Source organism: Sporosarcina sp. Y1004 (assembly GCF_057669665.1).
Window position 1 is genome coordinate 1 of sequence record NZ_JBYHFQ010000011.1, and the last position, 104,789, is coordinate 104,789.

The following is a 104,789-nucleotide window of genomic DNA, read 5'->3' on the forward strand; positions in this document are numbered from 1 at the left end:
CAAGACCCCGAACATCCTTCAAACAGGAATGCTGCCCCGTTAGTTGAATAACATTATTTCGCAATCTTCAATATACTTTAGCATAGATTTCTCAACTTCCTTCTATATTTTTCTTTCCAATATCCAATTAGTAAGTGTTTTAACAACGAAATTAACAAAGGCACATATATTTATGCGCTGCTGTTAATTCCTGTGCCAATTGTGGTACCAATTCATCAATATAAAGCATCTAAATGTTGATGCAACAACAAAAACAGGGACACCAATTCATATGTGAATTGTGTCCCTGAACTCTGTGTTTTTTAATGTTTTCTCCCCATCAACCGAACCCGTTAGTAATTTCACGTTTGCTTTTTTATTTTTCGAATTTAATTAAAACATACCATTGGTTCCTTCGCCTAAGTTAATGATAATATTTTTAGTTTGCGTGTAAGAATTCAGAATCATTTTATGAGTCTCTCGACCTATACCTGATTTTTTAACTCCGCCGAACGGGGTATGAGCAAAAAACAAGTGTTGTGCATTAACCATCATTCGTCCTGTCTCTACGCCTTTTGCGACACGAATACCCGTATTTAAGTTACTCGTGAACACTGCTCCACCAAGACCATATTCGGAATCATTCGCTAGTTCAATGACCTCTTCTTCCGTTTTAAACTTAATCACCGTTGCGACAGGTCCAAAGATTTCTTCTTGAGAGACTCTCATGTCATTTGTAGCCTCTAACAATGTAGGTTTTGTGAAATTCCCTTTGGAAAGTTCTCCGTCAGTTATTCTTTTTCCGCCAGTCAGAACTTTTGCCCCTTCTTTTTCCCCGATTTCAATGTATTCCAATACTTTGTTTAACTGGTTTTCGTTAATTTGTGCACCCATCTGTGTGCCTTCTTCCCACGGAAGACCAACTTTCACATTTTCAAATTTATCTACTAACGCTGCAATGAATTTGTCATAAATACCTTCTTGAACAAAAATTCGGCTTCCTGCTGAACATACTTGACCTTGGTTAAATAAAATCCCCATCGCAGCACCAGAGAGTGCTTGTTCAAAATTTGCGTCATCGAAGATGATATTTGCCGATTTACCACCGAGTTCGAGGGTAGCTGGAATCAATCGTTCAGCTGCTGCTTTCGCCACTGTTTGTCCTACTTCAGTTGAGCCAGTAAAAGCAAGTTTTGCAAAGCCTTCGTGGTTTAACATATAATCGCCAGAGTAAGAACCTCTACCTGTGATAAGGTTGAAGACGCCAGGAGGCAAGACTTGATCCAAAATTTTAGCGAATTCTAATACACTAAGAGATGTAGTAGATGATGGGTGGAACACAATCGTATTTCCAGCAGCAAGTGCAGGTGCGATTTTCCATGCCGCCATAAGCAGCGGGAAGTTCCATGGTACAATTTGTCCCACAACACCGATAGGTTCTTGAAGTGTAATTGTAATAAGCTCATCTGTTAACTCTTTTGCTGTACCGTCTTCAGAACGAATGACGCCTGCAAAGTAGCGGAAGTGATCAATTGATAATGGAACATCAGCATTCATCGTTTCACGAAGAGGCTTTCCGTTATCTAGCGTTTCTACAAGTGCAAGTTTCTCTTTGTTTTCTTCCATTAAATCAGCGATTTTAAGTAATAAATTACTTCTTTCTTCTACACCGATTTTCTTCCATGTTTTAAAAGCTTCTGTTGCAGCAACTACTGCTGCGTCAACATCTTCATGAGTAGCGTCAATGAATGTCGCTAATTTCTCTCCATTACTTGGGTTAATCGCATCTAATTTTTTACCTTCTGAACCGTTCGTCCATTCACCGTTGATGTATAACTTGTATTCCGAATCAATCACATTTTTAATATTTGTCATGATGGTATCCCCACTTTAGATGTATTTTTGGTAACGAATTCATTATATTGCTTTTTTTCACATAATTCAATGGACTAAAGCACCCGTTAGCACAACAACAACAACAACAACAAAGTTTACATAGATTATTGTTAGAAAACTACCTAACGGTTCAAATAAAAGGCTTAAAACTGTATATTAAAAACATTAAATTTATGAATTCCTGTACCAAACTTAGTAAGTTTATTTTCTCTTAAAAACTTAACTGCAATTTTTACCTATTCTAAAATTTTTGGTTCAAGCCCTAAAGTGTTATGTGATCCGTAAATCATTGAAACATTTGGTATCTCTGAAATCCTTTCCAATGAATTGACTAAATCCACAGGGCTTGTTGATGGGTAAAAAGCGTATATTGGGGTTTCATCATATAGTAAATCCCCTGTAAATAGATAACCATTTGTTTCATCAAAAACAGATATATGTCCAGGAGTATGATAAATAATTAATGTCCTATTCCCTAAATTAAATACATCTCCGTATTTTAACAAACCTGTTGGTTCCCCTTAAAATGGTCGAGATGTGTCGAGATTAAAAATTTTCGGTATAGGTAATGTTATATCTCTACTTACTTCTTTTCGTATCTGTTCGATCGATAAGTCTTTTATCCCGTTGATTAACCAATCTCTATCTCCTTCGTGGACATAGATTTCTTCAAATTCGCCATGACTTCCTATATGGTCTGTGTGAACATGTGTTGTAATAACTTCAATCGGTAAAGCAGTTAATTGGTCTGTAATTCTTTCCCCATAAAACTTCATTAATATCGTGTGTTTATCATATACTATTTTTCCATTATAAGGGGGCTGATCACTGTCACTTCCAGGTTTTTGTCGAAAGGAAAATAAAAAGGCTAGAACCGTCATCGGTTCTAGCCTTTTTATTTGTGTACGCTAACAGAATAAATCTGATTTCTTCGGGTTGGTCATACCAAACAAAGGGCGGATAAACAATGCTAATCCCGTTCCTAACATTGCCATAATAGCCCAAACCCAGCCGTGTAAGCTAAATGATGCAATCCCGCCGAAGTATGCGCCGATATTACAACCGAATGCGAGGCGAGAGCCGTATCCCATCAAGAGTCCACCGACAATCGCTGCAGATGCAACGCCAGGCTTAACCTTTTTTGGCTTAAAATTCCCTTGGGCTGTTGCTGAGATAAATGCACCTAAGATAATACCAAAGTTCATTACGCTTGTTGAATCGGCTAAAACAGATTGATTCAATGCTTCACCGGCGGCTCCTGTAAAGTAACCCCAGCTAGCCACGTCAACACCGACGAAATCTAAAGCTTTACCACCCCATAGAGCAAATGCAGACGTAATTCCCCATGGTTGACCACGTACGGAAAGAACAGCAGCATTTAAAACTGCTAGTACAATACCTGCACCAACTAATGGCCAAGCCCCACGGAAGAACCGTTTTACCCCTGTTGTAGTAGCAAGTGGTTTCATCATTGGTGGCTTTCTTTTTTTCGCGAACCGCGCCAACGCGAAATAAATCAGTGCGAAGAGTGCCAATTGTACGATCCAAGCACCAGAGAATCCGAGACCAGTCGATTCAGCAAGAGAAAATGGCTCGAGCGATGGCGTTCCCATCCAAAATGGAAGATGATACGCACCTAATGTTGATCCAGCGATAAAAGCAATTAGTGTGAGGATCATCGACGATCCACCACCACCAAGATTATATAATGTTCCTGAAGCACAGCCATTTCCTAGCTGCATCCCAATTCCGAACATAAATGCACCAAAGATAACGCTCAATCCAACTGGAGAAACATAGCCCGTAGGAGTAACCCCAGTAAAACTGAATCCAGTAGCTAAAATGATTGCAAATAATGTGGAGGCAACGGCAAGCATAACCATATGTGATTGAATACCTTGCACATTACCGACAGACATCAGTCTTCGAAAGGCTGATGTAAACCCAAATCGGGCATGAAGTAATGTTGCACCAAGCGCCAAACCTAGAATATATAAGACTCCTTGAATCCAGTCGGCCGTACCGACAATCGCAATAAGTAACACAATTGCTGCAAGAATTCCTCCACTCAACAGAGGTTTTTGTACTGGATTTAGCTCCGTTATAACGGTTGTTGGACTGAAATTAAATCGCTTTACTGTTGTTTGTTCCATCTATATACCCCATCTCAGATTAACTTACTTGGCATTAATACTATCGTATTTTGATAGAAATGTAAATGGATGGGTCGGAGGGCTGGGGCGGTGCCTGTAGTCAAGCTCCCTAAAAATGAACAAGTAGAAAATTCGATCTAAATATTTTAGTCATTTCAACTAAATATTTTTGTTAAACTCTTCTGCCATATTTTGAATTCAGCAAAAAAGGTGCTTCTCCTTCTTTAAGGATGGCACTCGTTAGTTGAATAAGAACAACGACTCTAATTCAAGAATCTCGCCCGATTCTTGAATTACCCTCTTCTAATAAAAGTTATACAATCGATTCATCGACATAAATAACTTGAAAGACTAGGGTAGATAACCTTCCGAGAAATAGATAACTAAAAACTAAGCAAGAAACATCGAAGCACCAAAAAGTTGATAATAATACGACTTTTCTTCCCGATTAAACGTCCAGAGCTCCAATCCTCTGATTACTTGAACAGTGAAAAAATGTACAGCAATAAGTTTTGGAATGAAGGTCCGAGAAAAATTCGCTGGATCAGCAAGATTTATATAAACAATTGCAATGACTGTGAATGCAACGATTGAGGTAATTTCTGTTTTTCGAAAATGTGCCTAACCCTTAGTCTTAAAAAACAATTTGCGGTTTCCCCCTTCCGTAAAAAGACAATAAAAATAACACGTTTCATTCAATGGCTGAATGAAACGTGTTTTGTGTAGTTTAATACAGCATTAATTGATTCAGTACATATCTTAGGTAAACAATGGATCAAACGTTTACTTGAACCGTCTGAAATTGGTAAAACTGCAGTATTCTAAGCCTCTGAAGGCGCTGGTGCTATTACAGGTGAATCCATTCCTGTAACTGGTGGTATGTAATCAGCTTCAAAAAAATTGTTACAAACAAAGGCATCCGAATCTGGATGCCTTTTTGATTTTAAAATATAAATTCACTCTAGTATTCGCGACTATTAAGGAAATGAAAAGAAACTTCTCTATTCCTAATTCACACTACAACTCCAACCACGCAACACACTCTACGTGGCTTGATTGGTAATCGCAGATATATGGATGTAGTAGTGTGTACCTAAATTAGTGAATTACCATGTCTTTATGCAATAAATCCTATAATGAAAATTGTTGTACCAATTTGGTTGCATTATCTCTATTATCATTCTAAAAGTAAAATGTCCAAAAACAATTCTTTAATACCGGAATTATCACTTCTGAGTAATACGGAAATTCAACACCAATGGTTGAATGGCCATAATAATAACTTCATTAGTATTTTTTCACTAATGAATTTAGACTTTTCCATGCAATTGTTTCGAGAATACAAAGAATTCAAAACACCTATGGTTCATTAAAAGAAGTTGACAAGATTAAGGATTGAATTACAGACAGAGAAGGTTGATCTCCTCCATGTATATTAATAATCTCCATGTTATGATAGTGAGGTAAACCAAAACTTGTCAGCGGAAGGAGGAAAAACTAGTCTCCAAGCCGCAAATCAGATATATGAAAAGAGGAGGAATCGTAAGGTGATTATTCATCCAATCAAAGCCTTTGCTGATAATTACATATGGTGCATTCAAGAAGAAACAGAGGCAGTTGTGGTTGATCCGGGAAAAGCGAATGGTGTCCTTGATTACCTCGAAGAAAAGCAGCTTCGCTTGGCGGCCATTCTTTTAACGCATAAGCATGAAGACCATATCGGCGGGGTACTGGAGATTATGGCGAGACATCCAGAAAGTCAGATTTATGGACCGAAAGAAACGGAGGCCTTGGCGAATCGTGTTGTAGAGGAAGGGGACACCTTTAACTTGTTGGGCCAAACTTTTCAAGTCTCCGAAACGGGGGGGCATACACATGGCCATATCAGTTTTTTAATGGGAAATAATCTCTTTTGCGGGGATGCCTTGTTTTCAGCAGGATGCGGTCGAGTTTTTACCGGTGATTACGAAGCTCAATATGAAACCTTGCAGAAATTTAAACGCTTGGATGATGATATAAATATTTATCCTGGTCACGAGTATACCGAAATTAATTTACGTTTTGCATACGACATGCAGCCGGATAATGAAAAAGTTTCCAAAGTATTGGAAGAAGTCCGTGAATTGCGTGCAAAAGGAGAGCCAACACTCCCGACAACGATCGGCAGGTAGAAGGAAATTAACCTCTTTCTGCAAGTGGAAACATTGGAGGACTTTATCGAATTGCGCAACGCCCGTGATGACTTCTAAGGGGATTCGAGTCGGAGTGTAGAAAAGGAGTTCAAAACAATTACTGGATTGCTTTTTGCCGAATGATAAATAGCGAATAATCAGTGCCTGGCACAACCCAAAATTTGTTAAGCTCTTTCGACAGGATTCGAGTTGTGACAGGCACTTTAAAAATATTCTTCAATAATCGGGCCAGATTGTTGAAGAAGTTTACCCAATTACCTTTTTCAGAGAAAAGTTTAGTTTAGGATTAATAACGATGAACGGTATCATAAATAGGAAGAGTGGTTTATTCAACAAAAGGGCGCAGTTGTAGAAGACCAAGCTTTAGTAAATAACTATTTTTTGAATAAACTGTATTTTCTGACGGAAGGATGCAGTAACTAAACATTAAAAGTAATCAACCTTATTTACATTGATCGACGACACCCCCATGATACCACCTTATCTATTCTGCATCATCTTGGCAGTATTATTAAAGAGCCTTTCCATTTAGAAAGGCTCTTACTCACTGTACATCCCTTATTTATCTTTTCTTACGAGTAGTGAACAGCACACCACGTGAATGATCTGCTCCTAACGTCGTATCATTTTCTAATAACGCGATAGATACTTATAATTTATGTCGGAATTAAGATACTGTTTTAAATCAGTAACAACCATTTTAAATAACAATTAACTTTATTCAATCGAATCAAATGTACTTATATAGTATCTATGATAAGATAAAATCAATAAAATTACGGAGGATGATAAAATGGACCAAGTGCTCGTTGAAATTTGTTTACGTGTTAGAGACATTGATGCTACTTTAGATTTTTATACTGAGCTTTTTGATTTTGAAGTAGCCAGTCGCAGAGAATTCCCTGAAGATAAATTTGATTTAATCTATCTAAATTCACCAGGTTCTTCAGTACAAATAGAACTTACTTACAATTATGATGCAGATCCATATGTTATAGGAAATGGTTTCAGTCATTTAGGTGTAACAGTAAATGATTTAGAAGAAATGCATAAAATTTGTAATGCTTCTTCTTATGAGACAGGTGAATTGAGAGGACTTTCAGGTGAAACACCTTCTTACTTCTTTGTTACTGACCCTGACGGCTATAGAATCGAAGTAAAGCGTAAGAAATAAAACGTTCTAAATACAAAAATGATTGTAAAAAGATTTAACCCTCGACCCTTTAATTACAAAATAGAGAAACGAGGGTTAGGCTTTTATTTTAATGTCGTGTCATTTCTCGTTAGGCGAGTGACTGTTTCAATATGACTCGAATGCGGGAACATATTCACCGGCTGAACTTCCTGCATGCGATATCCGCCATCTTCGAGTATGCGTAAATCCCGTGCCAATGTTCCTGAATTACAGGAGACATAGACAACGCGTTTCGGTTTATATTCCAAGATCGTCTTCAATAATTCCTCATCACATCCTTTGCGTGGTGGATTGACAACTAACACAACGTAACGTTAACCATCTGCATACCATTTCGGGATTATAGATTATCGGCTTCACGGAATAGGAACTTGCCAGGTTGTTCTTGGTTTCACTCAGGGACCATTCTACTAACTAAGTTTTTCAACATTAGAAACGTTACTTAGAATCGAATTATAGTAATAGCAAATTGTTAAAAAACCTCTCCAAAAAGATTTTCTAAATATATTCGCTAAACTTTCTGATGACGTTACGGTGATTTCTTAAGTACCCATTCCAAGAAATGCGATGTTATTCTATAAAATTCCGGCACTTCGTCATCACTATTATTTAATAAGAGGCGTAAACCCTCAGTATCTTCGAAATGGAGTGCATCACGTCCTGTATACTTAGTCAACTCCCCGTGTTTCCATCGAGCAATTCATTTCTATCCAATAGAGCGAGCTGTCATAAGATGGAACGTGTATCCCAATTCTTGAAATGGCATTCGTTACTTGTTTCGTACTTCCTACCACCGGAATATGAAAGTTAATTCTGTTCCGTTACTGCCAGTTAAATCTCCATAGAAAAAATAGTACATACTCGGATCATCTTGATTGACCGTTCTTTCAATCTACGAAGTTGAGTGCTTTTACATAAAACTGATTATTTTTTGGCCTTTCTGCTTAATCATCGAAATATCATGACGGCCCGCTATATTGTTCATCTAAGTTCCCTTCCTATCCGGAATAAACTCTGGACGAAACCCTCTATCCACTGTCATTTCTCATTCACAAGCTCTTCAGTCATTGCTAAGCACTCACTCATCAACTCTTCAGTTCGATTACGTAGACGGACATTTAAGTATTTCCGATGGTCCTGATATCCTTTATAGATAAATACGTAATCGGTGAATGTTACATCAGTCTTTCCCTTGATGACTTTCATGTTATTTCTGTTCAGATAGATGGATGTCTTTTCCAGTTCAACCTGGATGCTTTTTAGAGTTTCGTTAATTAATTTCAAATACGGGCCCTTTTCGAAAATTGCCCAATCACGTTCTAAAGATTCCACAGTTACCTGAAGTCGATAGGCCGTGATATTTTATTTTGTTTAGATTATCCGTTTACAGACGGGTCGCTTTCTGAATATCATACGCAAATGAATCATGTATTAACTGTTTTCCCATACAGTAGCTGTCCGCGTAACATCCCTAATGGGAATTGATCTAGTAGATTCCCCAGATACCTGAAGTCGATAGGTCGTGATAGTTAATTTTGTTTAGATTATCTGTTTAGAAGAAATCAATATAAAGCATTAATTTTACTTATTACTTATCGAATTCATTATCTTTTACCCACTCATTCAGCCACTCAATTTCACCCTGCGATAAATAACGTTCTTTCTCTTCTTCTCTTTCTTCTACAAGCTGCCAATTTACCTCTTCCCACTCCCGAATAACCTTTACTGCTTTTTCTTTTTCCAATTGCTGTCTGTTTTTGAATGGTATTATTTTAGCGATAGTCACCACTCCTTCGACCTAATATGTTTCTTCTATATTAAATGTTACAGGATTAATAATCAAAAAAGAAAAGAGCAAAGACCAGATTGGCCTATAGCTCAACTTCTTCATGTGATCTTATTTGTACATTATCCTTATTGATGTATCCTACCAAATATATTTTGGAATTTTACGCCTTGAATGTCTAGTCTTCTTTAAATACCCTTACTTAATCAATTTATGCAGGTCGTTCGTAGGTTTGCTTTTAATGATGTTCGATATATCTTCTTTCTCAAATACTCGACCATCATACAAATAACCCATCTCATTTACTTTAATCGCAACCTTTTCAATACTACCTATGTATGCGTATTCCTTGATAATTTGTTCTTCCAGTGTTTCCGGTTGGAAGGACTCGACCAAATCAACAAATCCCTGTAGGATTTCAATTTCTTTTTTTGCTGGATCTACAGTTTTCAAGTGTAATACGTTTACCTGACTTCTCCTTAAAATAAGGAATACAAAGGAAATTTGTGCCGTATCTCTTTCTGCATACGCAAAAAGTGTAATGACTTTCACGAGTGGTAACGGTGACTATGAAACAATTAGATATGTATTAATATTAACAAAAATAGAATCACATAGCAAAAATATCAGAAATATATAATGTAGTTACATCCTTTCACTAGTGTTGCATAAAGGTTGACTAGATTTACATTTATCGGATAATTGTTATTTTTGCGGAAAAGGTAAATACCCTAATATAGGTAGCGCTGTCCATTTGCTAAACATCTAGGCAGAGGCGTTTCCATTGTGTTGCTTTTAACCATCTGCTCAGCGGGAACAATAGAACTAGTGATTATTTGAATAGGAAAAAAATATATTATACAAAGTAAACAGAGGTTATATCCTTTAGTAATAGGCTTTCTGACTGTTTACTTTGCATAAGCCAGATTGCGGTGTCCCTCTTGTCGGAATATCATTCCAAACTGGACATGTGGAGGATGTATTCGCAATACTCTTTTCCTAGAAATCCGAATACAAAGAACCGTTAAAGAGAATTTCCTTAACGGCTCAAATCTGTATGTAACTATTATTTCCTCATCATATTCAAAAAGACCTTTGCCCTGTAAGTATTTCGTAGATTTTCAACTGCCATGACTTCGATGCGAAGCGGTTTCATGGCAATCATTTTATCAACCATCCATAGTTCTCTTGGACGAAAACCTTTTTTTAATAATCTATATTAATTATCTAGAATTCTATCCAACGTAGTAACTTGTTTTATAGTTTGAATTTCGTTCCGAGCCCTAGTTGTTTGGCTTTTTTGTATACATAGTTTCCTATGCACGCATCGAATAAAGCCATGCTAACTGATTTAAAAACTATGGGGCTCTTTATCGTTCTACTTGGTAGCATATTTTCATGGCTTAGCGCTTCGGACATCAAAATAACATTTTCCTCGTCAATCCAGCCATTAGTTATTGGGTCTATAATATCTCCGCACTCGTGTTTCCCATGTTCCGAATCAATAAAATAATAATCCGCCCTTCTAAATAGTGCTTCTGGGAGTTCCCTCATATTACTTTTATAAGATCCTACTCCTACAATTAACTTTCCATTATATAGTGTTTCTTCGTTTGGAAGAACGGGAGTCAACGACGTAGTTGCCGTTATGATGACATCAGATTTATCAAGTAGATGATAGACATCATTTACGGCAATAACTTCAACATCACTTCCCGATAGTTCTCGGAATTCCCGAATGAAAATTTTAATTTTTTCGGGAGATCGATTAAATAAATAGATTGTCTTTACCGAAGTCACAGTTATAGCAGCTATAAGCTGATATAAGCCTTGCAAACCGGTCCCAATTAATCCGACCGATTTTGCATCTTTCATAAAAAAACGCATAGCCACACCTGAAACTGCCGCAGTTTTTACCGCCGTCAATATTGTGCCATTAATAAGAGAAAGTGGATCCCCGGTTTCAAGATCATTGATAAGCACAACTCCTTGTGTCACAGGGCTTTTCCTTGCATTATTGGATGGGTAGGATGTCACAACTTTTAAACCGATGCAATCATCTACGAAGCAAGGCATGATGAGTAAATTATCCTCGCCATTAACTTCCGAAAATGTTCTCTTTGGCATGATATATTCGTTGTTTGAATAAGTGTTAAAAGCACCTTCCATAACATCGATAGCTTCCCGCATTGAAAGGGATTTTTTAACGTCATCCCCTGATAGTAATAGCAAAATCTTGCCTCCTTCAAAATAAACGTTCTACTACTTGTTTTTAGATTGCCAGCCAATCCGGTTTTTCTATAACTGGTTCACCAATAATTGATGAGTTGACACAATCTCTCATATTTCCAAAATAAACACCTTTGTTTACAAGCCCAGGCCCATAATGTGCAAATTTCCCTGAATTCGTCATGATCGTTTGTATTTTTTCCGAAAACATTCTTTTATTTAGCATACACAAACAAAAATCTGTACTAAATCGAGCCCCAAAATTTTCAATCCTCTCGATTAATCCCAATTCCTCCGCTTGATTGTAGACGAACGTACTTGTTGTAATAAGAAAATCTACTGTTGGATTCAATCGTTTCCCTTCAATCAAGTTTGCCAGTTCTCTACATTCATCTAAAGTAAAATGTGGACTTCCCATGACGACTAAATCCAACTTCTTTTCGTCACTAGTTGATAGCTGTTTCCAAACTGTCATTAAATCCTCTTTAGTTACGAGGTATACACTTTTAGGTTCTTTTCCTCCTAGTGCCATTTCTTTCGTTGCTGCTTCTGGAGTTACGCCAACCATGTGGTATAGCCCTACAGGTCCGGCTGTGGCAACAGTAGAACTGAACGATTTAAGTTCTTCCAAGGTCGGCTTAGTTTTAATTCCCTCAATGACGGGTATATTTTCACCCGTCTTCTTTCCTACCAAATAACCTAAAACTGCGTAAAATGAGGAATCTACTTTTTTTAGCTCTGGCACTTGCACTAAGAAGTTTCCAATTCGATTTTCATCTAAATGAAGCCCTGCTCGCGGAACTCTTCCTGTTATTGCTGCGCAAATGTCTAAAAAGTCCCCATGCCTATTTGTTCGTGCCCCTAAAACACTATTTGAATAGGCGATTGCATTTGATTCTGCCCAGACTATATCGTCGCCAAGCTTAGGTACATCCGGAAACACATAAGGCGTACAAGTAAAGATTGGTTTTGCTCCCATCTCCTCAAATGCTTTTGCCAAACGATCGGCGTTTTTCGCAAAGGTAGCATCAATCCCCTGTGACTTCCATCTTTTCCTGTCAACAGATATGGCGTTCAAAGTTGTTGGAACAGATACTTTTGCACTATGTTCCGCTAATGACTCAATCACCTTTAAACTTCCTTGACCAGTATAAATACATCCTCCGATATGGACATGTGAAATATCAATCAACTCTGTAGCACCTTGAATTTCAGCTATTCTTAAAAGAATTTTCATGGCAATTTGCTTTGCCTTTCCTTCTTTCCCGTCCAACATCTGCTGGTCTAAATCTGAAAGTTTTACTGTAGCCAACATGGAACCCTTCCTTTCTACATTATTGATACAGTTCTACTTTTCCGTCTTTAAGAAGGACCGCTTTTTTTGCCAAAACCGCTTCAGCAAAATCATCATCGTTTAACAAAATAATTGGAATACTCAAGTCAAAAAACTCCTTACATACGATAACTCCAAGTGAAATGATTTCATCGGCTTTATTCAACAATATCCCTGCTGGCGCAGTTCCTGAAACAATTGCGTCTAGTAATACTGGACTTCCAGTACTAGAACCCTTTCCCCGAGGCATCACCAATATTTTTGAAACCAAACTTCTCCCTAAGAGGGAATGGTGCTGATCCACAATTACTCCTGTATCTGGATCGTAACCACCCCAGAAGCTTAACATTTCATGTGTCCCTTCCACTAATCCTTGTGCTTCTCCTTCCACTAACACTTTCCCCTTGACTACAACTCGAACCAACTTCTCCAATTCCATACTCAACCTCCCAATGTAAACTTTACTTATTGTGTTTTATATTCACTAGTTGTATTTACTTGTACTTTTTTCACAATTTCTTTATTGTTCAATGAACTGGCTTCAGCCAAAGTCATACGTTTCCGGTGCGATAACGAGAGAAACCAGCAATCCTATAAAATATAAACCTGCTCAAATATAAAGTGTTACATCTAATCCGTATTTGCCTTCAGTGGATTTTTATGATAAAACTGTACCAGAAGAAACCTTCTGTACAAAACCAACCTTAACCACCACTATCTTGATAGGATTATCATATATTTAAAAAACGTAAAATAGATGCGCGCTATTTTACGCTTACCTTGTAAACTGTGTTTCTGCTGGTCAATTTCAATTTACAAATACTCATCCGTAAAGAGGTAAGCGTAAAATAATTCCCACCTCTCACTTTTTACTATCCTACCAATATAGCTATATAACGAAAGTTAAATCTCGCGGTAAAAGGGCGGTAATACATTTAGTATTACCGCCCAATCACCAATAATTCTGATTGGCTATACCCAGAAGCTTTTGTGCATAAAGAAGTAAAAACAATAATTCATCCTGAATTATTAGCCGATGTAGTAAGGACATTCATAACTTTATGTTAAACGAGAATTGCATCCCTTTACTACTACGTTTAGCTCTAAGCAGTGTACTTTCTCGGCCTCCCCTCTTTAAATTCAGGATCCAGCCTCGCTATTGCTTTGCCTTCCTACCTCCGTTCGACTATCATATCTCTTTCAAACTCCGCAAAGTCTAACATGACTCTATAGATTAATCGTCCTGTTGCCGTGTCTTCAACCAGCCCCATATTTAAAACATGAATCTTAATTCCTCTTTCAAATAACTCCTTGATTGTATTAATTCCATCAAGTGTTGATCTGGCAAAACGATCTAAATGTGTCGTCCTTTTTTAACGACTCGAGTATTTTGTTAAATTCCGGTCTATCTCCAGTAAATTTATCTTTGAATACATTCCCACCTCCTTTTTGCTACAATTGGGATTGGGGTAACATTAATTTGGATGTGCAAAATAGCACTTAAAATAAGCGTAAATTACCTCCTAAAGTTACACCGATGACGCTCATATTGCCACTTAAGACGTTGAAAAATTGGAGGAGTTCGTCCGGGCTAATTTTTCGGGTGAATCTTCCCACTTTTGTTTGAACCAAATTGCAATTCTGTCTTTTTCTATAATTGCAATGGGTACTGCATAGAAATTTCATTAAATAAACATAATCATATTAAATTTCCCATCACAAGCTTTCAGCGACATGTGCTCCTTCGCTAATTGCATCATGCAATCGTCTGGGGGCAACACTGTCTCCTATTTGGTACAGTTTAATTTCAGGAGCTGCTGATTTAATATTTTCATACAGGAGATTATCCCCTACTTCAAAACCAACTAACACGACGAATTCATCATTGTCTTTTATTATTCTCTCATCATTCGTCCACATATCTCTCATAACAAGCTGTCCATTCGGTTTCACAGTTAATTCCTTACTAGGGAGGTGTATAATATTATTTTTTCCTAGAAGGCTATACATCTCAGCTTTTCTCATATCATCCAATTTATCGCTAACGGACCAATGCGGTGTTGCGATTTCTACTTTTTCAGCCCCCGCTTCCGCCGCGAAAATAGCTACACTTGAACCACGATAAACCCCTTCACGGTCATAGACAATTACTTTCGTATTGGAAGTGATAGTAATCTTTCCACCTAATACGTCTACTTCTGAAACAACATTGCGGATTGTTTGAGCCTCTTTCAGGAATGGATTCAAATAATTGGAACCAGTTGCTAGTACTACCACATCTGGATTAAATTCCAGAATATTTTCCACCGTTACGTTAATGTTCCTGTGCGTTTTAATTCCAAGTCGTGTTAACTCTTCTTCCAGCCATTTTACATGCAATCCATAATGCGGCCTCTCTTTGGTAGCCGAAGTAAATAATATTTTTCCACCCAACTGTCCGGATTTTTCCAAAAGGATGACTTCATTTCCTCTTGTAGCTGAAACGCGTGCAGCCTCCATACCGGCAGGGCCTCCGCCTACAATCACGATTTTTTGTTTTTGTCTGACCGGTGTTATATTATAGAGGGAATCGTTTGCAATAGCAGGATTCACCGTGCAAATCATAGGAATTCCTGAATATAATCGCCCAATGCATCCCTCACTGCAGGCAATACATGGGCGAATTCTCGAAAACTCTCCCAGTTCAGCCAGTTTTGGCATGTCTGGATCTGCAATTAGTGCCCTAGTTAATCCAACTAAATCACATTTTTCTTGCATTAGTGCTTCTTCCGCTTGAAATGGGTCAAGAATTCGACCAGCAACCAATACGGGAACGGAAAGATGTTCCTTCATCCTTTTAGCAAGACTATTAAACATCCCGCGTTCAAAAGTATCTCCAGGTACTACAGCCGCCTGTGCTTTATAAGTTGCACCTGTGCCTCCATTAATATTAAACAAATCGATACAACCTAGTTGATCCAACCTTTTTGCAATTTTCAACATATCTTCTTGATCGAGTCCCAGTGCATCTGTCATAGGGTCTCCAGTCATACGGAAACTAATGATAAAATCATCAGATACCGCAGCCCTAACAGCTTCAATCACTTCAATGCTGAATCGTATTCTTCCTTCAAAATCCCCGCCATAACGGTCGGTACGGTTATTTAATTTCGGACTCCAAAACTGTTCAATGAGATGTCCCCCAAAGGAAGTAACCTCAATCCCATCCCATCCACAGTATTCCAGTCGTTTCGCAACGTCCGAAAAAGCCTGGACAATAGGGGGGATTTCATCCGTACGCATGACATGTGGAATCTCATTGTGAACACCTTCCGGGATTGATGATGGAGCGAAAATTGGTTTTCCATCAATAACAGATGTAGCACGTCTTCCCATATGGGTTGCTTGAGAAATAAGTAACGCACCATGGGCATGTACACGGTCAGCAAGGTCCTTCAAAGCTGGTTCGTTTCGTTCATCCCAAAGACTGATGGAACCATAAGAAGCAGAAGACTCTTTTTGAACGGAAGCAGAACCAAATGTCATGATGAGTCCTGCTCCACCTACCGCCTTCTGTTCATGATAACGGATATGTTCTTCATTCAATAAACCATTCGTTTCCCATCCTGTTGCATGCGCTGTGGAAACGATTCGGTTCTTCACCTCTTTTTTACCGATTTTTAAAGGACTAAATAATTTCTCTAATTTGGTTTCCTTCATAATATTTATCATTGTGTATTCCCCCTTATAAAAATAAATTAATTGGTGATGAAGCAGTCCCGTTTTGGTCCACCGCAAACACTTAATTACAGAAATCCACAGTCAATCTTGAAGAAATGGGCTGATATCTATAAGGAACGAAGTTCGGTCGAACGTGTGAACGCCTATCTCAAGAGGTATTTTCTATTGGTTAAGATTTATCATTGTACAGGGAAGAAAGCTAAAGTTCATTTCGACTTGGTTATATTGTTTACAATACCTGCAAACTAGCAGTTGGTAGACTTACTAAACTTCACCTAACCGTAGCATAATCAGCCATTTCATTCGTCTTTTTAAGGAATTATTAAAATTCTGTTTCACTATGATTTTTTTAAAGTACGGATTATGAAATTGATTCATACGAGAATGTTTTAAGTTATAGCTAAATCCGCATCCTAGATTTCTCGCCTTTTTTAGATACAGTTCGCTGCACATGGGTCGATGATGTCCCCGCACTCCATTGTCCCATGCTCCGAATCAACAAAGTAATAATCAATTCCTTCAAAAGCACTATCGAAAACTCTCTTATATTGCGGTCAATGGCTAGAATTTCGTCTGTTCCACAAAGGTTCTCCCTTTCTAATTAATATTTTTCCTCGGTGCGAAGCTATCCTTCTGCTGATTACTAATTTTGTTCATGGAACTAGCTTGCGTTAAACTCATATTCTTTGTTTCTGGGGCCATGAATGTAGAGACTAAAAATCCAATGAAAAACAATGCCCCACAAATATACAACGTAGATGACAAACCATAATTCGCCAAAAAGGACGGGAAGAAAAACGTACCAATGGCCGAGGCGATACGACTTACTCCTGTAGTAAAGCCCACTGCCGTACCCCGAATATGGGTTGGGAAAAGCTCATTCGGATAGATCCATTGATGAATTCCCATCCCAGTATTAAACGTTCCGTAGATGATAAAGAGAATGAGGATAAAAACAAATGACACATTCAATCCGGAAGTTGCTCCTAGTACAAATAAAGTGATAGACGATACTAAAAATGGCCAAATGAGCGTAGGTCTTCTTCCATATTTTTCAACAAAATAAAGGGCAGGAAGCAAGCCCGCAAGATAGACGATATTAATGACCGCCGATCCTAGATATTCCCTCGTTCCATTGGCAAAGCCAAATTGTGAAAGGATCTCAGGGATATAAGTTCCTATCGCAAAGGTGGGAACGACTTGAAGCGACCAGAAAACTGCCACGAAAATCGTCCATTTCCCATAACCATTTCGAAAGATATCGAGAAATTTGGTTTTCTTCTCACTCTCTGGTTCTTCCGACATGACAACATGATCCCCGTAAATTTTCCGAACAATAGCGTTTGCTTCTTTTTCCCTTCCTTTGTTAGCCAGCCAACGAGGGGATTCTGGCATATTTAAACGTGCGATAAGCAAGATAAGTGCTGGGATAGCACTGCTTAAAAGCATCCATCTCCAGCTTGTATCACCGATGGATAGCATAAAGTAACCAACCAAAAAGGAAATGGCGTAACCTGTATACCAGAGTCCAACGAGCCCCCCAAGTAAGGTGCCACGATTTTTTTTTGGTGAAAATTCCGCCATTAAGGTTCCTGCAATGGGATAATCTGCCCCTACTGCAACACCTAAAATAAATCGTAAAATGACCAACTGCATGGGATCATTGACATAAAACTGAAGAATCGACGCAAGAGCAACGATAATCAAATCGATGATAAACATCCTCTTCCGGCCAATAAGGTCTGTAAGATAGCCTCCCAACACCCCACCAAAAAACATCCCCACAAGAGTTGCCGTTCCAATTAGACCCATGACGGTTAAAGACATATCGAATTGAGGCCGCATGACAGCAAGTGCTACCGCAATAATTCCGAGAATATACCCATCGAGGAATGCACTCCCACCGGTATAAGTAAACATTTTAAAATGGAACCTACTTAAAGGCATTTCTTCCATTGTGCGGACTTTATTCATAAATTCCCTCCTCATGTTGTAACGATTATAGCCGTTCTTGGTTTTTTGACCTTACTTACGATTTTAGTTAATATCATATCGGCAAAAGGCGAGCTTGCTAACACATTACCCATTGCTAATATAACCGCTATCTGTGTTGTGAAAGACAACAAATCCCAAAAGCCATTCCCTCAGTCCAACGTCGGATTAAGGAAGTTTTCTCCTTCTACAAGCATTGCTAGTAGTAAAGTTAGTGTTAAACCAATCGCAAATACAAATGGGTCGGGTGTGTACTTTCTCATTAATTCGGTGAAAAATGCGATTTTCCTATTAATATTCCATTCATCTACTTTACTAATTAAATAACCTGAGACACTTTTAATTTTGAATGATAAAGGTAAGTACCCTTTTTTGAAATGCTTCTTTAGTAGCCTAATTTCTATTTCAGAATTCGTTTTCTAGCCAATATTTGAGAAACACCAAACGATTGACTCCATAATCATCCCCTTCTACTTTCGATACAATTGTTAGCTTCTCTTCTCCGATTTTATTTACGAGAACAAAATTTAAGCAAGTTTCTTTCGTTTATTCTGTTAGATATAGTTTGTCCATAGATCTATAAATAAGGTATTCTTAAACCGTCTTCCTTAGAACAACGGATAGGCTATACTAAGTTACAAAACCCCATTGAACTACAGATTATAAACCTTAGAAATTTGTTCAAACAGGCTTGTTCAATGAATGGAGATGAATTATTATGTTTTTTGGGTATGCTCGTGTCAGTTACACGATCGCATCTTCCAACACTAGATCATTTTCTGCAAATCGTTCCACACGTAGTGACGTCAAATCTAGCGTTTCATATGTCCCTCTACAAATTAACTCAGCCAATCCAAGCCCTACCCCAGGCGCTTGCTGCATTCCATGCCCGCTAAATCCAAGTGCAACAAAGTAACCTTTCATTAATGGATGTTCACCGATAATGGCATTTTGATCCACCGTATTATAGTCATACATTCCAGCCCAACCCGATTCCAATTTGAGACTTTCGAAATTCGGAACACGGTGCGCCAAGATTGGCCATAAATGATCGAATGATGATCGCTTCCAATTAAAATCCATACCCGGTTTTACATCTTCCGAAAATCCGGCTACTACTTTATCCCCTTCGTGACGGAAATAGACACCTGTCGGATCAATTGTAAGCGGTAACATTTTTTCTAATTTTTTAGTGAAATCAAAGATGTACATTTGACGTTTCAGTGGTACAACCGGTAATGGCAATCCAATCGCTTCGCTTAACTCAGCTCCCCAAGCACCTGCACAGTTAATAACAATCGGTGCGGAATAATTTGTCCCATCAACTAATTGAACACCGTTCATTCGTCCACCTTCCGCCGTTAATGAAGCGACCTCTGCAGAAATATACTCTACTCCCATTGCTTGCGCGTTTTTACGATAAGCTTGCATGACAGAGTACGGATCAAGATAACCATCCTCTCTACAGAACAATCCTCCTGCAAGGTCACCCGTTTCCAGTTCAGGAATAATACTCAATAGGTCCTTGGACGAAAGTATTTCAGAAGGAACACCAAGCGCATTTTGCAACGCTAGTTGTTTTGCAAATGAAGGTAACATCCGCTCAGTTGCTAAAAATAAATAACCCCGTTGTTTGAAACCAATTTCAGCTTTTTCCCCGTCAACTGCCATGTCATCTGCAAAGTTTTTATATACTTCCAAACTGAAGCGACTTAATTGAATATTGATGGACGTCGAATATAATTGTCTAAAACCGCCTGCACTTCGGGCTGTTGATGAATATTCGTACGTTGGATCTTTTTCAATAACGAGAATGCTCCCTTCGAAACCATTCTTACGTAAAGAATAAGCCGTACTCGACCCCATTACTCCCCCACCAACAATGATAATATCTGCTTTTTTCATGTTATATTCCTCCCTCGAAAATAGTAGTTGACCTAAAAAAATGTATACTTAAAACTTCTTTAGCTATTTTATGATAAATCAACAGGAACTCTAGCTTTATTTATGCTCGCTTTATCGTAAAAATATTTTGCAACGACAATATCAACGACGGCAAGTCAGACCGTTTTACATTTGCTTTCTCTTCACTTCGATTGTACAGATAGATTGTTTCAATTTTCCTCACTGCTAGAGTGGCTTCGCAAAGTCCCCTCGCTCGTTCCCCGACTTAACATCCGAAAGCGAACAAACCCATTACTCACCTTTTTCCCAAGGTCTTTATTGGTAGGTACAACTGTCACATACTTTAGACCCGTTGCATGTAAACCTTCCGAAACTGATGACATAACGACTTCGGAATTTTCTTGCTAAACAGAAGAATTGTCCGAATTGGCGTATCCATATTTGACGCGGAGAACTGTTTCAAAGCCACTTCGACACATTGTGAAATTTCTTTCATATCCACTAAATTCATTTGATTTGTCCCACTCAACACCACATATGATTTTCCTCTCATCAACTGAATTAGCCTTTCTTCTATTATACTTTCATAGTTTCTAAAGAAAACGTTCAATGTGCACAATGTTCTGATATAATAATGAGTAGTAAGTGTTCTGAAAATAGGGATAATTATAAATACTTAATTAAAGTAAGGTGGGATTGAATTGCAAGTCATTGGGCACTATGCACAATCAATCGTTGAACAGTTTTCTTCAATATTAGAAATCCCGATTAGTATTACGGATAATACTGGAATGATTATTGGAAGTACGGACAATAAACGACTTGGTTCACATCACATCGTTTCTGCGGAAGTTACTAAGTCTGGAAAAATCATGTTTTTCTCGAAAGAACTAACAGCTGGACTAGTCAACGTCTTACCAGGAATTGCTGCCCCCATAAGCTTCCAACAGGAAACAGTTGGTGTACTCGGCTTGATAGGAGACCCAGCAACAGTTGAACGGTACGTACAATTTGTCCAATCCCATATCGAAATGCTTCTTATGGAAAAGTTCCGTTCTAAAACAGTTGCCTCCCAAATGGAAATGATGCGAGATTTCATTCACCGTCTTCTCAGTTATCAAGATGAAGGGGATTATAGAAGAATTCAAAACTACTGTGAAATGCATGGTTTTGCACTAGGGGTATCGAGGCGCTGTTTTTTATTGGATATACCATTCGTAATTGCTCAATCTCCTTCTATCGAAATTACGCAAGCGTTTAACCAAACAGAACAGGATCTTTTCTTATGCTTAACAAAGTTATTTATTGATAATGAACAAGATATCGTTGCCCCCTTAACTACAGGTCAATGGCCTATTTTAAAACATGTCAATTCAGACGATATGACTTCAACAAAAAAAAGATTAGATTATACATCCGATACGTTGAGAATGTTCTTAGAAAACAGAGATTTAGACAGCAAGTTTATGTTGTCATATAGCGACTCTTTCTCAACAATCGGGGGACTCCTACAGTCCTATGAACAATCAAGAAAAGCTTTGGCGATTGCCAGAATGAACAACTTTCAACAATTAATTGTTTCCATCGACGATTGGAATCTACTATCCCTTGCCCTAGTAGAGGAAATCAAACTACCTGCTAAACAGACACTTAATAATTACATTGAAAAGCTAAGCCTTCATTCAAATGGGGCTGCACTCATCGAGAGTTTCCTTGTTTATTGCGAAGAACAATTGAACATGAGCCAAGCCGCAAGGAAACTGTACATTCACCGCAACACTCTGTTATACAGATTGCAGCAACTGCAACTATTATTGAATATCGATTTGCATTCATTCAAACAATGCACGCTCCTTTACTTGGCCTTAAAACAACATGAACATGTCAAGAAGTTCCGGAAACTCACTCTACAGTAAGTTTGTATTGATGATAATATAGGTTGAACTAAAGAATCCCTTATAACTAAACCTTTTTCTTTTTTAACGGGTACCTATTTGACAAGGTTTTTTCGAATGGAATAAATGAATTCTCGCATATTTTTCCTGTGCAACTTTGTGAATGTAACACCTTTTGATTCATCGGACCATTTTAAATATCCATTAACGGCAATCAAAACCCATCTACCCATCTCCAATATACGTTTAACAAAATTCAACAGGATCTAATTTTATTTATCAGAAGTCTTTTTATGGACGATGAAAATGATATTATCGCACCGTTAAATGCCGACCAATGGATTGTCCTAAAACATGTAAATATGAGGAATGCAAGGGGTTTGATGAAAAAGCTAGACTATGCCTTCCATTCTTTAAAACGTTTCGTAGAGTCAAGGAATTTGGACAGCCCTATTAAAATATCCTACGGGAATTGCTATTCGACAATTGAAGGGGTCATCCATTCTTATGAACAGTCACGCAAAGCATTAGCAATCGCTAAACGGAATCAGTTTACAGAATCAATCATTTCCATTGAGGACTGGAAACTATTATCCCTTGCTCTTATTGAAGAAACAGAACCTCCCGCAGGCAAACACTCGATCAGTATGTTGAGAAGCTAAGCAATCATGCAAATGGTGCGGCGCTTATCGGCAGCTTCATCGTTTATTGTGAGGAAAAATTGAACATGAGCCAAGTAGCGAAGAAATTATTCATTCATCGCAATACACTTATATAAAGGCTCTAGCAAGTACAAGAATTATTAAATATCGATTTTCAATCATTCCATCAGTGCATACTCCTCTACTTAGCTTTAAAACAACATGAAAACATGAGTTATAAGATTCTCCATGCGATTAAACTACGGTGAAATAGGACAGAAAGCCGCCCTCCTCAGACTTCAAGGATAGGCGGCTTTTTCACAAACAATCAGTTGTTATCAATTTGAGCTCTTTGGAGTTTCCCACTGTAATCAACATAGACGGATTTCCACTCTGTATATACGTCCAGGGCAGCTTCACCGGAGTCCCTATGTCCATTCCCTGTTCCTTTCGTTCCTCCGAATGGCAGATGGATTTCAGCTCCCGTCGTACCCGCATTAATGTACACAATACCAGTATCTAAATCACGCATTGCTTGGAAGGCGCGATTGACATCCGCGGTGAAAATTGCACTGGACAAACCGAACTCTACGTTGTTATTCACTTCGATTGCTTCTTCCAAACTATTCACGGAAATAATGGATAACACGGGTCCAAATATTTCTTCCTTCGCAATCCGCATCTCCGGCGTCACATCTGTAAAGATAGTAGGCGCATAGAAGTTTCCGCTTGCTAGCTCATTTTCAGTCACAATATGACCACCTGCAAGAAGTGTTGCCCCTTCTTCCTGTCCGATTTTCACATACTCATCAATTTTCTCAAGGGACGAACGATTGATGACTGGACCAACTTTTACCGATTCATCCAATCCATTCCCAAGCTTCAATTCTCCAATTCGGTCTACAAGCTTTTTCTCAAGTTCAGCTTTCACAGCCTGATGAACTATAATTCGGCTCGTTGCTGTACATCTTTGTCCACTTGTTCCGAATGCACCCCATAAAATACCATCAACAGCGAGATCCAAATCGGCATCTTCCAAAACAGTGACAGCATTCTTACCGCCCATTTCAAGAGATGTCCGTTTCAGAAGTTCACCCGCACGACCATTGATCGCTTTCCCTACCTCATTGGAACCCGTAAAGGAAATTAAATCGATATCGGGATGTTCGACCATTGCATTTCCGACTAAACTTCCTGATCCGTTTACCAAGTTTAGTAGCCCCATCGGTAGACCCGCCTCTTCATAGATTTTGGCAAACTCATGGGCGATGATTGGCGTTTCTGTCGCAGGTTTCCAGACAACTGCATTACCTGACACGAGTGCTGGTAGTGACTTCCATGATGCAATGGCAATCGGGAAATTCCAAGGTGTAATGAGCCCCGCAACCCCGATTGGGACACGGACGCTCATGGCAAATTTATTGCGCAGTTCAGACGGAATCGTATCCCCGTAAAGCCGACGTCCTTCCCCTGCCATATAAAATGCCATATCGATGGCTTCTTGTACTTCCCCTCTTGCTTCGTCAATCACTTTACCCATTTCAATCGTCAGAAGTTGGGCCAACTGCTCTTTTCGCTCTTTCAATAGAAAAGCGACTTTGTATAAATATTCCGCACGTTCAGGAGCTGGAACGAGTCGCCAAGACTTTTGTGCTTGTTTCGCTGCATGGACTGCACGATCCACATCTTCTTTTGTAGATTGTGTCACTTCTCCAATTACTTCGCCGTTTGCGGGATTCAAAATCGGTACAAACTTGCCTGAAGATGATTGGCTCCACTCGCCGTTAATGTAGTTAAGATATTTTTGCATGTCAATTTCCCCATTCTTTAATGTAATCACTTCGGATAATTTTTGCATGTCAATTCCCCCCATTTTTTAATTTAATAATCTTCCAGTTTAGTAGTTGACTACTTGTAAATTTTGCTTAATCCTAGTAATAGCCTCAAATAATCTATCAGAAGGAACAAATAAAGACATTCGGAAATACCCTTCCCCCGAGGGACCAAAGGCATTGCCCGGCGAAAGGATCACGCCTGCCTGCTCCAATACTTTCGTTACAAATTCAGTAGAGGTATGACCTTTTGGAACCGGTGCCCAGATGAAAAAACTGCCCTTTGGAGGATCGACATCTATCCCGATGGACGCTAGCCCCTCCAATGCAACGACCATCCGTTCCGCATAGACATTGTTATGCTTTGTGATACAGCTTTGATCACTGTTCAATGCAAAGGCGGCAGCTTTTTGAATCGGTGTGAATTGTCCGGTATCCGTGTTGCCTTTCAAAACGGAAAGTGCCTTGATGATTGCTTTGTTTCCAACGACATATCCAATCCGAAATCCGGTCATATTATACGTTTTTGACAATGAACCGAATTCAACAACACTGTCTTTTGCCCCATCTACTTGAAGGATACTAGGCGCTTTATATTCTCCAAAAGTAACCATATGATAAGCGGAATCATGTGCAACCGGGATCTGATGTTGATGGGAAAACTCAACTGCACGCTCAAAAAATTCAAGTTCCACTGTAGCTGAAGTAGGGTTTCCGGGATAATTTAAAAACATCAGTTTCGAACGTTCAATAATGTCAGCTGGTATTTTGCTGAAGTCTGGTTCGAAATTATTTTCTTTGACTAATGGCATCTCATAATAACGCCCGTTTGCCAGTAAAGTGGCCATTCGATATACTGGATAGCTCGGATCCGGAATTAACACATAATCGCCTGGATCGATTAGTGTAGGTACAATATGGGCAATCCCCTCTTTCGACCCAATCAATGCCAAAACTTCCGTTTCAGGATCAAGCTCTACATCGTATTGACGTTTATAGAAATCCGCAACAGCTTGCCTAAACAATTCAGTGTTGAACTTGAAAAATTGACAAAGAATGATTTTAAAGGTACTTTAAAAGAGTCTGATTTTTCTCTTATCCGTCACGAAAAATTGCTCAATACAGAAAATGTTGTTTTGAATTTTACAGATAAAGCAATCAGCCGACTTGCTGAACTTGCATTTGAAGTGAATGATGATACAAAGAATATCGGTGCAAGACGTTTACATACAATTTTGGAAAAATCACTCGAAGAACTATCGTATGAAGCGGCTGATATCGGACCGAAAACAATCAAAATAACACCAGAGTATGTCGATGTATAACTAAAAGATATCGCGAAAAATAAAGATTTATCACAGTATATAATTTAATTGAAAATTTTAAATTCATCTGATGATCATAAACATTTAGAGTGTTATTTAGTGAGAAGCAACTATTATTAGGAGGAAAAAGCAAATGAATTTATTATCAAAAACACGTGAAATTAATGCAATGCTACAAGAATCAGCAGGGAAAACAGTGAATTTTAAGGAAATGGCCGAGAAGCTTAGTTCTGTTATCGACTGTAATGCTTTCATCATAAGCAGAAAAGGGAAATTACTCGGTCTAGAAATACATCACCAAATTGAAAATGAACGCATGAAGCAAATGCTCATAAATCGCAAATTCTCTGAAGCATATACAAACCGCTTGTTTGAAGTGAGAGAGACTTCTTCTAACTTGGATGTGGACAGCAAGCATACTGTCTTCCCGATTGAAAATCGTGAATTATTAAATGAGGGCTTGACGACGATTGTTCCAATCATTGGCGGCGGTGAGCGTCTTGGTACGCTAATCTTGGCAAGACTTAAAGATGATTTCCAAGACGATGATTTAATCCTTGCTGAATATGGTGCGACTGTTGTTGGAATGGAAATTCTACGTGAGAAAACAGAGAAAATTGAAATCGAAGCACGTAGTAAAGCAGTTGTTCAAATGGCTATCAATTCACTTTCATTTAGTGAACACGAAGCGATTGAGCACATTTTCCATGAGCTTGATGGCAATGAAGGTCTACTAGTAGCATCTAAAATTGCTGACCGTGTAGGTATTACACGTTCTGTAATCGTAAATGCGCTTCGTAAACTAGAAAGTGCTGGCGTCATTGAATCTCGTTCCCTAGGAATGAAAGGGACATATATCAAGGTCCTTAATAATAAATTCCTTGAAGAACTTGAAAAACAAAAATCATAAATATGTAATAGATATGTTGAACAAATGAATTCCTATATAAACTAAGCGAAGGCGACTTATAAGGGGAGCCGAAGCCCTAATAATGTGGCGGCGAAGCGCGTATGCGGCAGCTTCAAAACTTGTACTTTCTTATCTTTTAAAAAAGAGCAGTTGAAAGCGTCCTGAGTCCCTAACGTTTCATGAGGGGACTGCATGGATGATTCTTTCATACTCCCTTTGATAATCTGAAAGTGATTTCTTAGGCATTATTATCTGCCCCTTTAGCTACTTCTCTATTGGCACGGATTAGTGTGCTTTTAGAAATCCCTGTAATTTCTTCTACTTGCGTATAGGAATTCACTTCCAATAGCTGTAAAGCGTGTGCTACTTGCTTTTTAGTGAATTTCTTCGGTCTACCTTCACGGAAATCAGGATTCTGCTTCGCAATGGTTTTCCCCTCTGCTAATCTTTCAACTATCATATCCCTGTCAAATTCCGCAATGGCTGATAACATTCTTAAAATTAATCTGCCCTATGATGTATCCTCTACAAGTCCCAAATTTAATATGTGAACCTTGATTCCTTTTGAAAGCAATTCTTTGATTAGATTTACCCCATCTTCTGCCGATCTGCCAAACGGTCTAGTTTTGTAACTACCAATATATCCCCTTTTTTCAGCAATGAAAGTAACTCTACAAATTGGGGACGATCAGATTTAGTTCCAGTGAATTTCTCGGAATAGATTTTGTCGCAACCTTCACTTTTCAACGTCTGCAGCTGTAACTCTAAATCTTGTGATGCTGTACTTACGCGACCATAACCATATTTCATATGTATTTGCCCTTTTTTTTACGATCTAATTATGACTCTTAGTTATGACACCGCTTGATGCCTTGATTGTCACTTTAAGAGGTAATTTGCGCTTATTTTAAGCGTTATTTTGCACAACCAAATTTAAAATCCAGCTTACAGCTTGGATAAGTGATTTTATTGTTTAGAAAAGGCGTCCCTTGAAATGCAAAATAGCACTTCAAACAGGTGCAATTTACTGATTAAAGTGACAATCGTGAGATGAGAGCAAAAATCCGTTTTAGCGATGTATTAGTAGTTCATGACCTTATTAGGTTTGGTCGAAACAAGGAAGTGATACGCGATGAATGGAAATCTCTGATTGACGAAGAAATCGATGTAGTCGTTTTGAATATGCCTATTCTTGATACTCGAAAGTACAAGGAACTCGAAGGAATAGGCCAGTTAGTTTCAGATATCGTTTTTACGCTACTCTTATGGATGGTGGATGATGATCGCCAACGGATTCGCACTGCACAACAAAAAGGAATTGCGATTGCTAAGCAACAAGGGAAATATCGTGGGGGCAAGAAAAGATATCATGAAGGTGCTACTGTAAAAGATAAAGTTATTTATGAAAGCGTTGTGCAACTACTTTCGGAAAACAAGAGCATCGTAGATATACATCGTGAAGTTGGAATTTAGAGGAATACAATTTATACGATAAAAGCAGATTTATAATCGTTGAATAATTTTAAATATCAATCCGGTTCATTCAAAAGAGCACCCTTTCTAGAATACTCGTATTAAACAATATGCACTCTTGCTAATTCAGGTTTAATATGTATTGACATAATATTAATATCTGTAATTCTATCATCAAAAACCTCCCATCTATTCATGATGGATTCATGAAACGGATCACCTTTTACTTTAGAGATAACATCAATCCGAAAAAATTCCATATCTCCATCAACTTTCCAATATTGCTCATAGCCATCATATTTAGCCTCCAAGATTTCTTTTACTGTTTGACCATCTACAATATACTCTTGGACTTTTTTCAACTGGATTATAGCCAACACTCCCCCTTTAAAAATTTGAAACAATAAACTTTGGTCCTGAAAAAGTACCACTAAGCAAAAAAAGGAATAACACCTCAATATCCGAGGTAATTAAACCTTTTGCTTTTTTTGTATAATATCTAAGGACCGCATAGCCTTTCCAAACCTATTACGGAGAATTGTTATTTTTTCTTTTTTATTTGATTTTTATTATTTTTATTTTCCTCATCGATTGAAGAGTTTTCGTTGTTATGGATTGCTTCTTCCTTTTTTACAGTAGCTGCTGAAATTGGTGTAGAACTTTTACTATCCTTACTAACAGGAGAATCTGTTAGTTTCCCGCTTACCTCGTCCTTTTTACTGACAGCTGATTCTGGTTTGTTTTTCTCTCCTTGTACAGTGAGGGAACCTGTGCGTTTTTCGCGAATTTCTTCCTTTTTGTCCTCCGCCGCCATTATGCTTTCAATATCAGGATTGCCTTCCACGATCAAAATAGAGCTTTCTGTAATATCTTCTACGTGCCCTACTGTGTCTTGGTTAACTAGTTTCCCTGCTGAGATTGCTGAAGGGACAGAACGCTCAATCCGAGCTTCTTCTTTTCTAATGGTATCCTGTACCTGTTTTGTTTCTTGAATTTTTCTCTTGCCTATAATTATCTCTTCAACAATTATAGGTCTTTTCGTTACTTCTATTCTTTCTTCCATAATGGGGATGCGAATAATCTCATCCTCTCTAAAAGGACTGCCATCTAGCTTTCCATCTATGACAGGACGTCGCTCTACATATACTTCTTCTCGAAATAGTGGAACATGAACGGTTCTCTGTTCTTCCACTACTTCTTTACGGAGCTGCAATTCTCCAACTTGGATATTCTCTTTTGTAATTTCAAGTTGTTCTTCATGGAGTCGGACTGCTCTTGAGTTTTCAGTTTCATATTGTGTTTTATAGACAGGACTGTCGTAAGTTGTATTCGTATCAACAAGCAACATTATTTTCCCCTTATTTATTTCCTCTTCACACTGGTTTGCTGTATATTTTGGCAAGCCCCTTTCAATTAGCCTGCCGGACAGGGTATTAGCCTGTGTACGGCCCATTCCTCCTGACAACATGGAAAAATAGCTGTTTATCATAACACCTGCTATAGTACTCACTTGTTGATCTGCCTCTACCATGACTCCGGTGCGAGAAGTGACTAATGGAATGGCACTTTTATTTTCTGCTACCACCATGATATCTGTATCACGATGCCCCTGACGTTTCAATCCTTCAATTGCATACAAGACTTCATCATCTGAATTAAAGCTCCCAACAATTCGTTTTTCCACATTTATCATCCTTCCAAAATATACTACATATGAAAAGTAATAACATTCACATGTATTAGGTATCTACCCGAGAAATCTTCACTTGAAACAACTAAAAATTGAGTAATTTAATATTTTATAATATTCAACCAAAAATATCCCCCTTTCTAAAGCTAAACTTGAAATGAAAAAATACGCAGCATTAGATCTTTCACAAATATATTAAAACACTTTCCAAACGTTCACTCGTGTATTTGCGGCTACTCGATCAGAATTATAGACTCCCAGATTTGACTACAGTATAAGTGATTTCATATCGACTCAATGTCATCTTATTATTCCCCTTTGTATATTAGTCTATCTCGTTTTTCGCAACATTCATTTTACCTATAATAAGTTTTAGGTATACTTAAAATAATCTGACTTTTCGCGCATAATTCTTTGTGATGACATGCAAATCGTGTAAAATAAAGTACAAACACAGATTATTAGTGAATATATTGTCTGAATTTGGTTAATTGACAGATGTCCACTATTATAAGACTATTCATAAAAATGAGGGGACGATGCTCACATGGATCTTTTGACAAAAGATTTGCTCATCAGCTTTCTATTTATCCTACTAGCTCTCTTTTTATTACAAATCTTACATATGGCATCCTATGCTTACCGTTCAATAGAATTAAAAAGTTGGCAAATCTCTTTATTCCCTATTGTCTCTCTTGTATTGTTTATGGTATTTCCGATATATGTAAACGAGAGTAGTTTTTGGAATTTAAGCTCTGTTCCATTTATTTTAGGTGGTCTATATGGTGGTTATAAACTAGGATTGATACAAATAGGTATTGCTCTTCTTATTCGTTTCTCCTTGGGAGGAATAGGTTTTTATTCAGCATCTGTATTAATAATTATTATCGGAATTGCAGCCTGCATCCTTTCCAAATATTATTTGAAAATGAATTTGAAGCAAAAACTTTTACTTTCAGTGACATTATTGTTCATTGGCATGACCATTGGTCTATCATTGGAATTCATTTTTCCCCAAGATAATATAACAGGTTTGTTTCTCACGGAGTTTTATATTATTAATATGTTGGGTATTATTATTTCAACGATCATTTGGGAAGGAATTCGTACTTATTCTAGTTTATTACAAAACTTGATTAAGGCAGAAAAACTCCAAATGGTTCACCATTTGGCAGCTAGTATTTCACATGAAGTTCGGAACCCGCTTACAATAAGCAGAGGTTTTATTCAATTATTATCAGATGATATTTCCCCTGAAAAAAGAAAGGAATTCATTCGTATCACTTTAAATGAATTAGATCGAGCTACCGATATCATCAATGATTATTTAACCTTTGCTGAACCAACTTTAGAAAAAAATGAAAAGATTAACATTAATGAAGAAATACAACAGGCCGTCAATGTGATTCGTCATTTAGCAACAATAAACGGAGTTGAAATAGAACATAAAATATGCAATCCAGAACAAAATCAATTTGTGGCGATTGGCGATAGAAAAAAACTCCAACAATGTTTGATCAATTTTATGAAAAATGGAATTGAATCGATGAAGTCAAAAGAAGGCAAGCTTCAAATTCACTTGTCTAGTTTCCAAGATACTGTCAAAATTGATATTAGTGACCAAGGTATTGGAATGTCACAAGAACAAATTAGTCGTCTTGGTCAACCATATTTTTCAACTAAAGAAACAGGTACTGGGCTTGGAATGATGGTTTCTTATAGTATCATCAAAGGAATGAATGGTACCATTCATGTAAGTAGTGAACTCGGTAAAGGTACATGTTTTAGCATAAACTTTCCAGCCTTTCAACAAACAAGTGACCTATAAATAAAGTGAGGAGTATGTATATTGTGTTTGATTCGGTTTAAGTTGTTCAATGAGGAACATTTCCCTGATCGTAATAGTACACTTTTATGAACACCCTGTTAAAAATGAAATACAAAACATAAAATCGTTCACAAATGTATTAAGACACTTTTCGAACGTTCACTCGTTTATTTGCGGCTTCGCGAACAGAATTATACTTCTGTCTCCCCATGTTCTCAGTAAGTGGTGCACGACTAACCAATTCTGATATTTCATCCATTGTCACTTCTGGATGAAACTCAGCTTCAATAATCCCGTTTAAAATGGCTTCTGAATGAGACACTTCATTAATTTTATCCTCGACTGCTTTATGGACCCTTTACCCAAAGCTAGAGGGTATGTAGCTGGTTCTTCGTATCCTTCTAGATATTTCTTGATGAAGCGGTAAGGACAGGTTGTGTAGAGACTTAATCTTGAAAAAGAAAAAATCATAGTGTATCTTCAATTCCATTTGTGATATCAAAAAAGCCGACTACCCCAATATGGGTATATCGACTTTTAAAAGATACTTCGCCTATTTTATTTTGACTAACCTAACTCTCATTTGGCTACTCATTTTCTGTTTTACATGCTCTTTAATATCATTAGAAAGTGTCGCATTCAGATGAAGACGATTTACAATCACTCGGAGTATTTTAGCCACATCAAGAGACCTTCAACCTCTTGTTGAATACCTGTTAAACGGGATTACTTTGTTTTGCCTCATTAATAAATTCTTTAACCACATTCTCTACTTTACTTGATTGATTATTGTGTCTGTTTTACATTTGGATTCACAGGTACTGAAAGCCCTAAATTCCCGCGAAGTGTATCACTCTCATATTCAGTACGGAATAAACCACGACGCTGTAATTCTGGAATAACTAAATCCACAATATCGTTAAAGCCTTCTGGGAAAGTTGGCGGCATAATATTGAAGCCATCTGCGCCTTCATTTAAGAACCACTCTTCTAATTGATCTGCAATTTGTGAAGGTGTACCAACGATTTCACGGTGGCCACGTGCACCTGCAATATGCTCATAAACTTCTTGTAATGTTGTTAAATTTTCACGCTCTGCAATAGCTTTAATAATATTTGAACGGATTTGTGGATTAGTACTATCTTCAGTCGCTCCAAAATTTTCTGGCAATGGTGCATTAATATCATAGCTACTTAAATCAATACCCGCGTAGAAAGATAAATATCCTAAACCAACTTCTGGAGAGATGTAACTATTCAATTCTTTCTGTTTACGCTTCGCTTCTTCTTCTGTTTTAGCCACTGTAATAAAGACTCCTGGCATTACTTTTAAGTCGTCTGACTTACGTCCATATTTTGCAAGACGTCCCTTCACATCACTATAAAACGCTTGCGCTTCTGCTAATGTTTGCCATGCTGTGAAAATAACTTCTGCTGTTTTCGCAGCCAATTCTTTTCCCGCTTCTGAAGAACCTGCCTGTATAATAACAGGGTGCCCTTGTGGTGTTGAAGGTGAATCCAATGTACCTTGAACTTTGAAATATTTTCCTTCATGATCTACTGGATGCACTTTCTCTAAGTCTAAAAAACGTCCTTTTTCTTTATCAATAACTAACGCGTCTTCTTCAATCGAAAACCATAATTTTTTCACTACATCTACAAATTCTTCCGCGCGTTCATAACGATTCGCATGTTGTAAATGCTTTTCTTGTCCAAATAATAATGACTCACTATCATTCATGGAAGTGACAACATTCCATGCAGCACGACCTTTAGATAAATGATCGATTGAGCCGTACTTTCTTGCTACATGAAATGGCTCATTATATGTTGTTGTTAACGTTGCAGTTAAACCAATATTTTTTGTTAGTGCTGTTAGTGCTGATATTATGACAACAGGATCTAACTTCAAGCCAGAATGACCATTCTCTGAAACGTCTTGCCCAAATACGTCCGCGAAGAAAATCATATCAAACTTTCCACGTTCCGCTGTTTGTGCGATTTCCATAAAATAATCCAAATTAAAAATACGTTCAGCACCTGAGTTCGGATAGCGCCAGCTTGCTAAATGATGTCCAGGCGATAAAATAAAAGCCCCTAATCTCATCTGTTTTTTTACCATTTAAATACACTCCCTATTAAACTATTTATATAAACTTATACTGAAAGAAAAATTATTTTGCATATGAGTTGAATTCATTTGTATATAAATCTGTTACTTTAACTTCACCTTCTTTGAGATCTCCAATACTTATAAACCAGTCAGCCCATACTTGGTAATCAGAATCTTGGATTACGCCACCTTCTGTAGCAAGCCCAGAGCTCTTCCAATATTTTATATTGTCAGTTGTTTCTTTACGTCCACGATTTTCAATAATATCCTCTTGACGTGCAATAACTTCTTCAACTGGTGTCGTTTGTGCCCATTCAATAGCTTTCGACACGCCGTCAACAAATATTTTCACTGTTGTCGGATTCTGTTCAATAAATTCTTCACTAAAAAAGTAGTTACCTGCTGTGAATGTTCCATATAACTCGAAATCTGTAAATAATGTTGCAAGACCGCCTTTTTCAATTGCACGATCTTTAACAAAACCAAGCATTCCTGCTGCATCAATTTGTTTATTTCTCAATGCTTGTTCAGTATTAGCTGCTGGAATTGTTACTAATGTTATCTGTTCAATTTCTTTTTTTGTCAAACCACTTTGCTCTAAATATCCTTTTAATACGATTTCTACATGAGCACCTAGTGTATTCACACCTATTGTTTTACCGATTAAATCTTTTGCTTCTTTAATACCACTATCTTCTAATGTTAAATAAGCAACATTTGTATTTTCATCACTGCCATACGCTCCAACAACTGATTTAATTTTCACATTTTTAGATGCTGATTTTACCAATGCACCATTAAATGCAAAACCAAACTCAAGTTGGTCCGTTGCTACTAATTGTATATTTTCAGGTCCACCTGTATAAACACCTTGATAATCCAATTTTAGACCTTCAAGATAACCTAAATCCTTTGCTAATTCTGGAAGTGATACTGAACCAGGATTGTCTGTATACCGTAATGTTGTTACTTCCGTTTTATTTCCTTCACTATCTGTTTTCGCATCTTCATTATTCCCGCACGCAATTAATATATTTACTAAACCTACAAGTAACACTAAAAGAAACCACTGCTTTTTAATATTCATTTTACTTGCTCCTATCCTTTTTTGAATCCAATGCCTCATTTATTATTGATTCATTGGTTGCTTCCATTTTGAAAACCTACGTTCTAATGCAGTCAGTCCTAGGTTGATTAGTAAACCTAGTAATGAAATTGTTAATATACCCGCATACATTTCAGGGATTTGGAAGTTATATTGCGAATACGTAATTAAATAACCTAAGCCTTCTTTCGCTCCTACCATTTCTGCTGCAATTAACACTAAAATCGCCCCTGTTCCTGCCATACGAATACCAGTAAAAATGGTTGGTACAGATGCAGGTAAGATTACTTTTAGAAATAGCTTAAATGAAGAAATATTCATCGAACGGGCCGATTTAATTAGTAATGGATCCACGTTACCTACAGCTGCAATTGTATTTAGAAGAATGGGCCATATGCAGGCAAATAAGACAATCGCAATTTTAGATGTTTCCCCAATTCCTAGTAGTAACATAAATACTGGTAGCAAGGCTAATGCGGCTGTATTCCGAAACAATTCCATTATTGGATTTAATAATTCTCTTGCTAGTGGGTACCAGCCTATTAATAATCCCAATGGAATCGCAATAAGTAACGCTAACCCAAAGCCACTCACGGAACGAGTGATGCTCGCTAAAAAATGTGAGAAAAGTTCGCCGGAAATAATCATTTCCCACCAAGCAATTACAACACTAGAAAACGAAGGGAAGAATGCAGCGTCTACTAAACCAATTCGTGGTGCTATTTCCCATAGTAAAAAAAATGCGACTAATACAATGGACTGTTTGGCAAACTTTTTTATACTAGATAACCCAAAGACTTTTTGTTTAATCGTTTTCAAAGATGAACTACTAGATTCTACCGTTACCATATAAATGAACTCCTCTCTCTATTTATATATTTGCTCCTTGGTATTCCGCTTCATGTAGTAAACTCCAAACCTCATGGCGTGCTTTCACAAAATCTGGATGGGAACGAATGTCAGCATCCTCTAAACGATTTTTAAGTGGGATATTCACAATTGCTTTCACCCTTCCTGGATTCGGTGATAAAATCACTACACGCTCTCCTAAATAGACTGCCTCATCAATACCATGTGTGATAAAAATAATCGTTTTCTTCGTTTTCTGCCAAATACGCAAAAGCTCACTTTGCAATGATTCACGTGTTTGCGCATCCAATGCTGCAAAAGGTTCATCCATTAGCAACACATCTGGGTTAAACGCTAAACTTCTAGCAATCGCCACGCGTTGTTTCATTCCTCCAGATAGTTCATGCGGATAGCGCTCTCCAAAATCGCTCAGACCAACTAAAGAAAGAAAATGATCTGCTTGCTCTTTGCGTTCATGCTTCGGTACTCCCTTTGCCTCTAAGCCGAATTCAATATTGCCACGCGCTGTCTTCCATGGAAATAAAGCATACTGCTGAAAAACAGTACCACGATCTAGTCCGGGACCTGTAATTTCTTTCCCATCAATTAAAATACGTCCGCTTGTTGGTTTCGTTAACCCCCCTAATAAATCCAGCAACGTCGATTTCCCACACCCACTCGGCCCTACTAATGTGACAAACTCTCCTTCTTTAACGCTAAAATCTACATCCTTTATCGCTGTAAATTCTTTTGTGGCCCCTTTATTTTTCGCATCACGAACAGTAAATTTTTTTATAACACGCTCAAATCTAATTTTTTCAACAGCCGTCATTTCTATCACTCCATCCCTTAATAATTAATAAACAGATCAAGATAGTATGTAGATTACTAGTTGTCTCTAGGTTACTTTACAAAAAAAGCTCAGATGAAAACGATTAACGTTTATCCTCTGAGCCTCCGGTTGATCCAGTGAGCAGTAGTACTATATACTTGCTATTGAATTAACTTTTCACCAATAATTATCAGACCCCTATTTTCACCCATATGATTGAAACAGAGGCCTTTAGCATGACTAATCAGACGATATTATAAGTGTATGTGTGCGTATGTTCAATTCCCACTAGACTTATAGGTTTACTTGAATAAAAGAAAATGAATTGTCAACGATATTTCAATAAGTTCATCAAAATTAGTATGCTTTTCCGTTGTCAATAGTTGTGGTATGTAAATAATTCTTCATCCCTTTCCTACTTCGTTACCGATGTTTTTATATGTTTTATATTCTACTAAAATTGTTGGTTAACATTTTTACATAAGTAAGCATTTTATTATTTTTGCTTTCTTATTCCCGTAAACTCATTCAGTTTTGTCGACAGTCCACCATGTCCAAATTTAATGAATTTTGATTCACCTTGCCTTAATCCATCCTCTACAGAAAACTTCAGGAATTCCAACAAGAGAATTCGGCGGTAATACACATTAACAATCCCATTCTCATAAAACCAGTTATCAATTGTATTAAAAACACCTCTATTCACACCGAATTGTCGATCGCACCATTTAAAAAATTGTAAATCGGGAAGGTTTAGTGATTCACTCCTTTCCCAGGCAATTTTGCGAATCGGTTTCAAATAAGCCTCATTAGGAATTATGTCTTGCGTTTGCATAATAAATTACCTCCTTTCAAAATAACTATTACCAAGATAGTTCGGCATAAACAGAGAAGGCCCCACCTAAGTTGTTAAATTAAGATGAGGGCCTTTAGTTTTCTAATCAGCCGATTTCTATTTTTTGGTTAACTAACACGGTTTTTTATTACTTCTTTCTGGTTTTGAAAGAACTTCAACACATCAACGAGCCGATTCTCAGCTTCCTCTGCAATGAGAAACTCATTTCCGTTTAATCGTTTAATTTGATCGTCCACTACAAAGACACCATTTAATATCTCTGTCGCGCCAAGTGCAGATAGTACTGGCTTTAAGGCGTATTCAATCGCAAGTAAATGACCCAAAGAACCGCCTATCGCAACAGGTAATACCGATTTTCCTTTTAATATTTTTTGTGGCAGTAAGTCAAGGTATGTCTTCAAAATCCCTGAGAACGATGCTTTATACACAGGTGTTAGTACAACCACAATATCCGAGTCTTCAACAATTTTATTCGCTTGAATGATCGCTCTACTGGAAAAGTTAGCTTTTATAAGATCTTCAGCAGGCAAATCATGTACGTAAATCGTGTCGTAAGGCAAACTCTCTGTTTCAAAAAAACTTTCTATTCTTTTTTGAATCCCTGTCAATCGAGACTCCTTGCTGTTCCCGCCGTTAATAATAACCGCTTTTGACACCTACCCTCATCCTCCTTCAATAAAGTTTTAGATTGTAAAACACACAATCATTTTCGGGATTTCTCATCCCTATTAAAATTATAAGTATAATCATATATATGAAGTAATTGGCCTTTACTTTTTGTTAACTAGTCGATTCCGAATATTCATTCAATTTTAGATAAATTAATACTCACTTTATATTCGATATCCCCCAATCAATAAGCAGAAAAGGCCCCCATCTTAAATAAATTAAGGTGGAGGCCTTTAGTTGCCTAATCAGCCGTTTGCTATTTATTTTTGTTGAATCAGGGTTACCATCATTGATTTCCAGAAATCCGCTACACATTTCGAAGCTAGTTCTTTAGCATCTTTCCTAATGAGAACTGTCTTATTCCTTACAACTCGATTTTATACAGATTACCTTGAACACCCTGTCAATTGGACTCCTTGCTGTTCCCGCCTTTAATAATAACCGCTTTTGACATCTAACCTCATCCTCCTTCAATAAAGTTTTAGATTGTAAACCACAAAATCATTTTTGGGATTTCTAATCCCTATTAAAGCTATTGGAATTATCATATATCTTTTACTAATAAAAAGTCAACCATAAAATTACAGAATTTAAAGAAAATTAGTTGATATCGACGCTTTGCAATAAAACACTTCCTATATATTGTTATGTAAATCTAGTAATAAAAAATATTGTGATTTTATCTCATTTCCAGAATTATATGCAACGTTATCCGAAATTGATTCATTTTTTTTAGTAAAATTCATCTCGCTCCAATTGTGATTGAGGTAGCTGTATTCTATAATTCATGTTCATCCCGGGTATACCCTGTCCAAACACATTCGAATGTAGTAGAATCAATATATAGATTTGTTCAATCAGGGTTGTTCATTGAATGGAGGGTAATTATTATGATTTTTGGCTATGCACGAGTTAGTACGAAGGAACAAAACTTAGATAGACAACTGAAAGACTTAGAAGTATTCGGCTGTAATCGAATCTATACCGAAAAGCAATCAGGAAAAGATTTCAATCGACCAGTCTATCGTGAAATGAGAGCAAAAATGCGTTTTGGCGATGTATTAGTAGTTCATGACCTAAGTAGGTTTGGTCGAAATAAGGAAGAGATACGCGATGAATGGAAATCTCTGATTGACGAAGAAATCGATGTAGTCGTTTTGAATATGCCTATTCTTGATACACGAAAATACAAAGAGCTCGAAGGAATGGGCCAGTTAGTTTCTGATATCGTTTTTACGCTACTCTCGTGGATGGTGGATGATGATCGCCAACGGATTCGCATTGCACAACAAGAAGGTATTGCAATCGCCAAGCAGCAAGGCAAATATCGTGGGGGCAAAAAAAGATATCACGAAGGTGCAACTGGAAAAGATAAAGTTATTTATGAACGTGTCGTGCAACTACTTTCGGAAAATAGAAGCATCGTAGATATACATCGTCAAGTTGAAATTTCTAGGAATACAATTTATACGATAAAAGCTGAGTTATGAGACATAGTATTTATTGAATGCACTTTCTATAATCGGCAGAATAGATTTCACTTTTACAACAACAACTTGACAACAAAACTGAAAGCAATAATAAACTTATATGTATCTATGTTTTTTAGCGAGATAATTAATCAATTCCCCGTCAATGTTTGCATTGTATATTGTACGTAGTCCTAATTCAGTATCTAATACCCATTAGTTAATAAAGCTTTTGATCCATTCGCTTTTCTTCTCTATTAATGCTACCTTTTTGTTTAACATTGCTTTAGTAAATCGAGTATTTGGATCAAATATACTTTCAGTCGAAACATTGCAAAGTGCAATAAAATCGACGAAATGATAAAAAAGACAATTACCCCTAAAAAGGTAATTGCCCTTGACAAAGGTGTCTACAACACTCCTTGTAGCATTATTCTATGCCCGAATGTAGATTCAAATGTTATGACACTTGAACTAAAATATATTATAAATCTTCGCAATAGCACTCCTTATAACGATTTAACTAATAAGGGGATATAGAAATAATAGAATCCATTCGACATATTTTACAAAATCGCTTAGAATAATCCGAATAACCTGTATACTCTTTCGAAAGGGGGTGTCGGAATGGATGATGGAGGATCTTTGTACAATAGTATGCCAGTAAAATTGTTATCAGGGTTTTATTACCATATTAACAAAAACATAGATAATGGAATATTATCTAATGCCATGTACCATGAAATCAATCTAATTAAACAAGTAGCTGTGAAAAAAGGGATTTCATTAACGCATCTATATGAACGAGGATCATCTATAAAATAATAATACATAGATTTCTTTAGGGGGCAATTTCTGTATGCCTCTCTTTTTTTATGGAGGATATGGCACCAATGATCACACGTCCGCTACGACTTTCCAGGGAGGGTTTTCCGTCTGCCTCTAGTTGAGGTGAAGGCTTTCATTGTTAATTATTCATCTTGTTTTATCCACCGAATCTCGACTTCTTCTTCCGCTTCCATTCTAGGTTAAATCAATATTCAACAAATGAGTTACATAGCTGTGTTTAAGTTGGTGTCGATGAATTTCTCTATTGATTTCAGATCAATTTGAGATTCGCTTGATGATGCATCACATTTGGGCAACACTCATTTTATATGGCTGCCTTACTGTCACAAAGATGGCAGGATTAATGTCATTATGGCTTTCAATAAAGCGTCTAAGCCATATGTCGCAACGTGTATTAAAATAGACTACCCTTCCCTTATAACATTTTTCTCGTACTATCACAAATCGGTTTCTTGTGTTTGAATAAAATCCTCAATATCAGTTAACTCGATTCCTTTTGTCTGATATTTCTCAAGCATTTTATTCAACAGGTCTTTTTTTATGGAAAATATGGAATCTTCCAATACAATAACGTGATAACCTCTGTTTATGCCGCCCAAAGCTGTTTTGTAAACACAACTACTGGCATCTGCACCAACAATGTAAAGGGTATCAATCTCGTTTTCTATGAGATAATTTTCAAAATTTTCTACAGAAAAAGCATCAGTGCGGAGCTTGCTAAAAATGTTATCCGATTGTATGGATAATTCTTTATATAAGTCCGCTCCATCACTATTGGCCTGATACATACCATTAGTAAACAATGAATCCAAAGAGTTTCCAGTAAACTCTTGCTTGGTGTAAATAATATCCATTTTAGAGTCATTGGCATATTCGATAGCTGTATTGATGTTAGCCATTAACGGTTCCGTGTTGCCGTATTCGGATATACCCAAGGTGTCATTTTGAATATCTAGTACCAGAAGCGCGCTTTTGGGACTATCATATTTGGAGATTGAATCGCTCTTTGTAGCACTCGACAAATATACCAACCGTAAGGCAATAATTCCGAAACAAAGTATCAATATTCCAATAATACTAATGAGTATCATACGAAGATTGCTCCCTTTATTCTTTATTTTCATAACAGTCACCTCTTAGTTATTTGTCTTTTGGGGGTGTAATAATAGTTGCGAGTATATGCATTCTTTGTTCCTCGACCAAAGCGTTTCTTGTTTGATAAGGAGCAATTATTTCTTTAAACTTATTTCCGATATCTACCATTTCTTCGACAGTTGCATAGATAGGAATTGCGCTGAAACCCGAACCATCCTCAACAATATTAATAGAAGATTTTTCAGCATAATTTTGAAACTCTTTCATCAATACAATGATAAAGTTCGTAAACAACTTAAAGTATGCTTCACCATCATTCTGCTCAACGATAGATTGGTTGACATTCAAAAAGCTCTCATTCAATGAGTAAACTTTCTGAGTTACGGCTCGGACTTTATTTTCTGCAACAATCTTTAAAACCCCGCTTTCTACCAAACGATTTAATGTGCGATAGAGCGTGGCCTGAGGGATATCGTATTGTGATGATAATAAATCTTTTGCTGTACACTCACCTTTTTCTTGAATAGAAAGTATGATTTGTCTTTTAACCGGGTTGACAATGCAGTCCATTATTTCCTTAATGCTAATATCCATTTGGATAATCATCTCCCAATATTATCTATATGATTATATTATCATGTTGATACCATAAAAGAGAAATAGTTAATTTTACTAACGGGGTAAAGATTCGGCTGCCTTTACAGGGTAGCTTTTTCTTATTGGGTAATGAAGTAAATCAATAGGTATCATAAAGTACCGTAATACGAAAAGATACTCAATCGACAAAACTAATAATAAACCTATTTTGAATTAGAGTTGCATTCAATATGTGATTGGATTAACACTCACAAACAATATCAAATCTTCTAAAGAGAAGGTTAGACTCTACCAATCTCACAACCAACTTTATTCAAATTACCCTCTTCCAGTATTTCTAATAGCCATTATGTACCTTCTCACACATTATGCTTTCATCCTGTTACCTTACTGTTAGACGAAGTAGAAACATATACATCTCATTGAATTCTTCCTCTTTTTTATCCAATAATTCCTTCTGAATGTCTGTTTCAACAAAATCAGCCCCCTCTTTAGTAAAAAAACGCGACTTTGTTTTAGCTTGTCTAATGGTAGCGTCTGTAGAAATTTTCACCTTACCTGTTATTCTACCCATTAAAAAACCCCCTTGTAGAATTTTTCTTGAAAATAATGGATTCGATAAAAGTCGTAACACATTAAAAACATTTAATTTATTCTGATCACTCGCTGTTTGGTCTTACCAATACCGTGGTCAGAACAAATATCAGAAACACTATAATTTGTATTCTTATTCGTGTTGTAGTTCATCTATAAAAAACCCCTTTCACTTTTACCACTTATTCAATCAAGTCATTCGAAGAATGGTCGCTTTTTCTTTAAATTTCTAGTTCCCATCCACCCCTTCTTCCTTCTAAGTAAGAATAATATTCCCCCCTGTTGACGTCTAACATCGACGTACATCGAGGGGAGATCCGCTTGCTGAAGATTAACGATTACCAATGATTGCGAAGAATATCTCTACTATGACAATGGAAAGACAATAAAACACGATTTAAGGATTGATAAATTTGAGGAACCGACAGAAGTCGTAGCAGTATTGGAGGAGGCATAAGCCCCGTCCATTTTTGTTCATTCTACATAGCACACTGATAAAATATTTAGTATAAAAACAAAAGATTAAAAAGATAAAAAACATGCTAAGTTATGTTAAATAGTCTGGACATAAGCCCATCTATTCTCGATAACTTTGCATGTATAAATAACTATTTATTTTACAAGTGATTCGCTTGCAGAAACACCATGTACTTTAACCGTCTTTTTTTCTGCTTCATAGGATTGGGTAATATCAATATTATTAGTTTCCTTCACAAAATAAATTGCTGTTAGACTGATCGAACAGATAGCAATCATGTAAATTGAGATTGCCCACGTTCCACCAGCCCAAGCCAATAATAAAGTCGCAATAAATGGTGCTGTGCCGCCGAATACCATTGATGCTAAGTTATACCCAAGTGCAGCTCCTGTATAGCGTACCTTTACATCAAACATTTCACAGAAGAAAGCTGACTGTGGTCCATAAGCAGCTGATTGAATTACAGATAATAACAATGTCATCGCAATTAGAATAAAGAAGGTATCACCAGTCTTAACGATTGCGAAGTATGGAAATGTGAATAACATTGTACTAATAATACTAATCATTGTCAGCTTACGACGCCCATATTTATCAGATAAATAGCCAAAAATCGGAATAGTAACTAAGAACACAATTGATGCGATTAACATATTATTTAACATATCAGCACGGTCAAGCCCTAGTTGGCCTGTCGCATAGGAGATAGTAAATACTGCAACAATCCAAAACGTAACATTGTTAGTTCCTGAAATTCCCGCAGCCATAAGAATTGCTTTAGGTTGCGTTTTAAATAATTCTAAAACCGGAACTTTCGCTTCTTTTTTCTCTTCCTTAACTTTGCTAAATGCTTCAGATTCAGTAATTTTTAATCGAATAACTAAACCAACAATTACTAGAACCATACTTAACAAGAATGGAATACGCCAACCCCAAGCCAAAAATTGGGCATCAGGGAGAATCGTTACTAACGAAATAACACCCGTTGATAAAATTAATCCTGCTGGTGAACCCATTTGTGTTGCACTACCAAATAAACCGCGTTTTCCTTTTGGGGCGTTTTCGACTGCTAATAAAGAAGCTCCTCCCCACTCGCCTCCGATCGCAACTCCCTGTAATAGTCTTAATAACGTTAATAAAATGGGTGCCCATACCCCAATTTGTGCATAAGTTGGGAGCAGACCAATAGAAAATGTTGCTAGTCCCATTAAGACAAGAGAAGTAATCAGTGTTGTTTTTCGACCTACGCGATCTCCAAAGTGTCCAAAAATGATCCCACCAATTGGTCTTGCAAAGAAACCAACAGCAAAACTCGCAAAAGCAGCTAAAGTACCTGCTAACGGACTAAGTTCCGGGAAAAATAACTTATTAAATACCAAGGCTGCGATAGTTCCATAAATGAAATAGTCATACCATTCAATCGTTGTACCAACAAAACTTGCGATAGCGGATCTTCTATGTCCATTTTTTTTAGTTTCAGTCAATATTAATCCCCCCAAGAAACTTCAATTTATTTTGTAATCTATCAACAGCCTTTTAAAGTTATAAGAGTTAGTTTATATTTATTACTTTTAGCTCTAGATAATCTTTTTCGATTTGCTCAAAGTATGCTTTGTTTGTAATTTCGTTTCTTTCCTTCATCGTGATCATCGTATGTTCAATTCCAATACTAGCTCCATTCGATTTTAAACTTTGGAGCGACTCTTCCATTGCCTTAATTCCCACTCGCATCGCCATATTTGCATATAAAACTAAACGATAACCCATCTCTGATAACTGTTCATAGGATAAGATAGGCGTTTTACCGTGCTCTACCATATTTGCTACTAATGGTGCATGAACTCGCTTTGCAATTTCTCTAAGTTCTTCTTCTGATTGAGGGGCTTCTACAAAAATCATATCTGCACCTGCAGCGTAATATTCATTTGCTCGATTAATAGCTTCATCCAATCCTTTAATTGCTCTAGCATCTGTTCTCGCAATAATGATGAAGTCTGGATCTTGTCTTGCTTCAACGGAAGCTTTAATTTTTCCGACCATTTCTTCAAGAGAAATGATCTCTTTTCCTTCAAAATGGCCACATTTTTTTGGAGCAATCTGATCTTCGATTTGAATACCTGAAGCGCCGGCTTGTTCGAACTCTTTTATTGTTCTCATTAAGTTAACTGCATTTCCATAACCGGTGTCGGCATCTGCTATAACCGGGATATTGGTTGCGTTACTAATGTAACGTACTTGATTCACCATTTCAGTCATGGTTACTAGTCCTACATCTGGAGTACCTAACTGAGTGTTAGCTACACCTGCGCCGCTTACATAGACTACTGGAAACCCTGCTCGTTCTACTAATCTCGCCGTAATTGCGTTGGGCGCCCCCGGTACTACAATTAATTCGTCTTTTTCAATTAATTTTCTCAATACGCTTGTCTTTTTCAACAAATCACACTCTCCTTTATGTCAATGAATGGGGTTTTAGCTTAGAAATTTGCTCAAGTACTTGTTCTGTAGTAATCACATCTGCGTACTTTGAGTTCATATCAAATAGGCTAATTGCATGACTTACTTCGCCTCTATCAAAAACAGCATCTTCTGGAATAACTACTTTAAAACCATATGAGAATGCATCTACCACTGTTGCTCTAACGCATCCACTTGTAGTTGCCCCCGTAACAATAAGCGTATCTACACCTAAATCATTTAAATAGGTCATCAATGGTGTTCCAAAAAATGCACTTGCGTAACGTTTACTAACTACCATTTCACCTGGCATTGGCTTAACTTCATCTACAATTTCCGTGCCACGATTACCAGCTCTATGCGAGCTATCTACCATGCCGGGAATTTTATCCTTCCAACGACCTGTATCAAATTCATTTGTTCTTTCTACTACTGGGTAAAGAATAGGGAAACCAAGTTCTCTCGATAATTCAATAATATCTTTGATTTTCGTAACAGCATCCCAGCCCCTTTCACCAATTGCTGTTGGATAGCTCTCCATAGCCTCTAGAATCGGCGCTCTTTTCTCACCAATTGTTCTATATTGTGTGTCAATTACTAGAACAGCGGGTTTACTTCCAAATCCAGCACTATTTCCAAATCCAGCTTTTTCATAAACTTCTTTGTCTATACTTTTTAAATATTCTTCCCACACAGGCTTTGTCATTGTAATACCCCTTCCTTTGTTCGAGCTAAGTAGTTTCCATATCCAGGATTACCAACAATTTCTCCATCTTCCATGATGATATTTCCTCTAACTATCGTCATAATTGGCCAACCTTTTAGATTCATCCCCTCATAAATTGTATAGTCACAATATGAACCTAAATCTTCGGCCGCAACTACCTTTTCTAAATCTAAATCTACTAGGACTAAGTCAGCATCATACCCCTCAGCAATAAAACCTTTCTTATCGCTTACACCAAATATTTTGGCTGGGTTTTCACATAAAACTTCCACAATTCGTTTCAGTGTCACATTGCGTTTGTGATATCCTTCATCAAGCATTAAAGGTAATAACGTTGTTAAACCTGTAAATCCTGCTGAAGCTTTCCAAATGCCACCTTCTTTGTGTTTCTTCATTCTCGGTACATGATCAGATGCCACTACCTGAATTGTTCCATCTTTAATCCCATCCCATAGTGCTTCGATATCTTGGTCATATCTTAAAGGTGGGTTTACTTTTCCCAATACACCTACATCACTCTGACAGGTTTTAACTAAATAATGTGTACATGTCTCGACAAAGAAATTTTGATATCTTTCTTTAAACATTCTACATTCCTGCAATGCTTTTTTAGAGCTCACATGTGGAATATAGAGAGTTAAATCTGTTTCCAACGCGAAATATAGGGCTCTTAATATACTTTCTGCTTCTGTGAAATCATACCTCGACTTTGTCCAAAGCTCTAAACTTTCCTCATGATTTTGCAAGCTTTCGCGTAACTTCCAAATCACCTCAATATTTTCCGGATGTACTGCTATTATTCCGTTAGGTAATGCTGCCACTGATTTGAAAAAATCATACATCATTCCATCATCAATGCCCTCAATCCCTAAGTAGGCACCTTCTTTTCCTTTAAAACTCATGAAGAACTTATAAGAAGATACACCATAATCCTCGTAATACTTTAAGAGGTTCGTTTTGTGCACATCACTTACTAAACCTAAATGAAATCCCACATCAATATACGCTTCATTTTCTACCTGTTCTAAATTTGATGTATACAGTTTTTCATATTCATCCGAATCAAATAAATATGTGAATGTCGAAGTAACTCCACCTAACGCAGCAGCTTTTGTTTCTGTTAAATATGGATTAGGCGAATCCCCCATCGTCAGATGTGTATGTGCATCAATAACCCCAGGCAATACAACTTTTCCTTCAGCAAGAATTAAGTTTTGAAACGCATCTACCATATCTGATGGTTCATAAATTTTTTTTATTTTCCCATCCTTGATTCCTATATCTACTTTCACAAGTCCTTTACCAGAAAGTAACACATGTCCACCTTTTACTAGGTAATCTAAAGTCATCAAATCCTTCCTCTCTTATTTGTAATAGTACTAATCGCTTCAATAACGTTAGTCTTACTATTCTCTATATGTTTTTTCATGATAGTACGCGCTTTTTCCAGATCTTTTTCTTTTATGGCTTCAAAAACTTGAACGTGTTCATCTATAGCTTTACTTGTGCGAGTCTTACCTGTAGAAGTGCTTAAATATCGGTAACGATCAACTCTTGGTTGAAGTATCGAAACTAACGATTTAGTAACCTCATTATTTGCGATAATGGATATTCTTTCGTGAAACTCTCTCCCTCGCTCGCCAACTATTTCCGTTTCCATTGATAAATCCGCTGCTTGCATCTTTTCAAGATCGGTTTGTAATTGAAGAATGCCTATATTCGTCATATTTTCATATGCTTGAACTAGTGATAAATCTTCTAATGCTTGCCTTACTCTATATATCTCTTGAGCCTCTTTAACAGTTATCTTCTTTACATATAAGCGCCCATTTCCCCCTCGTTCTATTAGCTCCATAGCTTGAAGCTTTATTAAAGCATCCCTCAAGGGCGTCCGACTTATGTTCATTTTAGAAGATAATAATTCTTCAGATAGCCATGTGCCCTCAGGTATTTTATTTCTAACGATGGCTCTTTCTAACGTTAAATAAGCATTTTCGCTTGTTGACAATTGGGGTGATTTTTCATAAATTAAATTAAAATCTACACTGTCTATTAAAATTGCTGATTTTCTCACTATAAAACCTCCAAATTACGCTTCCTATACCTTTTTGTAACTTCATTAATAAATTCTAAATTAGGCTGTGTTTCAAGCTGAAGTATAGCGTCCATTAACTCTTTAATGCCTTTTTCCTCCATATATAAGCCGGCATTCATTCTGAATTTCCCTATTATTTCATCTCGTGATAGTGGATTTTTAGGTCCACCTCTATTTTCTAATAAAATTGCTGATTGACTCTCGCCATTCTTAAGTAATACCTCAACTTCCCCAGAAAAACTTTCAGGATACCTGCTATTCTCATCAATTACATATTCTACTTTCTTCATCACTTCTGCCAATTGTTTTCGTTTCACCATTTCATCTACAAATGATTGATGTGTAAGATCTGTGTCTAAAAGTGCCGTTGCAACTGCAAATGGTAAACTAAATTTAGCTTCATAACCCGTTTTAGGATTTCGTTTAAATTCGAGAGGTTCTAATACAACAGGAACAATTTCCTGACTCACCTTACAAATCACCTTTTCAATATCTGACGTTTTTATACCGTCCTTCAATAATTCTTTTATACAATCAATATAAGCATGATTAAAATGGCAGCATGGATATGGTTTATATGCAATTTCACTTGTTAACCATTGTTCTCCAAATGAATCCCAGACCCGTTCAATCGGTTCATTATTACCATTAGCAAATGTTTTATAAAAACCGTGTTCTCCTTCAAATACGGTTGATGGTCCTTCAATATCGTAATCAGCTAATAATGTTGCAATAATACCATTATGCCCTGCCCAACCCGGGTGCGTTTTCTTTATTGTCGATCCTTGTTTTGCATATTCAAATATCCCTGATGAAAAACTCCCTGCATTTCCCAATGCAGCTACAATTTTTTCCTCTGTTAAATTTTTTAAATAAGAAGTAATCACTACAGAGCCAAAAGGACCGCAAACGGACGTAGTGTGAAAACCGTTGTTCTGAAAAACATTAGGTGCGGCTAAACCCAAACGAATTAATGATTCCCAGCCTAGTATCATAGAAGTAATCACTTCTTTCCCGCTAGCTTTCGATTCATTACCGATCGCTAACGCAACAGGTACAACTATAGAACTTCCATGAATAATAGATCTCGTATGGGTATCATCATTTTCAAGACTATGCAATAAGGTACCGTTCATAAATGCAGCAATATGTGATGAAAAACTCTCTTCCCCCATAGCCCCCCAACTGGTGTTACCTGCGTTTAGTTTTTTAGCTACGCTCAACACACCATTATTTTCTTGCTGGGTAGCAGCTGCTAATATCACACCTATAGAATCCAATAAGTGTAATTTTGCTTCGTCAACAACTGTTGAGGGAATCGTCTCATAACGAAAGTTCTTCACAAGTGAGGCAATTCTTTTAGACAGCGTCATAGTGCTTCATTTCCTGATAACGTATATTCTCTTTGAATAGTTTCGGTTGCATGCTTACCAGCAATGCGTCCCCAAACAAATGCAGTTAACAAACCATTTCCAGATGAATATCCTAAAGAGCTCTCCGTTCCTGAAATTCCTACAGCAACGCCACCACCCGCATAAAGATTTTTTATGATTGTGCCATCAGATTTTATTGGTTGTGCATGCTTGTTAATATTCAAGCCTCCTTGAGTATGGAATAAGCCACTCGTTGCCTTTACCCCATAGAAGGGTGCCTGTATTAACTGATTATCCTCATTAGTACGTCCGAATTTATCCTGTCCATTTGAAAAACCCTCCTTATAAGATGACCAAGTTTCTTCTAATGACTGTGCATTAATGCCTAAATCTTGAGCGAGTTCAGTCATTGAATTAAAGCCACCTTTGACTGCACCAAAGTCACACATATCTTTAAATTCTTCTTCTGTATTGTAGGTATTTTCGTAGATTGTCTTATCAAATATTACATATACTGTGCCGTCTTCTTGTGCTTGTACATTTCCAGCTAGTCCTGAATATCCTAATGATTCATTACAAAATCTTTGAGCATTCTGATTAACCAAGAATCCACCCTTTTCAACAGTTGTCCAAGATACGATACTCCCTAATGTTGATACTGCCGCATATCCTTGGTATGCTTCCATAGATTTCAACTCAACTCCTAGTTTTTCTCCCCAAAGAATCCCTTCACCTGTACTACCGACAGCACCAAAATACGGTGCCTTACTAATTTCCGAACAATATTTTCTCACCATTTCTTTATTTGCACCAAATCCATTCGTGCCAAGGATGACGCTTTTACACTGTATATATTCCTCTTTATTATTTACGAGCGTTTTAACGCCTATCACTTCATTTTCCTCATTAGTAATCAAATCCACTACTTGGATATTTGTCGCAACAATAACTTCCTCTTTTTCTAATGCTTTTATAAGATCTTTTACTAAATCCTCACCCTTTTTATTTTTAGGTGCGTGTAAACGATATTCAGAATGGCCGACATGTTTATATTCAGTGATAATATCAATTTCCACATCCATTTCTTCTACAAGCCATTCCACTAGTTCACTTGATTGCTCGCAAAGTTGTAATAGTAAATCCCAATCACCCTCATTATTTGCTTTGGCGTAAAGATCCTTAGCCATTTGTAAAGGAGAGTCTTCAATTCCTTTACCTCTTTGGTACTTTGTATTTGCAGCAGGAATAGAACCTGTACTTAGAATTGTATTTCCACCTAACTTATTGCTCTTTTCAATTAATAAAACTTCTAAACCTTTTTGTTTCACCGTTAAAGCTGCTGCAATACCACATGCACCACCGCCTATAACTACTACATCTGTTTCAAGATTCCAATTGTAATTCATAATATTCCTCCTTAGGTTTCATCAAATTAATTAAATCAAATATTTTATTTTTAGAATCTTTATATAAAATGAGTTCAACAATCTCTTCAGGGTTTTCAATAACTTCAGAAGATAAGCGAATAAACTTTTCGATGATTTCATTAACTTTTAATGGATTTGAATGTTCTCCTTTTGCGCTAATTACTTTTTCTTTATCTATTGATCCATCATCATAAATTACAGTAACCTCTGAAGGTCGACTTTGAGACGAAATCAAATCTTCTTCACTAACCTCAATTAACTCCCTTAATCTGACTACTTCGGGATTTAAAATCATTTCTTCTGTAAAGGCTTCTCTCCCAGCGTTTCCTCCTATCCAAGTGGAAGCAATAATATGTGGAAGAGAGAACTTCGCCCCTAATGAAGTTACCGGATGTACTTCTTCTAATGACAGCGCTTTCGCATGTGTCTTCACTAAGACCTTCTTTATTTTTAATTGTTTATGATTCCGTTCTCGAATTTCTAATATGGCTTCAATAGAGGCGTGTGCATACTGACAACACGCAAATTGTTTGTGATATCCATAGTTAACCGCATATCGTTTACCTAGCTCCAAAGTCATCGCATTTGGCACGTAGTTCGCTTTATAAATATTGGAAAATACGCTTTCTATGGAACTTGTAATCCCTAATATATTTGACTCAACAGCCGTGATGACAGATATACCAATTGATGCACCTATGCCAGTCCATAAGTTCCTAGATAACGCTCCTTTTATTGCATGGTCGTAAGGAGATGCAAGCGTTAAAGTAGTTGCCGTTAAAATAACTTGTAATAAGTTTTCTGCTGTATAACCTTTCAACTTCGCAATTGCTACTGAGGAACAAATTGTTGGAAACACACCATGTGGATGAAGTGAAAATGATTCAAATTCCCACGTTTCTGCCAATCTAGCTCCACATTCATAGCCCACAATTAGAGATATAATCACTTGTTCAAGCGAAGCTGAATCTTCTTCAGCAATGGCTAGTAAGGCAGGTATTGTATAAATTCCGGCATGACAAGTTGCTAAACGAAATCCTTCATCCAATTCTTCCCAACATCCTGCAATTCCATTTAATTGAGCAGCTAATTGTGGTGTGGTTTTATTAAATCGGTTGCAAAGAACGGTTGCTTGACCTATTGAATTATCAATATTGCTTTTTTCTCTATACATACTCACTTCCGAAGCTAGGCTACCAGCAAAGATTGCACCCAAATCATCTAATAGAATTTGTTTCGCTTTTTCAATAGTTGCTGTATCTAGGTCTTCATATGAAAGATTTGTAGCCCAATTACAAAATTCCATTAAATCCATATTAATTTTTTCTTCCAATATCTTACCTCCTCTAAAAGTGTGAAAATTAATTTCTGCATTCTTTGTATTCACTGTATACAAATGATTATAATTCGAAACTATCTGAAATGCAACACTTTTCAATCATTTAATTTAACAAATCTGAATTCACTAAAAATATGGAGCTTGCAGCATACACTATCAATCTAAGCAAGGCAAGGCGATACATTTATTGTTTGGCGATTGGGGCTAACAACCGTTCAAGGAAGTCACCATCTTCTGGCTATTCCTTCTCTCGACCTTCTCCCAATCAGCAGTTCGTAAAAGTACACCTTTACGAACAAAGCAATTAATATGAAAAAATACAGAGAAGCCCGTTCGTAAATATATAAAACCAATTTTTGAACGTTCATCCGTTTATTTATGACTTCCCAAACGAAATTGTACACTTTAAGAAACAATGGTTCTAAAGGGATACTCAATTTTGGATCACGATAATTTGATTATGCCAGTGTTAGCACAAGAGATCAAAATGAAAATCGGCGGATTGAATAAATAAAAGAGTCTGACATGTGCCAACATCCCGCAAGGGTGACATCCGGGACTAGATTGAACCCCCTATATGTACAAGATAAATAAATAACTTCATTTAAAAACTCACCTGAAAATCACATGCAAAAGACTACTCAATATGCCTACTAAAGAGCTTTTTTTATTATAAATTTGTAGTTAGCTGCTTTCCTTTGCAATTCTCTGTACTTCGTTTTTGCAAAATACACTGGTTAGATCCTAAACCTTTACACTATTAACATATATAATTAACAATCCTTAAAAATTATATTGTTATACTGGACTTACCGTCTATAAGGATGGAATATTACAATATATTGGAGGTTGATTATCTTGAAAGCCACAAAAAAAGTTATCTCAGTTGCTCTAGCTTTATCTATTTTAGGCGGGGTTGGCAGTACGCTCTCTTTTACTGCAGATAGTCTAAATCCTACTGCAGTTAGCAAGGTAACTGTCACATTTAATGGGGATACGCTCAATTCTAAGGGATTCACTTGGTATACTTCACTAGATTCCAAGAATAGTGATCTGCAGCTAGTGAGAAAGACAGGAGCGAAGAAACCTGATTTTAAGAAAGCCTTGAAATTTTCAGGTACTGCTTCTCTCTCTACTAATTCCGAGGAAGAGTATGTGCATAAAGCTGAAGCTATTGGACTTAAAGCAGATACTGAATACTACTTCCGTGTCGGAGATGAAAAACTAAATAGCTGGAGTGAAATGGGTACGTTTACGACAGCCCCCAAAAATGGAGCTTTCACATTTATTGACTTGACTGATACCCAGGCCAAAACAGAAGATGAAGCAATTCTTTCATCCCAGACTATTTCAAAAGCTCTAGATACTATCCCTAATGCTGATTTCATTGTTCACAATGGCGACTTAGTTGACGATGGAGACAAAGAGGAACAATGGGATTGGCTTCTAGGACATTCACAGGAAAGCTTGTTAAACACGACGTTTGCACCATCCGCAGGGAATCACGAGGACGAAAATTATGCTTTTATCGATCACTTTAATCTTGATGTACCTGAAAACTCTGCCACTGAGACAGGTGCTTATTATTCTTACGATTATAGTAACGCTCACTTTGTCGTACTTAATAGCAATGAGGATTCTGAAAAATATGCTAATTTTTCAGAAGAGCAAATTGAATGGTTGAAGGAAGATGTGAAAGCGGCTAAGGCTGATGGAGCTAAGTGGGTTATTGTCAATATTCACAAGGGACCTTACACAACATCTAACCATGCAACGGATGATGATATCATAGATCCAAACGGTGTAAGAAATCAGGTCGCACCACTCATGGCAGAACTTGACATCGACTTTGTACTTCAAGGACATGACCATATCTATGCACGTACTAAGCCGATCAAGAGTGATGGAACGGCTTCAAAAACCGAAAAAATTATTGAAACTAAAAAAGGACAAACCGTAGAATATACCATAAATCCAGATGGTACGATTTATTTGATACCTGCTACAGCTGGACCAAAAGTGTATTACAAAAATCAAAAAACCGAACTTGGATTAGCTTACTATAATCTATTTGAAGTAGCGGATGAGAATCATGCAGCTATCTACGGTCCAGATCCGGGCGATAATCGCCGTCCAATACGCGGCATAATTCAGAACTTTGTTGGTATCACTATTAATAAAGACAAACTGACTGCAATATCTTACGAAATTGATCAAAATAAAAATAATGCAAAACCTTATATTATCGATAAATTTGGTATTATCAAGAAATAATAGCTCTTTTGGATTGAGTAAGGTAATTATAGATAACACAAGTAAACTATATCTTAATAGTATCGTTTTAAACCAACAGGAATTTGAATGGTTTCGAAATGCAATCTAATCGTAGAAGAAAAGTGAAGTATAGAGAAGCCAGAAATACCATAGAATTAAATTATTTAGAACAGATAAATTGGGGCTGTCCCAAAAGTCATCAAGAATGACTTTTGGGACAGCCCCCTTTTTAAAATAATCGAAAATCTTTTAATGAATCTGCAACTTCTTCCTCTGTAATTCCGATATATCTTTTTGTAATTGATTGATCCGAGTGGTTGAAGATGTTCATTAATGTTACTACATCATGAGTCCGCTTATAGTAGTGATAACCGAATGTCTTTCTCATTGAGTGGGATCCAATGTCCGTACGTCCTATAAGTTCGGCTGCTTGAACAAGTATTCTGTATGCCTGTGTAGTTGTTATATGGCTATCACCTTTTCTTGATGGGAATAGATATCCTTCTTCATTCATTTCCTCTGTATAGTCTGCAATATCTGGCATGATAGCATCAAGGTGTACAGTACGTTCTTTCTTTGTTTTACCCTCACGGATTTTGAAATTAGATTTCCCTTTCACGTCCGATACTTTTAATTTTACAGTATCGCCTACCCGTAACCCCGTTGATATTCCGATTTTGAATAGAAGTACATTTCTATTTGCGTTCCGTTTGCCCATTTCTAACGCATCAATCATTTCTTTGATTTCTTTTTCCGTTGTTAATGGTTGAACGTCTATCATCATGCCTTTTTTTGTGTTCGTGTTTGCCATCGTAACAGCCCTTTTTTTATGTATCCTTTTGATGTTAATTCAATAATAGCATACATTGAATAAGAGGTCGACATCGCAATGTCTTTGTTAAGCTATTTTCCATGTATCCTTTTAGATAAATAGCACACATTGAATTTATGATAAGCAAGTTTTCCGTAACTTGATAACTTTTTAAAGGAACGATCCCGTAACACAATGATTTATGGATATTTGAACGGCAATATCTGCTAATCTATCGCTGTATGTCGTTGAGCCCGTCGCCGCCAAACCTATTTATTTCAGTTTCTGCTGTTAAAATCGCTTTTGAAAACTAAAAAAGCCCTCCGGATCTCCGTCGGGCCTTTAGTATAACTATTTTTAATTACTTACCGGAATAATTCCGCTGTCAGATTGATAGCCTGCTAGCGGATAGGCAGGGATTTCCTCCCAACGATTTGGATCAACGTTTTGTACTTCACCCGTAGCAATTCCTGAAATCAAGGATTTTAATCCAAGATAATTTTGTTTTATTAAGTGACCATTTGATTTTTGTCCTAAATTTCCATCTCTCGTATTTCCTTTCGTTTCAAAGAAGATTGCCGGATTGCTATGATGAGTTGGATTTATGTTATCGTAATTAAGCCCTAACATCATCGCCGAAACGACTCCGCCCTTAATGTCAATGTCATATTTCTTATCACCGCTGCCAGTTTGGTAACGATCGATGTGCATATGCCCGTAGTCTTTTAATGCATCATATACATACACCGACATTTGGCGAGTAAGATCATTGTACAAGCCATCTTTTATAGCCGGTAAAGTTGGCCCATTAGGCGCCAATGACACACCGAGCGACATTGATGTTGATTCATTTGTTCCGTATACCGTCTTAAATCCTTGGTGATGAAGATCAATCGCGTAATCCGGCTTTACATCTGCCCAATACTTATACGTTGTGATTGACTCTTTCGCTCTAAATCCATTCTCTGCCCAATCTCGATTTAAATCAACCGTGATCGGCCGCTCTCTGTTGTCTAATCTAGGTTCGCCATTTTCATTATAGAGCATAGTCGTCCGTGTATTCATAATACTCCCATCCGGATTGTTCATTGGGATCGCATAAATCGTCGTATTTTCCAAAATTGTTTTAACTTCTTTAGATCCACTGTTGCCAAATGTCTTTAATAATTCTAAAACAGCATCAGTTGTTAATTTTTCATCTCCATGAATTTGAGCTTGTATCCATACTTTGATAGATCCCGTCCCAACTTTTGCTGCGTAGATGCTTCGTTCTTGTTCACTCTTTCCATACTCGTCCAAAGTAAATATTTCTACTTTACCTTTACTCGTGTGTTCGATTTTCTTTAACGTATCGATCATATTCTCATAAGTGATCATACTGTCCATGCTCGTGTTACCGTTAGTCGAAGGACCCCCGGGCACTGTGTCTGCTGCATTAGCTTGAGATGAGAATGCTGTTGAAACAATTAAACCGAATGCAATAACAAACATAAATATCTTTTTCAAATAAATACTACCTCCTACTATTTTTATAATTACCTACTTTTATAGTATAATTGGTAGAATATTTAAGTAAATGGTCAATTCGGACTGTTGCGAAAGTGAAATCATAGAGACTTCCTATCTATTCATATTGCCCAAACGGATGCAAATAAGTTACCTAGCTAGGATCTGTCGTTTCATTCCCTTCTGCATCAATACCCCAGTCGGGTGGAATTTATTGACCCTCCTTAACCATACATGCCTTTCTCAATCGCATTTGAGCAAAAGAAATGACGAAGATTTTGCTATATTCTTGGAAAGACCCCATCGAAATATTATCTCCTGTAAATTATGTTGCATTAATTATCGAATACATCTCGTAAACTATGTTGCATAATAGCCTGAATCATAGATAATAAAACACAAAAATACAACATAAATGACATTATGTTGTAAAATGATAACGCTCACTGTTTGCTGTTAGCGTTTCGATATATCAAAGCAGTATCTAAGGTAAAATGTTGAAAACGATTAGATGAAAATCGATGAATTAAGGAAAAAGTAAAAACCCTTGATTACCAAGGGTTTTTACACTGTTTGAAATCATATGATTTCCAGGTATGGAGACGGTGGGAGTCGAACCAACCGTACCTAGGAAAGCTATAATTCCAGTGTTTGTAAGGGTTTATTGCTTCTGTTAAAAATGTTTGACTACGCTTTTGACTACGTTTAATAAAAAATCAGTTGCGGGGAGCAATAATTATTTTATACCAAGTGCTTGCGATGTTCAGTTTTGCAATTTCACTTCCTCAATGTGATCTTCTTTAAGTACATATATAAAGGTCTTATCTAAAACACTATGTAAATCCTCAAGATGCTCATCGCTAATAATGAAATCAGTTTTATCCGTTAAAATAATGAAGCGTTCCTCTCCATTGAATCGTTCACTGTAAAAGTCAACTAACCCTAAATTGCCATACGCTTTTAATAACTTGCGACCATTGTTTCTTTCATAAGTTTCTATCAAGTCGTTAAAATCCGTTGCCATTAAACGATAAGAAAGACCGTTTGGAATCAGTTCAAATTGTGCAATTTTCTTTGGAGGTTGCAGTGTAATAGTGCGTTGCTTATTAATAATTCCAAGTCGTTTTGCTTTTTGCTCTTCGATATCAATTAATTGTGCGTTCATTTGATTGATCAATGCCGAATTTTTATTGTCGTTATTGTCAGTTTGATAGTGCATCAAGCGATCCAATACATCATTATACTGTTGCTGGAATGTATCGACTAAATAATCATGCATTTTATTTAATTGAGATGTACGTTTTTTTTCAAGGGTGCTTCTTTCTTCAATTGCCAGCTGTAAAACTTTTTGTTGCAGAATGGGTTGCTCGTTAAATGAAAGCCCTGTAACGGTATGTGTAAATTGATCCAATGATAGCCAATATGGTGTTAATTGAATAACTGAACCATCCATACGCTTTGCAACGAAGAGTAACTGATTTTTCAATTCCTTGCCGACACCATCTTTATATACAAGCCGATAAGTATCAACTTCTAAATGTTCAGGTACGCTATACGGTAGCAAATATCGTTTGAAGACGAATTGATCGCTTGTTTTTAATAACAATTTCTTAGCCAGTGCGTATAAAGGATGCAATTTTGTTATATAAGATATTTCGTCGTTGCTGTGCTCAATATAGCCTGTGTATCTATAAGCATCTGTAATGGTTGCTTCCTTTGCGAATTGGTCACGAATAAGTTTAGGGAAGCGTTCTATACGCTTCACATGATTTTGATGACTATCGAATATTTTTACATTTGAGCTAGTAAAGGCATGATCCATCAATTCCACGTACATTCGATTGGGTACTTTATTGATTTCAATGTCGAATTGCGATTGTTTCATTATAGAGACATCCATTGCATCTGAGTCAAACTGCATTTTCTTCATCGTTTGAATCAATTCTTTGTGCTCATCACTGAGCCCCTTGTCCATTTTTTTTATGACATCTTCCAAGTTCTCACGTGTTAAAATAGCTTCTTTCATTAAATCAGCCAAATTAATATCGCCATCTAATAAATCTCCCATGAAGTTGTATACGAGATCACTACCCAAATCTTCCTTCATAGCATCAAGCTTTGTTAACAACCGAGACATAACATAGCCTTCCCGTGTATTTGCAGCTACAAGATTAAAAATGAAAACCTCATTTTTTTGCCCAATACGATGAATACGCCCCATACGTTGCTCTAATCGGTTAGGGTTCCAAGGGATATCATAGTTAATCATTTGATTACAGAATTGAAGGTTAATGGATTCACCCCCAGCATCCGTGGCCAACATAATTTGGGCATGGTGACGGAACAAATCTACTTGTTTACGTCGCTCATCCATGGAGAGGCTACCGATAATTTTAGCGATTTGATCGACCCTATGGATCAATTTCCCTTCTAAATACTTTAATGTATCCACGGATTCTGTGAAGATTAATATTTTCTCGCCCGTGTAGATTAAGCCATCTACTCCAAATAACATCGTTTCTAATTCTAAATACTTTTTCTCTAACTCATGTTTTTCCAAAGAAGTTGTCATAATTAATAACTTTTTAAGCTCTGAAATTTCTTCTTTTAGCAACTCAACATCGATTGTATCTGTAGAAAGTTCTAATTTTCGTTCAAGTAAGTCAGGGGACTCTACTACATCTTCTTCTAGATTACTTTCATATAGCTTTTCTAGTTTTTGTGCGTATTTCTTTCGTTCTAACTCAGTATTAGCTAAAATAGCCAGTAATTTTTTGTAACGTCGTCCAAGTGATTTATGGATGGCTTCAATTGATGAACTCAATCGACGCTGTAAAAGCATCATTGCAAAAGCAGTACTATTATGGCCAGCATTTAATGCCCGATTAAAATGGGTTTGCACATACTCCGTAACAGCATTGTATAATTCAAGTTCCGGTTCTGTTAAATTATATTGAATCGTTTTAGTTGTTCGTTTTGGAAAAATTGGTGTGCCATCAAAATTGACCATGGACTCTTTTAATCGACGAATAATAAAAGGATTGGTCTTATCTTGGAGTGTTTCACTTGCTGAGATATGTTGAAATAAGTCCGGCTCTATTAATTTCATTAGTAAACGGAAGTTTTCAGCATCCCCTTTATGGGGAGTTGCCGTTAATAATAAACAATGCTCTGTTTTAGCTAACAGCTTTTCACCAAGATGATAAAGTTTTGTTTTGGATGTTTTCTTTTTAATTTTTCCGTATGAATATGCGGCCATCTTATGTGCCTCATCTACAATGACTAAATCGAACTGAGCTTCTAAAATCAGTTCTTTAATATCATCACGGGTAGACCAGTAAATTGAAGCTAGGCAATGGTTGTTTTCAATAAAAGGATTTAAACTACCATATTCGTTTAAAACGGCTCTGTTAATGATTTTAAAAGACTCTTGGAACTTTTCATCCATCTCTTCTTGCCATTGACGGAGTACTAGCGGTGGCACGAGAATTAAAATGCGTTGGACGCTTTCACGTGCCTTTAATTCTTTTATCAACATACCTGACATAATCGTCTTACCAGCGCCAGGATCGTCTGCTAGTAAATATCGAATGTTTGAGGAGGTCAACATACGACTATAAACAGCTTCAATTTGATGAGGCAATGGAATGACTTCCTGATTACCAAGTGCACGTGTTCTAGAAAATTTGTCCTCCAGTTCAAGTATTAGATATAATAATCTTTGTTGGATGGATTCTCCCGACAGCTCCATACTCAAATCTTTAGACGTGCTGACGACTGTTAGTTTCTCAATATCATGTGACGTCAATAATTGCTCATAATATTGATTAGACTGACGTCCGATACCTTCTAACAAATGATATTCTTCTCCAAATGCTTCTAGTTTTTTTATTTCAATTGTTTCAGGAAAAAAAGGTCCATTAATAATATCTCCAATGTTCATGCTCTACCTCCAAAAAAATCCCTCACTCAAAAGAGTAGGGGATTGTAGGGTTTCTCTCTATTACCGTATCTCGAATGGTTCTAATGACTGTAAAACGTTCCTGATCTAAATCCCCTATACGTACATGGTAATCGAAGGGGAAGAAGATTGCACTATTATTTACTACTTCCATCGAAATAGTGTTCGTTTCATAATGAATCATGAAAACTTCTAACTGTAAAGATTGTAATAACGGATGCTCCAGTGATAGTTCAAACAATTCTTTTTCGTAAACACCTGATTTAATCATCCTTAAAATACCCCACTCTTTTGCAGATGAAAAAACGGCACCTGTTGCTACTTCCACACGCCGGCGATCCCCATAAAGATTTTTCATTTGAGAAACAACCGTTCGGCTATGTACCTCATCAGCCATTTTTAAGTTCTTTCCTACAAATATCATTTGTTCCCTAAAATAAGGATATGCAATGCTAACCAAACAATAATGAACAAACTTCTTTTCTGTTGCATTTAAATAGGGATATTCTGCAACCAATTTTTCATGGATATCATGAATGGAGGGCTCCACTAAACTCCAAGTTTTCATTAACATTGTAATGGCATTTTTTCTAGATTTATCACCTTTTATAGCGCTAAGTAATTCTTCATCTAGCCGTGTGTACATGTCTTTTTTATCTGGATAACGTCGTATGAGATTCGCTGTAGTATCCAAATATGCGAGTTGAATTTTTTGATCAAAACCTACTGCTTTCATTACATATACCCACTTCCTATCTACTAACTTTGATGAATGGCACAATCATTTCTTCGATATGAATGCCACCATGCGAAACATTTTTTTGATTCTTAGGCACAAAAGCACCGTTTTTTTCTGCTAATAAGATGTGGTAATCACTTGGTAAACTGGTGTCATCCCAAATCATCGTATCCTGCTGTTCATTCACCGTATGATTTCTTATATTGAGTGAGTTGTATATTCGAACGCGCTCGCCTTTAGATTCAACAGTAACACCTTGTCCAATGCGTCCTCTACCGATACATTCCACATTTCCATGATCTGCAGTGAGGTAGACTTCAAATCCAGAATTCATTAAATCTTCTAAAAACGTGGTTAAATACTGTGAATGCAACCAGGTATTCAATTCTGACTGAACAGTTTGAAGGCCTTGTGCAGCACCGTGCATGAATTGATCAATAACATCAATGACAGCACCGTAAATACGGATAGAAGGGGAAAACTGATAGGCTAGGTCTTCCTGGTTATACGTGTTCAAGCCTAGAGATTTTTCAAAAGCAATATTTTGTTTTGAAAATCCTTGTTCTTCCCAAAATGCTGTCCATAAAGCTTTTTCCTTATGCGTACTCGTAATGGTTTTTGCAAAAAAACGAGGTTCATAGCCAGAAAATAAAGCTTGTCTAGAAACAGAGGTTACACTGGGAACCCACGCAAACACGGCATCTTCTTCAAAGTTCCAGGCTGTTGAATGAAGATGATTTTTAATGAGGTGCCATTGCGTGAAACTCATACCATCTAACACAATTAGCGCAATCTTTTTATCAGCTTGTCGTGCTAAATAATGTGGGATTTGATGAACCATTTTAGGTTTAGGTACGACAGGTAAAGAACGAAGCTGCTTAAAGTTTTCTAGCATCCACTGTTTAAATACTTCGTTTGCTTTTGCGACGTTGGCTTGAAAACTTTCGTGATACTTCCCCATTTTTAAGTGTTGCTGTTGAAGTAACCCAATCTCATTAGCGAAACGTAACCAATCATTCCGTTCAAAGCCCGTATATTCTTCTTTGAATGGAGAAGATTCACTAGAAACCTTTTCTTCTTGTATAAGTAGTCCGGGTAGCATCCACGGTTCAAATCGAATATCGTTTGTAACTACAACGGGCTCAATATATGTGTCAATATAGTGCTGTACAAAAGGATCATGGAACAAATTAAAACTATAGGACTCGTAACTTTCCGCGACTTGTTTATTGGCCTGGTGAACAAAATGATGGATATATTGTTGCCACTTTTTATTAAAAAAGTGATGAAATTCTTTCTTAGATTGGAAAATCGTTACACCAGCCGGTGAAAGTTGTTTTGGTGGCATCGTGAGTAATCTTTCTAAACGCTCAAACAAAAAGCGAGAAAGCCCCTCATCGAATCTTTCATAATAGAGTATGCTGGATTTCACTAAATCGGTTTCATTGTAAATGCTTGATGCATGAATACCACAGACATCTTTTAGTAAGAAGTCTGTGGTTTCACGACTATTTATCCCTTGCGCAATGGAATGCTGAGCTATATAAATTAGCTCGTACATCCAACTAGGGCACTGCCGTACAATGGCAGGTTCTAAATTTGGAAACAGCTTATTAAAGGACAACGTTACACAAACGGCTTGTTCATATACATCATAAGGGACTCGGGTGAACTGACTGTTCGGAATAACGATAAGCAAGCTTGAACGTTCAGTTCGATGTAGATGCCGAAATTCACTTTCATAGTATTCACGGAAAATGACGGGATCTTCATAAAAATGAAGCGTGCAATTTTTTCGCGATAAAATGTCTTGTATCTTAGATTGACCAAGCAGATTATGTTCATCGGATACAACATATATAAGCCCGTTTCCCGTGAAGTAAGATGCGATTTTTTCAGACCAGTTCAACCCTATCACCTACTTTCTTTACACATCTAGACGAATTTGTGCATTGTCGTAAAACATTAATAGCTTATCATCTTCCTGGATGACACTTTCAGGTAAACGATCACCAACTGTAACAATTTTCGCGTAGTCTTTATCACTCCACGCCTTTTTGAAGCCTGCTCGGATGGCTTCTGTACGGAATTGCTTTAATTTCTTTTTATGTGTACCAAGCTCCTCTACATAACTATCAAATTCGCGTAATAACGACTTTTCACGTAGTTTTTCAAGGTCCGCTTGTTTATTTGGATCAGGTACATACCAACGATTTAGCGCTTTGTCTTTCATCTTCTCGTCGTTATTTTCTAATCCGCGGAAATCATGATAATTTCGACGTAAGTAGCTGCCAATTTGATCTGGAACGACTTCGTCTCCTTCATAGCGTAAGAAGTTTTGGAGGAGTAAAGAGTCCAATTCAGGTAATTGCTCATGTTTAGCAATATGCTGAATTTCCTTCATAAACTGTGGGTGTAAATCTTGACGTGTTTGAGGCTTCTTCATCAATTGTTGACGAATCCATTCAATCGCACTGTTTTCATCCGAAACAAATAAACTCATTTGAGAAAACTCTTTAACAAGTATTCGCTTCTTATCGTACTCAGCTACTTGCGTCTCCAAAAATGCCATGCCATCTCGCATAGGGAAACGCTGTGCTACACCTGATTGGAACTCGGATGAAGAGATAGGTACAGGTAAGTTATTTTGAACGTGATAAGCTATCATGCGATCAAAAAGGATACGAGGTGTGCGTTCAGGAATTACAGATGCCTCTCCTTTTATTCCTAAAAATATTACTAGCTGTTCTAAGTACTGAGTAACAAAAGACCAAGCCGATTCAGGTGTATTTGTTTGTTCTCGTATCGTAGAAATGTATTCTTTTGAAGGCTTATATGCTGAGATAACTAAGTCTTGCTTGACCGCTGTCATAGATGTTACAGCTTTAAAACTACCTTGTTTTTTATCTAAAGCAGCTACGTTAGCAATAATAAACCCAGCTTTTTGAAGAGCGTTTTGAATAGAGTTCCAAATACTTGCCTGAGAGTTACTAAATTCAATGGTTATCCATCGCTCGGGCTTTAATAACCTATATAATTCATTTAAAGCCCCATTCATTAAATTTTCATATTCAAAAAGACTTTTCTTTTGAGTATTATTTACAATTGCCTCTGTTTTACTATCAGTATATATACCCATGAAAGATTCCCAGATAAAATTCAACTCGGAATACATTAAATTTGAACCGAATGGAGGATCGATGAAGATATAATCGATACTTTCAGAATTTATATTACTCAGATCAATAGATGATTGATTAGTTATTATGCTGTTATTCGACTGAGGGATTGTTTTCATAACAGATTTTAATTTGCTTCTAAATGCAGCAGTTATTGGACGTTCTCCATTAACACTGGGCACGTATAATGTTCCTGTTACAGAACCGAAAGAAAATAGTCCACCATCTGTTAAGAGTCTTGAGATATTAACCTTTACCATTTTTGTTGAATAAGAAAGGCTACTTCTTAAGATCCCTAAAAATAAGGATTTAAATTCGCTTGATTTTACTTTATCTAGGATTAAAGAAATAGTAAATAAATTTCTTTCAGTAAAAAAGTGGTGGGTATGAGTTAAACCGATTTTATCATTTCGTCTAGACTCATCTCCATCAATCATTCTGTCAGTTTTGATTTCATTTGGCCAATCAATATTTTCTATTTCTTTGATTAAATTTAAATCATATTCATCAGGAATTTTATCATATCTTTTTCCATTGTACGTGTAATTAATCAGCACTAACTTCTGGGAAACCTTTTCTATTATGTCATCTAGAACTGAATCATATACTTTAAGTAATAAAGGCTGAATTTTACGTTTAGTTAGTAGTGCGTTACAGGAAGGGCAATTAAATTCATCTTTAACCTTTTTTATATCCTTATCTACAGCGATGTCGAAAAAGTTAAAAGAGATCCCACATTCTGAGCAGATGAAATCATCACTCCAAACTGCATAATTAATCTCTCCTTCAATTTCTTTTCCATTTAAAATATCCTTTGTCTTGAAGAATTTGTCTACGTGTAAGGATAAATCATTTAAAAGACTATCAGCTTCAATTGTAAACTTCGCTTTATTAATGGAACTATTATAATTTGATGAAATAAGTGCTGCAGTAGGGGATAAATCATTTAAGATAACTTTCCTTTCCCCTAGCTTGTAAGAACCTTCATCTGAATGAATATTGTCATCTTCGTCTATGGTGAAACCCATCGAGGTTATTTCTTTTTCATTACCACACATATAACCAGCAACGCCAGTCATTCCAGTTCCAGAAAATACATCTATGATAGTATCCCCAGGATTTGTATAGTGTAAAATATATTTCATGATTGCTTTGTGCGGTACTTTAGTGTGATAGCTATGAGCATTGTAAATCATCCCGCTTTTTCCAATACTCACATCACTTGCATAAGGACCAACTTTTTTAAAATGACCAATCTCGTTCGAATGAATTAACTCATTAATCCAAGGATTTGGACATGCTGTGTAATATGGAGGATCTGATAGTGCTATTATGTCCTCGTCTACTCCAATTGGGAATCCTTCAATGTTTTTTAACTCAGGTAGCTTTTTTCGTAATTCTTCCCTGAAATAATCTCTACGGGTCTCTTCACTTTCGAATGTCATGCCTAAGCAGACAACGGGTGTGTTGTCTGCGGCAGATTGTTCATCTAGGAAAGAAAGCTGTTCGTCGTGGTGTGACATGTGTCTCTCCTCATTTCTTTAACATAATACGTACTTGGTTTGTCGGTGTGGTTCCAACCGTTTTTGTAATAAGTTCATCGAATCGTTTCCGTAACTCATCTACTGCTAATGGGTGTCCGTTGGCCATCATTTCTTCAATATCTGAAATGGATAGTTCTATTTTGTGGATCCCTTTTAACAAGTCATTGATTGCTTGGATTAAACGAATGTCTAACGGCAATGTGAATGCTTGGTTTGCAATGAGTGCTTCCACAAGCTGTTGTTGTTCGGATTTTAATAGTGTAATGTTTTCTTTCACAGCTGGATCATTGAAGTTAGTCAGTAATGTTTCTGTCCAGTTTGTCAGCATTGCGGGAAGCTCTTCTTGCATTTTCTTCAACGTTGCTTTTTCGTTTGTCGCAATTTCGATAGGACGGAATTTACACTCCGGGCACATAGGTGCATGTTCCAAGTTTTCTTCGGATACGTGATAGCAAGTCTTTAATTGGGATACAGTACGTTCCCAATTAAATAACTCTTCTTTGGGCAAAATTGAAATATGGGCAGCCAATTCTTTTAATGCCTTGGTCTGTGCATCGTTTAATAATGAGTTTTTCAGCATGTTTTCAGTTGCATTTAAACGAGATTGGTCATGTGCTTCAATATATAGCTGGATATACTCTTTTTTCAATGCATCGAGTGCAGTCAGTTCCTTGGTAGTGTCCTGGTGTTGTTTTAAAGCGTACTGTAATTCGTCCAGCGCATCGTCTACACGTAGGGACCATTCAGTTTGGCTGCCAACGTTTGGCTGGGCAATTTGCAAGTAACTTACGCGCTGTTGAATTTCTTTAATTTGTAGTTCTAACTTTGCAAAAGAAGCGAGTTTAGTTACAGCTTCTTTTTGTTTTTCGATAGTTGCAAGATCATATTTCAGATTACGCATTTTTGCAGGTGTATCATATCGTTTTAGACCTTCACAAAATTCTTTGTAGTCCTCAAGTATCTTTACATTCTCTTGAACTTCAGCAGTATTTAGTAATGGACCATCCCATGTAGGTAATCCTTTTTTAACGACCTGAATGATATTTAATACGTCAAGAATAGCATCGTTTGCCTTACTTGCAATGGTTGTAATTGTGCGTTTTAACATATCGTCCTCATAGTTGGCGATGCGCTCATCAAAGAGATCGGCTACGGCATTTAACTCAGCGACAGGAAGTCCTGTTGGCTTTTTTATATGGCTGAATTGAGTTAATTTTGATAAAGGGAGTTGAATGTACTCTTGTAAATTAGAGGCATTGTACGTTGTCCCTTCAATTGTTACCTCCACTGCACCCGTATAGACCATGGCTCCAAGCAGAACGACGAATAATTCTGGCTCTAGATGGAACTGCTTTGTATATTGAAGGTCTTCAACCCCACGAATAAATTTGGTTTCAATTAATTCATTGTGATTGATAACTTGGCCATGTCCCTTTTGTTTTAACAAATCTAAAACCCATTGGGCAAAACCAGATTTCTTGGTTGATACTTTACCATCTGTATCGAATAACACCAATCCATCTAAAATGGCTGCCCCTTGCTTCGTTTCTTTTCCATTTACATAGTGAAGCGCATCCCGGACGTATGCTTCCAAATTTCCTTTTGATAAATAAGAACCTTGGATTTTGCTGAATGCAGGGTAATCTTCATATTTTTGCCCGAACCAATCTGTTAAAATACCTTCTGAAATGATGTTAATAATTTCTTGAATAGTAGCGTTTGAAGGTAAAAACATTCCAAATTCAAGAACAGTCCCTTTTTTCCCCTTATACGTAATTTCAAAAGAGTGTACAAAATTTTCATTTAGCCATTTGTTGATTTCTTTAAAGTAACTATCTATTTTTCTCGAATACAAGCCCCTAGTTGCAGACGTCGTTTCCGTTTTTAAGTCATTTGCAGCTGCATATAAGCGTAATAACTGAGTAAAATGTTCGTCTTTTTGATTGAGTTCAAAAAATAGTTCATCGGATTTTTGCTCATCTTTAAAAGGTGTTTTTAGATATGGGCGTAACATGTAGATATAAAAATCACGTTCAGGTTGTGCGGTTGAACGTTCATTTGGTGCACCGAAAAACAAGTATCCCTGGCGTGTAATACGGCGAGCATCCCAAGGTAGGTTGTGACGCCAAATTTTATATCCTGATACATACGTATTGTCATCAAGTGTAATGGCTTGTTTTAAAATATCGTAATAGAAGCGATCTAATTTGTCATCTTCAATCTTTTCAGCTTTTTGCTGAATCAAGCTATCGATGTCAATGTCTTTTTTTAGGTCTAAATAATACTGCCCATTGGCTTCGTTTGCTGATAAGTATTGGTAACTGACGGTTTTTTGAATTTCCTTAACAGCCGCATCGACATTGGTTTTTAAGAAATCAGAGGCATCTTCTAAATCGCTTAAAAGATCCATTCCCCCTGGAGGTGTTAAAAACAACTCATCCCTTAATTCTTCAGCTGTTAACCCTACTTTGTCGTAAATATCTGATGTAGATAGACGGTATAATGACAGTGCATTAATGATGCGTAAAGAGATGGGTTTATAGGCGCGTTTCTCCAAAGCATTTTGCACGCGGTCTTTCAGTATTTTTGCTTTATCCATTACTTCTTTAACATCTGGATTTGATTTGTACGAAGGATCTTCCTCGATGAATTTCCAGTAGCTATCATACGAAATCAGCCCTGGCTCCCCTTCAGGTAGTTCCTTTTCAAGAACGCTATTCATCTCAATGCTAATTGTCTTTAGCGCTTCACGTTTTTCGATACCATTTACTTTTTCAAATGCACTTAAGTAGGCAGGATGAATCGGGAAAAGATTCACGTACGATTCCATATCTTCATTCAACCGTCCATATAGCGTTGTGAATGTAGATAGATGTTCCCGAATCAATGCTTTTTGTTCATCGGTCTTTTTTAATAGGCGTTCAGATACAACGTGTGCGATATCTTCGCGGACGATACGGACTTGCTCGAAGCGTTCCTTTACACGGCGTAATGGTTCAGCTACAAAGCTGAAACTTGGGTTATCAAATAGCATTTCTTGAATACCTGCTATAAAGCGAAGACGCGTTTTACTACAAATTTCACCTATTTCACGTAAGAAGCCTAAATCCAGTGTGATTTCTTGCTCTTTGCGACCGCGTAAATAATCGAGTAACTCATCTACTACGACCAGTAGACCATGTTTAGGATATTTCTCATTGAAGAGCCCCATCATTTCTTCAAGAGCATCTTTGTTATTTGTAATTTGATCGAATGGAGGGAATGTAAAATTGACATCCATTTCAGCAAGTCCATTTTCAATATTGGATACTAAAATATCACGTAAGGATGTACCGACGCCCCCAATCTCCAAGCGGATTACTTTGAACTTCCCTTCGATTTCTTTGGACTTTTCTGCAACAGAAGAATTCGTAATATGAGTGCTTGCACCTTCACGTTCGGCAATCGTAGAAATGACACTCATTAAGTGAGATTTACCTGTACCATAGTTACCGACAATGAGCAGACCTTTATTATCAACAGCCCGATCAAACTGAAGCTGGTTAATAATCAGATCATTTAGTTGTTCAGCCATACGTTCTGAAATAACATATGTATCCAATAATTGAAACGCGCGATCTTTGTCATTGGCATCTTTTAATTGGATAACGGATTCTATCGGTTCAAATTGAACTAAATCTTTATATTGCATTTGGACGCTCTCCTTTTAGTTGATGACTATAGCATCATGAATGGGGTATTTCGTATATTCCGGATGTTCGGGTTCCGCATATATGAATTCTTGTTCTGTTAGTTTGCCACGCCAGGCGATTATTAACGTTTTATTGCGACTGGCACTTTTGAATAAATCAAAAGCATTTACGGATAATGAAGGATCAAATAATAGCTCGTAATAATCTAAACAAATCGTGTTTTCTGGATAGGATTGAATGAGTGTTGAAAAAGTATCTGTGATTTTATAAACACGCCGATTTTGAGGTACATCCTTCAAGATACGTGAAAATTCCAAGTTCAAATTAATATATGGAAGTCTTTGTTGTTCACTAAAACCGCGCACGGTATGGTCTACTTTATCTTCGTTAATGAAGACTTGTCTAAAATACCATTTATTTATATCTGGAAGTATTTGCTGCAATTTTTCAATGTGGTTTAAGTTCATCTAATCACCCGATTTATAATGTAATAAATTTTTTGAACGTCTTCTTGTAACTCTAAAAACTTCTCTCCGAATGAGTCACATACATATTATAAAAACAATAATCCTTGTACCACGTTCTTAAATTCTTAGGCATAAATGCTGCAGCGTAGCTTGTTCGCCATCAACCATAATTCCTCTTCAAAACAGATATATGCAACTGCCATTCATTTCGTTTTCTTTCAATTTGTTTAGTACGTTATAAATCTCCCTAGCTGAGTCAACATTCCTACCTCAATCATACCAATGAAACCAGGCAGTCACAACATAGCGACAGATATTTGGTAGCCAATATTAATTCAGTATACTTCTATCCAAATGTGTAATCTTATGAACCTTCATCACAAATCCAATCGCATCAAAAAATAAAGTAGCTACTCCCCTTAATCTTAGGAATAGCTACTTCATCTTTTGGTCATTTGGCGTCTATGTCTACTCCTTCATCCTCACTTAGTTTCATAACATAGTCGCTTACTAGTTTTAAATGTTCAGCAGACATACAATCTATAGATTGAAGCAAGTCTTCTCTGTTCACTTTTGCCACACTAACCTCTTCACAATCATCAATATAACATTTCATTACCTCTTCAAGTGAATACGTCACATAATCTGGACTGTTCTTCTCTATATCGTGTAACCTAAAAATCTCAATTTCATCTGCAGTCGGCATATTGTCTGGTTGATTCAAGTCTCTCAAGTACATTTTTAAAGCTACCCATCTTTCTTCCGATACATTTACTTCAAATACTTCATTGAATTCTTTTCGATTCATTATCATTTCGTTCACTATTTGGAATCCTGTTCTCAGCTCATCGATGGTTGCATTTCTATGAAATTCACCATTCGCATAGCCTTCTCTACCTTGTCTAATCGCTTCAATTTCGTCATCAGATGGTGCTTCGATAGGCATCGCTTTAACCTTAAATCTCAGGTACCTGTGCGTGACACTAATCAAGTTATTCACTACATTGTATAATAATGGATTGGAAAGTAGACATATTAGCAGATGTCTGCTTTTTCTGTATGTTCATTCAGTTGCGCGAATTTTTTGTCTTTGTGTGACGCACAGGTGCCAAAATTATGCCCTGAACAACTGTTATTCAAGCGAATGGATAACTTCTACATTGTATAGTTCAACATCAGTCAGTTCACCATCATAATTCGGATTTATTGTATACCAAGCTTGGGAATTAAAATAGTAGTCCAAATCAAGTGATTTGAAGATGTAACCGTGGCGTGCGTAGATTTCGTTGCGTGCTAGCCGTAAGTCTGACTGTGTGAGTCCGTATAGCTGACTTTCGGTTAATTTATCATACTGGCTGTCAGCTAAAATATAATAATTGTAAGCATCTTGTATGGGAGCATCTGCTGGTAAATTATTATCCTCATTCTTTGCTGTATCTTGACTGTCATCCATAGTAACTTTTGTATAAGCGTAATCATCTTCGTAGCTATATTCTACACTTCCATGATTCCCTCTTGTTACGATAAGAAAGGCGATTATCACTGATGCAATGAGCAGCCCGGCAGCTGACCAAATTTTCTTGTTGACGATTCCCAAGGTCTGCTGTTCTGTCGGTTTGCTTCTAAAACCTTCCTTATCCAACGACCTGATTCCGGGCTCATCCAGTACTCTTTGTCTTTCCATGGATGCAAATCGTTTTGCAATGTTATTCCCGGCTTCTTTCTGCGCATTCTCAGTATGTTCTGAGTGGGCCAAAGTCTTAATGATCTGACACAGCTTTTCCTCTGAATAACAGTAAGATACTTTTAATTTAGGAAACTTCCTTGACTTCAACAGCCATTTATAGAAATCTACCGGCTGTTCTGTATAGAAATAATGCATTCTGAAATATATATCCTTCATATCTGCTGACCATAATTTCACTTCAGGCCGATTCAGAAATGTTCCTATTGCAAATGTATTAAAAACGACAACTGATGTGATTAACTTGTGTACACCCTTTTTATTCTCAACCATCGAATCAAGAATACACTTCAATTCCTCCCGATAGTTTTCAGCTTGTTTCAATGGATAATGTTCACCTGCTTTGACCGAAACCTTACCATTAGGATGAAAATGTTCTACAAATTGTTCACTCCAAGTCTTTACCTCAATGAATATGAATCCTAACTTTTCCTCTACCACTAAGATATCTGCTTCAAAATGAAGTAATGCGGGATCATGGATAATATGTGCATCAGTCGGCAGCTGTTTTTCCAACATTAGAAGGATCTGTTTCTCACCTATTAATCCCTTTTTTGTATTAGCATCCGTTTCCGTAGCTATTTTGCCATCCAGCCGCTGCAATCCATCTATTTTCCCCATTACTCTCCACTCCCTATCAGTTCATATAATGGATCACTAATTCATAACAGCGCTCTTTTGTCAGGTCTGCCTGCGTACTAATGTAGGTGAGCGATTCGAATGTACCTCCCTCAAATTCCGCTGCATTTGTACCAGCCGACTGGTCTCGATATTTGATCCATTCACGTTGTTTTTCCCGCAGCTGATTCATGTCGTTTGAGGATAGCTGTTTTTTCAGCAAGCTGTAAATTTCATTCAAAGCAACATCCCACCTCCTATAGCGCTCGCTTTCTGCCTCTTTCATATCCACTGTCACACCGTTTACATACAAATAGTTCAAATCAGCTAGCCCTCGCTCAATTGCATCCAATTTATTTCGATATTGTTGTTGCTTGTCTGACGCAGTAAGAATGACATCTTGTTGGATTACTGCACTTTTATTAGGCGTGACTACTGTTGCTTGCTGCTTTCTCACCTCAGTTTCAAGACGTTTCTCTAGACTGGCTAGCTGCTCACTGAATTTATCCATAACAATTTGAGTCTCCTGCCCTTTCTGCAGCTCCTCAATCGTCGTCCGTGCTTCTTTCATTTCGCCTGCTTTAACAGACTTCTCGATATCCGCTAGATGCGCCACCACTTTCGCAGACGTTTCCAGATTCACCTTTACAGTATCAATCTGTTCTTCTACCTTTTGGCGCAGCCCAATTGCCAGTTCTTCTTTCTGCAATAAAGCCTCCGCTTGCTTCAGCGCACTCTCCCAGTCCCCAGTTTTCATATCCTTCTTCATTAAACGGAATGCAATTAAATCCACTTTCATCGAAATCGCTTCCTGTTCATCCGGTTTCTCATCTAGCGCAAGCTCGATTGATGACAATGCCTTATCATATTCCCCATTGGCCAACGCAAGCTTCCCCTGCTCCATTGCTTTATCGAACGTTCCGTTGGAGCATCCCACCAGCATCCCAGCCAGTACAGTTACAGCACCTATTCGTTTAATCAATAGTCTCTTTCCTTTCAGTGTAAAGATGCACAAGCGCTGTCATCTTTGAATTTTCTGTTTTTATGACTATTATACCATTAACATTGTCTATTAAATGATCGTTTTAGGGAAGGTTATGTATTTTTATAGAAAAGTCACCTTCCTGGCAAGTGAAATGTACCCTATAAGAAAGACAGTTGAAAAAGTCTCAATTAAACTACAGGTGCGTGACACAAATCAAGTAATTTATTACAATTGTAAAATAATAAAATGAAAATCAGACAAATTGCCGAATGTTTGCTTTTTTTGCATGTTTTATTCAGGCGTGTTAATTGTTTGTCTTTGCATGACGCACAGCGTACCCCAAATTTAATTGTAGTAAATTACCAATATAGTGTAGAGTTGTTTCTAACATGGAAACGAAAATCCGAAGGGAAAAGAATTCTCTAAAAACTATATTTAGGAGTGATAAAGACGTGAATTTAAATTTAGTAACCAATCTCGATCAAGTAAAACAAAATCTAAAACAATACAACCATGAACTACAAAATGGCGAGATGACTCTTCGTACAAATGGTGTTCAACAATGGTATTACATGATGGAACTAGATCTTTTTGGACCAAGTCGATATATTGGCTATGAAGGTGTAACGATTCATAAGCACAGCCAAGCATTTGGATTAGATGGTGGTGAAACAACGAGAGCACTAATCAAATGGTTCCAATTATGTGATGATCCAGAATTACTCTTGAAAATCACTGATAAACTAGTGGACCACCTTTCCAAATTAGATATGGATGTGCGTCGTAACAAGGAAGAGCAGCCGGCATTTAAATTGAATTTACTAAAAGAAGATATTCCAAAACTAAAACAACTTTATTTAACTGAGGAATTCGTGATTGATATTGGGAAGTGCCAAACATGCAATAAATCATTCTGGGAGGAACCGTTTTATGTACATAAGAAACGTGGTCCATACTGCTCTCAGAAATGTTTACCTGAAGGTGTACTTAATGAATATAACGCGATTGCCTATATAGAATTTATTGAGAGTTTCAGAGAGTTTGTAGATGTCTTTAACGAGATTGAAAACGTTGAAATACGTGATGATTTATTAACGGATGTATCCTATACAATGGATCAAATGGGCGAATATATATTAAAGGATCCTGAGTCAGAGTACGAGGAGTTTATCATTGCACTATTACCTAAATTTGAAGCGCTACACAATGATATTTGGAATTTCTATGTAGACGACGAGCATTTGGAAATAGAACGAGCTGTTTATATTAGCTGGGAAAATTTATTGAGTGGGGACATTCCTCTAGATAAATTAAAATCATTCGCCGATCACTTAGAGAAATTATTAAAAAATGCTAATCCTCATTTCGACATTATGTATTATCAATATTTTTATATTGATGATAATTCTAGAAGCATCATTTATTACACAAGTTCCATCGCTTCTCTTGAAACAGATATTATATTAGAAAAAATTTTCGATGAATGTATAGCCTTTCTAGAAAACTACAATTTAGATCTAGATGCAGCGAATTATGTGTATAAAACCTTCGTTGCTCTATGTCCAAGATGTACGATTTATGAAACCTTAGAAGATTTTTCAATGAATTCAGATAAAAATTTATTTTGCTGCCAAAATTGCTCATAGAATAATGAAAGAGAGCCTAAATAATCGGGCTCTCTTTCATTTTCAAAGTTCACATTCCACTATAAATTCATTCAAACTGAGTTCAATATGATGACAATCTACAAAAAACACCTTCACTTGCACACCATCATCACTGTTAAAACAGATTTCCTCAGTCCCCTTAAACTCATCGTTCGTCGGATATAGAAGCCATACCTCTTTGGTTCCATATTTCTTCGCATACGCATACATCTGATACATATCTGCCTGCGAAATGCCATAATTACTATTCGGTACATTTTTTAACAACTTCCACTTCGTATCAATAATAATCGTTCGTTTTTCTGCTTCATTTCTTAAAACAATATCCGGTCTTAATGCAAACTGTTTCTCGAATAAATGATACTTTCGATCTTGCAATGATATCGACCATTCCTTCTGTGAAATCATTCTTCTCAAACTCCGCCCAACATAATCCTCAAATACTCGATCCATTGGAAATAAAAGTGCTTGTACAAATGAAATACCGGCAAACGTTGTAAAACTTTTATTGTGTAAAAAAATCTTAGACCAATTTAAGACGGTTTCATAGTCCTTTGAATTCCGATCGATTTTCACTTGTTCGAAATCCTTTTCAATAGTAGTTGAAAGCTCAACTAATTCAAAGTTTGCTAATAGTTTCCGTAATTCTTTCACATTTTCTGCACTCTCAGATTCTTTTGTCAGCTTTACTAGTGTTGATTTAATCAATCGATTTTCTGGTCGGTTCAATCCGAACTCATCGTACTGTACATAGAACCGTTCCTTATGCACCAAATTATGTTTAATTTGCTGTGAGAAATTCATCTTCCCTTTAAACACTTTGAGATTATCTTCCACTCCATAATATGTCGATTTCAATCCCCGTTTAACAAGATGCTGCACTTCCTGGATATACAATCGAATAAATATCTCAAATATCGGCATTTTTTCTGTATTTAAGTTTGATTCATTAAACGTTTTGCTTGGAAAATCCTTTAGTGTCTTTAACATTTTTAAGAATGTCTTTTTCGAATCATCCTGTGTTCCCCCGTGAATTTTCGGGAGTATTTGCAGCTGTACACCATTATTTAGCTGAAGCACACCAACATAGTTTTTAGCACGAATTATTTTACCGACACCTCTTTTTGATGAGATTGTCAAAAAATCAATTGCATCCGCTTCGTTTGATTCGTTGAAGGTTAATATTAGGTTTTCTAATTGACTAAACGAAGCTTTGTCTAAATAGACTGCCCCCGTCTCTTTACTCATTTCTAGATTGCTTGTGATGACATCATATTCCTTTAATTCTACTAATTTTGTCTTCATATGACTTACTCGTAAATTTCAATATAACTAGCATGCTTTTTAAAAGCTGCTAATTGAATTGAATACTTACTTTCAGGGATATCGATGTCGGGATTCCCTTTAAATACTGCGTTCATTTGTACTGGCGCATCTAAAATAAACTTTAAATCATCGACTTTTGCATTATCTCCAAGGACCAGTTGAATTTTACTGTAGTCCTCATAGAAGTATTCTTGTAGAAGTGGGATAATCGCGTTCTTAAAAATATTCTCTAGGTTTTCAATCGTCGGTTCATTTTTTAATGACATGAAGTAAGCATGACCAATAGTGTGTTCGCGATCGTACAGGACTTCGATCCGTTTGTTAATCGAGTCGACCATTTTTTGAATATCGATATTACCGACTTTAATTTCTTTTAGAAGTTGTACATCTGGCATCATTTCGATAAAGCGGAAACGTCTTCTTAATGCCGTATCCATCATCGCAATCGAGCGATCAGCCGTGTTCATTGTCCCTAATAAATAAATGTTTTGTGGCACTCCGAATTCTTCTTTCGAATATGGCAAACGAACTTTCATTGACTCTGGAGCTCCAAGGCGTTTCGTTGGTTCAATTAACGTAATAAGTTCACCTAAAATTTTCGAGATATTACCTCGATTGATTTCGTCGATGATAAAGACATAGTTCTTATTGTTTTTCTCCACTGTGATTTGTTCATCTTGAGAATGCTTTAAAATGAGCTCGTTGACACTATCACTAGACATTCTTTTCAATTCATAAACAGTTCGTTGCGTTAAGTTTTTCTTCCCGTTTAAATCATACACATATTCATATATATTTTTAGCAATCCATTTAACAGAACGACTGCGTTTGTAGTATTCTTCATCACCTAACCACTCAGGCTCACCTGTGATAACACCAATTGCATCAATATGCTTTTGGTCACCCAATGAAAATACAATGTCTCCAATACTCATATCATCATAAAAACTATACATAATATCTTTTACTATATTCGATTGGAGTTCCTCACCCTGTGATAAATCTTCACCAAAATCATCCCAACCAATTCTAATACGATTATTATCAAAACAATCTTCCTTGATATTTTTCTTATCACTTCCACCTAGTGATACCTTCCACACACGTGCATCAATCTCTAGTGCCTCGTTATTATTTGTAACTGTAAGCTGTTGCGCTTTCTCACAAAAGGCTTTAAAAATGCCCGGTTCAATCTTATACTGAAGTAGTTCATCAGCATTTTCATCCAAAGCGGGTTTGATTCCTTCAATAAATTCTTCATACCCAAATGATTGATGAAATGTCGTAAATTTAATTTGCTCTGATTTTTTGTATTCGTTATAACGCTTTAATATTGTTTGATAACCTTCACTATTTAACGATTCGATGGAACGATTTTCAATAATTGCTACAGCATAAATTGCCGTATTATATGTTTTCCCTGTACCTGGTGGGCCGTATAAGATCATGTTTTTATCGAACATTGTAACAACCTCCTTATCTGGTAGATTACTTTCAACTTTGCCTATGACTAATTTGTAGTATTCCATTAAATTTTCAAAAGCATCGTCTAATTTTCGATAAATCATCTCATTTGTTAAAGGCGCAAACTGGATCTCTTCATTCGTCAGGTGATAAACAATTTGCACCTTTTTATAATCGCCATCTTGAACCTTCTTTTGAATTCCCATTGCTGGTTCATACGAAACTTCATAATCCCTTCCTTTATTTAGCTTAATGTAATAACAGTACTTATCATCTTGAATTAAAGGCTTGTTTAAAATTTTATGGTGACGATCAAAATCCGCTTGATTTGCCATCTTTTCATCTAATTCAATTGAAATTCTAAATTGCACATCTTCATCATCTTTCTCTGCAAAAATTGAAATACTCGTTAATACATTTTCATGCTCTTCATATTTCAATTGGTTCCACAAATAACCTCGAACAACATTCCTCCCCCCCGTGAGCCATTGTGATTTACCCCCATTTTTCATGCCATACTTAAGAGCCAAACGATCTGCTAATTTATTAATTTCCGTAACCGCAGCGCCACCGCTCTCACGAATATCTAAATAGATTTGCTTTTCTTCACCCTCTAATTGAATTGGATTTTTATAGCCATGATTTGCATACGTATTTAAATGCGTTATTACTTTTTCAAAATCAATTTTATGGGAAGATACTGCCGTCTGTTTATTTTCAATGAAAGTACGATATTCAGTTTCAATGAAGCTAACTAACTGGTCTACTTTGATTTCTTCCCCATTAGATAAGAACAATGAATATTGTAAATTTAAATCCGGTCTTTCTTTTATCCCCTCGTACTCTCCTGGATAACTTAACCTTCTATTATTTTCATTCATCGTTCTAAAGTAATTTTGCGTATTGCTTTGATGATCCGCATTAAAATGCCGAGAAATCCTTGCACCTTCCACATTATTATCCGTTAGGCTTCGAGCTCTCTTTTGAATATCAGCTTGTACAAGGGCTATATCTGCCATCGATTTTACTTGATTATTTTTAAATCGTTCATAAGTCATCATTGCTGCTGCTAACCAAACTGCTTGATTCACGGTTAAAGTCATATTAAGCACCTACTTCGATTCATTTTTTTACGATTCATTAAATTAATTTTTGGTAATGCCCCTCCATATACCCCAACTGCTTTTCAGATAACTCAACACGCAACCCCTCATTAACATTCATAAATATTCTAGCTGTCTCATCAAGCGTTTGTGATATAACAATCCTCCCCTGCATATCAAACGAAATTAACTGTTTATCAAACAACGCATCATGATTCGGACAGAGCAATAATCCGTTATTCACATCAAGTCGTTCTTCATTTGTAGAAGCGCCCCAAGGCTTAATATGACTCGCAATTAAAATACGTCGATCTATTACACCGCATAGCGCACATTTACATTCACGTTGGATCAGTAACTTTTTAAATTTCCCTTGGCCAATTCGCGATTTGATTAGACGTTCTTTTTCAGTTTGTGTTATAGGTAAATTTTCAACTTGCTGAATTTCCTCAAACTCGTCTTGCAACTCCTGCTTATCATGCGTTGCTGATGGTAGTTTCGTAAACTTCGAATCGCTATCCTTTAAACGTAGCGGAAAAACCCAAACGAGGCGCTGTCTGTCATCTTGATCCTTTTGTTGATCCTGATATGGCTCCCCCGCAAGCTCTACTTTCCCTCGATATGTATATTCTCTTGGCTTCATCACCTCAAAGAAATGAATCTCCACGCCATTACGATCTGATTCAGCTAACGTTAAATTCTGACCAGCCATTTTTTGATCACCACTCTGTCCCATACCTGTGTAATGATAAATATCCCCAACAACCCGGTCATCATAAAGCTTCGTCTTATCTGAAATAAGCGTCAACGTATTAGTACGATTCGACTTACGCATGCCTCCCTGCGGCGCACATAAAAAAACCTCACAAAGCCGCTGATTATTTACAACTTCATTTATTATTAATGGACGTGTCATCTTCATAGAATAGCCTCCAAATATATTTCATTCTTGTTATTAAGTCTATTGTACTATAGCGGGAAATATTGGGCTATAATATAAAGGATAGCAAACATTTACATTCTAGCAGTATAGGGTTTCTGCCAAATAAATAGTAGAGGTGATTTCTATGTGGTCTGGTAGTATTCGTCAATTTTTGAACTTCGATCCTGAAGATTTATTAAATACACTATGTTCAGCAATCTATAAACAAACTTATGCAGAAGCACTGTTACGTCCACAAGAATCAAGCACCCTCCCACAAATCCGAGCCTGGCAAAATTCCATTCAAGATTTAAAGCATCAATTGCGGCCGTTTCAAGATGTAAGTGGCTATGTCATTTTTGAATATGAGATTCCTCGCAGCGGTGGTCGTCGTCCGGATGTGCTTCTTCTGTTTCCTGGGGAGATTCTTGTATTAGAGTTTAAAGGTTATGATGATATCAAAGATGCCGAAAAGCACCAGGCTTCACTTTATGTACGTGATTTAACTGAATATCATTCTGCAGTACAAAAGTATGACCTAAATGTACGCGGCTCGATTGTTTATCCGACAAATGTAAATTCTGTTAGAAAGACAGATCATGAATATCAAGTCTATTTAACGCCAAATAGTAGATTATCAGAGCTTATTAATAAAGTTAATCATGATGGAGATTGTTTAACACCGGAAGAGTTTTTACAAGGGGTTTATCAACCATTACCGTCGATCATTGAATCCGCACGGCATATTTTTCACAATGATCAGCTTGAAGAAATTCGTAATATTAAAAGCAGCAATTTTGATGAGGTTATTCATAATGTTCGCGCTATTATCCAGCAAGCACAGCAAACGAATTCACATCATTTAGTATTAATTTCCGGCGTACCTGGTGCCGGCAAAACGTTTGTCGGCCTAACACTTGCCTATGAATCACCAAGCGCTGTTTATTTATCAGGAAACGGACCTTTAGTTGATGTATTGCAAGATGCACTACAAACTACAACCTTTGTACAAGCTTTGCGCAATTATAAAGGTGATTTTAAAAACGGCTTGCCGTTAAAAGAACACGTCTTAATTTTCGATGAGGCCCAAAGAGCTTGGGACGCTGTAAAAATGAAAGGTCCTTATAGCGAGCCGGATGTAATGATTCAAATTGCGAAACAAAAACCTTGGTCTGTAGTAATTGGGTTAATCGGTGAGGGGCAAGAGATTCATACCGGTGAAGAGCAAGGAATTCGTTTATGGAATGATGCGATTGCCAGACAAGACTTTACCGTCCATGCCAAACACAATCAAGAAGCATTTCCTAATTCAATTAAATACTACGAAAATCCACATTTACATTTGGGTACATCACTGCGTACACATAACGCATTACAATATTTCGAATGGGTGGAAGCATTTTTGAAAGGCGATTCAGATACTTACCGCACGATTGAAAACCAACTTCAAAAAGAGCGTTTTATATTAAAACGAATGGATTCGCTGGAAGACGCAAAGCAATATGTAAGAGAAGTATATAAAGATTCTAATAAAACATACGGACTTGTGACCTCTTCAAAAAATCGTACAGTACAACAAATTCCCTTTTCGCAACCGCGCTATCAAATCAAGCCGCATGTTGCTTATTACAATGATCCGAGCTCACTGTACTACTGTAAAAACTTACAATATGCGGTGACTGAATTCCACTCGCAAGGTTTAGAGTTAGATATGGCCATTGTCGTTTGGGGCGATGATTTAACGTGGGGGCAAAATAGTTGGCAATTTAACCAAAACGCACTTAATCGTCAAGCTGAAAACCCCATTCAAATGAAGCTCAATGCTTACCGCGTGCTGCTAACGCGTGGGCGTGATGGGGTTATTATTGTGAAATCTTAAGGCATTGATATTTTCGACTTACACATCGGGATCAATGAAATGTCAGTTTATCATATTAAGGAAACTCAAAATCATCTTCAGATGAAATTAAATACTCAGCGGTATTACTGTCTAGGCGGCGTAATGGGCAATTTATATATGTTCCCCTACACTTTAAAGCTGTTATTCAGCGTTAATTAGGTATTGGGGTTGTTGCGTGATTACAGCCAAGGAATTGTACCAATGTTGACATACTTTTTACCACGGAATGACAATAAATGTACCAGTAAATGAAAGGCGATTACCACCTTACATCCTTTAGATGATTAGGGTTAAAAGCAATGAGAACTATCTTAACAATCTGGCCAGATTGTAGAGCAACTGTTATATTACATAGTGAATAATTAATGTGCAACAAGAGTCTTCATTTTTAAATGTTTTTGAGAAAGAATGCACATAGGTTAACGTGCAGAAATATTTAATGAAAATACTGAATTTTAATGGTAAAATGTAAAAAACTTGAGGAACAAGGTGAGGATTTTAAATAATTGGATATTTAGGAGGAAGACGTGTCCAAATAGTTTAAAATAGCTGTGAAGAGTTTCATTATAATATGGGTTATACTTTAATGATTTAGAAATTTGAGTCTAAATGGTAAGGAGGAACACATTATGAGTCAAAAATCAGAAGACGTAATTGATGACGTAATTGATGAAGTAATTGATGTAGATTCCAAGGATTTTGAAATAGTTGGGAGTTATTCTCCAAGTAATAATACTAATAACAATAATAGATTATTTGGGAAGGAACTAGCAACTGGGGTTGTACAACAAGTAGCAGTAGAGGTTGGGAAAGAAGTAGCAACTGTTGCAGTAGAACAAATAAAGAAACACTTGGATAATGAGCGAGAAGGGAAAAAGAAAATTAGAGAGACTAGAATAGATTCACTGGATTTGGAAATCAAAAATTTAATGAATAATATTCAAAAAGAAGAAGCTAAAAAAGACTTCGATCAAGAAAGAATTAATAGATGGTATGACCGCCTTGATAAGAAAGAATTAGAGTTGAAAGATATGCAGGATGAAGCAGATGGATTTGCAAAAGGATTGTTAAAATCTATAAAACAATTTGCTACAATGGGATCAAGAAGGAAGTAAATGTTGAACAGTCACCAATAATAAGAATACCTTTCTTGAATTTTACGTCTTCTATAACTTATATAACAAAAGAAAGTCATTTGCTTTGAAGTACAAGATATTATTCAATAGAAAGGATATTCAATAAACGGCCGCGTTTGTGGAGGATCACAAGCCTAATTCCTCGCTAAAAGAAGGAGGAATTGGGCTTTTTTTAACCTTCATTACTTTAAACATTATCCCATTGGTAAATGCTATGGCAACAGGTGGTAAATCTTGTGGCAATCACTGGTAAAAAAGATGTCACAGGTGGTACATTTCATTGGCCGTAATCATTGCGCTTTTAAAGCTTACTTTACGTTAACCATTCGTATTTACTAACAATATAAATATATATTATTAACTTGAGAAAGCCCTAAGATCATTGATGATCTTAGGGCTTTCTCTTTTTACATAAAACATTTTATGGAGGAATTCAAATGAAATCATATGAATCACAAACGCCCAAGCAATTAGAACTAATAAGAGAGATCAGTACGGAAAAACAAACAAAAACACTACCTGCAAAGCGTGTGAATATTGTACAAGTAAAATTAGTAAGAGAAAAATCATTACTCTACAAAGATCGCAAAATCCGTTCTCCGCGTGATGCGTATGAGCTAATACGAGAATTCTTAGGAGATGTAGATCGAGAACACTTCATCGTTCTTTGTCTAGACATAAAGAATCAACCTACATGTATTCAAGTAGTTCATATTGGAAGTCTTAACTCAAGCATCGTTCACCCTAGAGAAGTGCTAAAATCAGCTCTTCTAAGTAATGCAGCTTCAATAATTGTGGCCCACAATCATCCTAGCAATGTCTCTGATCCCAGTCCTGAAGATATTGAAGTTACTAAACGATTAATTCAAGCTGGTGAGATTTTAGGTGTTGAACTACTTGATCATCTTATACTTTGTACTGATTCATTTCATTCGTTAAAAGAGTCCGGACATCTATAAGATAATACTTGCAAAGTTCACTTAAACTTAATCATAGTAGATGAACACTAGATGAAGACAATGCTAAAAATGCTTATATCAACAGCTCTTGTTACAACACCCACAGTGGCGATTAAATAAATCTCGGGAGACGTCGCTTTGATCTCTCCTTCAATCAAAATTCAATTCTTTATGAATGGTGCCAAAAGATAATATTGTATATAAAAAAGGCAGTCACTAATCTTTTGAAGTCGACTGTCTTTTTTACAATAATTTCTGATTAATTTGAACTTAGTGATGTTGTTATTATATCTAAAATACCAGCCATCCCCTTAACCTCATCTACTACACCACCGTTATAATACATCTGTCCAATAGTGTAGTATCCATTATCTAATAGATACAGATGGACCATAACATGTGATGAGTGTCCAGGCTTAATTTCTCCTGCATAGTATCCTCCTACACTAACAAACTGACCATGATTTTCCCAGACCAGTTCGTCAAACATCTCCGTTCTAAAAATTTGACCAATATAAAACTCTGGCATTTCTTCAAGTATACCATTCTCAACATCTGCTACCCAGGAATCCATATCTCCACCATCAAACACTTCTGTTTCACTTTCATACTCCGATTCTGAATCAAATTCACTATACTCACTAGTTTGAACTTGATTATCATAAGTTTGCTGATACGTTGGGATCAACTTTTGCGCTTCAGCATAAAGAGTAGATTCTGAGGAAATCATTTTCATTAAGTTCATAGCTATTTCGTAGTTCCCATTGTCATAGTTATCTACTGCATCAATGTACAACTTTTCTTCAAACGACGCCATATTTAGTTCCTTATTATCATTGATTACCGAAAGAACAATCAAGAAAAATCCTAGCATCACTAATATTGCACTTACTTTAATAGTCCCTATAAGTAAATGCAGTACCATCATCAAGGGTTTTCCAAACATCAGTTTTAATTCAAAATGAACTTTATTATCCATTTTACGATGTTTTGATTTAGGATATTTGTTTGTATAGCTATTCAATGTACTATCACTAATACGGTGAATAATATGTTGTTGTCTTTTTTCCTTCGCCACATTATAGAGAAAATTTGATTTAATTATTTCCCTAACTCTCCAACCAACTCGCATTTGTTTAAATAACTTGTATATAAGTATCACCAAAATTATACATATTATTATTTCGATAAAGCTCGTCTTTGCAATCTCAAGTAATAACCTAAAATAGTAATATGCAACACCCCCGTTACTCGCAGGGCTATTTAAGAAAAATTCTTTCCCTATTGAATCACTTATTATCTGTCCCGATGAAGGATCTATTGCAACTGTCTCTCCAAATTTCACCCTTATTTCTTGAATATAGGGAAGTACTGTTGAAGGCCATATCATCTTAGGAATATAAACCATAATCAAAACGGTGGTAAATCCCAAAACAGCCTGAAATAATGAGGAAATCCAAGTACTTCTGTAAATTTGATTGTCTGTTTGATACCGAACAATCATTGATAATAATAAACCACCTACTAAACCGCCTAAATGACCAGCGATTGAGATTCCAGGAACAAAAGCAGTGAATACAATGTTTATCCATAAAAGATTCCATATCCAAACTTTCAAACTCTCATCAATAAATGGGTGCTTTTTAAGTAGTAATCCTACATATAACCCTATTAAACCATACCCCGATCCAGAAGCTCCTCCAGCCATAAGATTCGAAACGGAAAACATTAAAATAAATAAACCACCAAACATGCCTGTTACAAAAAACAAAAAGGTGTATTTAAATGAACCATACACTCTTTCAAGAAATGGTCCCGCTACAACTATCATACTTAAATTCATCAATAGATGGATTGGTCCCGCAATTTGGAGAAATGTGTAGCTGATCAACCTATATAAATCATCGGTCGTGGCATCTTGTGGACTAATGGCACCAAATAGTCGGGCAGTTTTTAAGTCTGTAGGTCCTTCCCCATAGATATATGAAGCTAAGAAAGCTCCAATCAGCAATACTGCTAAAAAAGTTGTTGCTGGCGATTTTCTAATCATTTCTTTAATCGTTTCAATATCTAACATCTAATTCACTCTTTTCAAAGTCCTATGATAACAACTGTATTAAAAAAAAACACAAAGGTCTGAAATTTTCGTTAATAATACACATTACTATATTACCATGTTATTGGTTCAAAATACTATATATCTCCTATAAAAATACCGCCTTGTTACACTAAGCACTAAAAAATAGGGACTGAGGAAATCTAAGCTCCTCAATCCCTATTTTTTTATTTTATAATACAAAATATTTCAATTATATATCATAGTAATGAAGCTATGCATGATAGCGGTCACTTACATTTGTGTCAGAATAATCATTCAGGGTGAAACAAGGTGAACAATAACGTAACAAAACGAAAGGAAGTGTTGCACTATGTTTCACGATTTTGATGACATTTTAACTATAGATGAACTGGCGGAATTATTAAAGATTGGGAAAAATACTGCCTATCGACTAATCAACACCGGCCAAATTAAGTCGATTAGGATTGGTCGGACTCATCGGATTCCGAAGAAGAGCGTGATTGACTATATTATTTGTAAAAATTGCTAAGCATCGATCTTCTTTCTGTGATAGAATCCCGCCTCTTCTTTTTAATCAATTGATTTCTTGCACTCTAAATAAATTATATGCTTAACCATTTGCTTCGAATAGGACTCTCTATAATAATTCTTCATCTGCTAAAATTCCCTGTGTCTGTATTTCAGTAGTACTTAAATATCGGTACCTGTGCAACAAACAACAATCGATTCATACAATTGCATAAAAAATCAAATAAAATTTGAAATCGCAGTAAATACCTAGTCCACGCCTTATAAATTTGTAATTGTGGTGAATTATCGCAACGGTGTCATTTCCGGGCACTAATCAAGTAATTCACTACAATTGTATAATACAAAATGAAAGTTAGAAAAATTGGCGAGTTACTACTTTTTTGTATTTTTATTCAGATTTATGAATTGTTTTTCTTTATTTGATGCACAGGTACCTCAAAATCAAATCAAGTAATTTGATTATTTCATACACCAGGTACCTAAAATTTGATTTCCCAGGGACAGGCGTTGCCCACCAAGATTCACCCACATACAAGTGACTATGAAATATTCATCAGAGAAATCTCCTTTTACCCCACCCTAGTGAAGGCAATCTGAATGTCACTCTCCGTGATTTCTGAGAATTTGACACTTTCTTCATTAACCAGACGATTGCTTTGTTCTAATCGAATTTGGTCAACTAGATTTCTTGTCCAACGTGCGTTACCTTGAATACGTCCAGCATAGTCTGCTTCTTTGATTAATCTCTCTAAATACAAATGTGCTTTAGCTGTTAATTCGAATGAAAAACCGGCTAATATTTTACGCGTGATTTCTGTCAATTCAAAAGCTGAATACTTCGGAAATAATAGGTGATAGGGTATGCGCGATTCAAATCCTGGATTCATTGACAGTAAACTTCTCATTTCATCTTCGTACCCAGCTAAAATGACAACGAGTCGGCCGCGGCGGTCTTCCATCGCTTTAATAAGAATATTTACTGCTTGTACCCCGAAGTCATTTCCTCCACCAGTGGCCAGCGCATACGCTTCATCTATAAATAAAACACCGCCATCCGCTTTGTCCAATATATTTGTCATATTTTCTTCCGTCTGTCCAATATATCTTCCAACAATCGTCGACCGATCAGCTTCGATAAATGTACTTGACGGCAAGAAACCAACACCATATAAAAACTTCCCGATAATCCGAGCCACTGTCGTCTTTCCAGTTCCCGGAGGTCCCGCGAAAATCATATGCATGCCAATGGACTCAACTTCATAGCCTGACTCTTCACGCTTCTTCTCCATGGCAATAAAGTTCATAATGCGCTTTGTTTCCATTTTCAATTCAGAAAGTCCGACCATCGCATCCAATTCCGCCATCGCTTCTCCTCTAATTTTCACTAAACCAGCTTCAGCGCCCGCATCCCTAACCGCGGAACGACCCATTGCACCAAGAATATCTTCCGCAATAATTTTTCCTACCTCCGCAGTATTTTCTTGTTGGCCAATCCGAATATGATGTTGTTTTATGATACGATCTGTTAAATTTCTCGCCCACCGTCCATTGCCTTCAATGCTACCCGTTTTTCCTGCTCTCGTGATGGCATCTTTAATTTCACCGAGTGCTTCGATACAATCAAATCCTTGACTCCTTAGAATTCGGACAGTAATACGCGTTAATTCCTCCGGCGTGTAATTCGGGAATTCGAATTTATATGGAATTCTAGAATTAAATCCTTCATTCATCTTCATCAGCTGCTTCATATCCGCACGGTATCCCGCTAAAATAATGACGAGGTCATCGCGGTTATCTTCCATCGCCTTAATGAGTACATTAATCGCTTCAGCACCAAAATCATTTCCTTCACCAGCCAGTGCATAGGCCTCATCAATAAATAGGACGCCACCTTTGGATTCATCAAGAATCGCCTTCATATTCGCTTCTGTTTGACCGATAAATTGTCCAACAATATTCGAACGATCTACTTCAATGAATTTATTCTCACGCGTAAAACCAGTTCCATATAAAATATCCGCAATGATTCGCGCAACTTCCGTTTTTCCAGTCCCCGCATCCCCCGAAAACATCATATGACGCATCGGTCTTTTTTGTGGTTGAAGCCCGATTAGTTCCATCTTCTTTTGTCCTTTAATTTCAAGCGTTAATGTACTAATTTCACCTTTCATTTCTGCAAGGCCTATCATGGAATTTATCTTTCTCATCGATTCTTCCAATACTTCTTCACGGGATCTTAGTGGCTCAACGATTTCATCTTGCTGGTCAACACTTTTCGCTTCTGCTTCCATCTTATTTATCGCCATACACTCCCTTCATTCGACAAAAAAGGGATTTTGACATGGACATAATTACATATCCGTCATAATCCCTTTCTACATTTCCCTAAATTCATTCTCTAACCAAAAATTGACGTAATCACCCCAATAATAATGGCAATTATAATTATGCCACCGATCAATTTCCAAATTTTATCAGCGAAATGATAATATATTATCCCGCCTATGATCCCACCGACAATGGTTAGTGGCGCTGTTAAAACTAACCCTAAAATAATTGCAATAATAATATTACCTTTTTTAGTAGCAGGTTGATGTGCACTAAATCCTCCCGAACTTTGATTGTCATAAGCAGGTTGTTCAATACTTTGCTGGCGTTCACTCGGACGATCTTGTTGATTAATATCATCACGAATACTTTGAATTTGATTATTTATATGTACATCATTTTGCGTATTCATCTGCTCTGCTAAATCGCAAATCTCCCTTGCGCGTGAGAATGCAATCCAATCTTGCGTATGAATATAATCTAGCATTTGATATAAAATAGCTTCCCGGTCATCATCATTTTTAGGTAGCGACAAAATAGCATAAACGAGCTTCCTTTTTTCATTTTCAGAAACTCCTACTTTATCTTGTAAAGTAATATAATCTAGCAACATTGACACATGCTCAACATTCAGATTTTTCTCTTCAATGACTTTATTGTAAAATTTCTTAATTTCATTATACTTATTTTGATAGTAAAAAACACTTGCGTATAATCGTTGATAGTCCGCCATTTCAGGACTAACCTTCATTAATTCCCATGCAGCTTCTTCCGCTTCAGGGTAGCTCCCTGTCTCACGGTATGCAATCCCCCCGTTAAAGTAGAAAAATTCCTTACCCTCTATTGTGCTTATGTCTAATGACCTTAATTGATTCAGGACCTCATGAAAGTTCCCTAAATTTCGCTCGCAAAGAATACGGTTCACAAGTAATTCCTGCGTCAAGCCACTACGTAGGATTTCTTTTTTAATTAAACGAAGAGCTAGATCTTCATGCCCATTGTTCATATGTTGTTGAATCTTCTCTCGATTTTCTAATGACAAAGGATCGGAATAAAGATTTGTATCATAATCTCTTCTTCGCGCGGCATCGCTTAATGTCTCGTATGCTTTTCGTAATTCCATAAATTCTTGCGGATGTGCTTCATTTGTGAAAACACGAATTTTACGATAATAAGCTCTTTTGATATCATCCGCTGTTGCCTGGGGATTAACTTCTAGTAAATCATAATGACTTGAAATCGCTTGTCTATTCACTATCCATCACCGTCTTTAACTTAATTCTAGCTTCATTTCTAACCCAACTAACGACCTGTTCGCCCGTCAACTCAGTTAACAATTCCTTTGCATCATCAATTTGACCTAATTTAAAAGTAGCAATTCCTTCTTGTAAACGGATTGCTTCGTGGTAAGGTGACTCTTTATAATGGATACTTTCATTCGCGGAAAATTGTGCTGCCATTATTAATACTTCATCATATTTCTCTTCTTTCAAATAACTTACTGTCAAATAGTAAGCGGCATCGTCAGTGAAATACACAACTTCTTCCGACGCTAGTGCCATTTTCAAATAAGAAATGGCTTCTTCGTGTTGACCTGTTTTATACTTATCATAACCTGTTATATAGTAATTTTTCGCGATTTGTTGTGGAATGAATAGCGGTGTTACATCTTCAACCGGTTCAACTACAGACACTATATTTTCCTCAACTTCTCCAATAATCAAGGATTTCTCTGGTATCGTTTCATATGGTGTAAAGACTTCCACTTCAGTATGAGGAGTTGGTTTATTATCAAAATAAATGTATATAGATAAAGTAACTGCAGCAACTGCGGTGACATACGGGAAAATAAACAACTTATTCCTACCATTTTTTTTCATAGGTAAAGATTTAACTTCCCCATTCTTCTGAATGAAAGAAATCACTTTTTGAATCGTTTCATCCTCAGCCGCATAAACAGGCATATCAATTACATACCGTGTAATACTGGTATGTTGTAACTTTGCTAGGATAAGCAATCTAGTTTTAATAATGAGGATTGGGAGCGGTAAATCCCCAGCCAGCGCAATTGCTCTATCTAGTTCCTTAAGCGCCATTTCATAATTCCCACTATTTAATGTAGGAAATATTTCATTATAACTATTAATTAATGTATCAAACATAGGTATATTTTTTTCAATTGCCGCTTGTAAACGAGCTACTTTGGGCAAAAAATCAGCATCAATCTCGTTCACGTAATGAAGTGCAGCGTACAAATTCCCGATTTTACTTTCAAGCAATGCACTTTGCCATAAAATCAGCTGCCTATCTCCCCCAACAGACGCCAATGCTTTTAAAGATCTGAGTGCGCTCGTATACTTTTTTTGCCTAATTTCTAGTTGAATTAAAGTGATAAGATTATGTTTTTCTTTCATTGCATTCATATAGTCACCTTAAACAAGCTCAATTAATAAATCAAGTAATTTTTCGTCCAACCGTTTTAAAGCAGTATTATCTTCGGCAGCAACTGCTTTCTCAATATCAGCGAGTATCATCTCAATTCGAATTTTATCATCTGGCAAACAATCTTCCATCATTTTTTCTGCATTGTGAATTGCTTTTTTCATACCTTTATAAAGATCTGAGTCCAATCCTTCTTTTTCCATACGCTTAATCGATTGGTTTTTCTCTGCCGCTGACATGACGCCTTGTTGAGATTTAATTACTTGCGTTACTTTCTGACCTGTACTGACAACTAGCGCTTCAACTTGAATAATACCGTTAATATCGTAACTAAAACTAACTTCGATATTTTCTAGACCTGCTGTATTAGACGGAATTCCATTGACAACAAGTTCATCAGATACAAGTTGGTTTTCACTAACGAAACGATTTTCTCCTTGATATACTTTAACGGCCATAGTTGTTTGGTTGTCGAGAACTGTATTATACACTTTCATTTCCGTCACTGGAATCGTACTATTTCTATGTATAATTGGGTCAAAATAGCCTGAAACCATTTGATTATTCACCTGATTTACAACTTCAATTCCAAGTGTATACGGGCAAATGTCAATAGCAACAATTCCAACGGCTGAGTTAATCTCGCCACTTTTAAGTGCCGCTTGGACCGCTGCACCTATTGCAACCACTTCGTCTGGATTAATATCAGTACGCACTATTTTGCCAAATGCCTTTTCAACACATTCACGAACGAGCGGAATTCGCGTTGAACCACCAACCATTAAAATTTCATTCACTTGTTCCACGGAAATATTTGCTTCTTTTAAAGTATCATTCATCTTTGTAATCGTTGAATCAACTTTTTCACGAATCGTATTTTCGAATTCAATTCTTGTTAATTTCACATTAAAGCTTATCGGCATATTGTCTTTCAGACCGATAAATGGCAATGAAATATCAGTCTCCACTTGTGTAGACAGATCAATTTTCGCATTTTCAGCTGCTTCTTTCAACATGAAATACAACATATTTTTATCTTGCGCTACTTCTTCCATTGGATAGCCATTCGACTTCATGAATTTATCTTTAATTAATTGTAAAATCGCTTCATCAAAATCTGTTCCACCTAGGAAATTATCCCCCATACTCGACTTCACTTCTATGACACCGTCAAATAATTCCACAAGCGAAACGTCGAAAGTTCCACCACCTAAGTCATACACAAGAATATGTTGATCTTTATCCAAATTATCGTGACAAAATGCCAGTGCTGCCGCTGTTGGTTCATTAATAATTCTTTCCACTTGAAGCCCCGCAAGCTCTCCGGCAATTTTCGTTGACTTTCGCTGTGCATCCGTAAAATAAGCGGGCACGGTTATGACGGCTTCTGTTACCTCTTCACCTAATTTTTCTTCGGCACTTCGCTTCAAATATCTCAAAATCTTGGATGAAATTTCCTCCGGTCTATAAGCTTTATCTCCAACTTTTATTTTCTCATCATCACCCATTTTACGTTTCACTTCAAGAACTGTATGGTACGGTAATGAAGCAGCACCTTTTTTAGCTGATGTGCCAATTACCTCTTCCCCATTTGGCTTCAATTGAAATGCAGATGCAGTTGTTCGCTGATCATTGCCATTTACCACAAGGACAGCTTCTCCGTCCTTATAGACAGCCATCGCCGAATTGGTCGTCCCTAAATCAATCCCTATAATTGCCACTAAAATTTCCCCCTAGAAAGTTATAATATCGTTTTTACAATTGCATCTTGAATGATTTTCCCATTACCTACGAACTTAAATGCTTTTCGGAAGATGACGGCCACTTGATAGGTCTGTAAATCATCCGATACTTCATCTGCCGAAACTGTACCAAGTGACTCCATATAGTCTCCGTCAAAGTCTTGTCCGTACACATCAATCTCTTCAATGCCCATCTCTTTTAACGTTACTAGCGAATGATTAATAACAGATATCAACTGCTCTGAAATTTCGCCGTTATCATCACCGAAAGTTAAACGTACACGGTCGAATAAGTTAAACACTTCAACAGCAGATTTCGCCATGTCAAACTGATCTTCCAATGCTTCCGCTTTTAACCGGTCTATTTCTGCTCTCATAACACTAGACGTATGATTCGAATCAATTAAATTTTGAATCTCTTGAAAACTTTTATATGTAAAACGTTTAAATTGTTGAAGATCTTCTTTTGTCGCTGGTAAACTCGATGGCATAAAATCCTCGGGTGTAATCCGCGATAGTAATGAAATTTCTTCATTTATTATCTCCAATAAACTCTGGGGTTCATCGCTCGTTGTTACATTAAGAGTGCTCATTAGCTCCTCCATTTCATTAAACATATTTTCCTTATTTTTCACAATACGATAACAATCATCCGTAAATACGTTCAGTACCTTCTGATCAATCACTCGTAAATCACTAATCTTATAGTACATATTTGAAAATAATTCGTTTTTAATTACAAGAAAACTATAAAGTGAATAGAGAAAAGTAATTCGTTTAAGTTGCTGTTTCCTTTCATCCAATGACACTTCACCACACTTAGTTAAGATAAAAGCCCCACCTAGAAATGAAAGGCGAATAGCACTACTAATATAGCAGTTTTTATAACTAAGTTCAATAGAGTTAAAGATGGGGTGATCGATTAGTCTGTGGAATTAATTCCAGGTACCACTGCGTGCGGAACTATTCAGCCAATTCTCTACAGTTGTATAATAATAGAATAAAATCAGACAAATTGGCGGATTTTTTCTTTTTTTGTGTATTTATTATTTTTCGTGAATCGTTTATCTTCGTTTGGCGAACAGGTACCCTAAAATTAAGCAATTTCACTAAAATAGTTGTGGCTGGCGATTTTTTAATCATATCTTTAATCGTTTAAATATCTAACATCTAATTCACTCTTCTCAAGGTCCTATGATAACAACTGTATCAGAACACAAACATAAAGGTCTGAAATTTTAGGTAATGATACATATTACTATATTACCATGTTATTGGTGCAAAATACTATATCTCCCCTACAAAAAATTCACTTTGTTACACTAATCACTAAAAAATAGGGACTGAGGAAATCTAAGCTCCTCAATCCCTATTTCTCTATTTTATAAAACAAAATAATTCAATTATATATTATAAATGAAGCTATGCATGATAGCGGTCACTTACATTTGTGTCAGGATAATCATTCAGGGTGAAACAAGGTGAACAATAACGTAACAAAACGAAAGGAAGTGTTGCACTATGTTTCACGATTTTGATGATATTTTAACTATAGATGAACTGGCGGAATTATTAAAGATTGGGAGAAATACTGCCTACCGACTAATCAACACCGGTCAAATTAAGTCGATTAGGATTGGTCGAACTCATCGGATTCCGAAGAAGAGCGTGATTGAGTACATTGTTTGTAAAAATCGCTAAGCATCTATCTCCTTTCTGTGATAGAATCCAGCCTCCCCTTTTTAATCAATTGATTTCTTGCACTCTAAAAAAAACTATATAGAAGTTTGATATGATAAAAATTATTTGCACTCGTTGCTATTTTATCTCTTCAAAATACTCAATAACAAAAATCATTACTACTCGTAGATGCCCCAATGAGTACTGAAGAGTATATTACAACCATCTTTAGTGCTTATTTTATTTCAAATGGCACTATTAATTTAACCCTACTTTTCACCATTTTCTTTTGTGCATCAGTATCTGGACTTTTTGGTGCTGTTTTTGCTTTATAAAAAGATTTATACCCATATCCATAAGCTTCAAACAAAGTTGAATCCTTAAGATTATCTTCTGTATAGATATACACAGGAATTTCATCATCACAAATATCTGCAATAACGTCAGAAAAAAGTTCGTTATTATATGCAAAGGAGAGATATATTCCAAAGGCAGATCTAATTTCTTTTGGAACATCTTCTAAATATTGTTCCAATTCATTTCCCACAAATTCAGTTAATTTTTTTTTAGCACCATTCATGATGGCAATGGACATATCCCAAAACTCTTTGGTATTTATTAAATCTTTATTAAAATAATTTTCATCTAGTAAAAATGACTTCAATCCAAAGTTATCCATCTTTGTTATTGTACTAAATTTATTAAAATAAAATTCAATTGCAGCTTTATGCTCTGCTTTGGCCATCTGGGAATCATTTTTCAATTCGTATTCTTCATCAAGCATATACGCTGATTCTTTAAACATATCTACAGTTTTGTATAAATCATACAAGTTAGTTATTTCATTAAACATATCCAAATTCAATGAATTATTATATATACTCTCATTTTTATTAGCTAAATCTTTATTAAGACATTCCATAAATTTTCTGAAATCATTTTGCGCCTTTTGATAAATAGCAGTATGAGAATACACTGAACTAGCAGTTTTAAATAAAGGTAGACTTCTACTTTTAATAATTTGCGGGTATTCCTTTAAAGCACCAAATAAAGTATCGATAGTGTAACTCATAGCGTAGAGGTGTACGGGTAATGTTAACTTAGGAATAATATAATAAATGTTGGATTTTAGGGCGCTACATTTATCTAGAAAATCATTACTAGTTCCATCTTCTGGTAAGTTTGAATTTATATACATAGTAATATATTCCTCAAATTCATTCGGGGTTTCAAAAAATATCTCCCCAAATAACTCCGGATACCCTTCTCTATTTCTTCTTTTGAAAAAGAATCTCGATAAGTTTTCTAATGCATCTTTCAGTATCGACATGATTGCACCTGAAAAAAAGTAATCTTTAAAAACTTCATAGTCATTATTATCCACTTGAAGATCGGCATCATTATATTTACTTATCTGCTTACTCTTAAATACAAACTCTAAAAATTGCTCAACTCTACAATCAATGATTTCTATTGTGTACTCCCCATTTACATTCTTCCATCTAAAACTATCATTATAATCTCTATCTCCATTAATTTCTTTCAGCATTTTCCCGAAAATCCTATCCATGCACTATTCACCTCTAAAATTATTTTTCCCACTTGTTCCTGTTGTTCCAACCAGATTTTATAAATACGGCATTAATAGATTGATTTACACCTTCTGTAAACTTTCCGGAAGTTATTTAGATTATTTACTAAGAACAGCTGGAACAATTGGAACGGATCTCAATAGAACTTTTCTATCAATGTCAACCGAATGAAAGGAATATAATTTTAATTTTTCATTTCGACGATTTCCCATCCAACCTTCAATTATATTATAAACATAAAGAAAAGTGAGTTTCTGAAATTGGAAATTTAATTTTATATTTTCACCTGTTCCGATTGTTCCAACCAGATTTTATGAATACGGCATTAATAGATTGATTTACACCTTCTGTAAACTTTCCGGAAGTTATTTAGATTAGTTACTAAGAACAGCTGGAACAATTAGAACGGATCTCAATAGAACTTTTCTATCAATGTCAACCGAATGAAAGGAATATAATTTCAACTTTTCATTTCGACGATTTCCCCTCCAACCTTCAATTATATTATAAACATAAAGAAAAGTGAGGTTCTGAAATTGGAAAATTTTAAACGTGAAAAAATAAGGAAGGGTAGTAATCCCAGTACTACCGAAAACCAAGTATTGGAGTTCATTTTTCACAGGAAATCGATTGATCAAATTGAAAAGCAGGATTCCAATTCTTCAAAGGAATTAGAGTTCGTCTACAATGGGCAATCAGATGGACCGGACGATAGGCATGATCTGTATCTTACATCTGATAAGGAGTCTGTTTTCTGTATGCAGCCGAAAGACCACATTGAAAAGCAAGATTCCAATTCCTTAACAGAGATAGAGTTCATTTTCAATGGGCAACCAGATCGCTCCGATAATAGGCATGATCCGTTTCCTACGTCAGATAAGGAGTCTGTTTTCGATATGCAGTCGAATGATCCATTTGAACAGCAAGATGCTAATTCTATAATAGAATTGGAGTTTACCCCCTTTGGACAATCAGATGGGTATGATCCGTATCTTATGTCAGATAAGGATTTAGTTTTCTATATGCAACCGAATGATCCATTTGAACAGCAAGATGCTAATTCTATAACAGATTTGGCGTTTACCCCCTTTGGACAATCAGATGGACCTGACGATGGGCATGATCCGTATCCTATATCAGATAAGGAGCCTGTTTTCTGTATGCAGCCGAATGATCAAATTGAAAAGCAAGATTCCAATTCTTCATCGGAATTAGAGCTCATTTTCAATCAGCAATCAGATGGACCGGATGATAGGCATAATCCTTATCTAATATCAGATAAGGAGTCCGTTTTCTTTAAGCAGCCGAATGATCATTTAATAAAAGAGACATTGCAATCCTCAAAAACCTTTAAACTTGCAGGGCCAAAACAACCAGTTATTGATACATCCGATATGACTGACAAATTAATTCCTCCAACGAGCGTTGAGAAAAATGTGAGAATAAAAGTTACACATCCAAAATCAAATACTAAAACAATAGATGAAAATCAATCAAAGGGATGCCCACCACTGAATGTTTTAAAGGACATTCTCTTTGAACAAATAGACTTCATTAAAATCTACGATATTATTCATTATTGGAATGATTCATTAAATATTTATATCCCTTTAGATGGTAAAAAGTTTGATCTCCTTGTTAGACAAGATATACCACATAAGTACAAGAAATGTATAAACTCATTTGTTAGCAGAGAAATATTTTTATGGCTCCAATCCGATACGTCAATTGACATTCCAGAAGAAAAGTTATTGCGAAAAAAATCTTTTATAGCATTTAAAAATGGTCTATTTAATATCGATGATCAAACGTTTTACCCACATGAAAAAAGTATATATTTCACATCAACTATAAATGCTCATTATCCGATTGAACAAAATCCAACAGGGCATTACTTTGAAAAATTTTTACATCAAGTAACAGGTGGTAATAATTCTATATACAAAAGTATACAGGAGTTATTTGGTTATATAATCTCTGAGATAAGAGAAGTTAAAATAATTCCATTCTTACTAGGGCCAAAAGATTCTGGAAAGTCGATTATTTTAAGTATATTAGAACATCTAATCGGTGAAAAATATTTTACTAGTTTGAGTTTTGATGACTTAAACAAAGAGGCATATTTATTCCAGCTATACGGAAAAAAACTAAACACATGCGGTGAAACATCCGAAATATCATTAAAACGTTTAGACATATTAAAAAAACTTACCGGACGAGATTCTATTATGGCTAAACCTCTTTACGAACAACCAGTGACATTTAGAAACAGCGCAGTTCTTATGTTTGCTGGAAATCATTTACCTATATTAAAAACAAAAGATTCGTCAAATGCCTTTAGTGAGCGCCTCTTAATATTCCCATTCAACAACCCGGTTCCTAAAGATAAACAAGATACCATGTTAACTGAGAGACTCAAAAGTGAAATAAATTACATCGCTAAATGGTCAATTGATGGGATAATGCGATTAAAGCGAAATAACTATCAATTCACTAGTTGTGCAGAAATTGACGATATTTTGAATAACTATACAATCAAAAATAACACTATTGAAGGCTTTATTAATACCAGATGTGTTATTGACCCTTTATTGAGGATCCATTCTGAAAAATTGGAAACATCTTATCAGAATTATTGTTATGAAATAGGGTGCGTACCGGACAGTTCACATGAATTTCGCAAGTATCTGACATTAAATAAAAATGTCATAAAAAAGAGATTAAGAATTGGCGAGGAAAATAAAAATGGCTACGTAGGTATTACTTTAAAAGATGGAATTTAATAACCCAAAAGAAAGGAAGATTAAAGTGGAATCTAATGTAAATCTATCAAAAAACTTTGAAGAACAAATAAAACAACTTATTCTTTCAGCAACTAAATCCGTACTAGAACAGACCTTCCCTGGCCCGTCTACCAAAGAATGGATGAGCATTACTGAAGGTGCAAAATATGCTGGTGTCTCACATAACACGTTCATGAAGTTCCGAGTAATGGGACTAAGAGTATCAGAGATAGACGGCATTAAACGTGTCTCCCTTAAAGAAATTAGTCGGTTTTTAGAAGATTATAGCTTCTAACGACTCCCGGAGAGGATATTCCCATAGTGTAGTTATATATTATATCTATGAGGATTAATCCTCTCCTTTTATATCTTGCCCCCGCAACTGATACAGGAGGAATCATCATGGTAAAGAAAAAAGTATCACCCATCAAAAGCTACAATCTCAAAAACGGTGATTTACGATACGAATTTCCCGCCTATTTAGGTATTGATCCGCTTACTGGTAAACAGAAGCGCACACTGAAACGTGGCTTTAAAACACGTAAGGAGGCGGAATTAGCATTAGCTCGTATCAAGCTAGCTGTTGCAAACGGTACGTACCAACAAGAACGTGCTGAAACGTATCAAGAGATTTATGAACAATGGGTAATACAATATGAAAAGACGGTTGAGGAAAGCACTTTTGTAAAAACTACAGGGCTCTTCAAAAATCACATTCTTCCTGCAATGGGTACTTATAAAATCGAAAAGATACATGTCGATATATGTCAGAAGCATGTGGATGAGTGGGCGGCGAAGTTAAAGAAATTCCGCATGGTAAAAGCGTATGCTGCGAAGGTGTTGGACTTTGCGATTAAGCGTGGATATATCCAAACCAATCCGTTTGCACACGTAGATATGCCCGCCACCGCCACCAATAAGGCAATTGTAAATGATGAAGATGAAGCGGAGAACTTCTACACTCGTGAGCAGCTTATTGAGTTCCTATCATGTTTAGAACAAGAAAGTAACCACAAAGCATACGCCCTATTCCGATTACTAGCTTTCAGTGGTATGCGAATGGGTGAAGCATTAGCTCTTACGTGGAATGACCTGAACTTCACAACAAACGAGTTACGTATTAGCAAAGCCCTTTCACGAGGCAAAGATAATCGGTTATATGTGAAATCCACGAAAACAGGTGTTGCCCGTACAATCAAAATGGACGACAAAACAATGGCTATTTTAAAAGTGTGGAAGAAAAAGCAGAAGCAGGATTGTTTAGTGCTGGGCTTTAATACGTTGCAACCAAAGCAACTTGTATTTAGCAACGAGCACAACGAATACATGCAGCCCACAAAGACTCGGAAGTGGATTGTGCATGTACAGGATAAATACAAGCTAGGCAAAATCACAACACATGGTTTACGTCATACACATTGTTCATTGTTATTTGAAGCTGGTGCCAGTTTGAAGGAAGTACAAGATCGTTTAGGACATACTGATGTAAAAACGACGATGGACATCTATGCACACGTTACGAAGAAGGCGAAAGAAGAAGCAATACTGAAGTTTGCAAACTATATTGAGATGTAGATAGATGACTACGCTTTGACTACGTTTTTGACTACGTTTGATTGATATTCATTGAAACTAGATGATATAGGCAAAAAGAAAAAACCCTTGACTATCAAGGGTTTTGATACTGTATGAAATCCAATGATTTCACTGAATGGAGACGGTGGGAGTCGAACCCACGTCCAGGGCCTCCTGAATTAATACGCTCTTTATCGATATTTTTACATATAGCCCTTTTCCTTAAGAGATATAAATCGATGATCTCCGATAATTACATGATCCAACAGCTCCACTCCCATCACACTTCCAGCCTCAGCCAATCTCTTCGTAACATCTATGTCCTCAGGTGAAGGATTACACGTGCCGCTCGGGTGGTTGTGAAGACAAATTATCGAGGCTGCACTATGTTTCACAGCTTCCTTGTAAACCTCCCTCGGATGTACTATCGAGGAATTTAGCGAACCGATGAAAATGGTCTTTTTATGAAGCACCTCGTTTTTCACATTTAGATATAAGACTACGAAATGCTCTTGCGTTAGTGACGTCATCTCCGCCATAAGATAAGACGCTGCATCCTCTGGAGATCTGATTGTATAACGTTTTTCATTCTTTCCAGCATTCCGTACTTTTTTAGCAAGGAGCATGCCCGAATGAACTTTCAAAGCTTCATTATGTGTCATGCCTTCCTCCTCCAATTCAGAAACAGTCATTTCAACTAAAGCTCTTATCCCATGACCCGCTAAACGACCTGTAAATTCTGGCGTTGAGGAAGGTCCGATTAAGACGGCAAGAATATCCTGTAACTCTATTACTGCTTCAGAACCGATTGCATCATAAGTTGCGACTGCTTCACGAGCAGATGTAATATATTTTGATGTCATTTTTATTATCCTCTCTCACACAAAGCTAGCGCCGAGTGGCACTAGCGTTCATGTGCCACTCATTCCTGCCCGGTGGAAGGCTTTTTATGTTATAATAAATTTACAGTATTTTTAATAAATCACTTTTTACGAGATGCGAATCGACGCGTCTCCTTTTTTTCGCCCATTTTTTCAATTACTGCATCTTCCCAGCCCATCTTTTTCAGATTGGAAGCTGTGATGTTCAACATCTTCCATGGATTCACACCTTCAAGCACCATGTTTTGAGCTACTTCCTTCATTCCTTTTTCATCAAATTGCCACGATGCTGAAACAGTATAATCCCAAATAACATCACCTGTATCAACTGGACCGTTTACATCGACGAATGCCTTTAGTTCAGCCTTCATTGCTTTTAACGCTGATTCAACACGTTCAATTTCCTTTCCTAATATAATTGCATGATCCATACTTTCAATTACCTCTGTTTTTGCAAGTACCATTATGAAACTCCTCCTTTAGATTCCTATATTTCCGCTCCCAATTACCTTTACATCACCATTTTCAATGGACAAGAAAATATCTTGAATATCGGTTAGCGAATCCATCTTTTTAACTTCTCCTTTGCCATCCAGTTGGTAGATACCGCCTAACTTAAAGACAAGGAATTTCCTTTCTTTCTTTTCATCCTCATAGCAGATGAAAGATTTCTTCGCACCTCCCTTTTCAACACTGGAAATAAGACCTTCTAATTGTTTTCCAACCATTTAAATCACTCCATTCTCTTTTTATTTTTGAAAACAAAAAAAAGCCGATCGTTTCCCGAAGGATTCAATTGACTTTTAATATATATCACGCAAAAATGCGTAAATACCCATATGAATATGCCCGAAAGCAAATTTGTGACGTACAATTACATCTGCCAATCTTTTCCCGAAACGAGAATTCAAAGGCTGTAACATTTGTGTCGAATCTCCTTTAATAAAATGAAAAGGTATAACGACTTTCATCAAAATGATGACTTGAAAACTAATAGGTTATAGATTAAGTTTATCAAATCAAAGTAACAGTCGCAACACTTCGAAACACGTATATCAAGTAAAACTCTTTGGCTGCATGCCTCGCGGCCATATTATTATTGTTCATATGTTTTCAAAACAGCTCTGGTTTCAGGCTATGTAAAATAACTCTGTCTCTAGTTGGTTTCAATTCCTCGAGAGTGTGAAACATCTATTATTCTTTAATAAGAACTTTACTCTTTTTACACTCAAATTTTCCCATAATTTTTTCAAACTTATTAGTAGAAACCCATGGTATTCTATATAAGCACCTGAGATGGTGACTTGAAAATATTCAGGAGAGAATTAAATTATGAATAATAAAATTAATAAAGAAGAACACACTGTGAAAAATATATTGAGGAATGCATGGGTAAAAAGATTGGGTTTAGTAGTTTCTGGTATGGTGCTTGCAATTATTTTCTTAAATCCATTTTCTAAAGCAAAAGTGATTGATAATTTATCTGCAAAAAATGAAGAAATAACAAATGATTATGTTAGTCTTGATGAAGATTACAACCTTCTTAAAGATGATCACGATAATTTATTGAAAGATACTGCTGGTTGGAGAGAATTAAATGAAGAACAGCAAAAAGCTGCACTAGATAAAGTAGAAGAAGACCAAAAGAAAGCTGAAGCTACAGCAAAAGCTAAAGAAGAGGCTGAAAAAAAAGCCGCAGAGGAAAAAGCTAAACAAGAAGAGGCAGAGGAAGCTAAAGAAAATCAAGAGGCTGAAACACCACAATCACTTACAGGAGAACAAGTAAAGAAAATTGTTGAGGATTACTCTATTGGGAAAGAAGACAAACTAATTAACTTTTCCTTTATAGACGGTGAAATAAAAGCAACGATTGATTTAGCACCAAATGATAAGTTTCATACTGAGGACATTGCAGTTAACATATACAGTACGTTGTCAGATGAATTATTATTTCATGAAGGCTGGAAAGTCTTAACTATTTCCTACTCTAATATAGGGACTATCAGTATGAATCGTAATGAAAAGGAAACAAATGAATATGGCGATTACTTCCCAACTATTGATATTGAAAATAGATTAAAATAATTAAATGGCTTCCTTTTTGAAGTAACCACCAATATTTAGTATTTTTATTTCATTTGCCAGCCTCTGGCGCTAGTGTTCGGTAGGGTATAACGGGTCTTAATATGAACTGCACCCCATTTGTTGGACACCTTTGAGGTGACCCCTAAAAGTTAGAGTTTATTATTAAGCAGCTAATT

General features: G+C 36.6%; 81 protein-coding genes and 5 pseudogenes. 21 read left to right on the top strand and 65 right to left on the bottom strand.

The window, feature by feature from the left end; all coding sequences use genetic code 11:
• Nucleotides 1-372 precede the first annotated feature (372 nt).
• The 4 genes and pseudogenes from AC25Y6_RS09510 to AC25Y6_RS09525 form a co-directional block, all read right to left on the bottom strand.
• Entirely contained in the window at nt 373-1,854 is a 1,482-nt protein-coding gene (locus AC25Y6_RS09510; protein WP_488142816.1) for an aldehyde dehydrogenase family protein, read from the bottom strand.
• 164 nt (nt 1,855-2,018) lie between these two features.
• Nucleotides 2,019-2,636, bottom strand: a pseudogene (locus AC25Y6_RS09515) (MBL fold metallo-hydrolase); the annotation flags it as partial.
• Nucleotides 2,637-2,783: 147 nt separating this feature from the next.
• Nucleotides 2,784-4,028 carry a YeeE/YedE family protein gene (locus AC25Y6_RS09520; RefSeq protein WP_488139677.1) on the bottom strand — a complete coding sequence of 415 codons (1,245 nt, stop codon included), beginning with the start codon at nt 4,026-4,028 and terminating at the stop codon, nt 2,784-2,786.
• 390 nt (nt 4,029-4,418) lie between these two features.
• Nucleotides 4,419-4,628, bottom strand: coding sequence for a DUF4181 domain-containing protein (locus tag AC25Y6_RS09525; RefSeq protein ID WP_488139829.1), 210 nt, complete (start codon nt 4,626-4,628; stop codon nt 4,419-4,421).
• Nucleotides 4,629-5,575: 947 nt separating this feature from the next.
• On the opposite strand from AC25Y6_RS09525, the gene gloB reads away from it, so the two are divergent.
• Both gloB and gloA read left to right on the top strand, forming a co-directional pair.
• A complete protein-coding gene (gene gloB, locus AC25Y6_RS09530) occupies nt 5,576-6,199 on the top strand; it encodes a hydroxyacylglutathione hydrolase (RefSeq protein WP_488142817.1) in 624 nt (207 codons plus the stop codon).
• An 814-nt stretch (nt 6,200-7,013) separates the two neighbouring features.
• Nucleotides 7,014-7,394: a lactoylglutathione lyase gene (gene gloA, locus AC25Y6_RS09535; protein ID WP_488142818.1), complete on the top strand. Its 381-nt coding sequence runs from the start codon at nt 7,014-7,016 to the stop codon at nt 7,392-7,394.
• A gap of 83 nt (nt 7,395-7,477) precedes the next feature.
• Here gloA and AC25Y6_RS09540 read toward each other — a convergent pair.
• The 13 genes and pseudogenes from AC25Y6_RS09540 to AC25Y6_RS09600 form a co-directional block, all read right to left on the bottom strand.
• A pseudogene (locus AC25Y6_RS09540) lies at nt 7,478-7,762 on the bottom strand (23S rRNA (uracil(1939)-C(5))-methyltransferase RlmD); the annotation flags it as partial.
• A 691-nt stretch (nt 7,763-8,453) separates the two neighbouring features.
• A complete protein-coding gene (locus tag AC25Y6_RS09545; protein WP_488142819.1) occupies nt 8,454-8,747 on the bottom strand; it encodes a YhjD family protein in 294 nt (97 codons plus the stop codon).
• A gap of 256 nt (nt 8,748-9,003) precedes the next feature.
• Nucleotides 9,004-9,201 (bottom strand): hypothetical protein, encoded by a 198-nt coding sequence (locus tag AC25Y6_RS09550; RefSeq protein WP_488142820.1) that lies wholly within the window; start codon nt 9,199-9,201, stop codon nt 9,004-9,006.
• A 198-nt stretch (nt 9,202-9,399) separates the two neighbouring features.
• Nucleotides 9,400-9,753 carry a hypothetical protein gene (locus AC25Y6_RS09555; RefSeq protein WP_488142821.1) on the bottom strand — a complete coding sequence of 118 codons (354 nt, stop codon included), beginning with the start codon at nt 9,751-9,753 and terminating at the stop codon, nt 9,400-9,402.
• A gap of 705 nt (nt 9,754-10,458) precedes the next feature.
• Nucleotides 10,459-11,433, bottom strand: a complete 975-nt coding sequence (locus tag AC25Y6_RS09560) for an ornithine cyclodeaminase family protein (protein ID WP_488142822.1) — start codon at nt 11,431-11,433, stop codon at nt 10,459-10,461.
• A 40-nt stretch (nt 11,434-11,473) separates the two neighbouring features.
• Nucleotides 11,474-12,742, bottom strand: a complete 1,269-nt coding sequence (locus AC25Y6_RS09565; protein WP_488142823.1) for an aconitase X — start codon at nt 12,740-12,742, stop codon at nt 11,474-11,476.
• Between the two features lie 22 nt (nt 12,743-12,764).
• The gene (locus tag AC25Y6_RS09570) at nt 12,765-13,202 is read right to left on the bottom strand and encodes an aconitase X swivel domain-containing protein (RefSeq protein WP_488142824.1); all 438 of its coding nucleotides are present in this window, start codon (nt 13,200-13,202) and stop codon (nt 12,765-12,767) included.
• Between the two features lie 670 nt (nt 13,203-13,872).
• Nucleotides 13,873-14,197, bottom strand: a pseudogene (locus AC25Y6_RS09575) (recombinase family protein); the annotation flags it as partial.
• A gap of 66 nt (nt 14,198-14,263) precedes the next feature.
• The gene (locus AC25Y6_RS09580) at nt 14,264-14,449 is read right to left on the bottom strand and encodes a sugar transferase (protein WP_488142825.1); all 186 of its coding nucleotides are present in this window, start codon (nt 14,447-14,449) and stop codon (nt 14,264-14,266) included.
• A 30-nt stretch (nt 14,450-14,479) separates the two neighbouring features.
• Nucleotides 14,480-16,474 carry an oxidoreductase gene (locus AC25Y6_RS09585; protein ID WP_488142826.1) on the bottom strand — a complete coding sequence of 665 codons (1,995 nt, stop codon included), beginning with the start codon at nt 16,472-16,474 and terminating at the stop codon, nt 14,480-14,482.
• Between the two features lie 606 nt (nt 16,475-17,080).
• The gene (locus AC25Y6_RS09590; RefSeq protein WP_488142827.1) at nt 17,081-18,457 is read right to left on the bottom strand and encodes an MFS transporter; all 1,377 of its coding nucleotides are present in this window, start codon (nt 18,455-18,457) and stop codon (nt 17,081-17,083) included.
• Between the two features lie 11 nt (nt 18,458-18,468).
• Entirely contained in the window at nt 18,469-18,570 is a 102-nt protein-coding gene (locus AC25Y6_RS09595; protein ID WP_488142893.1) for a hypothetical protein, read from the bottom strand.
• Between the two features lie 649 nt (nt 18,571-19,219).
• Nucleotides 19,220-20,380 carry an NAD(P)/FAD-dependent oxidoreductase gene (locus AC25Y6_RS09600; RefSeq protein WP_488142828.1) on the bottom strand — a complete coding sequence of 387 codons (1,161 nt, stop codon included), beginning with the start codon at nt 20,378-20,380 and terminating at the stop codon, nt 19,220-19,222.
• Between the two features lie 701 nt (nt 20,381-21,081).
• On the opposite strand from AC25Y6_RS09600, the gene AC25Y6_RS09605 reads away from it, so the two are divergent.
• Both AC25Y6_RS09605 and AC25Y6_RS09610 read left to right on the top strand, forming a co-directional pair.
• Nucleotides 21,082-22,296: a sugar diacid recognition domain-containing protein gene (locus tag AC25Y6_RS09605; RefSeq protein WP_488142829.1), complete on the top strand. Its 1,215-nt coding sequence runs from the start codon at nt 21,082-21,084 to the stop codon at nt 22,294-22,296.
• A 272-nt stretch (nt 22,297-22,568) separates the two neighbouring features.
• Nucleotides 22,569-22,937, top strand: a complete 369-nt coding sequence (locus AC25Y6_RS09610) for a hypothetical protein (RefSeq protein ID WP_488142830.1) — start codon at nt 22,569-22,571, stop codon at nt 22,935-22,937.
• Between the two features lie 307 nt (nt 22,938-23,244).
• Here the strand turns inward: AC25Y6_RS09610 and AC25Y6_RS09615 are convergent, their stop codons facing one another.
• Nucleotides 23,245-24,726: an aldehyde dehydrogenase family protein gene (locus AC25Y6_RS09615; protein ID WP_488142894.1), complete on the bottom strand. Its 1,482-nt coding sequence runs from the start codon at nt 24,724-24,726 to the stop codon at nt 23,245-23,247.
• Between the two features lie 87 nt (nt 24,727-24,813).
• Nucleotides 24,814-25,773, bottom strand: a complete 960-nt coding sequence (locus AC25Y6_RS09620) for an aminotransferase class I/II-fold pyridoxal phosphate-dependent enzyme (RefSeq protein ID WP_488142831.1) — start codon at nt 25,771-25,773, stop codon at nt 24,814-24,816.
• Nucleotides 25,774-25,779: 6 nt separating this feature from the next.
• Between AC25Y6_RS09620 and AC25Y6_RS09625 the strand changes: the two are divergent.
• Nucleotides 25,780-26,073 (top strand): annotated as a pseudogene (locus AC25Y6_RS09625) (HslU--HslV peptidase ATPase subunit); the annotation flags it as partial.
• A 133-nt stretch (nt 26,074-26,206) separates the two neighbouring features.
• The gene (codY, locus tag AC25Y6_RS09630; protein ID WP_488142832.1) at nt 26,207-26,983 is read left to right on the top strand and encodes a GTP-sensing pleiotropic transcriptional regulator CodY; all 777 of its coding nucleotides are present in this window, start codon (nt 26,207-26,209) and stop codon (nt 26,981-26,983) included.
• Between the two features lie 238 nt (nt 26,984-27,221).
• Here codY and AC25Y6_RS09635 read toward each other — a convergent pair.
• Nucleotides 27,222-27,793: pseudogene (locus AC25Y6_RS09635) on the bottom strand (recombinase family protein).
• 240 nt (nt 27,794-28,033) lie between these two features.
• On the opposite strand from AC25Y6_RS09635, the gene AC25Y6_RS09640 reads away from it, so the two are divergent.
• Complete coding sequence (locus tag AC25Y6_RS09640) at nt 28,034-28,456, top strand: recombinase family protein (RefSeq protein ID WP_488142833.1); 423 nt, start codon at nt 28,034-28,036, stop codon at nt 28,454-28,456.
• A gap of 101 nt (nt 28,457-28,557) precedes the next feature.
• On the opposite strand, the gene AC25Y6_RS09645 is transcribed toward AC25Y6_RS09640, so the two are convergent.
• Nucleotides 28,558-28,887, bottom strand: coding sequence for a hypothetical protein (locus tag AC25Y6_RS09645; protein WP_488142834.1), 330 nt, complete (start codon nt 28,885-28,887; stop codon nt 28,558-28,560).
• Between the two features lie 110 nt (nt 28,888-28,997).
• A complete protein-coding gene (locus AC25Y6_RS09650; RefSeq protein ID WP_488142835.1) occupies nt 28,998-30,140 on the bottom strand; it encodes a YsnF/AvaK domain-containing protein in 1,143 nt (380 codons plus the stop codon).
• A 553-nt stretch (nt 30,141-30,693) separates the two neighbouring features.
• On the opposite strand from AC25Y6_RS09650, the gene AC25Y6_RS09655 reads away from it, so the two are divergent.
• Complete coding sequence (locus AC25Y6_RS09655; RefSeq protein ID WP_488142836.1) at nt 30,694-31,974, top strand: ATP-binding protein; 1,281 nt, start codon at nt 30,694-30,696, stop codon at nt 31,972-31,974.
• Nucleotides 31,975-32,113: 139 nt separating this feature from the next.
• On the opposite strand, the gene AC25Y6_RS09660 is transcribed toward AC25Y6_RS09655, so the two are convergent.
• The 8 genes from AC25Y6_RS09660 to ssuE all read right to left on the bottom strand — a co-directional run bounded on the left by AC25Y6_RS09660 (nt 32,114) and on the right by ssuE (nt 38,384).
• Complete coding sequence (locus AC25Y6_RS09660; protein ID WP_488142837.1) at nt 32,114-32,296, bottom strand: hypothetical protein; 183 nt, start codon at nt 32,294-32,296, stop codon at nt 32,114-32,116.
• Nucleotides 32,272-32,445, bottom strand: a complete 174-nt coding sequence (locus AC25Y6_RS09665; protein ID WP_488142838.1) for a PD-(D/E)XK nuclease family protein — start codon at nt 32,443-32,445, stop codon at nt 32,272-32,274. The genes AC25Y6_RS09660 and AC25Y6_RS09665 overlap by 25 nt, the downstream gene beginning before the upstream one ends.
• Before the next feature lie 315 nt (nt 32,446-32,760).
• Complete coding sequence (locus AC25Y6_RS09670; RefSeq protein WP_488142839.1) at nt 32,761-34,095, bottom strand: LLM class flavin-dependent oxidoreductase; 1,335 nt, start codon at nt 34,093-34,095, stop codon at nt 32,761-32,763.
• Nucleotides 34,096-34,147: 52 nt separating this feature from the next.
• Complete coding sequence (locus tag AC25Y6_RS09675) at nt 34,148-35,173, bottom strand: ABC transporter substrate-binding protein (RefSeq protein ID WP_488142840.1); 1,026 nt, start codon at nt 35,171-35,173, stop codon at nt 34,148-34,150.
• 42 nt (nt 35,174-35,215) lie between these two features.
• Nucleotides 35,216-36,040, bottom strand: a complete 825-nt coding sequence (locus AC25Y6_RS09680) for an ABC transporter permease (RefSeq protein ID WP_488142841.1) — start codon at nt 36,038-36,040, stop codon at nt 35,216-35,218.
• Nucleotides 36,041-36,062: 22 nt separating this feature from the next.
• Complete coding sequence (locus tag AC25Y6_RS09685) at nt 36,063-36,872, bottom strand: ABC transporter ATP-binding protein (protein WP_488142842.1); 810 nt, start codon at nt 36,870-36,872, stop codon at nt 36,063-36,065.
• Between the two features lie 496 nt (nt 36,873-37,368).
• Entirely contained in the window at nt 37,369-37,707 is a 339-nt protein-coding gene (locus AC25Y6_RS09690; RefSeq protein ID WP_488142843.1) for a hypothetical protein, read from the bottom strand.
• 128 nt (nt 37,708-37,835) lie between these two features.
• The gene (ssuE, locus tag AC25Y6_RS09695; RefSeq protein WP_488142844.1) at nt 37,836-38,384 is read right to left on the bottom strand and encodes an NADPH-dependent FMN reductase; all 549 of its coding nucleotides are present in this window, start codon (nt 38,382-38,384) and stop codon (nt 37,836-37,838) included.
• Between the two features lie 903 nt (nt 38,385-39,287).
• Between ssuE and AC25Y6_RS09700 the strand changes: the two genes are divergently transcribed.
• A complete protein-coding gene (locus tag AC25Y6_RS09700; RefSeq protein ID WP_488142845.1) occupies nt 39,288-39,887 on the top strand; it encodes a recombinase family protein in 600 nt (199 codons plus the stop codon).
• A gap of 606 nt (nt 39,888-40,493) precedes the next feature.
• Nucleotides 40,494-40,691 (top strand): hypothetical protein, encoded by a 198-nt coding sequence (locus tag AC25Y6_RS09705; protein WP_488142846.1) that lies wholly within the window; start codon nt 40,494-40,496, stop codon nt 40,689-40,691.
• 461 nt (nt 40,692-41,152) lie between these two features.
• On the opposite strand, the gene AC25Y6_RS09710 is transcribed toward AC25Y6_RS09705, so the two are convergent.
• The 11 genes from AC25Y6_RS09710 to AC25Y6_RS09760 form a co-directional block, all read right to left on the bottom strand.
• Entirely contained in the window at nt 41,153-41,839 is a 687-nt protein-coding gene (locus AC25Y6_RS09710) for a cysteine hydrolase family protein (RefSeq protein ID WP_488142847.1), read from the bottom strand.
• A 16-nt stretch (nt 41,840-41,855) separates the two neighbouring features.
• The gene (locus AC25Y6_RS09715; protein ID WP_488142848.1) at nt 41,856-42,404 is read right to left on the bottom strand and encodes a hypothetical protein; all 549 of its coding nucleotides are present in this window, start codon (nt 42,402-42,404) and stop codon (nt 41,856-41,858) included.
• 385 nt (nt 42,405-42,789) lie between these two features.
• Nucleotides 42,790-42,981 carry a hypothetical protein gene (locus tag AC25Y6_RS09720; RefSeq protein WP_488142849.1) on the bottom strand — a complete coding sequence of 64 codons (192 nt, stop codon included), beginning with the start codon at nt 42,979-42,981 and terminating at the stop codon, nt 42,790-42,792.
• A 632-nt stretch (nt 42,982-43,613) separates the two neighbouring features.
• The gene (locus tag AC25Y6_RS09725; protein ID WP_488142850.1) at nt 43,614-44,963 is read right to left on the bottom strand and encodes an MFS transporter; all 1,350 of its coding nucleotides are present in this window, start codon (nt 44,961-44,963) and stop codon (nt 43,614-43,616) included.
• A 67-nt stretch (nt 44,964-45,030) separates the two neighbouring features.
• Nucleotides 45,031-45,918 (bottom strand): isocitrate lyase/PEP mutase family protein, encoded by an 888-nt coding sequence (locus tag AC25Y6_RS09730; protein WP_488142851.1) that lies wholly within the window; start codon nt 45,916-45,918, stop codon nt 45,031-45,033.
• A gap of 13 nt (nt 45,919-45,931) precedes the next feature.
• Nucleotides 45,932-46,642, bottom strand: coding sequence for an isochorismatase family protein (locus AC25Y6_RS09735; protein WP_488142852.1), 711 nt, complete (start codon nt 46,640-46,642; stop codon nt 45,932-45,934).
• Nucleotides 46,639-48,012, bottom strand: coding sequence for a dihydroorotase (locus tag AC25Y6_RS09740; protein WP_488142853.1), 1,374 nt, complete (start codon nt 48,010-48,012; stop codon nt 46,639-46,641). The genes AC25Y6_RS09735 and AC25Y6_RS09740 overlap by 4 nt, the downstream gene beginning before the upstream one ends.
• Nucleotides 48,012-48,737, bottom strand: coding sequence for a GntR family transcriptional regulator (locus AC25Y6_RS09745; RefSeq protein WP_488142854.1), 726 nt, complete (start codon nt 48,735-48,737; stop codon nt 48,012-48,014). Before AC25Y6_RS09745 ends, AC25Y6_RS09740 begins: the two co-directional genes overlap by 1 nt.
• Nucleotides 48,737-50,131: an MmgE/PrpD family protein gene (locus AC25Y6_RS09750; RefSeq protein ID WP_488142855.1), complete on the bottom strand. Its 1,395-nt coding sequence runs from the start codon at nt 50,129-50,131 to the stop codon at nt 48,737-48,739. The genes AC25Y6_RS09745 and AC25Y6_RS09750 overlap by 1 nt, the downstream gene beginning before the upstream one ends.
• On the bottom strand, nt 50,128-51,537 hold the full coding sequence (locus AC25Y6_RS09755) for an FAD-dependent oxidoreductase (RefSeq protein WP_488142856.1): 1,410 nt from the start codon (nt 51,535-51,537) through the stop codon (nt 50,128-50,130). Before AC25Y6_RS09755 ends, AC25Y6_RS09750 begins: the two co-directional genes overlap by 4 nt.
• Nucleotides 51,515-52,891, bottom strand: a complete 1,377-nt coding sequence (locus AC25Y6_RS09760) for an MmgE/PrpD family protein (RefSeq protein WP_488142857.1) — start codon at nt 52,889-52,891, stop codon at nt 51,515-51,517. The genes AC25Y6_RS09755 and AC25Y6_RS09760 overlap by 23 nt, the downstream gene beginning before the upstream one ends.
• 864 nt (nt 52,892-53,755) lie before the next feature.
• Between AC25Y6_RS09760 and AC25Y6_RS09765 the strand changes: the two genes are divergently transcribed.
• Nucleotides 53,756-55,171: a purple acid phosphatase family protein gene (locus tag AC25Y6_RS09765; protein WP_488142858.1), complete on the top strand. Its 1,416-nt coding sequence runs from the start codon at nt 53,756-53,758 to the stop codon at nt 55,169-55,171.
• A 229-nt stretch (nt 55,172-55,400) separates the two neighbouring features.
• On the opposite strand, the gene AC25Y6_RS09770 is transcribed toward AC25Y6_RS09765, so the two are convergent.
• From AC25Y6_RS09770 to AC25Y6_RS09820, 11 genes are all read right to left on the bottom strand, one after another.
• The gene (locus AC25Y6_RS09770; protein WP_488142859.1) at nt 55,401-55,982 is read right to left on the bottom strand and encodes a tyrosine-type recombinase/integrase; all 582 of its coding nucleotides are present in this window, start codon (nt 55,980-55,982) and stop codon (nt 55,401-55,403) included.
• 357 nt (nt 55,983-56,339) lie between these two features.
• Nucleotides 56,340-57,488, bottom strand: coding sequence for a M14 family zinc carboxypeptidase (locus AC25Y6_RS09775; protein WP_488142860.1), 1,149 nt, complete (start codon nt 57,486-57,488; stop codon nt 56,340-56,342).
• A gap of 763 nt (nt 57,489-58,251) precedes the next feature.
• Nucleotides 58,252-61,431 carry a DEAD/DEAH box helicase gene (locus AC25Y6_RS09780; protein ID WP_488142861.1) on the bottom strand — a complete coding sequence of 1,060 codons (3,180 nt, stop codon included), beginning with the start codon at nt 61,429-61,431 and terminating at the stop codon, nt 58,252-58,254.
• Between the two features lie 22 nt (nt 61,432-61,453).
• Nucleotides 61,454-62,185 (bottom strand): hypothetical protein, encoded by a 732-nt coding sequence (locus tag AC25Y6_RS09785; protein WP_488142862.1) that lies wholly within the window; start codon nt 62,183-62,185, stop codon nt 61,454-61,456.
• Nucleotides 62,186-62,201: 16 nt separating this feature from the next.
• The gene (pglZ, locus tag AC25Y6_RS09790; protein ID WP_488142863.1) at nt 62,202-64,097 is read right to left on the bottom strand and encodes a BREX-3 system phosphatase PglZ; all 1,896 of its coding nucleotides are present in this window, start codon (nt 64,095-64,097) and stop codon (nt 62,202-62,204) included.
• Between the two features lie 18 nt (nt 64,098-64,115).
• Nucleotides 64,116-66,890: a DNA methyltransferase gene (locus AC25Y6_RS09795; RefSeq protein ID WP_488142864.1), complete on the bottom strand. Its 2,775-nt coding sequence runs from the start codon at nt 66,888-66,890 to the stop codon at nt 64,116-64,118.
• 10 nt (nt 66,891-66,900) lie between these two features.
• Complete coding sequence (locus AC25Y6_RS09800; protein ID WP_488142865.1) at nt 66,901-70,602, bottom strand: DUF6079 family protein; 3,702 nt, start codon at nt 70,600-70,602, stop codon at nt 66,901-66,903.
• A 15-nt stretch (nt 70,603-70,617) separates the two neighbouring features.
• Entirely contained in the window at nt 70,618-71,070 is a 453-nt protein-coding gene (brxF, locus tag AC25Y6_RS09805; RefSeq protein ID WP_488142866.1) for a BREX-3 system P-loop-containing protein BrxF, read from the bottom strand.
• A gap of 451 nt (nt 71,071-71,521) precedes the next feature.
• Nucleotides 71,522-72,070 carry a hypothetical protein gene (locus AC25Y6_RS09810; protein ID WP_488142867.1) on the bottom strand — a complete coding sequence of 183 codons (549 nt, stop codon included), beginning with the start codon at nt 72,068-72,070 and terminating at the stop codon, nt 71,522-71,524.
• A 132-nt stretch (nt 72,071-72,202) separates the two neighbouring features.
• On the bottom strand, nt 72,203-73,435 hold the full coding sequence (locus AC25Y6_RS09815) for a YARHG domain-containing protein (protein ID WP_488142868.1): 1,233 nt from the start codon (nt 73,433-73,435) through the stop codon (nt 72,203-72,205).
• A gap of 16 nt (nt 73,436-73,451) precedes the next feature.
• Nucleotides 73,452-74,414: a lysozyme inhibitor LprI family protein gene (locus tag AC25Y6_RS09820; RefSeq protein ID WP_488142869.1), complete on the bottom strand. Its 963-nt coding sequence runs from the start codon at nt 74,412-74,414 to the stop codon at nt 73,452-73,454.
• A 392-nt stretch (nt 74,415-74,806) separates the two neighbouring features.
• Between AC25Y6_RS09820 and AC25Y6_RS09825 the strand changes: the two genes are divergently transcribed.
• Nucleotides 74,807-76,063: a hypothetical protein gene (locus AC25Y6_RS09825; protein ID WP_488142870.1), complete on the top strand. Its 1,257-nt coding sequence runs from the start codon at nt 74,807-74,809 to the stop codon at nt 76,061-76,063.
• 42 nt (nt 76,064-76,105) lie between these two features.
• On the opposite strand, the gene AC25Y6_RS09830 is transcribed toward AC25Y6_RS09825, so the two are convergent.
• Genes AC25Y6_RS09830 through AC25Y6_RS09840 form a run of 3 tightly spaced genes read right to left on the bottom strand, consistent with a single transcriptional unit; the run spans nt 76,106 to nt 80,899 of the window.
• Complete coding sequence (locus AC25Y6_RS09830; RefSeq protein WP_488142871.1) at nt 76,106-77,389, bottom strand: McrC family protein; 1,284 nt, start codon at nt 77,387-77,389, stop codon at nt 76,106-76,108.
• Nucleotides 77,390-77,394: 5 nt separating this feature from the next.
• A complete protein-coding gene (locus AC25Y6_RS09835; RefSeq protein ID WP_488142872.1) occupies nt 77,395-79,965 on the bottom strand; it encodes an McrB family protein in 2,571 nt (856 codons plus the stop codon).
• A 49-nt stretch (nt 79,966-80,014) separates the two neighbouring features.
• Nucleotides 80,015-80,899 carry an HNH endonuclease gene (locus AC25Y6_RS09840; protein WP_488142873.1) on the bottom strand — a complete coding sequence of 295 codons (885 nt, stop codon included), beginning with the start codon at nt 80,897-80,899 and terminating at the stop codon, nt 80,015-80,017.
• A 145-nt stretch (nt 80,900-81,044) separates the two neighbouring features.
• Here AC25Y6_RS09840 and AC25Y6_RS09845 point away from each other — a divergent pair, with 145 nt between their 5' ends.
• The 3 genes from AC25Y6_RS09845 (at nt 81,045) to AC25Y6_RS09855 (ending at nt 84,894) form a co-directional block, all read left to right on the top strand.
• Nucleotides 81,045-82,778 carry a DNA/RNA helicase domain-containing protein gene (locus AC25Y6_RS09845; protein ID WP_488142874.1) on the top strand — a complete coding sequence of 578 codons (1,734 nt, stop codon included), beginning with the start codon at nt 81,045-81,047 and terminating at the stop codon, nt 82,776-82,778.
• Nucleotides 82,779-83,428: 650 nt separating this feature from the next.
• Nucleotides 83,429-83,914, top strand: a complete 486-nt coding sequence (locus tag AC25Y6_RS09850; protein WP_488142875.1) for a hypothetical protein — start codon at nt 83,429-83,431, stop codon at nt 83,912-83,914.
• A gap of 458 nt (nt 83,915-84,372) precedes the next feature.
• Nucleotides 84,373-84,894, top strand: a complete 522-nt coding sequence (locus AC25Y6_RS09855; protein WP_488142876.1) for a JAB domain-containing protein — start codon at nt 84,373-84,375, stop codon at nt 84,892-84,894.
• A gap of 259 nt (nt 84,895-85,153) precedes the next feature.
• Here AC25Y6_RS09855 and AC25Y6_RS09860 read toward each other — a convergent pair whose 3' ends face one another.
• Nucleotides 85,154-86,971 carry a rhomboid family intramembrane serine protease gene (locus AC25Y6_RS09860; protein ID WP_488142877.1) on the bottom strand — a complete coding sequence of 606 codons (1,818 nt, stop codon included), beginning with the start codon at nt 86,969-86,971 and terminating at the stop codon, nt 85,154-85,156.
• Nucleotides 86,972-87,323: 352 nt separating this feature from the next.
• Here AC25Y6_RS09860 and AC25Y6_RS09865 point away from each other — a divergent pair, with 352 nt between their 5' ends.
• Nucleotides 87,324-87,503 (top strand): helix-turn-helix domain-containing protein, encoded by a 180-nt coding sequence (locus AC25Y6_RS09865; RefSeq protein ID WP_488142878.1) that lies wholly within the window; start codon nt 87,324-87,326, stop codon nt 87,501-87,503.
• 571 nt (nt 87,504-88,074) lie between these two features.
• On the opposite strand, the gene AC25Y6_RS09870 is transcribed toward AC25Y6_RS09865, so the two are convergent.
• From AC25Y6_RS09870 to grpE, 5 genes are all read right to left on the bottom strand, one after another.
• Entirely contained in the window at nt 88,075-89,811 is a 1,737-nt protein-coding gene (locus AC25Y6_RS09870; RefSeq protein ID WP_488142879.1) for an AAA family ATPase, read from the bottom strand.
• A gap of 92 nt (nt 89,812-89,903) precedes the next feature.
• Nucleotides 89,904-91,088 (bottom strand): DnaJ domain-containing protein, encoded by a 1,185-nt coding sequence (locus tag AC25Y6_RS09875; RefSeq protein ID WP_488142880.1) that lies wholly within the window; start codon nt 91,086-91,088, stop codon nt 89,904-89,906.
• On the bottom strand, nt 91,081-92,247 hold the full coding sequence (locus tag AC25Y6_RS09880) for a tetratricopeptide repeat protein (protein ID WP_488142881.1): 1,167 nt from the start codon (nt 92,245-92,247) through the stop codon (nt 91,081-91,083). The genes AC25Y6_RS09875 and AC25Y6_RS09880 overlap by 8 nt, the downstream gene beginning before the upstream one ends.
• An 18-nt stretch (nt 92,248-92,265) precedes the next feature.
• Entirely contained in the window at nt 92,266-93,996 is a 1,731-nt protein-coding gene (locus AC25Y6_RS09885; RefSeq protein WP_488142882.1) for an Hsp70 family protein, read from the bottom strand.
• A gap of 20 nt (nt 93,997-94,016) precedes the next feature.
• A complete protein-coding gene (gene grpE / locus AC25Y6_RS09890) occupies nt 94,017-94,730 on the bottom strand; it encodes a nucleotide exchange factor GrpE (RefSeq protein WP_488142883.1) in 714 nt (237 codons plus the stop codon).
• Between the two features lie 808 nt (nt 94,731-95,538).
• On the opposite strand from grpE, the gene AC25Y6_RS09895 reads away from it, so the two are divergent.
• A complete protein-coding gene (locus AC25Y6_RS09895) occupies nt 95,539-95,718 on the top strand; it encodes a helix-turn-helix domain-containing protein (RefSeq protein WP_488142884.1) in 180 nt (59 codons plus the stop codon).
• A gap of 214 nt (nt 95,719-95,932) precedes the next feature.
• On the opposite strand, the gene AC25Y6_RS09900 is transcribed toward AC25Y6_RS09895, so the two are convergent.
• Complete coding sequence (locus AC25Y6_RS09900; protein ID WP_488142885.1) at nt 95,933-97,267, bottom strand: hypothetical protein; 1,335 nt, start codon at nt 97,265-97,267, stop codon at nt 95,933-95,935.
• Nucleotides 97,268-97,825: 558 nt separating this feature from the next.
• On the opposite strand from AC25Y6_RS09900, the gene AC25Y6_RS09905 reads away from it, so the two are divergent.
• The 3 genes from AC25Y6_RS09905 (at nt 97,826) to AC25Y6_RS09915 (ending at nt 101,647) form a co-directional block, all read left to right on the top strand.
• Complete coding sequence (locus tag AC25Y6_RS09905; RefSeq protein ID WP_488142886.1) at nt 97,826-100,072, top strand: DNA primase family protein; 2,247 nt, start codon at nt 97,826-97,828, stop codon at nt 100,070-100,072.
• 25 nt (nt 100,073-100,097) lie between these two features.
• Nucleotides 100,098-100,367, top strand: a complete 270-nt coding sequence (locus tag AC25Y6_RS09910; RefSeq protein WP_488142887.1) for a DNA-binding protein — start codon at nt 100,098-100,100, stop codon at nt 100,365-100,367.
• Nucleotides 100,368-100,474: 107 nt separating this feature from the next.
• Nucleotides 100,475-101,647: a site-specific integrase gene (locus AC25Y6_RS09915; protein WP_488142888.1), complete on the top strand. Its 1,173-nt coding sequence runs from the start codon at nt 100,475-100,477 to the stop codon at nt 101,645-101,647.
• Between the two features lie 203 nt (nt 101,648-101,850).
• On the opposite strand, the gene radC is transcribed toward AC25Y6_RS09915, so the two are convergent.
• The 3 genes from radC to AC25Y6_RS09930 form a co-directional block, all read right to left on the bottom strand.
• Nucleotides 101,851-102,510 (bottom strand): RadC family protein, encoded by a 660-nt coding sequence (gene radC, locus AC25Y6_RS09920; RefSeq protein WP_488142889.1) that lies wholly within the window; start codon nt 102,508-102,510, stop codon nt 101,851-101,853.
• Nucleotides 102,511-102,629: 119 nt separating this feature from the next.
• Nucleotides 102,630-102,992: a hypothetical protein gene (locus AC25Y6_RS09925; RefSeq protein WP_488142890.1), complete on the bottom strand. Its 363-nt coding sequence runs from the start codon at nt 102,990-102,992 to the stop codon at nt 102,630-102,632.
• Between the two features lie 15 nt (nt 102,993-103,007).
• Nucleotides 103,008-103,256 carry a hypothetical protein gene (locus tag AC25Y6_RS09930; RefSeq protein WP_488142891.1) on the bottom strand — a complete coding sequence of 83 codons (249 nt, stop codon included), beginning with the start codon at nt 103,254-103,256 and terminating at the stop codon, nt 103,008-103,010.
• 604 nt (nt 103,257-103,860) lie between these two features.
• On the opposite strand from AC25Y6_RS09930, the gene AC25Y6_RS09935 reads away from it, so the two are divergent.
• Nucleotides 103,861-104,613 (top strand): hypothetical protein, encoded by a 753-nt coding sequence (locus AC25Y6_RS09935; RefSeq protein WP_488142892.1) that lies wholly within the window; start codon nt 103,861-103,863, stop codon nt 104,611-104,613.
• Nucleotides 104,614-104,789 lie beyond the last annotated feature (176 nt).

What these genes read in the sequence shown, in the direction of transcription:
- AC25Y6_RS09580 (WP_488142825.1), bottom strand. Translation starts at nt 14,449, where the DNA reads ATGAAATTTCTATGCAGTACCCATTGCAATTATAGAAAAAGACAGAAT.
- AC25Y6_RS09780 (WP_488142861.1), bottom strand. Translation starts at nt 61,431, where the DNA reads ATGAACATTGGAGATATTATTAATGGACCTTTTTTTCCTGAAACAATT.
- AC25Y6_RS09860 (WP_488142877.1), bottom strand. Translation starts at nt 86,971, where the DNA reads ATGTTAGATATTGAAACGATTAAAGAAATGATTAGAAAATCGCCAGCA.
- AC25Y6_RS09735 (WP_488142852.1), bottom strand. Translation starts at nt 46,642, where the DNA reads ATGACAAAGCCTGTGTGGGAAGAATATTTAAAAAGTATAGACAAAGAA.
- AC25Y6_RS09615 (WP_488142894.1), bottom strand. Translation starts at nt 24,726, where the DNA reads ATGCAAAAATATCTTAACTACATTAACGGCGAGTGGAGCCAATCATCT.
- AC25Y6_RS09600 (WP_488142828.1), bottom strand. Translation starts at nt 20,380, where the DNA reads ATGAAAAAAGCAGATATTATCATTGTTGGTGGGGGAGTAATGGGGTCG.
- AC25Y6_RS09880 (WP_488142881.1), bottom strand. Translation starts at nt 92,247, where the DNA reads ATGAAAGAAAAACATAATCTTATCACTTTAATTCAACTAGAAATTAGG.
- AC25Y6_RS09570 (WP_488142824.1), bottom strand. Translation starts at nt 13,202, where the DNA reads ATGGAATTGGAGAAGTTGGTTCGAGTTGTAGTCAAGGGGAAAGTGTTA.
- AC25Y6_RS09795 (WP_488142864.1), bottom strand. Translation starts at nt 66,890, where the DNA reads ATGTCACACCACGACGAACAGCTTTCTTTCCTAGATGAACAATCTGCC.
- AC25Y6_RS09840 (WP_488142873.1), bottom strand. Translation starts at nt 80,899, where the DNA reads ATGAAGATGACACGTCCATTAATAATAAATGAAGTTGTAAATAATCAG.
- AC25Y6_RS09785 (WP_488142862.1), bottom strand. Translation starts at nt 62,185, where the DNA reads ATGAAAGCAGTAGGTTTTGATCAAAAAATTCAACTCGCATATTTGGAT.
- AC25Y6_RS09670 (WP_488142839.1), bottom strand. Translation starts at nt 34,095, where the DNA reads ATGGTAAAAAAACAGATGAGATTAGGGGCTTTTATTTTATCGCCTGGA.
- AC25Y6_RS09870 (WP_488142879.1), bottom strand. Translation starts at nt 89,811, where the DNA reads ATGGCGATAAATAAGATGGAAGCAGAAGCGAAAAGTGTTGACCAGCAA.
- AC25Y6_RS09830 (WP_488142871.1), bottom strand. Translation starts at nt 77,389, where the DNA reads ATGAAGACAAAATTAGTAGAATTAAAGGAATATGATGTCATCACAAGC.
- AC25Y6_RS09665 (WP_488142838.1), bottom strand. Translation starts at nt 32,445, where the DNA reads ATGATTTTTTCTTTTTCAAGATTAAGTCTCTACACAACCTGTCCTTAC.
- AC25Y6_RS09685 (WP_488142842.1), bottom strand. Translation starts at nt 36,872, where the DNA reads ATGACGGCTGTTGAAAAAATTAGATTTGAGCGTGTTATAAAAAAATTT.
- AC25Y6_RS09715 (WP_488142848.1), bottom strand. Translation starts at nt 42,404, where the DNA reads ATGGATATTAGCATTAAGGAAATAATGGACTGCATTGTCAACCCGGTT.
- radC (WP_488142889.1), bottom strand. Translation starts at nt 102,510, where the DNA reads ATGACATCAAAATATATTACATCTGCTCGTGAAGCAGTCGCAACTTAT.
- AC25Y6_RS09675 (WP_488142840.1), bottom strand. Translation starts at nt 35,173, where the DNA reads ATGAATATTAAAAAGCAGTGGTTTCTTTTAGTGTTACTTGTAGGTTTA.
- AC25Y6_RS09770 (WP_488142859.1), bottom strand. Translation starts at nt 55,982, where the DNA reads ATGGCAAACACGAACACAAAAAAAGGCATGATGATAGACGTTCAACCA.
- AC25Y6_RS09900 (WP_488142885.1), bottom strand. Translation starts at nt 97,267, where the DNA reads ATGGATAGGATTTTCGGGAAAATGCTGAAAGAAATTAATGGAGATAGA.
- AC25Y6_RS09750 (WP_488142855.1), bottom strand. Translation starts at nt 50,131, where the DNA reads ATGACGCTGTCTAAAAGAATTGCCTCACTTGTGAAGAACTTTCGTTAT.
- grpE (WP_488142883.1), bottom strand. Translation starts at nt 94,730, where the DNA reads ATGTACTATAAGATTAGTGATTTACGAGTGATTGATCAGAAGGTACTG.
- AC25Y6_RS09925 (WP_488142890.1), bottom strand. Translation starts at nt 102,992, where the DNA reads ATGGTACTTGCAAAAACAGAGGTAATTGAAAGTATGGATCATGCAATT.
- AC25Y6_RS09680 (WP_488142841.1), bottom strand. Translation starts at nt 36,040, where the DNA reads ATGGTAACGGTAGAATCTAGTAGTTCATCTTTGAAAACGATTAAACAA.
- AC25Y6_RS09690 (WP_488142843.1), bottom strand. Translation starts at nt 37,707, where the DNA reads ATGCAAACGCAAGACATAATTCCTAATGAGGCTTATTTGAAACCGATT.
- AC25Y6_RS09590 (WP_488142827.1), bottom strand. Translation starts at nt 18,457, where the DNA reads ATGAATAAAGTCCGCACAATGGAAGAAATGCCTTTAAGTAGGTTCCAT.
- AC25Y6_RS09930 (WP_488142891.1), bottom strand. Translation starts at nt 103,256, where the DNA reads ATGGTTGGAAAACAATTAGAAGGTCTTATTTCCAGTGTTGAAAAGGGA.
- AC25Y6_RS09855 (WP_488142876.1), top strand. Translation starts at nt 84,373, where the DNA reads ATGAAATCATATGAATCACAAACGCCCAAGCAATTAGAACTAATAAGA.
- gloA (WP_488142818.1), top strand. Translation starts at nt 7,014, where the DNA reads ATGGACCAAGTGCTCGTTGAAATTTGTTTACGTGTTAGAGACATTGAT.
- AC25Y6_RS09585 (WP_488142826.1), bottom strand. Translation starts at nt 16,474, where the DNA reads ATGATAAATATTATGAAGGAAACCAAATTAGAGAAATTATTTAGTCCT.
- AC25Y6_RS09710 (WP_488142847.1), bottom strand. Translation starts at nt 41,839, where the DNA reads ATGAAAATAAAGAATAAAGGGAGCAATCTTCGTATGATACTCATTAGT.
- AC25Y6_RS09705 (WP_488142846.1), top strand. Translation starts at nt 40,494, where the DNA reads ATGGATGATGGAGGATCTTTGTACAATAGTATGCCAGTAAAATTGTTA.
- AC25Y6_RS09845 (WP_488142874.1), top strand. Translation starts at nt 81,045, where the DNA reads ATGTGGTCTGGTAGTATTCGTCAATTTTTGAACTTCGATCCTGAAGAT.
- AC25Y6_RS09610 (WP_488142830.1), top strand. Translation starts at nt 22,569, where the DNA reads ATGGACGATGAAAATGATATTATCGCACCGTTAAATGCCGACCAATGG.
- AC25Y6_RS09520 (WP_488139677.1), bottom strand. Translation starts at nt 4,028, where the DNA reads ATGGAACAAACAACAGTAAAGCGATTTAATTTCAGTCCAACAACCGTT.
- AC25Y6_RS09655 (WP_488142836.1), top strand. Translation starts at nt 30,694, where the DNA reads ATGGATCTTTTGACAAAAGATTTGCTCATCAGCTTTCTATTTATCCTA.
- AC25Y6_RS09850 (WP_488142875.1), top strand. Translation starts at nt 83,429, where the DNA reads ATGAGTCAAAAATCAGAAGACGTAATTGATGACGTAATTGATGAAGTA.
- AC25Y6_RS09700 (WP_488142845.1), top strand. Translation starts at nt 39,288, where the DNA reads ATGATTTTTGGCTATGCACGAGTTAGTACGAAGGAACAAAACTTAGAT.
- AC25Y6_RS09510 (WP_488142816.1), bottom strand. Translation starts at nt 1,854, where the DNA reads ATGACAAATATTAAAAATGTGATTGATTCGGAATACAAGTTATACATC.
- AC25Y6_RS09720 (WP_488142849.1), bottom strand. Translation starts at nt 42,981, where the DNA reads ATGGGTAGAATAACAGGTAAGGTGAAAATTTCTACAGACGCTACCATT.
- AC25Y6_RS09935 (WP_488142892.1), top strand. Translation starts at nt 103,861, where the DNA reads ATGAATAATAAAATTAATAAAGAAGAACACACTGTGAAAAATATATTG.
- AC25Y6_RS09595 (WP_488142893.1), bottom strand. Translation starts at nt 18,570, where the DNA reads ATGGGTAATGTGTTAGCAAGCTCGCCTTTTGCCGATATGATATTAACT.
- AC25Y6_RS09865 (WP_488142878.1), top strand. Translation starts at nt 87,324, where the DNA reads ATGTTTCACGATTTTGATGACATTTTAACTATAGATGAACTGGCGGAA.
- AC25Y6_RS09895 (WP_488142884.1), top strand. Translation starts at nt 95,539, where the DNA reads ATGTTTCACGATTTTGATGATATTTTAACTATAGATGAACTGGCGGAA.
- brxF (WP_488142866.1), bottom strand. Translation starts at nt 71,070, where the DNA reads ATGAACTTAAACCACATTGAAAAATTGCAGCAAATACTTCCAGATATA.
- AC25Y6_RS09800 (WP_488142865.1), bottom strand. Translation starts at nt 70,602, where the DNA reads ATGCAATATAAAGATTTAGTTCAATTTGAACCGATAGAATCCGTTATC.
- AC25Y6_RS09640 (WP_488142833.1), top strand. Translation starts at nt 28,034, where the DNA reads ATGAGAGCAAAAATCCGTTTTAGCGATGTATTAGTAGTTCATGACCTT.
- AC25Y6_RS09915 (WP_488142888.1), top strand. Translation starts at nt 100,475, where the DNA reads ATGGTAAAGAAAAAAGTATCACCCATCAAAAGCTACAATCTCAAAAAC.
- codY (WP_488142832.1), top strand. Translation starts at nt 26,207, where the DNA reads ATGAATTTATTATCAAAAACACGTGAAATTAATGCAATGCTACAAGAA.
- AC25Y6_RS09825 (WP_488142870.1), top strand. Translation starts at nt 74,807, where the DNA reads ATGGAAACGAAAATCCGAAGGGAAAAGAATTCTCTAAAAACTATATTT.
- AC25Y6_RS09755 (WP_488142856.1), bottom strand. Translation starts at nt 51,537, where the DNA reads ATGAATTACAATTGGAATCTTGAAACAGATGTAGTAGTTATAGGCGGT.
- AC25Y6_RS09815 (WP_488142868.1), bottom strand. Translation starts at nt 73,435, where the DNA reads ATGGGGAAAATAGATGGATTGCAGCGGCTGGATGGCAAAATAGCTACG.
- AC25Y6_RS09740 (WP_488142853.1), bottom strand. Translation starts at nt 48,012, where the DNA reads ATGACTTTAGATTACCTAGTAAAAGGTGGACATGTGTTACTTTCTGGT.